This window comes from Nonomuraea sp. NPDC050643, assembly GCF_040654715.1.
GTDB lineage: Bacteria > Actinomycetota > Actinomycetes > Streptosporangiales > Streptosporangiaceae > Nonomuraea.
This window is the reverse complement of record NZ_JBFAIM010000002.1, coordinates 171751-282555: the sequence shown is the minus strand read 5'-3', so window position 1 is coordinate 282555 and position 110805 is coordinate 171751. Positions and strand designations below refer to the sequence as shown.

114 protein-coding genes, 1 tRNA gene and 1 riboswitch (2 of these 116 cut by a window edge) are annotated in these 110805 nt (G+C 70.4%); of the genes, 63 read left to right on the top strand and 52 right to left on the bottom strand.

The annotated features are described in order from the left end of the window. Both AB0I15_RS03570 and AB0I15_RS03565 read left to right on the top strand, forming a co-directional pair. On the top strand, positions 1-1134 hold the 3' portion of the coding sequence (locus tag AB0I15_RS03570; RefSeq protein WP_358089497.1) for an acetyl-CoA C-acetyltransferase. Its footprint begins 54 nt before the window's first position; the window shows 1134 of its 1188 coding nt (coding positions 55-1188); its start codon lies off the left edge, out of view; its stop codon occupies positions 1132-1134. A 334-nt stretch (positions 1135-1468) separates the two neighbouring features. Then, a complete protein-coding gene (locus tag AB0I15_RS03565) occupies positions 1469-1606 on the top strand; it encodes a hypothetical protein (RefSeq protein ID WP_358089494.1) in 138 nt (45 codons plus the stop codon). 171 nt (positions 1607-1777) lie between these two features. Here the strand turns inward: AB0I15_RS03565 and AB0I15_RS03560 are convergent, their stop codons facing one another. Continuing rightward, complete coding sequence (locus AB0I15_RS03560; protein WP_358089492.1) at positions 1778-2218, bottom strand: hypothetical protein; 441 nt, start codon at positions 2216-2218, stop codon at positions 1778-1780. Positions 2219-2361: 143 nt separating this feature from the next. On the opposite strand from AB0I15_RS03560, the gene AB0I15_RS03555 reads away from it, so the two are divergent. Genes AB0I15_RS03555 through AB0I15_RS03540 form a run of 4 tightly spaced genes read left to right on the top strand, consistent with a single transcriptional unit; the run spans position 2362 to position 4764 of the window. Continuing rightward, on the top strand, positions 2362-2847 hold the full coding sequence (locus AB0I15_RS03555) for a MarR family transcriptional regulator (protein WP_358089489.1): 486 nt from the start codon (positions 2362-2364) through the stop codon (positions 2845-2847). A 9-nt stretch (positions 2848-2856) separates the two neighbouring features. After that, positions 2857-4080 (top strand): epoxide hydrolase, encoded by a 1224-nt coding sequence (locus tag AB0I15_RS03550; RefSeq protein ID WP_358089486.1) that lies wholly within the window; start codon positions 2857-2859, stop codon positions 4078-4080. A 43-nt stretch (positions 4081-4123) separates the two neighbouring features. Beyond that, the gene (locus tag AB0I15_RS03545) at positions 4124-4552 is read left to right on the top strand and encodes a hypothetical protein (protein ID WP_358089483.1); all 429 of its coding nucleotides are present in this window, start codon (positions 4124-4126) and stop codon (positions 4550-4552) included. Next, the gene (locus AB0I15_RS03540; RefSeq protein WP_358089480.1) at positions 4546-4764 is read left to right on the top strand and encodes a helix-turn-helix transcriptional regulator; all 219 of its coding nucleotides are present in this window, start codon (positions 4546-4548) and stop codon (positions 4762-4764) included. The genes AB0I15_RS03545 and AB0I15_RS03540 overlap by 7 nt, the downstream gene beginning before the upstream one ends. A 195-nt stretch (positions 4765-4959) precedes the next feature. Here AB0I15_RS03540 and AB0I15_RS03535 read toward each other — a convergent pair whose 3' ends face one another. Then, entirely contained in the window at positions 4960-5112 is a 153-nt protein-coding gene (locus AB0I15_RS03535; protein ID WP_358089477.1) for a hypothetical protein, read from the bottom strand. Positions 5113-5365: 253 nt separating this feature from the next. On the opposite strand from AB0I15_RS03535, the gene AB0I15_RS03530 reads away from it, so the two are divergent. After that, positions 5366-6241 (top strand): hypothetical protein, encoded by an 876-nt coding sequence (locus tag AB0I15_RS03530; protein ID WP_358089474.1) that lies wholly within the window; start codon positions 5366-5368, stop codon positions 6239-6241. 53 nt (positions 6242-6294) lie between these two features. Next, on the top strand, positions 6295-6810 hold the full coding sequence (locus AB0I15_RS03525) for a hypothetical protein (RefSeq protein WP_358089471.1): 516 nt from the start codon (positions 6295-6297) through the stop codon (positions 6808-6810). A 90-nt stretch (positions 6811-6900) separates the two neighbouring features. On the opposite strand, the gene AB0I15_RS03520 is transcribed toward AB0I15_RS03525, so the two are convergent. Together AB0I15_RS03520 and AB0I15_RS03515 are read right to left on the bottom strand one after the other, a co-directional pair. Beyond that, positions 6901-7572 carry a DUF4230 domain-containing protein gene (locus AB0I15_RS03520; RefSeq protein ID WP_358089468.1) on the bottom strand — a complete coding sequence of 224 codons (672 nt, stop codon included), beginning with the start codon at positions 7570-7572 and terminating at the stop codon, positions 6901-6903. Positions 7573-7600: 28 nt separating this feature from the next. Then, positions 7601-9295 (bottom strand): hypothetical protein, encoded by a 1695-nt coding sequence (locus AB0I15_RS03515; RefSeq protein ID WP_358089465.1) that lies wholly within the window; start codon positions 9293-9295, stop codon positions 7601-7603. A gap of 229 nt (positions 9296-9524) precedes the next feature. Between AB0I15_RS03515 and AB0I15_RS03510 the strand changes: the two genes are divergently transcribed. From AB0I15_RS03510 to AB0I15_RS03490, 5 genes are all read left to right on the top strand, one after another. Further along, positions 9525-10076, top strand: a complete 552-nt coding sequence (locus tag AB0I15_RS03510) for a MarR family transcriptional regulator (protein WP_358089463.1) — start codon at positions 9525-9527, stop codon at positions 10074-10076. Further along, positions 10060-10998 (top strand): tetratricopeptide repeat protein, encoded by a 939-nt coding sequence (locus tag AB0I15_RS03505; protein ID WP_358089460.1) that lies wholly within the window; start codon positions 10060-10062, stop codon positions 10996-10998. Before AB0I15_RS03510 ends, AB0I15_RS03505 begins: the two co-directional genes overlap by 17 nt. 9 nt (positions 10999-11007) lie before the next feature. Then, complete coding sequence (locus tag AB0I15_RS03500) at positions 11008-11637, top strand: cytidylate kinase-like family protein (RefSeq protein WP_358089457.1); 630 nt, start codon at positions 11008-11010, stop codon at positions 11635-11637. A 56-nt stretch (positions 11638-11693) separates the two neighbouring features. Beyond that, positions 11694-13103 carry an NAD-dependent malic enzyme gene (locus AB0I15_RS03495; RefSeq protein WP_358089454.1) on the top strand — a complete coding sequence of 470 codons (1410 nt, stop codon included), beginning with the start codon at positions 11694-11696 and terminating at the stop codon, positions 13101-13103. Positions 13104-13671: 568 nt separating this feature from the next. Continuing rightward, complete coding sequence (locus tag AB0I15_RS03490; RefSeq protein WP_358089452.1) at positions 13672-14694, top strand: helix-turn-helix domain-containing protein; 1023 nt, start codon at positions 13672-13674, stop codon at positions 14692-14694. Positions 14695-14803: 109 nt separating this feature from the next. On the opposite strand, the gene AB0I15_RS03485 is transcribed toward AB0I15_RS03490, so the two are convergent. The 5 genes from AB0I15_RS03485 to AB0I15_RS03465 are packed head-to-tail and all read right to left on the bottom strand — an operon-like array spanning position 14804 to position 20562. Then, complete coding sequence (locus AB0I15_RS03485; RefSeq protein ID WP_358089450.1) at positions 14804-15304, bottom strand: hypothetical protein; 501 nt, start codon at positions 15302-15304, stop codon at positions 14804-14806. A gap of 24 nt (positions 15305-15328) precedes the next feature. Next, complete coding sequence (locus AB0I15_RS03480; protein ID WP_358089448.1) at positions 15329-16879, bottom strand: glycerol-3-phosphate dehydrogenase/oxidase; 1551 nt, start codon at positions 16877-16879, stop codon at positions 15329-15331. An 11-nt stretch (positions 16880-16890) separates the two neighbouring features. Further along, positions 16891-18366: a glycerol kinase GlpK gene (glpK, locus tag AB0I15_RS03475; protein ID WP_358089445.1), complete on the bottom strand. Its 1476-nt coding sequence runs from the start codon at positions 18364-18366 to the stop codon at positions 16891-16893. A gap of 52 nt (positions 18367-18418) precedes the next feature. Beyond that, positions 18419-19177 carry an IclR family transcriptional regulator gene (locus tag AB0I15_RS03470; RefSeq protein WP_358089443.1) on the bottom strand — a complete coding sequence of 253 codons (759 nt, stop codon included), beginning with the start codon at positions 19175-19177 and terminating at the stop codon, positions 18419-18421. Between the two features lie 11 nt (positions 19178-19188). Further along, positions 19189-20562, bottom strand: coding sequence for an MFS transporter (locus tag AB0I15_RS03465; RefSeq protein ID WP_358089441.1), 1374 nt, complete (start codon positions 20560-20562; stop codon positions 19189-19191). A gap of 66 nt (positions 20563-20628) precedes the next feature. Here AB0I15_RS03465 and AB0I15_RS03460 point away from each other — a divergent pair, with 66 nt between their 5' ends. After that, the gene (locus AB0I15_RS03460; protein ID WP_358089438.1) at positions 20629-21249 is read left to right on the top strand and encodes a TetR/AcrR family transcriptional regulator; all 621 of its coding nucleotides are present in this window, start codon (positions 20629-20631) and stop codon (positions 21247-21249) included. Here AB0I15_RS03460 and AB0I15_RS03455 read toward each other — a convergent pair. After that, positions 21238-21744, bottom strand: a complete 507-nt coding sequence (locus AB0I15_RS03455; RefSeq protein ID WP_358089436.1) for a hypothetical protein — start codon at positions 21742-21744, stop codon at positions 21238-21240. The genes AB0I15_RS03460 and AB0I15_RS03455 overlap by 12 nt on opposite strands. 111 nt (positions 21745-21855) lie before the next feature. Between AB0I15_RS03455 and AB0I15_RS03450 the strand changes: the two genes are divergently transcribed. Continuing rightward, positions 21856-22434: a YqgE/AlgH family protein gene (locus AB0I15_RS03450; RefSeq protein WP_358089433.1), complete on the top strand. Its 579-nt coding sequence runs from the start codon at positions 21856-21858 to the stop codon at positions 22432-22434. Here the strand turns inward: AB0I15_RS03450 and AB0I15_RS03445 are convergent. After that, a complete protein-coding gene (locus AB0I15_RS03445; RefSeq protein ID WP_358089430.1) occupies positions 22431-23054 on the bottom strand; it encodes a TetR family transcriptional regulator in 624 nt (207 codons plus the stop codon). The two genes, AB0I15_RS03450 and AB0I15_RS03445, sit on opposite strands and share 4 nt — an antisense overlap. A 149-nt stretch (positions 23055-23203) precedes the next feature. Between AB0I15_RS03445 and AB0I15_RS03440 the strand changes: the two genes are divergently transcribed. The 6 genes from AB0I15_RS03440 (at position 23204) to AB0I15_RS03415 (ending at position 30871) form a co-directional block, all read left to right on the top strand. Continuing rightward, complete coding sequence (locus AB0I15_RS03440; protein ID WP_358089428.1) at positions 23204-24799, top strand: MFS transporter; 1596 nt, start codon at positions 23204-23206, stop codon at positions 24797-24799. Positions 24800-24888: 89 nt separating this feature from the next. Continuing rightward, positions 24889-25149, top strand: a complete 261-nt coding sequence (locus AB0I15_RS03435; protein WP_358089426.1) for a DUF3039 domain-containing protein — start codon at positions 24889-24891, stop codon at positions 25147-25149. A gap of 77 nt (positions 25150-25226) precedes the next feature. After that, on the top strand, positions 25227-26159 hold the full coding sequence (locus AB0I15_RS03430) for a zinc metalloprotease (RefSeq protein ID WP_358089424.1): 933 nt from the start codon (positions 25227-25229) through the stop codon (positions 26157-26159). Positions 26160-26183: 24 nt separating this feature from the next. After that, positions 26184-27569: an MFS transporter gene (locus AB0I15_RS03425; RefSeq protein WP_358089421.1), complete on the top strand. Its 1386-nt coding sequence runs from the start codon at positions 26184-26186 to the stop codon at positions 27567-27569. 82 nt (positions 27570-27651) lie between these two features. Then, positions 27652-28995, top strand: coding sequence for a hypothetical protein (locus tag AB0I15_RS03420; RefSeq protein WP_358089418.1), 1344 nt, complete (start codon positions 27652-27654; stop codon positions 28993-28995). Positions 28996-29119: 124 nt separating this feature from the next. Beyond that, on the top strand, positions 29120-30871 hold the full coding sequence (locus AB0I15_RS03415) for a DEAD/DEAH box helicase (RefSeq protein ID WP_358089415.1): 1752 nt from the start codon (positions 29120-29122) through the stop codon (positions 30869-30871). A gap of 101 nt (positions 30872-30972) precedes the next feature. Here the strand turns inward: AB0I15_RS03415 and AB0I15_RS03410 are convergent, their stop codons facing one another. Genes AB0I15_RS03410 through AB0I15_RS03400 form a run of 3 tightly spaced genes read right to left on the bottom strand, consistent with a single transcriptional unit; the run spans position 30973 to position 33800 of the window. Then, the gene (locus AB0I15_RS03410; protein WP_358089412.1) at positions 30973-31506 is read right to left on the bottom strand and encodes a GNAT family N-acetyltransferase; all 534 of its coding nucleotides are present in this window, start codon (positions 31504-31506) and stop codon (positions 30973-30975) included. A gap of 34 nt (positions 31507-31540) precedes the next feature. Further along, complete coding sequence (locus tag AB0I15_RS03405; protein ID WP_358089410.1) at positions 31541-32713, bottom strand: hypothetical protein; 1173 nt, start codon at positions 32711-32713, stop codon at positions 31541-31543. Beyond that, positions 32703-33800 carry a helix-turn-helix transcriptional regulator gene (locus AB0I15_RS03400; protein WP_358089408.1) on the bottom strand — a complete coding sequence of 366 codons (1098 nt, stop codon included), beginning with the start codon at positions 33798-33800 and terminating at the stop codon, positions 32703-32705. The genes AB0I15_RS03405 and AB0I15_RS03400 overlap by 11 nt, the downstream gene beginning before the upstream one ends. A 448-nt stretch (positions 33801-34248) precedes the next feature. On the opposite strand from AB0I15_RS03400, the gene AB0I15_RS03395 reads away from it, so the two are divergent. Together AB0I15_RS03395 and AB0I15_RS03390 are read left to right on the top strand one after the other, a co-directional pair. Next, entirely contained in the window at positions 34249-34389 is a 141-nt protein-coding gene (locus tag AB0I15_RS03395) for a hypothetical protein (RefSeq protein WP_358089406.1), read from the top strand. Between the two features lie 170 nt (positions 34390-34559). Continuing rightward, a complete protein-coding gene (locus AB0I15_RS03390) occupies positions 34560-34946 on the top strand; it encodes an STAS domain-containing protein (protein ID WP_358089404.1) in 387 nt (128 codons plus the stop codon). Between the two features lie 95 nt (positions 34947-35041). Here AB0I15_RS03390 and AB0I15_RS03385 read toward each other — a convergent pair whose 3' ends face one another. The 3 genes from AB0I15_RS03385 to AB0I15_RS03375 all read right to left on the bottom strand — a co-directional run bounded on the left by AB0I15_RS03385 (position 35042) and on the right by AB0I15_RS03375 (position 37786). Then, the gene (locus tag AB0I15_RS03385) at positions 35042-35572 is read right to left on the bottom strand and encodes a hypothetical protein (RefSeq protein ID WP_358089402.1); all 531 of its coding nucleotides are present in this window, start codon (positions 35570-35572) and stop codon (positions 35042-35044) included. A 345-nt stretch (positions 35573-35917) separates the two neighbouring features. Then, the gene (locus AB0I15_RS03380; RefSeq protein WP_358089400.1) at positions 35918-36487 is read right to left on the bottom strand and encodes a nicotinamidase; all 570 of its coding nucleotides are present in this window, start codon (positions 36485-36487) and stop codon (positions 35918-35920) included. A 15-nt stretch (positions 36488-36502) separates the two neighbouring features. After that, complete coding sequence (locus AB0I15_RS03375; protein WP_358089396.1) at positions 36503-37786, bottom strand: nicotinate phosphoribosyltransferase; 1284 nt, start codon at positions 37784-37786, stop codon at positions 36503-36505. A gap of 46 nt (positions 37787-37832) precedes the next feature. On the opposite strand from AB0I15_RS03375, the gene clpS reads away from it, so the two are divergent. From clpS to AB0I15_RS03350, 5 genes are all read left to right on the top strand, one after another. After that, a complete protein-coding gene (gene clpS / locus AB0I15_RS03370; protein WP_103955930.1) occupies positions 37833-38126 on the top strand; it encodes an ATP-dependent Clp protease adapter ClpS in 294 nt (97 codons plus the stop codon). Positions 38127-38163: 37 nt separating this feature from the next. Continuing rightward, a complete protein-coding gene (locus AB0I15_RS03365; RefSeq protein WP_358089394.1) occupies positions 38164-38688 on the top strand; it encodes a DUF2017 domain-containing protein in 525 nt (174 codons plus the stop codon). 9 nt (positions 38689-38697) lie between these two features. Next, positions 38698-39099 (top strand): M67 family metallopeptidase, encoded by a 402-nt coding sequence (locus AB0I15_RS03360; protein WP_358089391.1) that lies wholly within the window; start codon positions 38698-38700, stop codon positions 39097-39099. 139 nt (positions 39100-39238) lie between these two features. Further along, the gene (locus tag AB0I15_RS03355) at positions 39239-39511 is read left to right on the top strand and encodes a MoaD/ThiS family protein (RefSeq protein WP_358089388.1); all 273 of its coding nucleotides are present in this window, start codon (positions 39239-39241) and stop codon (positions 39509-39511) included. Position 39512: 1 nt separating this feature from the next. Beyond that, entirely contained in the window at positions 39513-40460 is a 948-nt protein-coding gene (locus tag AB0I15_RS03350) for a cysteine synthase (protein ID WP_358089385.1), read from the top strand. An 88-nt stretch (positions 40461-40548) separates the two neighbouring features. Here the strand turns inward: AB0I15_RS03350 and AB0I15_RS03345 are convergent, their stop codons facing one another. Further along, a complete protein-coding gene (locus tag AB0I15_RS03345; RefSeq protein ID WP_358089842.1) occupies positions 40549-42408 on the bottom strand; it encodes a hypothetical protein in 1860 nt (619 codons plus the stop codon). An 85-nt stretch (positions 42409-42493) separates the two neighbouring features. Beyond that, positions 42494-42820 carry a hypothetical protein gene (locus tag AB0I15_RS03340; protein WP_358089382.1) on the bottom strand — a complete coding sequence of 109 codons (327 nt, stop codon included), beginning with the start codon at positions 42818-42820 and terminating at the stop codon, positions 42494-42496. Positions 42821-42925: 105 nt separating this feature from the next. Here AB0I15_RS03340 and AB0I15_RS03335 point away from each other — a divergent pair, with 105 nt between their 5' ends. The 3 genes from AB0I15_RS03335 (at position 42926) to AB0I15_RS03325 (ending at position 45394) form a co-directional block, all read left to right on the top strand. Continuing rightward, positions 42926-43717, top strand: a complete 792-nt coding sequence (locus tag AB0I15_RS03335) for a thioesterase family protein (RefSeq protein WP_358089379.1) — start codon at positions 42926-42928, stop codon at positions 43715-43717. A 103-nt stretch (positions 43718-43820) separates the two neighbouring features. Continuing rightward, on the top strand, positions 43821-44645 hold the full coding sequence (gene murI, locus AB0I15_RS03330; protein WP_358089376.1) for a glutamate racemase: 825 nt from the start codon (positions 43821-43823) through the stop codon (positions 44643-44645). Next, positions 44642-45394, top strand: a complete 753-nt coding sequence (locus tag AB0I15_RS03325) for an MBL fold metallo-hydrolase (protein WP_358089373.1) — start codon at positions 44642-44644, stop codon at positions 45392-45394. Before murI ends, AB0I15_RS03325 begins: the two co-directional genes overlap by 4 nt. Here AB0I15_RS03325 and AB0I15_RS03320 read toward each other — a convergent pair. Beyond that, the gene (locus tag AB0I15_RS03320) at positions 45379-46617 is read right to left on the bottom strand and encodes an MFS transporter (protein WP_358089370.1); all 1239 of its coding nucleotides are present in this window, start codon (positions 46615-46617) and stop codon (positions 45379-45381) included. The genes AB0I15_RS03325 and AB0I15_RS03320 overlap by 16 nt on opposite strands. A 68-nt stretch (positions 46618-46685) precedes the next feature. On the opposite strand from AB0I15_RS03320, the gene rph reads away from it, so the two are divergent. The 5 genes from rph (at position 46686) to AB0I15_RS03295 (ending at position 50889) form a co-directional block, all read left to right on the top strand. Next, positions 46686-47405, top strand: coding sequence for a ribonuclease PH (gene rph, locus AB0I15_RS03315; RefSeq protein WP_358089367.1), 720 nt, complete (start codon positions 46686-46688; stop codon positions 47403-47405). Next, positions 47402-47992 carry an RdgB/HAM1 family non-canonical purine NTP pyrophosphatase gene (gene rdgB, locus AB0I15_RS03310; protein WP_358089364.1) on the top strand — a complete coding sequence of 197 codons (591 nt, stop codon included), beginning with the start codon at positions 47402-47404 and terminating at the stop codon, positions 47990-47992. The genes rph and rdgB overlap by 4 nt, the downstream gene beginning before the upstream one ends. 46 nt (positions 47993-48038) lie before the next feature. Then, the gene (locus tag AB0I15_RS03305; protein WP_358089362.1) at positions 48039-49742 is read left to right on the top strand and encodes a molybdopterin-dependent oxidoreductase; all 1704 of its coding nucleotides are present in this window, start codon (positions 48039-48041) and stop codon (positions 49740-49742) included. Between the two features lie 116 nt (positions 49743-49858). After that, positions 49859-50623, top strand: a complete 765-nt coding sequence (locus AB0I15_RS03300; protein ID WP_358089360.1) for a toxin glutamine deamidase domain-containing protein — start codon at positions 49859-49861, stop codon at positions 50621-50623. Then, positions 50620-50889, top strand: a complete 270-nt coding sequence (locus tag AB0I15_RS03295) for a hypothetical protein (RefSeq protein WP_358089357.1) — start codon at positions 50620-50622, stop codon at positions 50887-50889. The genes AB0I15_RS03300 and AB0I15_RS03295 overlap by 4 nt, the downstream gene beginning before the upstream one ends. A 109-nt stretch (positions 50890-50998) precedes the next feature. Here the strand turns inward: AB0I15_RS03295 and AB0I15_RS03290 are convergent, their stop codons facing one another. The 4 genes from AB0I15_RS03290 to AB0I15_RS03275 form a co-directional block, all read right to left on the bottom strand. Next, positions 50999-53488: an FtsX-like permease family protein gene (locus AB0I15_RS03290; protein ID WP_358089354.1), complete on the bottom strand. Its 2490-nt coding sequence runs from the start codon at positions 53486-53488 to the stop codon at positions 50999-51001. Between the two features lies 1 nt (position 53489). Then, positions 53490-54242, bottom strand: coding sequence for an ABC transporter ATP-binding protein (locus AB0I15_RS03285; protein WP_358089351.1), 753 nt, complete (start codon positions 54240-54242; stop codon positions 53490-53492). Between the two features lie 114 nt (positions 54243-54356). Beyond that, positions 54357-55007, bottom strand: coding sequence for a response regulator transcription factor (locus AB0I15_RS03280; protein WP_358089348.1), 651 nt, complete (start codon positions 55005-55007; stop codon positions 54357-54359). Positions 55008-55020: 13 nt separating this feature from the next. After that, a complete protein-coding gene (locus tag AB0I15_RS03275) occupies positions 55021-56190 on the bottom strand; it encodes a histidine kinase (protein WP_358089345.1) in 1170 nt (389 codons plus the stop codon). A 164-nt stretch (positions 56191-56354) separates the two neighbouring features. On the opposite strand from AB0I15_RS03275, the gene AB0I15_RS03270 reads away from it, so the two are divergent. Next, the gene (locus AB0I15_RS03270; RefSeq protein ID WP_358089342.1) at positions 56355-56837 is read left to right on the top strand and encodes a hypothetical protein; all 483 of its coding nucleotides are present in this window, start codon (positions 56355-56357) and stop codon (positions 56835-56837) included. A 25-nt stretch (positions 56838-56862) separates the two neighbouring features. On the opposite strand, the gene AB0I15_RS03265 is transcribed toward AB0I15_RS03270, so the two are convergent. Continuing rightward, positions 56863-56945 (bottom strand) — tRNA-Leu (locus AB0I15_RS03265). A 110-nt stretch (positions 56946-57055) separates the two neighbouring features. Continuing rightward, the gene (bcp, locus tag AB0I15_RS03260; protein ID WP_358089339.1) at positions 57056-57529 is read right to left on the bottom strand and encodes a thioredoxin-dependent thiol peroxidase; all 474 of its coding nucleotides are present in this window, start codon (positions 57527-57529) and stop codon (positions 57056-57058) included. 152 nt (positions 57530-57681) lie between these two features. Between bcp and AB0I15_RS03255 the strand changes: the two genes are divergently transcribed. Continuing rightward, entirely contained in the window at positions 57682-58014 is a 333-nt protein-coding gene (locus AB0I15_RS03255) for a DUF3618 domain-containing protein (RefSeq protein WP_358089336.1), read from the top strand. Between the two features lie 56 nt (positions 58015-58070). Here AB0I15_RS03255 and AB0I15_RS03250 read toward each other — a convergent pair whose 3' ends face one another. Beyond that, positions 58071-59264, bottom strand: a complete 1194-nt coding sequence (locus AB0I15_RS03250; protein ID WP_358089334.1) for an amino acid deaminase/aldolase — start codon at positions 59262-59264, stop codon at positions 58071-58073. A gap of 137 nt (positions 59265-59401) precedes the next feature. Here AB0I15_RS03250 and AB0I15_RS03245 point away from each other — a divergent pair, with 137 nt between their 5' ends. After that, positions 59402-60001 (top strand): DUF6286 domain-containing protein, encoded by a 600-nt coding sequence (locus AB0I15_RS03245; protein WP_358089331.1) that lies wholly within the window; start codon positions 59402-59404, stop codon positions 59999-60001. Then, the gene (locus AB0I15_RS03240) at positions 59998-60510 is read left to right on the top strand and encodes a hypothetical protein (protein WP_358089328.1); all 513 of its coding nucleotides are present in this window, start codon (positions 59998-60000) and stop codon (positions 60508-60510) included. The genes AB0I15_RS03245 and AB0I15_RS03240 overlap by 4 nt, the downstream gene beginning before the upstream one ends. On the opposite strand, the gene AB0I15_RS03235 is transcribed toward AB0I15_RS03240, so the two are convergent. From AB0I15_RS03235 to gcvT, 3 genes are read right to left on the bottom strand one after another with little or no spacing between them, the layout of a single operon-like run. Next, a complete protein-coding gene (locus AB0I15_RS03235) occupies positions 60497-61873 on the bottom strand; it encodes an L-serine ammonia-lyase (protein WP_358089326.1) in 1377 nt (458 codons plus the stop codon). The two genes, AB0I15_RS03240 and AB0I15_RS03235, sit on opposite strands and share 14 nt — an antisense overlap. Positions 61874-61928: 55 nt before the next feature. After that, on the bottom strand, positions 61929-62321 hold the full coding sequence (gene gcvH / locus AB0I15_RS03230; protein ID WP_358089324.1) for a glycine cleavage system protein GcvH: 393 nt from the start codon (positions 62319-62321) through the stop codon (positions 61929-61931). Then, positions 62318-63403 (bottom strand): glycine cleavage system aminomethyltransferase GcvT, encoded by a 1086-nt coding sequence (gene gcvT, locus AB0I15_RS03225; RefSeq protein WP_358089321.1) that lies wholly within the window; start codon positions 63401-63403, stop codon positions 62318-62320. Before gcvT ends, gcvH begins: the two co-directional genes overlap by 4 nt. Before the next feature lie 130 nt (positions 63404-63533). After that, positions 63534-63631: riboswitch (glycine riboswitch) on the bottom strand. 94 nt (positions 63632-63725) lie between these two features. Here gcvT and AB0I15_RS03220 point away from each other — a divergent pair. After that, entirely contained in the window at positions 63726-64556 is an 831-nt protein-coding gene (locus AB0I15_RS03220) for a hypothetical protein (protein ID WP_358089318.1), read from the top strand. A 7-nt stretch (positions 64557-64563) separates the two neighbouring features. On the opposite strand, the gene AB0I15_RS03215 is transcribed toward AB0I15_RS03220, so the two are convergent. Genes AB0I15_RS03215 through AB0I15_RS03200 form a run of 4 tightly spaced genes read right to left on the bottom strand, consistent with a single transcriptional unit; the run spans position 64564 to position 68748 of the window. Beyond that, positions 64564-65253, bottom strand: coding sequence for a gamma-glutamyl-gamma-aminobutyrate hydrolase family protein (locus AB0I15_RS03215; protein WP_358089315.1), 690 nt, complete (start codon positions 65251-65253; stop codon positions 64564-64566). 9 nt (positions 65254-65262) lie between these two features. Further along, positions 65263-66027 carry a 3-oxoacyl-ACP reductase gene (locus AB0I15_RS03210; RefSeq protein ID WP_358089312.1) on the bottom strand — a complete coding sequence of 255 codons (765 nt, stop codon included), beginning with the start codon at positions 66025-66027 and terminating at the stop codon, positions 65263-65265. Between the two features lie 6 nt (positions 66028-66033). Beyond that, positions 66034-67374, bottom strand: a complete 1341-nt coding sequence (locus AB0I15_RS03205; protein WP_358089308.1) for an aldehyde dehydrogenase family protein — start codon at positions 67372-67374, stop codon at positions 66034-66036. Between the two features lie 3 nt (positions 67375-67377). Continuing rightward, positions 67378-68748, bottom strand: coding sequence for a glutamine synthetase family protein (locus AB0I15_RS03200; protein ID WP_358089306.1), 1371 nt, complete (start codon positions 68746-68748; stop codon positions 67378-67380). A 124-nt stretch (positions 68749-68872) separates the two neighbouring features. Between AB0I15_RS03200 and AB0I15_RS03195 the strand changes: the two genes are divergently transcribed. Then, positions 68873-69580 (top strand): FCD domain-containing protein, encoded by a 708-nt coding sequence (locus AB0I15_RS03195; RefSeq protein ID WP_358089303.1) that lies wholly within the window; start codon positions 68873-68875, stop codon positions 69578-69580. On the opposite strand, the gene AB0I15_RS03190 is transcribed toward AB0I15_RS03195, so the two are convergent. Continuing rightward, positions 69557-70456, bottom strand: a complete 900-nt coding sequence (locus AB0I15_RS03190; RefSeq protein WP_358089300.1) for a hypothetical protein — start codon at positions 70454-70456, stop codon at positions 69557-69559. The genes AB0I15_RS03195 and AB0I15_RS03190 overlap by 24 nt on opposite strands. Positions 70457-70472: 16 nt before the next feature. Beyond that, entirely contained in the window at positions 70473-72203 is a 1731-nt protein-coding gene (locus tag AB0I15_RS03185; protein ID WP_358089297.1) for a hypothetical protein, read from the bottom strand. Positions 72204-72370: 167 nt separating this feature from the next. Here AB0I15_RS03185 and AB0I15_RS03180 point away from each other — a divergent pair, with 167 nt between their 5' ends. After that, positions 72371-73126: a hypothetical protein gene (locus AB0I15_RS03180; protein WP_358089294.1), complete on the top strand. Its 756-nt coding sequence runs from the start codon at positions 72371-72373 to the stop codon at positions 73124-73126. Positions 73127-73132: 6 nt separating this feature from the next. Here the strand turns inward: AB0I15_RS03180 and AB0I15_RS03175 are convergent, their stop codons facing one another. The 5 genes from AB0I15_RS03175 to AB0I15_RS03155 all read right to left on the bottom strand — a co-directional run bounded on the left by AB0I15_RS03175 (position 73133) and on the right by AB0I15_RS03155 (position 78758). After that, complete coding sequence (locus AB0I15_RS03175) at positions 73133-73915, bottom strand: SGNH/GDSL hydrolase family protein (protein ID WP_358089291.1); 783 nt, start codon at positions 73913-73915, stop codon at positions 73133-73135. Beyond that, on the bottom strand, positions 73912-74496 hold the full coding sequence (locus AB0I15_RS03170) for a PadR family transcriptional regulator (RefSeq protein ID WP_358089288.1): 585 nt from the start codon (positions 74494-74496) through the stop codon (positions 73912-73914). The genes AB0I15_RS03175 and AB0I15_RS03170 overlap by 4 nt, the downstream gene beginning before the upstream one ends. A 45-nt stretch (positions 74497-74541) precedes the next feature. Beyond that, positions 74542-76032: a High-affinity nickel-transporter gene (locus AB0I15_RS03165; protein ID WP_358089285.1), complete on the bottom strand. Its 1491-nt coding sequence runs from the start codon at positions 76030-76032 to the stop codon at positions 74542-74544. After that, positions 76029-77228 carry a tetratricopeptide repeat protein gene (locus AB0I15_RS03160; RefSeq protein ID WP_358089281.1) on the bottom strand — a complete coding sequence of 400 codons (1200 nt, stop codon included), beginning with the start codon at positions 77226-77228 and terminating at the stop codon, positions 76029-76031. Before AB0I15_RS03160 ends, AB0I15_RS03165 begins: the two co-directional genes overlap by 4 nt. A 153-nt stretch (positions 77229-77381) precedes the next feature. Then, a complete protein-coding gene (locus tag AB0I15_RS03155) occupies positions 77382-78758 on the bottom strand; it encodes a DUF4331 domain-containing protein (RefSeq protein WP_358089278.1) in 1377 nt (458 codons plus the stop codon). Between the two features lie 230 nt (positions 78759-78988). Between AB0I15_RS03155 and AB0I15_RS03150 the strand changes: the two genes are divergently transcribed. Genes AB0I15_RS03150 through AB0I15_RS03140 form a run of 3 tightly spaced genes read left to right on the top strand, consistent with a single transcriptional unit; the run spans position 78989 to position 83285 of the window. After that, a complete protein-coding gene (locus AB0I15_RS03150; protein WP_358089276.1) occupies positions 78989-80695 on the top strand; it encodes an ABC transporter ATP-binding protein in 1707 nt (568 codons plus the stop codon). Positions 80696-80743: 48 nt separating this feature from the next. Then, on the top strand, positions 80744-82393 hold the full coding sequence (hutU, locus tag AB0I15_RS03145) for a urocanate hydratase (RefSeq protein ID WP_358089273.1): 1650 nt from the start codon (positions 80744-80746) through the stop codon (positions 82391-82393). A gap of 58 nt (positions 82394-82451) precedes the next feature. Then, the gene (locus AB0I15_RS03140) at positions 82452-83285 is read left to right on the top strand and encodes a MurR/RpiR family transcriptional regulator (RefSeq protein ID WP_358089270.1); all 834 of its coding nucleotides are present in this window, start codon (positions 82452-82454) and stop codon (positions 83283-83285) included. Here the strand turns inward: AB0I15_RS03140 and AB0I15_RS03135 are convergent. The 3 genes from AB0I15_RS03135 to AB0I15_RS03125 are packed head-to-tail and all read right to left on the bottom strand — an operon-like array spanning position 83265 to position 85512. Further along, positions 83265-84014, bottom strand: a complete 750-nt coding sequence (locus tag AB0I15_RS03135) for an ABC transporter permease (protein WP_358089267.1) — start codon at positions 84012-84014, stop codon at positions 83265-83267. The genes AB0I15_RS03140 and AB0I15_RS03135 overlap by 21 nt on opposite strands. Then, positions 84011-84964: an ATP-binding cassette domain-containing protein gene (locus AB0I15_RS03130; protein ID WP_358089264.1), complete on the bottom strand. Its 954-nt coding sequence runs from the start codon at positions 84962-84964 to the stop codon at positions 84011-84013. Before AB0I15_RS03130 ends, AB0I15_RS03135 begins: the two co-directional genes overlap by 4 nt. A 17-nt stretch (positions 84965-84981) precedes the next feature. Next, a complete protein-coding gene (locus tag AB0I15_RS03125; protein WP_358089261.1) occupies positions 84982-85512 on the bottom strand; it encodes a PadR family transcriptional regulator in 531 nt (176 codons plus the stop codon). A 56-nt stretch (positions 85513-85568) separates the two neighbouring features. On the opposite strand from AB0I15_RS03125, the gene AB0I15_RS03120 reads away from it, so the two are divergent. The 5 genes from AB0I15_RS03120 (at position 85569) to AB0I15_RS03100 (ending at position 90955) form a co-directional block, all read left to right on the top strand. Continuing rightward, positions 85569-86255 carry an SDR family oxidoreductase gene (locus AB0I15_RS03120; RefSeq protein WP_358089258.1) on the top strand — a complete coding sequence of 229 codons (687 nt, stop codon included), beginning with the start codon at positions 85569-85571 and terminating at the stop codon, positions 86253-86255. 27 nt (positions 86256-86282) lie between these two features. Next, positions 86283-87452 carry an allantoate amidohydrolase gene (locus AB0I15_RS03115; RefSeq protein ID WP_358089256.1) on the top strand — a complete coding sequence of 390 codons (1170 nt, stop codon included), beginning with the start codon at positions 86283-86285 and terminating at the stop codon, positions 87450-87452. Continuing rightward, positions 87443-88765 carry a formimidoylglutamate deiminase gene (locus AB0I15_RS03110; protein WP_358089253.1) on the top strand — a complete coding sequence of 441 codons (1323 nt, stop codon included), beginning with the start codon at positions 87443-87445 and terminating at the stop codon, positions 88763-88765. Before AB0I15_RS03115 ends, AB0I15_RS03110 begins: the two co-directional genes overlap by 10 nt. After that, a complete protein-coding gene (hutI, locus tag AB0I15_RS03105; RefSeq protein WP_358089250.1) occupies positions 88762-89907 on the top strand; it encodes an imidazolonepropionase in 1146 nt (381 codons plus the stop codon). Before AB0I15_RS03110 ends, hutI begins: the two co-directional genes overlap by 4 nt. Positions 89908-90013: 106 nt before the next feature. Then, on the top strand, positions 90014-90955 hold the full coding sequence (locus AB0I15_RS03100; protein WP_358089247.1) for a sigma-70 family RNA polymerase sigma factor: 942 nt from the start codon (positions 90014-90016) through the stop codon (positions 90953-90955). Positions 90956-91079: 124 nt separating this feature from the next. On the opposite strand, the gene AB0I15_RS03095 is transcribed toward AB0I15_RS03100, so the two are convergent. Then, entirely contained in the window at positions 91080-91649 is a 570-nt protein-coding gene (locus AB0I15_RS03095; RefSeq protein ID WP_358089244.1) for a TetR/AcrR family transcriptional regulator, read from the bottom strand. Positions 91650-91725: 76 nt separating this feature from the next. Here AB0I15_RS03095 and AB0I15_RS03090 point away from each other — a divergent pair, with 76 nt between their 5' ends. Both AB0I15_RS03090 and AB0I15_RS03085 read left to right on the top strand, forming a co-directional pair. Continuing rightward, entirely contained in the window at positions 91726-92526 is an 801-nt protein-coding gene (locus tag AB0I15_RS03090) for an alpha/beta hydrolase (protein ID WP_358089241.1), read from the top strand. A gap of 10 nt (positions 92527-92536) precedes the next feature. Next, the gene (locus tag AB0I15_RS03085) at positions 92537-93301 is read left to right on the top strand and encodes an MOSC domain-containing protein (RefSeq protein ID WP_358089239.1); all 765 of its coding nucleotides are present in this window, start codon (positions 92537-92539) and stop codon (positions 93299-93301) included. Here AB0I15_RS03085 and AB0I15_RS03080 read toward each other — a convergent pair. Continuing rightward, a complete protein-coding gene (locus AB0I15_RS03080) occupies positions 93285-94211 on the bottom strand; it encodes an iron-siderophore ABC transporter substrate-binding protein (RefSeq protein WP_358089236.1) in 927 nt (308 codons plus the stop codon). The genes AB0I15_RS03085 and AB0I15_RS03080 overlap by 17 nt on opposite strands. A gap of 206 nt (positions 94212-94417) precedes the next feature. Here AB0I15_RS03080 and AB0I15_RS03075 point away from each other — a divergent pair, with 206 nt between their 5' ends. The 7 genes from AB0I15_RS03075 to AB0I15_RS03045 all read left to right on the top strand — a co-directional run bounded on the left by AB0I15_RS03075 (position 94418) and on the right by AB0I15_RS03045 (position 102942). Then, complete coding sequence (locus AB0I15_RS03075; protein WP_358089233.1) at positions 94418-95773, top strand: ammonium transporter; 1356 nt, start codon at positions 94418-94420, stop codon at positions 95771-95773. Next, positions 95770-96108 (top strand): P-II family nitrogen regulator, encoded by a 339-nt coding sequence (locus tag AB0I15_RS03070; RefSeq protein WP_358089230.1) that lies wholly within the window; start codon positions 95770-95772, stop codon positions 96106-96108. Before AB0I15_RS03075 ends, AB0I15_RS03070 begins: the two co-directional genes overlap by 4 nt. 121 nt (positions 96109-96229) lie before the next feature. Next, positions 96230-98455: a [protein-PII] uridylyltransferase gene (locus tag AB0I15_RS03065; RefSeq protein WP_358089227.1), complete on the top strand. Its 2226-nt coding sequence runs from the start codon at positions 96230-96232 to the stop codon at positions 98453-98455. Positions 98456-98679: 224 nt separating this feature from the next. Then, a complete protein-coding gene (locus tag AB0I15_RS03060; RefSeq protein ID WP_358089224.1) occupies positions 98680-101550 on the top strand; it encodes a nitrate- and nitrite sensing domain-containing protein in 2871 nt (956 codons plus the stop codon). Positions 101551-101571: 21 nt separating this feature from the next. Continuing rightward, entirely contained in the window at positions 101572-101994 is a 423-nt protein-coding gene (locus AB0I15_RS03055; protein ID WP_192790678.1) for a roadblock/LC7 domain-containing protein, read from the top strand. 26 nt (positions 101995-102020) lie between these two features. Beyond that, entirely contained in the window at positions 102021-102383 is a 363-nt protein-coding gene (locus AB0I15_RS03050) for a DUF742 domain-containing protein (RefSeq protein WP_358089220.1), read from the top strand. Then, the gene (locus tag AB0I15_RS03045; protein WP_358089217.1) at positions 102364-102942 is read left to right on the top strand and encodes an ATP/GTP-binding protein; all 579 of its coding nucleotides are present in this window, start codon (positions 102364-102366) and stop codon (positions 102940-102942) included. Before AB0I15_RS03050 ends, AB0I15_RS03045 begins: the two co-directional genes overlap by 20 nt. Here the strand turns inward: AB0I15_RS03045 and AB0I15_RS03040 are convergent. Beyond that, on the bottom strand, positions 102939-103736 hold the full coding sequence (locus tag AB0I15_RS03040) for a nitroreductase/quinone reductase family protein (protein ID WP_358089214.1): 798 nt from the start codon (positions 103734-103736) through the stop codon (positions 102939-102941). The genes AB0I15_RS03045 and AB0I15_RS03040 overlap by 4 nt on opposite strands. Positions 103737-103811: 75 nt before the next feature. On the opposite strand from AB0I15_RS03040, the gene AB0I15_RS03035 reads away from it, so the two are divergent. Further along, positions 103812-104261: a MarR family winged helix-turn-helix transcriptional regulator gene (locus tag AB0I15_RS03035; RefSeq protein WP_358089211.1), complete on the top strand. Its 450-nt coding sequence runs from the start codon at positions 103812-103814 to the stop codon at positions 104259-104261. A 54-nt stretch (positions 104262-104315) separates the two neighbouring features. Here the strand turns inward: AB0I15_RS03035 and AB0I15_RS03030 are convergent, their stop codons facing one another. Next, entirely contained in the window at positions 104316-105089 is a 774-nt protein-coding gene (locus tag AB0I15_RS03030; RefSeq protein ID WP_358089208.1) for a TetR/AcrR family transcriptional regulator, read from the bottom strand. 80 nt (positions 105090-105169) lie between these two features. On the opposite strand from AB0I15_RS03030, the gene AB0I15_RS03025 reads away from it, so the two are divergent. Then, positions 105170-106108, top strand: a complete 939-nt coding sequence (locus AB0I15_RS03025; protein ID WP_358089205.1) for an ATP-binding cassette domain-containing protein — start codon at positions 105170-105172, stop codon at positions 106106-106108. Next, a complete protein-coding gene (locus AB0I15_RS03020; RefSeq protein ID WP_358089202.1) occupies positions 106105-106908 on the top strand; it encodes an ABC transporter permease in 804 nt (267 codons plus the stop codon). The genes AB0I15_RS03025 and AB0I15_RS03020 overlap by 4 nt, the downstream gene beginning before the upstream one ends. Here AB0I15_RS03020 and betA read toward each other — a convergent pair. The 4 genes in view from betA to AB0I15_RS03000 are tightly spaced (at most 58 nt apart) and all read right to left on the bottom strand, a layout consistent with a single transcriptional unit that may run on beyond the window. Next, positions 106890-108518: a choline dehydrogenase gene (gene betA / locus AB0I15_RS03015; RefSeq protein WP_358089199.1), complete on the bottom strand. Its 1629-nt coding sequence runs from the start codon at positions 108516-108518 to the stop codon at positions 106890-106892. The two genes, AB0I15_RS03020 and betA, sit on opposite strands and share 19 nt — an antisense overlap. Next, entirely contained in the window at positions 108515-109450 is a 936-nt protein-coding gene (locus AB0I15_RS03010; RefSeq protein ID WP_358089196.1) for an ABC transporter substrate-binding protein, read from the bottom strand. Before AB0I15_RS03010 ends, betA begins: the two co-directional genes overlap by 4 nt. Positions 109451-109508: 58 nt before the next feature. After that, entirely contained in the window at positions 109509-110483 is a 975-nt protein-coding gene (locus AB0I15_RS03005; protein ID WP_358089193.1) for an ABC transporter substrate-binding protein, read from the bottom strand. Beyond that, positions 110480-110805, bottom strand: the end of a protein-coding gene (locus AB0I15_RS03000) for an ABC transporter permease subunit (RefSeq protein ID WP_358089190.1). It continues 1588 nt past the right edge of the window; the window shows 326 of its 1914 coding nt (coding positions 1589-1914); its start codon lies off the right edge, out of view; it ends in the stop codon at positions 110480-110482. The genes AB0I15_RS03005 and AB0I15_RS03000 overlap by 4 nt, the downstream gene beginning before the upstream one ends.

Genomic DNA, 110805 nt, shown 5'->3' with positions numbered 1-110805 from the left:
GGCGCCCTGTCCGGGCTGCCCGCCGTCGAGCTCGGGGGCATCGCGATCAAGGCCGCCCTCGACCGCGCGGGTGTCGCCCCCGAGGCCGTCCAGTACGTGATCATGGGCCAGGTCCTCCAGGCGGGCGCCGGCCAGATCCCCTCCCGCCAGGCCGCCGTCAAGGCCGGCATCCCGATGACCGTCCCCTCGATCACCATCAACAAGGTGTGCCTGTCGGGCCTCGACGCCATCGCCCTGGCCGACCAGCTCATCAGGGCCGGCGAGTTCGACATCGTGGTGGCCGGCGGCATGGAGTCGATGACCAACGCCCCCCACCTGCTGCCCGGCCTGCGCAAGGGCGTCAAGTACGGCGGCGCCGACGTGGTCGACTCGATGGCCCACGACGGCCTGTTCTGCGCGTTCGACCAGTGCGCGATGGGGGAGTCCACCGAACGCTACAACGCCCGGCTGGGCATCGGCCGCGAGGAGCAAGACTCCGTGTCGGCCCGCTCCCACCAGCTCGCCGCCGCCGCCACCAAGAACGGCCTGTTCGACGACGAGATCGTCCCGGTGGAGATCCCGCAGCGGCGCGGCGAGCCGGTGATCGTCAAGGAGGACGAGGGCGTACGCGGTGACACGACGCCCGAGACCCTCGCCAAGCTCCGCCCGGCCTTCGCCGCCGACGGCACGATCACGGCCGGCTCGGCCTCCCAGATCTCCGACGGCGCCTGCGCCGTGGTGGTCATGTCGAAGGCGAAGGCCGAGGAACTGGGCCTCGCGTGGCTGGCGGAGATCGGCCGCCACGGCAACGTGGCCGGGCCCGACACGTCCCTGCAGTCGCAGCCCGCCAACGCCATCAAGCAGGCGCTGACCAAGCAGGGCGTCACGGCCGCCGACCTGGACCTGGTGGAGATCAACGAGGCCTTCGCCAGCGTGGTCCTGCAGTCGGCCAAGGAACTGGGCGTCCCCCTCGACAAGGTCAACGTCAACGGCGGCGGCATCGCCCTGGGGCACCCGATCGGCGCGTCGGGCGCGCGAATCGTCCTGACGCTGGCGTACGAGCTGAAGCGCAGGGGCGGCGGCCTGGGCGCGGCCGGCCTGTGCGGCGGAGGCGGCCAAGGCGACGCCCTCCTCATCACCGTCCCCAAGCCCTGAAACGCAAGACCTCGCAACGGGGGGCGCTGCGCGCCCCGAATCTCTGGGTGAGGGGGCTTCCAGCCCTCTCACGCTCCCCCGAGCGCCGGCCGGCGTCGGCGCTGTGAGTCGGGTGGCCCAGCGTGGAGAGCTGCGAGGCGTCCCATGGAGCGAGTCGAACACCGGACCGACCGGTCGCGTCCAAGGCGAACAACCCCCTACCAGCCTGCGGGACGGTCACCGTGGACGGCACGGGACACATCCTGATGCGGTGCCGGTGCGACACCGGCCAGTGGGCGCCGCTCACGGACAAGATGAGGCCGGCGCGCGGGAGACCGGCGTCACATGGAGCCCGGTGGGCATTCTGGGCATCGATTCCGACCCCGGGCGCATCGTGGCCTGCACGGGCGAGGAGATCCGGCAGGAGCCCGAGGTGATGCTGATGACCCGCACGGTCGGAGACCGGCGACGTCCGCTGGGTGGAGCCGGGTGACCTTCACGCGCCGGACATCCACCCCACGCGAGGCGGCAGGCCGGGGACCACCTGGAGCACGCCTGTCCTCCCGCCGATTGACGTGAGTGGGCGCACCGACCGCACGCATGGCGTCGACCGGCTCGTTACACCGTCATGCCGGCACGGGCGGTCCCGTGTTCGGATGTGACGCTACTTCTCGTTGATCGTCTGATCGCCGCCGGCCTGGTAGATGCGCGCCTGCCCCGACGCCTCAGCGCGCATCTGCACGTTCGTCGCCCCATCCCCGGTGGAGACCACCCCGGTGTTGTCCCCGCCGATGGCCACCGACCGGGTCCCCGGTGCCGACACGTTCGGCTGGGCCGAACCCGAACCCGAACCCGAACCCGGGCCGGGGCTGGGGCCGGGGTCCGTACCCGCAGCCTCGGGCGATCGGCCGCCGCGCAGGCCGTAGATCGCCACCGCCAGCCCCACCAGTGCGACGAACACCCCGATCACGCTGGCCACTTTGTCGGCGTCCTCCAGCCCCACCCGCGTGAAGTAGACGCCCAGCCCCACCATGGCCGCCACCGCGGCCACGGCCCCGCTCCACACCAGCACCCGCTTGCGCATACCGGCATCATCAACCTTCATCACCCGATCACACAACGTGATCCCCCAAGAGGCGGCCGTGGCCGAGCGGCGGACAGCGGCGAACATGCCGGCCGCTCGTCTCACGCGGGTCCCTCGGCGGAATGAATTAGGGATTTATATAAATTCCTAATACACTTTCCGGCGTGTCCACCGAGTTGAGCGTCGCCGAGCTGGTCTCCGTGCTGGAGGACTTCACGCGGATGCACATCCGCCTGCCCAAGGCGCAGCGATTGAGCTTCACGACGTTGTCCGTGCTCCACACCCTGGAGGGCGGCGGCCCCATGCGGCTCACCGAGCTGACCGCCAGCGAGCAGGTCACCCAGCCGGCCATCACGCAGATCGTCACGAGCCTGGAGCGCGACGGGCTGGTGGAGCGCCGGCCGGATCCGTCCGACGGCCGGGCCGTGCTCGTGCACGTCACGGAGGCCGGGGCCGCGATCGTGAACGGGCGGCGCGCCGAGCGGGTGGCGCACCTGGCCGCGCTCGCGGACGGGCTCACACCGGACGAGCGGGCGGCCGTCGCGGCGGCGGTGCCCGCCCTGGCGCGCCTGGTCGAGCTCAACCGGGAGCTCAACCGGCAGAAAGACCTCAACGGGCAGAAGGACGTCAACCGGCAGAGCCGGGAGTAGGAGATGGCGATGAGTCAGGGTTTCCCTTTGGAGCCGGAGCCGATCCACGTACCCGATGACGTGCTCGACGACCTGCGGCAGCGGCTGGAGCTGACGCGGTGGCCGCAGGACGTGGGCAACGAGGACTGGCGCTACGGCGTGAACGGCGCGTACCTGCGGGAGCTCGTCGACTACTGGCGCACCGGCTACGACTGGCGCAAGGCCGAGGCCGCGATCAACGCCTACGAGCACTACCGCGTCGAGGTCGAGGGCGTGCCGGTGCACTTCATGCGCAAGCCGGGCGTCGGTCCCCGCCCGACGCCGCTGATCCTGACCCATGGCTGGCCGTGGACGTTCTGGCACTGGTCCAAGGTCGTCGACCCCCTCGCCGACCCGGCCGCGTACGGCGGCGACCCGGCGGAGGCGTTCGACGTGATCGTCCCCTCCTTCCCCGGGTTCGGGTTCTCGGCGCCGCTGACCGGTCGCCCCGACATGAACTTCTGGAAGGTCGCCGACCTCTGGCACGTGCTCATGACCCGGACCCTCGGCCACGCCAAGTACGCCGCCGCCGGTTGCGACGTCGGAGCGATGGTCACGGGGCAACTCGGGCACAAGTACGCCGACGAGCTGCACGGCATCCACATCGGCTCCGGCCAGATGCTCACCCTCTTCAACGGCGACCGGGCCTGGGACCTCAGCGGCGGCCGGCCCATCCCCGACGGCCTGCCCGCCGACGTGCACGCCCGGGTCGTCGCCCTGGAGAGGCGCTTCGCCGTCCACCTCGCCGCGCACATGCTGGCCCCGAGCACGCTCGCGTACGGCCTGTCCGACTCGCCAGCCGGGATGCTCGCCTGGATCCTCGAGCGATGGGTCACCTGGAGCGACAACGGCGGCGACATCGAGACCGTCTTCACCAAGGACGACCTGCTCACGCACGCCATGATCTTCTGGGCGGGCAACACGATCGGCAGTTCCATCCGCACCTACGCCAACAACAACCGCTACCCCTGGACCCCCTCCCACGACCGCCGGCCGCCCATCGAGGCCCCCACCGGCATCACCTTCGTGGGCCACGAGAACCCGCCCGGCGTCAGCACCGCCCAGCGCGTGGACCACTTCGTCGCCAGTGACCGCGCCGCCTGGTACAACCATGTCAACCTCACCGCCCACGACCGAGGCGGCCACTTCATCCCGTGGGAGATCCCGGACGCGTGGGTGGACGATCTGCGGCGCACATTCCGAGGGCGTGTGTAAAAAATTGTAGACATCATGTCCAAAGTGCTTTACATTCGAGAGCATGGCACCCGAAGAGAAACGCGCCTGGGTCATGGTCGTGGTCTCGGTCATCGCGTACGCGGTCTACGCCGCGATCATCCTCGGCCGGGCCGGTGACGTCCCGCTCACCGAGGTGCCCTACGCGGCGACCCTGCTGTGGACCATCGGCGCATCGATCGTGGCCGGGATCGTGCTGAACATCGCGGTCACCGTCGTCCGGCCTGACCAGGCCGGCAAGAAGGACCAGCGAGACAGGCAGATCAACCGGTACGGCGAGTACACCGGCCAGTGGTTCCTCGTCGCGGGCGGCGTGGCCGCGCTGGCCATGGCGCTGGCCGAGCTGGACCATTTCTGGATCGCCAACGTGCTCTTCCTGGCGTTCGTCCTGTCGTCCGTACTGGGCTCCATACTGAAGATCATCGCCTACCGCAGGGGTCTGCCGACGTGGTGAAGTCGACCAAGGTCACGAACTCCATCCGCGCCCTGCGGTTCGCGCACGGCGAGATGACCCAGGCGGAGCTGGCCGACCGCGTCGGCGTGACGAGACAGACGGTCATCGCCATCGAACAGGGCCGTTACTCGCCCTCGCTGGAGATGGCGTTCCAGATCGCCAGGGTGTTCCGGGTGCCGCTCGACGCCGTCTTCCAGTACCCGGACGACTAAGGCGGCACCTCGTGAAGGACGCGTAGGGCGACTCTGGCGCGGACAGCGCGATGCCCCGGCCCAACCAGGAATGGACCGGGGCTTCGTCACGCCATGCTCGAGCCCGCCCAGGATGCGGACCCCGAGCGACCGCCCCCTAAGGGGGCATCTCAGCCCGGCCGCGAGGGAGGTTGCGGCCGGGCTGCTTGTGGACGGTCATGACGCGAGGAACCTGGCGAAGACCGAGCGGTTGCGGCGCTCGCCCCGCTTGCTCCGCTGCGCCTCACGTACGCGCCGCTGCTCGGCGGCGGCCTGCCGCAACTCTGAGGCGTGGTGCTGCATGACGCTGTATTCGAGTTCGGCGTTCATCCGAATGCTCCTTTGAGTGTGTCGTTGTTCCCTGCACTCTCAAGACTCGGCCTAAGGCCCCGTCCGGCACATCGGGCGTATGCCTTATCTCCGGGCGTAAGCACAGCTAGGGAGTCCCTAAGGAGGGCGCACGAGGTACCTAGGGCGCTGGTGAAGAACCCCGGCGGGGGATTGTCCAGAGTGACGAAAGGGGGCTGCCGGACAACCGCACGGCCGCCGAAGCTGAGGTCACCGACGTCAGCGAGGGGGAACAGTGCCGCGTCCGATCGCCACCCTGTGCACGGCCCTGGCCTGTGCGTCCCTGGTCGCCTGCGCCCCCGCCCCGGCGGCGGCGGAGCTGACCGGGGCCGAACGGTCGGAGCTTGAGCGCGCCGAAGGGCTGCTCGTCCAGCGGTGCATGGCGCGGCAGGGCTTCCGCTACTGGCCGGCGCCGCCGCTGACCGCCGACGAGCGCCGGGGCTCCGGTTACGTGCTGAGCGACCCTGGCTGGGCCCGCGAACACGGCTACGGCGGACGCCTGGCGCGCAGGGCCGCCGCCGCGAAGAAGGACGACCCCAACCTCCCCTACTTCGCCGGCCTCTCCGAGGAGCGGCGGGCCCGCTACAACGCGGCGTTCGAGGGCGAGCGGGACGTCCTGCGGCTGACGGCCGGGCTTCCGTCGGGCGGGACGATCAGCGGCACGTTCGGCGGCTGCACCGGTGAGGCCAAACGGTTGCTGTTCGGCGACCTCGGTACGTGGTTCCGCGCCGGCAAGATCGCCATGAACCTGATGCCCCTCTACGTGCCCGACCTCCTGGCCGATCGGCGCTTCGTCGCCGCGCAGCGGGACTGGTCGCGGTGCATGGCACGGCAGGGGCACTCCTACGCCGACCCGCCGGAGATCCGCCAGGCGCTCGCGCGGCTCACCGACGGCATGGACGCGACGCGGGCCCACGCCGTCGAAGTACGCCTGGCCGTCGCCGAGGCCACCTGCGCCCGGCAGACCTCGTTCGCGGACCTCGCCCGCTCCCTGGAACGCCGGTACCGCGAGCGGGCGGCCCGCCCGTACGCCCGCGAGCTGGCCGACCTCGGCCACCTCGAACGCGAGGCGCTCGAGCGCGCCAGGCGAACCCTCAGCTCCGGGGCCTGACCGGCCTCGGCGATCCACCCCGTTTTCCGCGAATTTCCACGAAGGAGTTCACCATGCGTACGATCACGGCCACCGGCCTGACCATCACCGCCCTCGCGGTCTCACTGTCCGCGGCCCCCGCCGCCGCGGCGGACCCCGTCGGCGTCCAGGCGACGCGCTGTCAGCAGGAGTGGGACGCGGTGCAGGCCCCGGGCCACCGGGACGGCAAGGTCCGCATCTGGCAGGACGCCTTCTGCACGAACGCCCTGGGCCACGACGAGAACGACGACCGCGACTGGGGCGACGGCACCGGCGACATCAAGAAGGCCACCAACAAGGTCTCGTCGGTGATGAACAACGGCACGCTGGGCGGATATGACGTGGTCGCCTTCTACGACTACACCGCCTACGACTGGCGCTACGGCTACACCTGCCTCAAGCCGGGCGAGTACTACGCCGACGACCTGTCCAACAACAAGTTCAGCGAGCGGACCGTGGGAGAGCACGCGGGCAAGGCGTTCAGCGCGAACGACGCCATCTCCTCGCACAAATGGGTGACCGAGGCCGACTGCACCACCTTCGTCGACTGAGGACATTCACTGAAAACATTCACTGAGGACGTCCACTGAGGACCCCCCGCCGGGACGGCACGCCGGCCGTCCCGGCGGATCCGCACGGGATCAGGGCTCGTCGGTGAACTTCACCGTGACCTTCTTGAAGCCGAGCGACTTGAGCATGCCCGACAGCATGGCCTTGGTGTTGGTGTCGGCCCGGGTGCGCAGGTCGCTCGCGACGGCGGCCTCGGTGATCTTCCTCTCGGCCAGGAGATAGAGCTCCCGCTGGTCGCCCGGCGAACCCGACAGGAAGTCGCTCACCCGGTCGAACAGGCCGCGCTGCTGCGCGTAGACGTAGGAGCGGCTGTTGTCCAGGTTCGGCTTCTCGAGCTGGGCGTGCGGCAGGCGGATGGTCGCCTCGGTACGGTCCTCCGAGACCGTCACCCCGTTCGTCGCCATGGCGGAGAAGTCGACGTAGGCGTCGACCCCGCCGGCCCCGACGAACAGCGTGCGGGTGCCCTTGATCGCGTCGGGCAGGAAGTTGGCGTCCTTCTCTAAGTCCACCACGACCTGGAAGTTCCCCGTCGCCGCCTCGAACCGGCTCAGGTCCTTGATGGACTGCAGCAGCACCGGCTGGCTGCGGTCGATGGTCTGCTCGCCCAGCGGGTTGAGCCAGGTCCAGGCCAGGCGGCCGCCCACCACGAGCAGGACCGCCAGGACCAGGAGGCCCGCCACATATCGCCACCTGCGGCGCCGCCCGGGGATGGCCTCGGGCAGCGTCGTTCGGGAAGTCGTCATGCGAGCATGACTACCCGGTGAGCGATCATCATTGCCAGCCGTTTGGTGACATCTTCGGTCCCCAGCCGCCGTCCTGCCCGGCCTGCCCGTCCTGGGCGGGCGCGTCGGAGGCGGGCTCACCCGACTCCGACCTCGTCGCCGTCTTGGTGACAGGTGCCTCTTGCGCCACCGCGGGCGGCGTCGCCTGCGGTGGCGCCTCGTCCGCCGCCGCCGCGGGAGAGGCGTCCGGCACGTCGGCCGACACCGTGCCGATCACGGGCCAGCTCGTGCCCGACGTGTCGGGCGTCCAGCCGGCCTCCGGCCCGTCGGGAGCCCACCCGGCGGCGGGCTCGTCAGGAGCCCAGCCCGCCGGGGGAGTGCCCGGCGCCGACCCCGACCCCGGCGTGGCGGGCGCCGAGTTGCCCACCGACGTGCCGGTGGGATCCGGGTACACCGGATAGGCGTGGCCCGACTCGGACGTCGCCCGCGAGGACGGCGCCACCTGCGCGTGCCCCGGCCCGCCGCCGAAGTGCGTGCTCGACAGCCGGCAGCCCTGGAAGTCGCTGTAGAACATGCGCAGCCACTCCCTCCGCTGGTGCTCGCTCAGCGCCGAGAACCACGACGTCGCGTACTGGTGCTCGGGCAGCGGCGCGCCCGGCAGCGGCTCGCCGCGCAGCCACGCCACCACGATCTGCCGGTAACCCTCCGCGACCGCGCTGGAGCAGCGCGGGGCCAGCGCCTCGATGTACTCGTACGCCGCCTCCTCCGCGTAGCCCGCCGACAGATCCGGTACGTGCACCGGCGCCAGCCCGTTCGCCGGCTGCAGCCTGTCGTCGAGCGGCCGCTGCTCCACCCGCGTGAACGCGGCCGGCGTGCCCGCCAGCCGGGAGGCGATCTGCGTGAACGCCGCCCCCAGCTCGGTCAGCCCCGCCCGCATGCCCGGATGCACGCACACCGTGATCGGCCACTCCTGGCAGCTGTAGGCGATGTCCTCGGCCGCGGCCGGCTTCGGCTGGGTCAGCACCCTGGACACGCCCATCCCGGCCGCCAGCACCGCCAGCAGCGCGCACGCCAGGACCAGGGCCTGCCTGGTCACCAGCGCCGCCCAGCCGAGCAGCAGCGCCGCCGTGATGCCGAGCAGCCAGATCGTCTGGTCGAAGAACGGCGCCCCGCTCAGCCCCTGGAACAGGTCGTACGGCTCCCCGGTGCCCGGCGCCAGCTTGTCGGCCCACCCGCGGTCGTCGGCCAGCCACGAGAACACCCCGTAGCAGGCCAGCCCCGCCAGCGGCGGCGTGAACGGCTTGGGCAGCACCCAGCCGGCCACCCACCCGATCACCGAGTAGAGCGCCAGCCCCGCCATCCCCATGCCCAGACCCGACAGACTCAGCCGGCCCGCCTGGTCGGTGAGCACGGTCTTGACCGCCAGCACCAGCACCGTGGCCCCGAACGAGCCCAGGACCACCACCACGATCGCCAGCGGCGCCTTGAGCGCCCGCCAGGTCGTGAGCGACCGGCCGCGCAGCGCCCGGCGTTTGCGCAGCGCCACCCAGGCGGCGAAGGCCGCGGCGACGGGCCCGGTCAGCCGGAGCGAGCCGATGACCGCGGCCACGATGTTCTCCCACGCGTCCACGCCGGGTATCAGGACGTTCCACGCCGCGACCAGGCCGACAGCCAGGAGCACGGCGACCGTGACGGCCGCGCTCTGCTTCAGCTCTTCTCGTGAAACGCCCGCGTGCTCACGCACCCTTGTCCCCGTTGACGTTCATCAAGCACCCCCCGTGCCCCTTGGCAAGGCGGAAACGATGGGTCCAGGCCGGTTCCCCGCGGCTGGTGGACTTGGTTTCCGCGTCACCATGCGTACGAGAACCATAACTGAGCGTGATGATTGATGTCCGGACTCTTGGTCAAGCGGAGACACCTGTCGCAGAGAGTAATCAGACGAACCGGGACGACCGGCGCGCTACCGTAGCGCTGTGTCACAGCCCAAGCCGCTCAACCTGCCGTTCGACCCCATCGACCGCGCCGCGGAGAGCTGGCGTGCTCACTTCGGGCCGTCCTCCGCCATGGCCGCCGTCACCTCGATCATGAGGGCACATCAGATCCTGCTGTCGCAACTTGACTCGCTCCTTAAGCCATATGACTTGACCTTTGCCAGGTACGAGGCTTTGGTCCTGTTGACCTTCAGCAAGACGGGCGCGCTGCCGCTGTCGAAGATCGGCGAACGGCTCATGGTTCATCCCACCAGCGTCACGAACACGGTGGACAGGCTGGAGAAGTCCGGGTTCGTCTGCCGCCTGCCCAACCCCCGAGACGGGCGCGGCGTGCTCGCCGAGATCACCGACGCCGGCCGGGACGTCGTCCGGCGCGCCACCGGCGACCTCATGACCGCAGAATTCGGCCTCACCATGTACGCCGAAGACGAACTCCAAGGCATGTTCGACCAGTTGCGCACCCTTCGCGTGGCCGCGGGTGACTTCTCGGTCTCGTCCATGCGGCAAGATGAAGGGCATGGCGGACTTCTCTAGGCCCGGGTCACTCTACGGAGCTGTCGACCTGGGCGCGCGCAAGCAGGCACTGGAGGCGCAAGCCCGGCGGGAGGCGACAGGTCCCCAGGCGGCCTCGTCGGCGTCGGTCGTCGACGTCAACGAGGAGACCTTCACGACCGACGTCATCGATCGGTCCATGACCGTGCCCGTCATCCTCGACCTCTGGTCGCCCCGGGCACCGGGCAGCGCACAGCTCAGCCCGGTGCTGGAGAAGGTCGTGGGCGAGCTGGGCGGCAGGGCCGTCCTGGCCAAGGTCAACGTCGACGCCAGCCCGCAGATCGCCCAGGCGCTGCGCGTGCAGGCCGTGCCGACCGTGCTGGCGATCTTCCAGGGCCAGGCCGTCACCGGCTTCCAGCAGGTGCTGCCCGAGCAGGAGGTGCACCGCTGGCTCGACGAGCTGATGGGCGCCGTCGAGCAGTTCTACCAGGCCAACCCCGGTGCCCGGCCCCCGGCGGAGCCCGGCGAGCCCGAGGCTCCCGCGGGCCCGCCCGCCGACCCCGACCTGGTGGCGGCCGAGGAGGCCATCAACGACGGCGATCTCGACGCGGCGGCGGCGGCCTACGAACGGCTGCTGGCCCGCTCGCCGGGCGACGAGGACGCCAAGATGGGGCTCGCGGGCGTCGGCCTGATCAAGCGCACGGCCGAGGTCGACCCCGCCGACGTGCAGCGCCGCCTCCAGGACCCGGCAGACCTCGACGCCCAGTTGCTCGCCGCCGACCTGGAGATGCTGTCGGGCTCGGTCGACCAGGCGTTCGACCGGGTCATCGGCGTGGTCAAGCGCACCTCGGGCGACGACAAGGAGAAGGCCAGGCGTCATCTGCTCGGCCTGTTCGAGGCGTTGCCCGCAGACGATCCATCTTTGGTCAAAGCACGTAGAGCTTTGGCGAGCGCGCTGTTCTAACCTGGGCATATGCGGGTCGTCACAATTTCGGCGACGTACGGCACGGCCGGCAGCCAAATCGGCCCGGCCGTGGCCGAGCGGCTTGGCGTGCCCTTCGTCGACCGAGCCATCCCCAGCGCCGTGGCCCAGGAGCTGGGCTGCACGCTGGAAGAGGCGCTGGCCCACGACGACCGGGCCGAACACGGCCTCGGCAGGCTCCTGTCAGGGGCGATGCGGCTGCCGACGGTCACGTTCGGGGGCGTGGACATGTATGTGCCGGGAGCCATGCCCCACGCGCCCGAGGAGTTCGTCCGGCGCACCGAACGCATGCTCAAGGAGATGGCCCGCAACCAGGGCGGCGTGTTCCTGGGCCGGGCGGGCGCCATGGTCCTGGCCGACCACCCGGGGGCGCTGCACGTCCGCCTCGACGCCCCGATCAAGCGCCGCGTCCGGCAGACGGCCACGCTGGGCGAGCTGAGCGAGCGCGAGGCCCGCCACATCATCGAGGACAACGACCGCGCCCGGACCGCCTACGTCCGCCACTTCTACCGGACCGACCCGACCGACCCCTGCCAATACCACCTGGTCATCGACAGCACCTCGATCCCGGTCCCCACATGCGTCGAGCTGATCGTCCAGGCGGCCGAGGCACGCGATTGACCAAATGCCCCCTAACATGGGAGGACTTCTTGGTCAGTCCCGAAGGAGCGATTGACGTGGCGACCGTCCCGAGTGTCTCGTACTCCATCACCGTGCGGCTTGAGGTGCCCGCTGGCGGCAAGGCCGTCAGCCAGCTCACCCACGCCGTAGAGTCGGCCGGGGGCGTCGTGACCGCCCTCGACGTGACCAACGCGGGCCATGAGAAGCTCCGCATCGACGTCACGTGTGCCGCCCGGGACACCGACCACGCCCAGGCCATCGTCGACCAGCTCGAGGTCGTCGAGGGTGTCGTCATCCACAAGGTGTCCGACCGCACGTTCCTCATGCACCTCGGCGGCAAGATCGAGATGAAGTCGAAGGTGCCGCTGCGCAACCGTGACGAGCTGTCGATGGCCTACACGCCGGGCGTGGCCCGTGTGTCGCTGGCGATCGCGCGCAACAAGGAAGACGCGCGGCGCCTGACCATCAAGCGCAACACCGTGGCCGTCGTCACCGACGGCTCGGCCGTGCTGGGCCTGGGCAACATCGGGCCGGAGGCGGCGCTGCCGGTCATGGAGGGCAAGGCGGCGCTGTTCAAACGGTTCGCGGGCATCGACGCCTGGCCGATCTGCCTGGACACGCAGGACGTGGACGAGATCGTGCGCACCGTGCAGGTGATCGCGCCGGGCTTCGGCGGGATCAACCTGGAGGACATCGGCGCGCCGCGCTGCTTCGAGGTGGAGCGGCGGCTGCGCGAGCTGCTCGACATCCCGGTCTTCCACGACGACCAGCACGGCACCGCGATCTGCGTGCTGGCGGCGCTGAAGAACGCGCTGCGGGTGGTGAACAAGGGCATCGAGAATGTCAAGATCACCATGGCGGGCGCGGGTGCGGCGGGCAACGCCGTGCTGCGGCTGCTGCTGGCGGCGGGCGCGCGCAACGTGATCGTGTGCGACTACCTGGGCGCCGTGCACAAGGGCCGCGACGACCTCGACGAGTCGCTGCAGTGGATCGCCGACCACACCAACATCGAGGGCTACTCCGGCGACCTGCGAGGCGCGGTCAAGGACGCCGACGTCTTCGTGGGGGTGTCCGCGCCGGGCATCCTGACCGCCGACGACATCGCGACGATGGCCGCGGACGCGGTGGTGTTCGCCCTGGCCAACCCGGAGCCCGAGGTGTCGCCCGACGAGGCCGCCCAGCACGCCGCCGTGGTGGCGACGGGCCGCTCCGACTACCCCAACCAGATCAACAACGTGCTGGCCTTCCCGGGCGTCTTCCGGGGGCTGCTCGACGCGCAGGCCGGCGGGGTGACGCAGGAGATGCTCCTGGCCGCCGCCGACGCGCTGGCCGCCGTGGTCACGCCGGAGGAGCTGGGCCCCAACTACATCGTGCCCAGCGTCTTCCACCCCGACGTGGCGACCGCCGTCGCCGCCGCCGTCCGCGAGGCCGCCGGCGGCCGCGCACGCGGCTTCACCGAGGCATAGTCCCGCTGGCGGCGTCCTTCGCGGCGTCTTTCGCAGAGCGTCTTTTCACAGAGCGTCTTTTACGGCGAAGCCGACGGCACACCACCCGCCGACCGGGGTTGAGGGCCTCCAGGGTGACGCCGTCTGACCCGCACGTGGCGGGCCGCCGTCACGGCGCTGGGTGGGCCGGCTAAGTGGTGATGTGTGGGCCGCTCGCCCCCGGGGTCTCGTGACCGGGGGCGAGCGGCCCACACGTCGTTCGGCGGCATCCTGTCGAGGGGGAGGTGAGCGGGCGGGTTACCACCCCACCGCTCTCACCTCCCGCAAGCTGACAGCTCGGCATGCTCGGCAAGGAGGCGGGAGACATCAGCCCTTCCACCGGACCCTACCTCAGGGCACACAGTTCGAAAGGGGCGGGTGGAAAATCATCATCCCGAATGGAAGTTCTTTCCGCCGGGCCGGGTGATTTCCTGCTCCGCGAATTCTGTCCGTGGGGTGCTTTGCCCGCTCTCGGCGCAGGTCAAGGCAATCTTTCTCCGTCACCGTGTGACAATTCACCGATTATTGGCGCGCATCGCCCTTTGCCTCTATGTTCATCCTGTCAAGCCCCAGAAAGCGTAAAAAGCTCGGCAAAGAGGCAAAAGGAAGAAGTCGGTCCCTAGGAGAAAGCGAGACCGCCGATGCGAAACTCATTCACGACCACCGTCCCGTACACGTTCCACGGTTCCTAGGCGATGCCATGGATCCGCTTCCTCCCCAGCGTCCGGGCCAGGTCAGCTTCTGGCGCCGGCTGTCCGAACTGGAGCGCCAGGCGCTCAAGCGCGTGGGAACCCAGCGTTCCGTCTTCGCCGGTGACACGGTGGCCGTGCACGATGAGCCGGGAATCACCGTCATCATGGCGGACTCCTGGGTCCGCCTGCAGGCGGGAAACGCGCGCACCAGTCGCAGCGTCATCGACATGGCCGCGCCGGGCGACCTCGTCAGCGCCCTGCACTCCACCCATCCGGCGAGTCCTGAATGGCTCGGGGAAATGGCCGACATTCATGGGGTCGCGCTGAGGAGAGGAACGCTCCTCGACGTCACCGGAGACATGATTCCGATCGTTCTCGGCGACCTGCCGCACATCAGCGCCCTCATCCGGCGAATACAGAACGACCAACTGCACTTCATCAGCCAGATGCAGGCGGTAAGGCGGCTCACGATGGACACGCGACTGGCGCGGCTGCTGCTCAACCTGCTCCACCGGTTCGGCGAGCAGTCGGTGGGCGGTCGCAACGTTCTCGCGCCCCGGCTGTCCCAAGCGGATCTGGCGGCGTGGATCGGGGTCAGCGAGACCTCCATCGGACGGATCCTGCGGCAGTGGTGCGGCGACGGTCTCGTGAGCACGGGCTACTCGTCGATCTCGATCGCGGACCCCAAGGCCCTGCGCGGCATCGCGAACTCCGCGGCCATGCCCTACGCCAGATTCCCCACCACGAGAAAACGGCGAGAACCGGTGGGCTCCGGCCGGGCACAGGCGGGCGCGCCGCCTCGCGTGGCCGCCGGGGTGGATCTCGTCACCGACCTCCCGCCAGGAATCCAGGTCCAGGACCGTAAAGGCCGGTCCAGGTAGTCAGGTAGCCGTTCCGCGGCGCGGGCGAGCCGAGCGCAGACCGCTCGCCCGCCTCGGCGACCGGCGCCTACGGCACTGCGGACGGCGTTTTCGGTACGGCGGATGACGTTTACGGGACTGCGGGCGTGGTGAGGGCCGGCATCACGCGGTAGCTCTCCTGGAAGACCAGGTTGTGGGCGTCGCCTGCGGCGATCACACGCAGCGTGTCGAGCTGGCCCGCCGCGTCCGCCTCGTCGAAGACGTTCAGCGGCCAGTCCCCGACGGTGTTGCCCCGCAGGTGCGGATGGTGGAAGTCACGGCCGTAATGGGCGACCACGGCGATCGGCTGGAGGCCGCATCTCCGCTGCTCCGGCCACGTCAGCGACCACATGGCGTTGAGCCCGCCCTCGTGCGACCGGGTGACCCCGCTGGCCACCACCTCGCCGGTGCCCAGCAGCAGGTCGGCGTTGGCCTCGTCGAGGACCGTGCGCGCCACCGGGTCGAGGAACTGGACCGCCCGGGCGAACACGCGCTCCTTGTCCTCCCTGGAGACGGCCCGGCCGTGGTCCCCGTCGCGCAGGTCGCGGAAGTGGCGAAGCAGGGCTTCGTTGATCGGAGTTGGAGTGTGCATGCCTACCACCTGCCCAGATGAGGGTCAGGTGAGCAGGCCGGCGATGCGGTTCCTGATTTCGGGCGTGTCGAGGCCGCGTACGGTGAGGGTGGTGCGGCGGCGTACGACGTCGTCCACGGTGGCCGCCCACTCGTGGTCGCGGGCGTAGACCGCCTGGGCCCAGATGTCCGGCCCGTCCGGATGGATGCGCTCCCCGAGCGCCGGGTCCTCGCGGATGAGGCGGGACAGGTCGAACGCGATCGACCCGTAGTGCGAGGCCAGGTGCCTGGCCACCAGGGGGTCCATGCGCGCGCCCGGGTCACGGTCGGTCCACAGCCGCATGGCGACGGCGTCGGGGCTGGCCAGGCCGGGCAGTGGCACGGCGGGCAGGATGTCGGCCAGGTCGTCGCCGAGGGGACGGCCCGGCAGGTGGGCGAGGATGTCGAGGACGTATTTGCCGATGTGGCGATAGGTCGTCCACTTTCCGCCGGCCACGGACAGCATGCCGCCCGAGCCCCGGCTGAGCACCGTCTCCCGCTTGGCCGCCGTCACCTGCCCGGGACCGCCGGGCAGCACCCGCAGCCCCGCGAAGGCGTAGGTGATGTCCTCGCGCCTGACCTGGGAGTCGCGCACGGCGTGCCCGGCCTCGTTGAGGATCTGCGCGATGTCGGCCTCGGTGGCGCGCACCGCGCCGGGGTCGCCCTCGTACGCCTCGTCGGTGGTGCCCAGCAGCAGGTGGTCCTCCCACGGGATGGCGAACGACACCCGGTATTTGTCGATCGGCGTGGTCAGCGCCGCCTTCCACGGCTCGTGCCGGCGCAGGACCAGGTGGGCGCCCTTGGACAGCCGGATGCTGGGCGCCGCGTCCGGGTCCTCCATGCGCCGCAGGTGGTCGACCCAGGGTCCGGTGGCGTTCAGGACGAGGCGGGCGGAGACGCCGAACTCCGTGCCGTCGAGGCGGTCGCGCAGTTCGGCGCCCGTCACGCTGCCGGCCGTCTTGCGCAGTCCGACGACCTCGGCGTGGTTGAGCACGGTGGCGCCCGCGTCCACGGCGGCCCGCACGGTCATGACCGCGACCCGGCTGTCGTTCATCTGGTGGTCGCCGTAGACGGCGGCGGCCCGCAACCCCTCGGTACGCAGGGCGGGCACCTTGGCCAGCGCCTGGTGCGGCGTGATCACCTTGCCCATGCCGTCGCCGAACACCGACAGCGCCGAATACAGGAACACCCCCGCGCCCAGCTTCGCGGCCCCGTGCGGCCCGCCCTTGTAGATGGGCACCAGGAACGTCAGCGGCTTGACCAGGTGCGGCGCGATGTCGCCGGCCAGGGCGCGCCGCTCACGGTGGTTCTCCGCGACCAGCCTGACGTTGCCGGTCTGCAGGTAACGCAGGCCGCCGTGGACGAGCTTGGAGGAGGCGCTGGAGGTGGCGCCGGCGAAGTCGCCCGCGTCCACCATCGCCACCCGCAGCCCCGCCTGTGCGGCCATCCAGGTCACGGACGTGCCGAGGATGCCGCCGCCGATCACGAGCAGGTCGTAGGTGGTGCCCGCCAGTTCGTGGCGGATCTCGGCCCGGTCGGTGCCGATCGCGGTCGTCATTGCCCTACTCCCTACTGCTCGACCCAGTCGAGGGTCCGGGCCACGGCTTTCTTCCAGTTGCGGTATTCGCGCTCGCGCGCCGGCTCGTCGATCGCGGGGCGCCATTCGGCGGCCTTGTGCCAGTTGGCGCGCAGGCTGTCCATGTCGGGCCAGTAGCCGGTGGCCAGGCCGGCGGCGTACGCGGCGCCGAGCGCGGTGGTCTCGGCCACCATCGGCCGGATCACCGGTACGGCCAGCACGTCGGCGAGCGTCTGCATGAGCAGGTTGTCGGCGGTCATGCCGCCGTCGGCGCGCAGCGTCGTCAGGTCGAGCCCCGAGTCGGCGTTCATCGCGTCGACCACCTCGCGGGTCTGCCAGGCCGTGGCCTCCAGCACCGCCCGCGCGATGTGCCCCTTGTTGACGAACCCGGTCAGTCCCGCGATCACCCCGCGCGCGTCGGAGCGCCAGTGCGGCGCGAACAGCCCAGAGAAGGCCGGTACGAAGTAACAGCCCCCGTTGTCGTCCACCGTCTTGGCCAGCGTCTCGATCTCGGCCGCGCTGGAGATGAGTCCCAGGTTGTCGCGCAGCCACTGCACCAGGGAGCCGGTGACCGCGATCGCGCCCTCCAGCGCGTAGGTGGCCGGGCCGTCGCCGATCTGGTAGCCGACGGTGGTCAGCAGGCCGTGCTTGGACACGACCGGCTCCTGACCGGTGTTCATCAGCAGGAAGCTGCCCGAGCCGTAGGTGCTCTTGGTCTCGCCGGGCGCGAAGCAGGTCTGGCCGAACAGCGCCGCCTGCTGGTCCCCGAGCGCCGAGGCCACCGGGACGCCGGCGGCGGTGTGGCCGTAGACCTCGGCGGAGGGCCGGATCTCCGGGAGCATCGCGCGTGGCACGCCCATCGCGGCGAGCAGGTCGTCGTCCCAGGCCAGCGTGTGGATGTTCATCAGCATCGTGCGGCTGGCGTTGGTGACGTCGGTGATGTGGCGGCCGGTGAGGTTCCACAGCAGCCAGGAGTCCATCGTGCCGAACAGCACCTCGCCGCGCTCGGCCCGCTCGCGCAGCCCCGGGATCTCGTCGAGCAGCCAGCGGATCTTGGGCCCGGAGAAGTAGGTCGCCAGCGGCAGCCCGGCCTTCTCCTTGAACAGCGATTCGTGCTCGGCCAGGGCCCGGGTGAGGGCGTCGGTCCTGGTGTCCTGCCAGACGATGGCCGGGCAGACGGGGCTCCCGGTCTCGCGGTCCCACAGCACGGTGGTCTCGCGCTGGTTCGTGATGCCGAGGGCGGCGATGTCGAGGTCGCCGGCGGCCTCGGCCAGCACGCCCTGCACGGCCTGCCAGATCTCGGCGGCGTCGTGCTCGACCCAGCCCGGCTTCGGGAAGATCTGGCGGTGCTCGCGCTGGGCGACCGAGATGATGTTGCCGGCCTGGTCGAAGACGATGCACCGGCTGGACGTGGTGCCCTGGTCGATGGCTGCGACGTAGTGCGGCACTGGTTCCTCGCTAGTGCTCATGGTTCGACAATGCCGAACGAATGCTATGTGGTCGCCGGACGGTGTTCAAGTGTCATCGGGCGAGGTCGCGGGTTATGGCACGGGCGGCGTCGCGTACGTAGGAGACGAACTCCATGTGCAGGGCCCCGTCGGCGGCGAGCCGTTCGACGGCGCCCCGGATGCCGATGGCCCCCACCACGAGGCCGCGCGGGTCCTTGATGGGCGCGGCGATGGCCACCTCGCCCTCCGTCAGCTCCTCCATCTCGGCCGCCCAGCCGCGCGCCCTGACCTGGTCGAGCTCCGACTCCAGCGCGGGCAGGGCGACGATCGTGCTCTTGGTGAAGGGCCGCAGCGGGGGCTCGGGCGACTCGCCGTACGGGTCGTGGGCGAGCAGCACCTTGCCCAGCGCGCTGGCGTGGGTCGGCAGATAGGTGCCCACCTGCAGCGTCTGCATGCTGTCGTCGGGCCTGAAGACATGGTGGATCACCAGCACGTGCCCCTCGTGCAGGGTCCCGATCCAGGCGCTCTCCCTGCTGCGCCCGGCCAGCGCGTCGGCCCAGTTGATCGAGCGGGTGCGCAGCTCGTTGACGTCGAGGTAGCTGCTGCCGAGGTGGAGCAGCGTGGCGCCGAGGCGGTATTTCCCCGTGCTCTCGTCCTGCTCGACGAACCCGACGCGGACCAGCGTGCGCAGGATGCCGTGCAGCGTCCCCTTCGGCAGGCCCAGCGCCCTGGCCAGCTCGGCCACCCCGAGCTGGCGGGGGCCGGAGGCGAGCAGCCGCAGGATCGCGGCGGCCCGCTCGACCGACTGAATCGTCTCTCCCACACCGGGCACACTAGCGCAGTTCAGTTCGATATAGCCGAACGAGGTCGCAGCATTCCGGCGAATGCGAGGACGGCGTTCACGATCACTGCCATGATGACCCCCTGCAGCACCGTCCCCATGGCGGCCGTGGCCACCGCGCTCATGATCGGGATGCCCATGGTGATGCCGACCTGCTGGGTCATGGTGGCAAGGCCGGTGGCCAGCCCCTGCTCCGAGTCCGGCAGCCCCGACGTGGCCGTGACCATGAAACCCACGATGGCGACCATGTTGCCCACCCCGCCGACGAACGTGGCCACCAGCAGCAGCCAGATCCACCCGGACCCCGCGCCCAGCAGGGCCAGCGAGGCGGTGGCGGCGGCCTGCACCGCGAACCCGGCCGACAGCGCCCTGCCGGTGCCGAGCGCGCCCAGCACCCGTGGCGCCAGTACCCCGCCCAGCACGGTGCCGAGCCCCAGCACGCCGAATGTCAGCCCGGTGGCCAGCGCCGAGTAGCCGAGCACCTCCTGCAGATAGAGCGTCAGGAGGAACACCAGCGAGGTCTCGGTGGCGAACGCGATCAGCCCCGCCAGGTTCCCCCACTTCACGCTCGGCCTGGCCATGATGGTGACCGGCACCAGCGGCGCGGCCGACCGCCGCTCCACGAACCAGAACGCCACCAGCAGCACCGCCCCCGCGCCCAGGGCGAAGGCCCCCTGGAGGGCGTGCTCGCCGACCCGCGTGAGCCCGAACACCAGCGCGAGCAGCCCGGCCGTCACCGTCACCGCGCCCGGGAGGTCCATCCTGCGCCGTTCGGCGGGACGGCTCTCCCGCAGCACCGCGGGCGCGGCGACCAGCACGGCCAGCGCGACGGGAACGTTGACGAGAAAGGCCCACCGCCAGCTCAGCAGCTCGGTGAGGAGTCCGCCTAGAATGGCGCCAGAGGTGAACCCGGCCGACATCAACGCCCCGTTCAGCCCCAGCGCACGTGCCCGGAGCGGCCCCTCCGCGAACGACGTCGTCAGCAGCGACAACCCGGCCGGCGTGACGATGGCGGTGGCGAGTCCCTGGCTCACCCTGGCTACGAGCAACACCCCAGGCGAGGTCGCCAGCCCTCCCACGAGCGAGGAGAGCCCGAGCAGTGCCATGCCGAGCAGGAACAGCCTGCGCCGCCCGAACAGGTCGGCGATCCGGCCGAACAACAACGTGAACCCGGCGGCCGCCAGCGCGAACGCCGTGGCCACCCACTGCAGGTCGGCCAGGGCGAACCCGAGGCCGGCGCCGATCACGGGCAGGGCCACGTTCAGGATCGAGAAGTCCACGGCCAGCATGAACTGCGAGCCGAGCAGCAGCACCAGCACCAGGCGCTGCCTGGTGGTCATGCGATCGGGCCCGGCCCGTTCGGTCAGTACGGTCATGTCAGCCCCCTAATGGGACGAGAGTTCCGTTAAGATGGCATGACGGTAGCACAACGAGGAGATTTAATGGAACAACCTTCCCGTTTGGCGGGAACCGTACGGCCGGGGGGCCGTACCGCTCGGGTGCGCGCGGCCGTTCTGGACGCCACGCAGGACGAGCTGGTCGAGCGCGGCTTCCACGGGCTGACCATGGATCAGGTGGCGGCCAAGGCGGGCGTCGGCAAGACCACGGTCTACCGGCGCTGGAAGAGCACGACCGGGCTGGTCGCCGACCTCATGAACGAACTGGCCAACCAGTCCTCGCCGCACGCCGACACCGGTGACGTCGAGGCCGACCTGCGGGCCAACGCCCTCGCCGTGCTCGAGGCGCTCAACGACGGCCGTCTCGGGGCCACGTTCCAGGCGGTGATCGCCGCCGCGACCTGCGACGAGCAGGCCTCCCAGGCGCTGCGCGCCTTCTATCTGCGCCGCATCGAGGAGTGGGCCACCGTCGTCGACCTGGCCGTCAAGCGGGGCGAGTTGCCTGCCGGGACCGACGGGCCGGAGGTCATCCGGGCGATCTCGGCCCCCCTCTACTACCGTCTGGTGGTCACGAGGGAGCCCGTGGACCATGCGGTCGCGGAGGCGTCGGTGGCGCGCACACTGGCCGCCGCCAGGGCGGGGGCGTTCGTCACCTCACATGGTTGACCGGGGCCAGATCGAGCCGTACCACCACAGGATCCCGCCCATCACCACGAGGCCGCCCGCCGTGGCCAGCTTGCCCATGAGGTCGGTGGGCGGACCCGTGAAGGGCAGGCGTCCGTGGTGGTGGCCCCAGGGGCAGTCGTTCTCCGCGCGGCTGGAGTCGATGAGGGTGTCGGGGTGGTCCTCGGTGACCGAGAACGCCTCGATGTCGGCGGTGCTGCCCTTCTGTACGGGGACGTGCCTGACGATGGTCTTGCGGGCCGGGATCGAGCCGCTCGCCATGCTCGTGCCATCGGCTTTGAGGTCGAACCGGACGAGCTGGCGGGTCTGGTTGTGCAGCGTGACGGCCACCCGGCCGGAGCGGCAGCCCACGTCGTCCACCGTCATCGTGAAGGGGTCGCCCGGATCCGGCCGCGGCCACGCCCACGCGGCGGCGGGAAGGAGCAGTGCGGCGCTCGCCGGAAGGACGGCCAGCACGAGACGGGTACCGATGCGCATGAGCTCCCCCCGAGTGTGATCTTTGCTACGTAAAGTGCCCAAGCTCACACGAAAAGTAACATCGGCCACGCGGGGGAGCGCGGACCCCCAAGATGCCTTCATGATGGAGGTATGGCGGAAGCGATCTACGTCGGTGGTTTGTTGGTGGCGACCCCGCTTCTCGACGACCCCAACTTCAGGCGTAGCGTCGTGCTGATCCTCGAACACGATCACGACGGTGGCACCCTGGGAGTGGTGCTCAACCGGCCGAGCGACATCTCGGTGACGCAGGTGCTGCCCGTGTGGGATCCGCTGGTGACGGGGCCTTCGGTGCTCTTCGAGGGTGGTCCCGTACAGACTGACAGCGCGCTCGCCCTGGCGGCGGTGCCGAGCGGGGAGGAGCCGCTGGGGTGGCGCCGGCTGCACGCCGGCACCGAGGCCGTCTCGCGGCTGGGCACGGTCGATCTGGACGCGCCGCCCGAGATCCTGCAAGGCGAGATCGCGCAGATGCGCATCTTCGCGGGCTACGCGGGCTGGACGTCCGGGCAGTTGGAGAGCGAGATAGCCGAGGGTGCCTGGTACGTCGTCGACTCCGAGGTCGGCGACACCTTCCACGCCGACCCCGGATCACTGTGGCGCCACGTGCTGCGCCGTCAGCCCGGCGAGCTGGCCTTCGTGGCGACCTGCCCCGACGACCCGACGCTGAACTAACGCTGCAGGTCCCAGCCCGGCAGCAGCGACCGCTCGGCCAGCTCGATGCTCTCGGTCATCCGCTCGGTGACCTCCGGCAGGGTGCCGTCGCGGCGCGGGCACTCGAAGCCGACGCGCATCGTGGACATGGCGAACGCCACGATCAGGTGTGAGAGCTGGTCCTCGTCGGGGTCGACCCCCCGGCGGGCGGCGATCAGCTCGGCCAGGCGGCGCTCGGTCTCCGCGCCCCTCGCCACCGACCGGCCGATCAGGTAGGGGTTGCCGTCCAGCAGTCGGCGCAGCTTGAGGAACCTCGCGGCGTCCACCGGCGTCGACCCCTGCACGTCGAGCAGCACCGCGCGCAGCGCGTGCATGAGCGACGTGAACGGGGGCTCGTCCCGCGGGCGACTCTCCAGCGTCTCCAGCATGATCTCCTCGCCGTGCTCGTGGAACCACAGCGCCAGATGATCCTTGTTGGTGAAGTAGCGGAAGAACGTGCGGGGCGAGATCTCGACGGCCCCCGCGATCTGCTCCACCGTGGTCGACTCGTATCCTTGTTCGAGGAACAGGTCGAGCGCGGCGTCGAGGATCGCCAGGCGCGTCTTCTCCTTCTTGCGTTCCCGTAGACCCACTGCGGTCACTCCCTCGAAACCTTTCTGACACAGTGTGCCATAAGTCATAGGGCGACGATTAAAAGTCAGTTGTCATAAGTCATCGACTGACATAGATTACCTGAGGCTTACGAGACCTATGTCCCGGTGTGGGGCAGATGTGTATTTAGGGGGACTTCATGGCTCACGCGAAGGCGGTCGACCTACCGCCGTCGCCCGGCCCTGTGAAGACGGGGACCGGGGGTAACCCGTGGCTCGTGCTGCTGGCGGTCAGCCTGGGCGTCATCATGGTGATGCTCGACGGCACGGTGGTGGGCATCGCCAATCCGGTCATTCAGGTCGACTTGAAGGCTTCACTCTCCGACCTGCAGTGGGTGACCAGTGGTTATCTGCTGGCGCTGGCGGTGTTCCTGATCACCGCGGGCAAGCTGGGCGACCTGTTCGGGCACAAGCGGGTCTTCCTGATCGGTGTGGCCGGCTTCGCGATCTCATCGGTGGGCATCGGTCTCAGCGCCGAGCTGGCGGACATCATTCCCGGCATCACCCCGGTCGGCGCGCTGATCGGTCTGCGTGTGCTGCAGGGCCTGTTCGGCGCGTTGCTGCAGCCCGCCGCCCTGGCACTCCTGCGCAGCGCCTTCCCGGGGGAGAAGCTGAACCAGGCGATGGGGGCCTGGGGCGCCATCATCGGCCTGTCCAGCGCCGCGGGCCCGATCGTGGGCGGCGTGCTGGTCGAGAAGGTGAGCTGGGAGTCGGTCTTCTTCATCAACGCGCCCGTGGGCGTCATCGCCCTGATCATGGGCTTCCTGCTGATCAAGGAGAACCGCGCCCAGACGCTGGCGCGCATCGACTGGCTGGGTGTGGTGCTGCTGTCCGGCGCGATGTTCTCGCTCGTCTGGACGATCATCAAGGCCCCCGAGTGGGGCTGGGGTGACAGTACGACGCTGACCTTCGTGGGCGCGTTCGTGGTGCTCATCGGGGCGTTCATCTTCTGGCAGAGCAAGGCCCGCCAGCCGCTGGTCCCGCTCTCTCTGTTCGCGAACCCCTCCATCTCCATCGGCACCTTCCTGATGATGATGGTCGCGTTCGCCATGTTCGGCGCCATGTTCTTCCTGGGCTTCTACTTCCAGGGCGTACACGGGCTCACCCCGCTGGAGGCCGGCCTGCGCATGCTGCCGATGAGCGCGGGCATGATCTTCGCCTCGCCGCTGGCGGGCATGGCGATCGGCAGGTTCGGGCCGAAGTACACGATGGCGGTCGGTCTGCTGATCACCGCGCTCTCCATGTTCCTGATGTCCCGGCTCAGCATCGACGCCTCGTTCATCGAGAGCGGCATCCCGTTCCTGCTGCTGGCCTTCGGCCTCTCGCCGGTCTTCGTGGGCGCCACGGAGATCATCGTGGGTAACGCGCCGGTGGAGCTGAGCGGTGTCGCGGGTGGCCTGCAGCAGTCGGCCATGCAGGTCGGCGGCGCGCTCGGCACCGCGATCCTGGGCGCCGTGATGGCCGCCGAGATCTCCGGCAAGCTGCCCGGCTACCTCGGCCCGGCGGCGCAGGCGATCCCGCCGGAGCAACTGACCGCTCTGGAGAAGGCCGCCGCCTTCGGCGCGGTGCCTCCCGGCCTGCCCGAGCAGGTGGGCGCCGCCGTGCACAACTCCTTCATGGACGGCATGCACCTCGCCTTCCTGGTCAGCACCGGCATCGCGGTGCTGACGGCCCTGCTGACGCTGTTCGTCAAGGCCGGGCGCAAGACCGAGGGCGCGCCGGTCCACGTGGGCTGACCCGCTCCGCCCGTACGGCCCCCGCCACGACCCGGCGGGGGCCGTACTGCTGTCGGGGGGTGGTCGTGGGCGGGCATAAACTCAATGGGGTGAGCACGAAGATCCTCCCAGAGCAGGAGACCACTCCGCGGACGTCGCACGGCGACGGCGATCACGAGCGGTTCGCCCACTACGCGGACAAGCACAAGATCACCGAGAGCATGGTGACGGGCACGCCCATCCGCGCCCTGTGCGGCAAAATCTGGGTGCCCAGCCGCGATCCCAAGAAATATCCGGTCTGCCCGGAGTGCAAGGAGATCTACGAGGGCCTGCCGTCCGGTGGCGGCGAGGGCGGCGACGACAAGCAGTGAGTGTTGCTGAGCGGTAATCTCCGCGACGAGAGTTACGGTCGGTAGCCAGACCACCTCAAATCGTCATAGGAGACCGCATGGCCCGGCGCGCGACCGCCGTCTCGTTGGCATGCCTGCTCGCGGCGGGGCTCGCTCCGCCGCTCCGGCCCGGCACCGCCATGGCGGCCGGTTGTGCCCGCCATGCGCCGGGGGCGCACGAGGGGTTCCGGGTGCCTCATGCGCGGCGGGCTCCTGACGCGCCGCGGACTCCCGGGCCGCGTTCGCCGAAGCCCGATGACGTCGCCAAGGTGAAGGACGAGCTCGGGCGGCGGCTCGCCGGCATCACACCGCCCACCGAGTTCACCGTGTCCACGCGCGTGCACGTCATCACGAAAGGCGCCCGCCAGGTCACCGACCGGGCGGTCGTGGCCCAGATCAACGCGCTCAACGCCGCGTACGGCGGCCAGTACGGCGGCGTCGACACCGGCGTGCGCTTCCGCCTCGACTCCATCTCGGTCAAGGAGAACGGCTCCTGGTTCACCGACCCCGTCGGCAACGAGAAGGTGATGAAAAGGACCCTGCACGAGGGCGGGGCCGGCACGCTCAACCTGTACATCGCCCAGCTCAGCGAGCTCATGCTGGGCTTCTCCAGCTACCCCTACTGGTACGCCGACGCGCCCGCCCTCGACGGCGTCGTCATCGACTGGCGCAGCCTGCCCGGGGGCGCCCTGACCAACTACAACCGCGGCTTCACCGGCGTCCACGAGATCGGTCACTGGCTCGGGCTGTTCCACACGTTCGAGAACGGCTGCGCGCAGCCCGGCGACGGCATCGACGACACCCCGGCCGAGGCCAGGCCGACCGAGGCGTGCCCCGAGGGCAAGGACACCTGCGCCGAGAACCCCGGCCTGGACCCGACGCGCAACTTCATGGACTACGCCCACGATCGGTGCATGGCGGAGTTCACGAAGGGTCAGGCGGAGCGCATGCACGAGATGTGGGCGGCGTACCGGGACACGTCTGACGCGTAGATATCCGGCAAATACGATGTGTGGGTGACAGCACCAAAGGCACTCGACACTCCCCACAAGCCCCCCGGCATCCTCAGCCCCGACTACCGCACCGCCACCTTAGGCATCCTGCTGGTGATCACGCTGATCGCCTTCGAGGGCATGTCGGTCGGCGTCGTCATGCCGGCCGTCGCCAAGGAGCTGGACGCCCTCGACCTGTACGGTCTCAGCTTCTCCGCCTTCCTCATCGCCAGCCTGTTCATGAACGTGGTGGCCGGGCTCTGGGCCGACCGGCGCGGCTACCCGGTGCCGTTCCTGGCCGGGGTGCTGCTGTTCGTGGCGGGGATGGCGCTGGCCGGGGCGGCGAACTCCGCCGGGCTGTTCCTGGTGGCGCGGGCCGTGCAGGGGCTCGGGGGCGGGGCCGCCATCGTGGCGCTGTACGTGATGATCGCCCGGGTCTACCCCACCGAGGTACGGCCGAAGGCGTTCGCCGCCGTCTCCGCGGCCTGGGTGGTGCCCGCCATGGTGGGCCCGGCGGTGGCCGGGTTCGTCGAGGACCAGTGGGGGTGGCGCTACGTCTTCTTCGGGATCATTCCGCTGGTGGTGCCGGCACTGGTGATGCTCGTACCGGCGCTGCGCATGGGAGCCGGCGCCGACGTACGGCCCGGCACCGGGCCGCGGTCCAGGCCCGTGGCGATGACGCTGGCCGCCACCGCCACGGCCGGCGGCGCCGGGCTGCTGCTGCACGGGGTGGACCGGCTGCACACGCATCCCGTCCCCGCAGGGGTGGAGACCGTGGTGGGGTTGGCGGCGCTGGTCTACGGGCTCTACTGGCTGCTGCCGGCCCGCGCGCTGCGGTTCGCCCGCGGGCTGCCCACGACCGTCATGATGCGCGGGTTCTTCTCGGCCGCGTTCTTCGGCGTCAACTCCTTCATCCCGCTGGCGCTGCACGAGGTGAAGTCCTTCGAGACGACCGCCGCCGGCATCGCGCTGACGACCGGGGCGCTGGGCTGGTCCGCCGGCTCGTACCTGCAGAGCAGGCGCTCGGCCGACGCCCACAAGCGGATCAGGCTGGGCGCCGGGGCGGTGACCGTCGCGATCCTCATCTGCCTGCTGTCCGTGCTGCCCGGGGTGACCGGGTGGATCGCCGTGCCCGCGTGGATCCTGGGGGGCTTCGGGATGGGGTTCGGCATGACCACGGTCAGCGTCACGGCGCTGCAGCAGTCGCCGGTGGAGGAGCAGGGGGCGAACTCGGCCGCCCTGTCGGTGACCGACCAGCTCGGGGCGGCGCTGGCGATCGGCATCGGGGGAGCGATCGTGAACGTCATCGGGCACGCCTCCGCGCAGATCGCCACCGGGTTCGTGGTCATCTCCGTTCTCATGGCGGCCGTCGCGCTCAGCGCCACGCTGCTCGCCGGACGCACCCGCTGAATTACGTCCCTCCTGCCCCAGCCGTCACAGATCGCCTGCTCCTCGTCGCGAGGAGTGATAGGACAGCGGGCAAGGAGGTGCCATGGAGGGTGATCACCGTGTCTGGCCCCCTCGGCCGGGGCCCAGGCACCGCCGTACTCCTCCGGACGACACGGGGCCGGACGGCACGGATCCGGACGGCACGGATCCGGACGCGCACCGTGACGAGGAGTCGCGCCGAGGCCGCCGCGAACGCGCCGACCCAGTACGTCCTCCGCACCCCCTGGACCTGGAACCGGACCTTCCAGACATCTCCGGCCGACCGCAGGACCGGGGCGCTTCCGGCCCACCGTGGAACGGGCACCTCTCGGGAGGGCCGCGAGACCGGGAGACCCCGGGCGCCTCAGGAGGCCGGCGGGACGGGGACGCGTCTCCCGGGCCGCGGAACCGGGACACCTCGGGAGGACCGCGGAGCCAGGGCGCGGCCGGCGGGTGGCGGGGCCGGGACCCGTACGCCTCGGGCGGGTCGCGGAACCGGGACACCTCCGACGGGTCTCAGGACCGGGACGCTTCGGGTGGGTCGCGGGACCGGGGCATCTCGGGTGGGTCGCGGAATCAGGACGCCTCGGGCAGGTCTTGGGACCGGGACGCCTCCGGTGGACGGACGGGGCCGGGCCCGGAGGACTCGGGCCGGTGGCGGGATCTGGATCCCGACGGCTTCGACTGGGGGCGGCGGGCGCATCCGCTCGACCTCGACCCGGACGAGCCTTCGTGGAACCCCCGGATCCGCGGGACCTCATCGGGAGCAGGGGCCGCACCGGCGGACGGCGACGCGTGGGACGCGCTCCCACCCTCCGCCCACCTCCACCGCTCCCCGGCGAACCCCGGACTGCCCCGGCGCGCCGGAGGGCGGGCGTGGCGGCGCTGGGCGGAGGCGCTGGTGGCGCTGGCGGCGGGAGCGGCACTGGTGTCTGGGGCCGCCATGGTCGCACTGCGGTTCACCGCGCCACCGGCGCCGGCGGGACGGCTGAGCGACTCGCTGGCCGGTGTGACGGCGACGCTGCCACAGGGGTGGATCGAGGGGGCGGTGGCGCCGGTCACGGGGTTCACCTCGGTCGTCAGGAACGAGGACGGAGGGCTGGTCATGGCCAGACCGGTGCCGGGGCCGGTGGCGGACGCCAAGAAGGCCACGGCGCAGGCGGCGGAGCTGTACTCTCGGCTGCTGCTCAAGGGCGACCGGGTGAGCGTCGTCGACGACCGGCCTTTCGCGGGCGGGTACACGCGTGCGCTACGGGCGGAGTATCAGGATGTGGTCAACCGACCGGCGTACCTCAGAGTGATGCTGCTCACTCGCCAGAGCACGGCCGTCCTGCTCGTCGGGCTGCTCCAACCCGAGGAAAACAGCAGTAGGCAGGCGCTCGACGCGGTGATGACGAGCATCCGATAAGCCGCATAGCACGTGAGGAAGACCTTGGCCAGAATCCTCGGCTCACGGCACGTCTTGTCGGTGGGCCCGATTACTCTTGGGTCACTGTGAGAAAGCGAAGCACACGAACCCCAGAGGTGATGCGGTGAGCACTTTCGCCGCGTCCCACCTTTCGCCTTCCTATCCTGACCGGGCCGCGTGGGGCACCGCCCCCAAGCTGCGCGCCTGGCAGCAGCAGGCGTTCGACCTCTACTTCCGGCGCGAGCCGCGTGACTTCCTCACCGTGGCGACGCCGGGCGCGGGGAAGACGACCTACGCCCTGCGCATCGCCAGCGAGCTGCTCGCCAACGGCGTGATCAGGGCGGTCACCGTCGTCACGCCCACCGAGCACCTCAAGCGCCAGTGGGCCGACGCAGCGGGCAAGGTCGGCATCGGCATCGACCCGGAGTTCAAGAACAGCCAGGGCACCACCTCGCGTGACTACACCGGGGTGGCGGTGACATACGCGCAGGTCGCCATGCACCCGGCCCTGCACAGGGCGCGCACCGAGGCCCGCAAGACGCTGGTCATCTTCGACGAGATCCACCACGCGGGCGACGCCAAGTCGTGGGGCGACGGTGTGCGCGAGGCGTTCGAGCCCGCCACGCGGCGGCTCCAGCTCACCGGCACCCCGTTCCGGTCCGACGACAACCCGATCCCGTTCGTCGCCTACGAGGAGGACACCGAGGGCCTCAAGCGCAGCGTCGCCGACTACTCCTACGGCTACGGGCCGGCCCTCGACGACGGCGTCGTGCGTCCGGTGATCTTCCTGGCCTACTCCGGTGAGATGAAGTGGCGCACGCGCGCCGGCGACGAGATCGCCGCGACGCTGGGCACCCCGCTCACCAAAGACCAGCTCTCGCAGGCGTGGCGGGCCGCGCTCGACCCGAAGGGCGACTGGATCCGGCAGGTCATGCAGGCCGCCGACCGCCGCCTGACCGAGGTGCGCAGGGGCGTGCCCGACGCCGGCGGCCTGGTCATCGCCACCGACCACGAGACCGCCCGCGCCTACGCCCGTCACCTGCGCAACATCACCGGCCAGGGCGCCACGGTGGTCCTGTCCGACGATCCGGGCGCGTCCAAGAAGATCAAGCAGTTCGCGGCCTCCGAGGATCGCTGGCTGGTCGCCGTCCGCATGGTCTCCGAAGGCGTCGACATCCCGCGCCTGTGCGTGGGCGTCTACGCCACCTCCACCTCGACCCCGCTCTTCTTCGCCCAGGCCGTGGGCCGTTTCGTGCGTGCCCGCAAGCGCGGCGAGATGGCCTCGGTCTTCCTCCCCTCGGTGCCCACGCTCATGGGCCTGGCCAACGAGATGGAGGTGGAGCGCGATCACGTGCTCAACAAGCGGCCTCCGGAGGACGGCCTCGACGACTCGCTCCTCGACGACGCCAACCGCCGCAAGGACAACCCCGACGTCCTGGGCGACGAGCTTCCGTTCGAGACGATGGAGACCTCGGCGACGTTCGACCGGGTGCTGTTCGACGGCGGCGAGTTCGGCACGGGCGCGGAGATCGGCTCCGCCGAGGAGGAAGACTTCATCGGCCTGCCCGGCCTGCTCGAGCCCGACCAGGTGGCCACGCTCCTGCGCAAGCGCCAGTCCGACCAGCAGGCCGCCAAGCGCAAGCAGACGATGGAGGAGCCCCCGCCGGCGCTGGCGCCGCACGAGCAGATCGCGGAGCTACGGCGTGAGCTGAACGGTCTGGTGGGCGCGTGGAACCACCGCACGGGCCAGCCGCACGGGGTCATCCACTCCGACCTGCGCCGCGCCTGCGGCGGCCCGCCGATCGCCCAGGCCACGGCCGAGCAGATCCAGGAACGCATCGACGCCATCCGCCGCTGGGCCACCCAGCGACGATAGGCCGCCCTCTTCCCCGCAGGTCCTCCCGTCATCATCGAGGGGGGACCTGCGCCGTCAGTCCTTCGAGGGGGACCCGCGCCGCAGGGGAACCCCGCCTTTCGTCAGTCCTTCGAGGGGGCCGGTCCGCGGTGGTCGCGGTGGAGGGGCTTGATCAGGATGCGGCACAGCTCCGGCCGGAGTTCGTGGCGCCCGTTCGCGTGGTAGACGACGTCCGTCGTCGCCACCGGCCCGTGCCGCCACTCCACATACCCACGGCGCCGGTACAACCGCTGCGCGTCCAGGTTGTCCAGGCCCACCCCGAGCGCGACCTTGGTGTGGTGGATGGCGGCGAGCCGCTGCTCGGCCGCCTGGAGGAGCAGGCTCCCGATGCCCTCGTTACGCCGCCAGGAGACGACCTCCAGATGGGTGAGCAGCGCGACGCCGGGCAGGAGGGCGCGTAACTCCGGCTCCTCGGCCGGCGCCAGCCACACGTAGACGTCGCCCACGGCCACCCCAGCCTCCCAGGCGACCAGGAGGAACCCGTGGCCGGTCTCCTGCCTGGTCAGACGGTCGGTGAAATAGGCCTTCTGCCCGAGCGAGCGGACCAGGGCAGGGAGGTCGGCATGGACGGCTTGGCGAATATCAGGTGCCCCCACGGACCGAAAGCTTCCCGTCCGGGGCTTATGTGAATCAACGTGGGGTGTTGCCCCGGGTCCGGTACCGCAGGGGCCGCACACCGTCCTTGGTCAGCCACTTCATCGCGTCGCCCGTGGCGGAGCCGAGCTTCGGGATCGTCTTGAGGTGGTCGGCCCACAGATGGCGGTCCTTCAGCAGGGCCTCCAGGTAGGCGACGCAGAAGTCCGGCGTGATGCGGTCGAGTCGGCCGCGCGCGGCGACCAGCGACTCCGTCATGGCCTGCGGGTTCGGCCGCGAGGCCGGGGGGAGTCGCCTGACGCGGCTCAGCACGTCGCCGACGAAGGCTTTGCGCTTGGTGAGGAAGCCGGTCCAGTAGGCCGGGTCGGTCGCGGCCTTCCAGCCCGTCCCCTCCTCCCCGTCGAGCAGCCAGTAGACGCCCTCCGCGAGCACGTCGCCGAGCTCCTGGTCGCGTGCCCGGGCAGGGCGGTCGAAAGGGTCGTAGGGACGCTGCTTCACCTTCCCGGTGACCGCGAGCCTGCTCAGTGAGGTCTCGCTCAGCAGGTAGAACCAGTCCTCGTTGTAGATGTTCGGGAAGAAGGAGTGGCGCCGGGTCGTTTCCACGGCGAGGGCGCCGCCGCCCACGAACGAGTCCTGCTTGCCGCCGGCGAACCGGTGCGCGTGGCAGACGACTGAATTGTCCGGGTAGCCGCCGATGTGCATGCCCACGGCGTCGTACGCGTCGAGCAGCGCGGCGGCCCTGGCGACGTCCGCGTGACCACCCACCTCGATGTCGTCGTCCAGGAAGATGACGCGTTCCCAGCCCATGAGACGGGCGAGGATCAGGCCCAGGTTGCGCTTGGCGCTGAGGTCGGTGGCACGGGCGAACGGGGTGCCCCTGACGAGGGCCGTCGTGTGGAAGTCCGGCAGGTTGAGCGGCCTGCCCTGGTCAAGGTCGACTGCGAGGAAATCGACGTCGTCCGGCATGCGATCGCCGGCGTCATCGGCGGCGCTGTACTTGCCGCTGTGCAGGGACACGAGCCGGCAGCCCAGCTCGGACGCCAGGCGGATCGCGTATTTCAGCCACGTCGGATGCCGGATCGTGGGCACCACGATGGCATCGACCCGGCCCGAGGCCGGAAAGGGGTACGCATCGGCGAACGTGTCGACCAGATGCCTGTGGGAGCCATGGTGATGCTCCACCGTGACGTTCGCTATTTCAGTCTCCATGAGTGGGCTCCGGCCATTCGTGGAGCCGGAACTTGTCCAGGGTCCAGTCCGGGGTGACGACGACCCGGCCCTCGACCCTGACCTGAGTGAGAATGCCGTAGGAAGGCGCGGCGCCGAAACGGGAGCGCAGATAGGCCGCGTTCCGGTCGCGGAATCGTGAATCGGTGAGCGCCCGCACCACGCCGTAGACGCCCCTGGCGTACATGCCATTGCAAATGGTCAGGGTGCGTTCGACGTTGTCGGGATTGACACCACGGTAGAAGAACGCGACGTCCCGGAGCAGGCGCCGGCCGGCGCTGTACTCGGGGTGGTGCCTGTGCGTCTCCTCGCCCTTGGCGACCTCGAAGTACGGTCCCTTCTCGCCCTCCCAGTCGGCGACCTGGCGCACCGGGAGCTCGATGCGTTCGAGCATGGAGGCGGTGACCTCGTTGTAGTCGACGCCGCCCAGGAGCACGAGGTGGGTCGTCAGGTCGTCGGAGCGCAGGTCCTCGGTGGCGCGCAGCGTCACGGGGCTGTGCGGGTTCGCGGCCCTGACGTGGCCCCACAGTTCGAACAGGGAGTCCAGGTCGGAGTATTTGTAGAGCTCGATGTAGTCGCCGCTCTCAGGAGACGCGTACGGGATCTTCGCGCGCTCCTCCGCGGGCACCTGGGAGCAGATGATCGTGATCGGCTCCCCGGCGGGGAAGTGCCAGGGGCCTTCCAGGAAGGCGTCCGGCGATCGCGTGGACTCGGTGTTCTCCGCCGCGATCTGGAACTTGAGCGCCGCCTGACGCAGCCGGGTCAGCTCGGTGTACAGCCTGTCGTGCTCCTCGCGCTCATCGGACGTCATGTCGGCCGGTGTGAGCACGCGGGCCGCCCCGTTGGCGACCGAGCGGCGGCTCGCGAAGAACGCGGCGTACTTGTCGAGCCGGTGTAAGGGCGGGATCTTCACGGCATGAGTCGACTCCCATGACGAGATCAGCGGAACGCTGACCCCGAACGCGTCGCGCAGCTGTGCCTGGGTGACCCGCAGGTCAGGCCAGTGGCTGTCGCGGAGCTCGCGCAGTCGGCGCGCCAGCGCGATCCGCGCGTCATCGTCGCGGCTCATGCCTAAGCCTCACTCGTGTGAACTTCAGCGTTTTCTAGTGAATATCCAGCCGGGCTCTGGAATGGACGGTAAACCCCCAGCTAAGACCCGACAAGAGCCACCAGTCTAGCCACTGGCCCGCGGCTTTCGCGTGCGAATAAGCAGTGTCATTGCTGGGTAGTAAAAAGAGTAGAAGTTCAGTAAATACAACTGAAGTTGACTGAATAAAGTGGAGGTGGTTCGCGACGAACCTGCGGTGAGCCACATACCCCCGATGAACGGCATCCCACGCGGAAGACCGCGGACACCTCTGACCCGGCAGGCGCAGAGGTGCCCGCACAGCAAGGTTTCTGTCAGCGCGCATCTCCGCACCAGGGGAAACCTCATGTCGACACTAGCCCTCCACCTCGCGGTGGCAATGCCCACGACCACCGACAGCAGACACGCGTCCCTGCTCCTTCTGGCAGCCTTGATCACCTTGACGGTGGCCGCCATCCGGAGCCTCGCCAAGCGCACGCACGTCGTGATGGTGATCGGCGGCACGAGCGTCCTGCTCGTGATCCTCGCCGTCCTGGCCCTCGCGTACGTGTTCACGCTCGGAGTGGTCTGAACCCGCCCTCGCGCGCGGCGCGTCCCCCCAGCGCTGCGCGCGTCCGGGCGGCGCCCACCTCGCATGACTCTGCGCGTTTGGCCACAGAGCAGTGACCTCCTGTTAGAAGCTCGGCCGAAGCGGCAACAACCAATCTGGCTCGTCTCGGGATACGCAGAAGGACTTCGCCCATGTCGTCTGAGGCCACCGGAAAGTCGACGCTCATCGTCACTTCCGGCCTCTCTCGAAACGCCATCATCGTCAGGCTCGAGGGCGAGCTCGACGTCAACGCGCTCCCGGTGCTCCGGGAGCATCTGCAGCGGATCTGGGACCTGCCCCCCAAGCCCTTCCTGATCCTGGATCTCGGCGACGTCCTGTTCTGCGACTCGATGGGCATGAACGAGCTGGTCGACATGATGCAGCGTTGCGAGTCCCGGGGCACCAGGCTGCTGCTCGGAGGGGTTCAGGGGGTCATGGCGCGGGTGCTGTCGATCACCGGCCTCCGGCACGCGTTCGAGGTCTTCGCCAAGCTGGACGACGCGGTGCGGCTGGCCGTCGAGCAGCACGAGCCGAGCTAGGGCGGCGGTTCGCGGGCCGGCGGAACGGCCTGCGGCGCCCGGCCGGATCCCCGCCGGACCTGGGCGGCCCCGGGCGAACGCCGCATCGGTTTCGTCTACGGGGCCGGTTCGGGGATGCGTCTTCCGGTGCGGCCGTCTGTCGGGATGAATCCGGCCTTTCCTGGTAGCGGCACCCTCAGTGAGGCCCTGCCGTCGCCCACGCGGACCGGCAGCGTGTGGACGTCCTGCTGCCGCCACCCGAACGCGGTCCGGTGCCGGCCCGCCCGCCGACCCTCGTACAGCCAGATCAGCAGCCTGTCGCCGTGGGCGCGCAGGACCACCTCGGCCGTGCCGCACTCGTGGGGATCGGCCTTCCAGCTCAGCACGAGCTCCTCGCCGATCCTCGCGGACTCCGGGGCCGGGGCCAGGTCGGCGCAGGGCGGGGCGGGCAGGGCGCGCGCCGCGGCGGTCGCCGGGCGGAGGGGGCCCGCGGGCTGGGGGAGGGTGTTCATGGCGATCGTTCCGGCCTCCAGCAGGGCTAAGGTGAGGATCGCGCCGGCCCGCTCGGTCGTGGTGCCCCTGAGGAGCAACCACAGGCTGAGAGGGGCGAGGAGCAGCCAGGCCATGCCCAGGGAGAGGGCCAGCATGAAGAACCTCCACAAGTTGGAGACATGTGACTCTCCGCATTAGGTCAGCTTCGGAGAGGGTTCGCCCTCTTCGATATCACATGACCTGAGCGTTGCACAGTGTGTACTCTTCGTGATCGACGCGTCAGGGAGGCGCGGGACGGCTTGGAGAGGGTGCCTGAAGTGAATCCGTATCTGCCCGAGGACATCAGGCGAGGGGTCGCGGAGGCGGCTCGGGCGTATGGGATGTCCGAAGAGGCCTATATGCGTGAGGCGATCAGGCGCGCGCTGAACGAGGGGAGCACCGCCGAACGGCCTCCGCTCTGGGGCGACGTCTCCGCCAGGTGGCCCGGCGACGCCGGTTGATCAGCCGACGGCAGGCGCCCCCCGCAGGGTGGCGCCTGCCCGCTTCAGCTCCGTCATCGCGGCCTCCGTGGTCGTCGGCGCCACGCCCGCCGTCAGGTCCAGCAGCACCCGCACCGCCAGGCCGTGCTTGACCGCGTCGAGGGCCGTGGCCCGGACGCAGTGGTCGGTGGCGATGCCCACCACGTCGACCTCGCCCACCCCGCGCTCCCTGAGCCAGTCCGCCAGCGAGACCCCGTCGCCCGAGGCGCCCTCGAAGCCGCTGTACGCCGCCTCATAGGCCCCCTTGCTGAACACCTCCTCCACCTCCGAGACGTCGAAGGCCGGATGGAAGTCGGCGCCGGGGGTGCCGGCCACGCAGTGGGCGGGCCAGGTGGAGACATAGTCGGGGGCGTCGGAGAAGTGGGTGCCGGGGGAGACGTGGTAGTCGCGGGTGGCCACCACGTGGTCGTAGCCATGGTCGGTCACATGGCGGGTGATCGCCGCCGCCACCTCCGAGCCCCCGGCCACGGCCAGGCTGCCACCCTCGCAGAAGTCGTTCTGCACATCGACGATGATCAACGCGGTGCCCATAGGCAGCACAATACGTCAGGCGAACTCGGTGGGGATCGCCGCGTACCCCCTGCCCAGGTGGAGGGCGTCCTGGGGGAGGGTGGCGATGGTCTCGGCGTGGCGGTCGCGGGCGGCGGACAGGGGTTCGCGGCCGACGATCTCACCGTCGCGCACCAGCTCGTGCAGCAGCGCGATGCCGCCCTCGGGGGCGAGGCCGCCGGTGGTGATCAGTTCGGTCTCGAAGTGCCCGGTCTCGTCCAGCAGCCGGTACGCCTCCTTACGGCCCCCGCGCGACGGCTTGCCCACCGAGCGCTTGGCCACGGGCTCCAGCTTGCCGGTCGCCGTCTCCCGCGCCACCAGCTTGTACACCAGGGCCGCCGTGGGCACGCCCGAGCCGGTCACCAGCGAGGTGCCCACGCCGTAGCCGTCGACGGGGGCGGCGGCGAGGGCGGCGATGGCGTACTCGTCGAGGTCGGAGGTGACCAGGATGCGGGTGTTGAAGGCGCCGAGGGAGTCGAGCTGCTCACGCACCTCCTGGGCCGCGGCCGCCAGGTCGCCCGAGTCGATGCGGACGGCGCCCAGCTCGGGACCGGCCAGCTCCAGAGCCGTGCGTACGGCGTCGCCCACGTCGTACGTGTCCACCAGCAGCGTCGTCTCCGGCCCGAGCGAGGCGATCTGGGCCTTGAACGCCGCCCGCTCCGAGTCGTGCAGCAGCGTGAACGCGTGCGCCGCCGTGCCGGCCGTGGGCACGCCGTACCGGCTCCCGGCCATGAGGTTGGAGGTCGAGGCGAACCCGGCGATGTACGCCGCCCGCGCGGCGGCCACCGCGGCGGCCTCGTGCGTGCGCCGGGAGCCCATCTCGATGAGCGGCCGCTTGCCCGCCGCGTTGGTCATCCGGGAGGCCGCGGAGGCGATCGCGCAGTCATGGTTCAAGATCGACAGCGTGAGCGTCTCCAGCAGCACCGCCTCCGCGAACGTGCCCTCCACGACCATGATCGGAGAGGCGGGGAAATAGACGTCGCCCTCGCGGTAGCCGTAGATGTTCCCGGAAAACCGGTAATCGGCCAGAAACGCCAGAGTGGCCTCGTCCACGACCTGGTGCTCGCGCAGAAAGGTGAGTTCTTCGTCACCGAAACGGAAGCGTTCGAGCTCGTCGAGGATACGCCCCGGACCTGCGACGACACCGTAGCGACGCCCGCCCGGCAGGTGCCTGGCGAACACCTCGAAGACCGCCCGCCGGTGCGCCGCGCCGCTCTGCAGGGCGGCCTGCAGCATTGTCAGCTCATAGTGATCTGTGAGCAACGCAGTGCTCATGGTCATTCTCACGACTCGAAGACTACGGCCCAGATAGGGCAGACTCGGGGATGTGGGTAGCACCGCTCCAATCGCCGTTGAGCGTCCGTCATCGGACGTCCGGCCCGATCTGCCGTGGGTGACCATCGTCTGGAACGACCCGGTCAACCTCATGTCCTACGTGACCTATGTCTTCCAAACGGTCTTCGGTTACACCAAAGAGAAGGCCGAGAAGCTGATGATGGACGTACATCACAAGGGCAAGGCGGTCGTGTCCAGTGGCACGCGCGAAGAGATGGAACGCGATGTGCAGATTCTCCACTCCTACGGCCTGTGGGCGACGGTACAACCGGATTCCGTCAAATGAGGTTCGAGCGACGATCGAGACGAGTGAGGCGGCGCCGGTGAGTTCGGGGTTCTCGCGGGGCAAGAACGGCGGCGTGGTCGCGGTGTTCGAGGCGCCGGAGGTCTCCCTGCTGCGCTCGCTCGTGTCCATGATGCTCGGCCTGGTGTCGCCGGGGCAGACCAGCGACGACCCGCTGGAGCGGGCGCTGGGCATCGGTGACAGCGCGGTGCCGTCGGATCCGGTGCTGGCCAGGCTCTTCCCGTCGGCGTACAAGGACGAGAAGGACGCGGCCGAGTTTCGCCGCTACACCGAGGCCACGCTGCGCGACGGCAAGCGGGCCGACGCGCAGACCGTCCACGACACCGCCAGGTCGGGTCGCGCGGAGCTGACCGCCGAGCAGGCCCAGGCGTGGCTGCGCGCGCTCAACGACCTGCGGCTCACGCTCGGCACCAAACTCGACGTGACCGAGGAGATCCACGACGAGATCGCGATGATGTCCGAGGACGACCCCCGATACCCGGCCTACGTCACCTACGACTGGCTGACCTACCTCCAAGACAGCCTCGTCCGAGCCCTCTGGTAATTTCCGGGCATGCTGTCGATCTCGCAGGAACTCGTTGACAAGATCGTCGCCCATGCGCGGGCCGATCACCCCGACGAGGCGTGCGGCGTTATCGCGGGGAAGGACGGGGTGCCGGAGCGGTTCGTCCCGATGGAGAACGCCGAGCGTTCCCCGACCTTCTACCGCTTCGACTCGATGGAGCAGTTCAGGGTCTGGCGTGAGATGGACGACCGGGACGAGGAGCCCGTCGTGATCTACCACTCCCACACGGCCACCGAGGCATACCCGTCGCGCACCGACGTGTCCTACGCGTCCGAGCCCAACGCCCACTACGTGCTGGTCTCCACCAGAGACGAAGCCGAGGTGGAGTTCCGCTCCTACCGCATCCTCGATGGGGAGATCACCGAGGAAGAGGTAAGGTTTCTCCCATGATGGTCAGGCCGGTGCAGAGCTTCCTCTTTGCGCACACTCCGGCTGTCGTCGTGTACGACTGTCGCTGACTCGGAATCCGCATCAAGCCATCGGTGTTGCTGCCGATGGGACGACGACCTGACTGAGGAGACTGAGCGCGATGGCCATCGAGGTTCGCATTCCGACCATCCTGCGTAACTACACCGACGGCGCCAAGGCCGTCAGCGCCCAGGGCGCCACTCTCGAAGAGCTGATCAGCGACCTCGAGTCCCACCACCCGGGCATCAAGGACCGCCTGGTCGACCAGGGCGCCCTGCGCCGCTTCGTCAACGTCTACCTGAACGACGAGGACGTGCGCTTCCTGGGCGGCCTGGGCACGCCGCTGTCCGACGGTGACACGGTGACCGTGCTCCCCGCCGTCGCCGGCGGGTGACATGCGTTTCGACTCGCTGATCGACTCGGTCGGCCGCACACCTCTGGTCGGGCTGCCGAGGTTGTCGCCCTCCGCCGACGTGCGGGTGTGGGCCAAGCTCGAGGACCGCAACCCGACCGGGTCGATCAAGGACCGGCCGGCGCTCTGGATGATCCAGGAGGCCGAGAAAGACGGGCTGCTCACGCCCGGTTGCACGATCCTGGAGCCCACCAGCGGCAACACCGGCATCTCGCTCGCGATGTCGGCCAAGCTCAAGGGCTACAAGCTGATCTGCGTGATGCCGGAGAACACCTCGGAGGAGCGCCGGCAACTGCTGCGCATGTGGGGAGCGAAGATCATCTCCTCGCCCGCCGCGGGCGGCTCCAACGAGGCCGTGCGCGTGGCCAAGGAGCTGGCCGCGCAGAACCCGTCGTGGGTGATGCTCTACCAGTACGGCAACCCGGCCAACTGGCGCTCCCACTACGAGAGCACCGGCCCCGAGATCCTCGAAGACCTGCCCACCGTCACCCACTTCGTCGCCGGGCTCGGCACGACGGGGACGCTCATGGGGGTCGGGCGGTTCCTGCGGGAGCGGGTGCCCGGCGTGCAGATCGTCGCGGCCGAGCCGCGCTACGGCGAGCTGGTCTACGGCCTGCGCAACGTGGACGAGGGCTTCATCCCCGAGCTCTACGACGAGTCGGTGCTGACCACCCGCTTCTCGGTCGGCTCGGCCGACGCCCTGCGGCGCACCCGCGAGCTGCTGGCCTCCGAGGGCATCTTCGCCGGCGTCTCGACCGGGGCCGCGCTGCACGCCGCGCTGGGCGTGGCCGCCAAGGCGGTCAAGGCGGGCGAGCGCGCCGACGTCGTGTTCGTGGTGGCCGACGGCGGCTGGAAATACCTGTCCACGGGCGCCTACGAAGGCACCCTGGAAGAGGCAGAAGAGCGCCTCGAAGGCCAGCTCTGGGCCTGAAAGACGCATGAGAAGGGCGGCCGGTCATCGGACCGGCCGCCTTTCTCATGTGCTTGCCGAGCTGGTCGGACAGCAGGTGCTCGTCGAGCTAGTTGAACAGCAGGCGCAGCGAGAACGACGCCTCGGTGTCGGTCTGCGTGCCGCTCAGGCCGACGGCCCGCAGCACCTGGGCGTTGGCCTTGTCCTCGCCCTGCATGGACTGCAGGTAGAACTTCTCGACCTTGTCCAGGTCCACGAAGAGCGCGTAGTTGGCCTCGCCGGCGTTGGGGATCGCGGTCTGGAACGTCTCCGAGTCGGCGAGCGTGCCCTCCTCGGACAGTTTCTTGGCGTACTCGTCCGTGGTCGCGACCGTGAACACCCCGTCGCCGGCGAGCTTGGCGATCTGCGGGGCGGGCTGGCCGCTCTGCGACATCGCCTGCGTGACCTTGTCGAGAACGGCCTGCGCCTTGGCCGGGTCGGTGGCGATGCGCACGCCGCCCTTGATCTGGTCGCTGTCCAGGCCCTCACTGTCGACCGCGACCGTGAGGTTCTGGCCGAACAGCGTGGCCAGGTCACCGGGCAGCGACAGGCCGAACTTCGTCTTGGCCTGCTCGAGGAGCTGCGTGATCTCCGCGCTGCCGGAGGCCGCGGCCTGCTTCTCGATCTCGGCCCACTGCTTGGTGACGACCTGGTCGAGGCCAGAGACCGACAGGGCGCCGGCCGTGCTGGCGGGCAGGGTGCCGAGGTTCGCCTTGGCCAGGTCACCCTCGGGGGCCATGCCCTTCGCGCCGCGCACGACGCCCGCGAGCTCGACGTAGGCGCTGTCGAAGCGCAGGGCGCCCGCGAACCTGGCGTCCTTGACCTGGTCGAGCGCCGCCTGCGGGGTGCCCGCGACCTCCTTCTTGGCCAGCTCGAGCATGCCGCCCATGTCGGCCCAGAAGGACAGCACGCCCTCCTCGCCGACCGCGCCCATGTCGTCGCTGAACTCGCTGTTGTCGGCCAGGCTGCCCTCGCCCTGCGCGTACTTGTCGGCGAGCTGCTGCGTGGCGGTCAGCAGCGCGTAGTCCTCGCGGAAGGCGATGCCGTACTTGTCGCCGTCCATGAGCTTGGCGATGCCGGCCTTGGCCTGCTCCTGGTCCTTGACCTGGACGGCCACCGCGAAGTCGGGCTCCTCCTTGCCGGAGGGGACGGCCGCGACGCCGATCCGGCTGCCCAGCCACGGGTCGACGTCCTTGGCGAAGTCGACCTTGTCGTCTCCGTCGTTGAGCGTCTCGAAGAGCGCCTTGCGCGGGTCCTCGCCGGAGAAGCTGTCCTTGGTGACCGTGAACTTCCTGGCGAGCTGGAACAGCGCCAGCTTCTGGTTCGCGGCCGGGTCGAGGTCGATCCGGGCGTAGGCGACCGAGTTGGCGGGCAGCACCTCGTTCGGCTGTGTGCCGCCGCCGCCGAAGGCTCCCACGGCCCACACCGCGCCGCCGCCGAGCACGACCACGGCGAGCGCCGCCGCGACGGCGATCACCCAGCTCTTGCGGCCCTTCTTGCCGGGCTCGGCCGGGCCGAAGCCCTCGGGGCCCTGCTGCTGCCAGCCGCCCTGGGCGTACTGGTCCTGTTGCTGCCAGCCCTGCTGTTGCTGCTGTTGCTGCCAGCCGCCCTGCTGCGCCTGCTGCCAGTTCTGCTGACCCTGCTGGCCGTACTGGCCGGGGTCGTAAGAGGGCTGTTGCTGCTGCTGCCCGTGCTGGGAGCCATAGGAGGGCTGCTGGCCGTAGGACGCCTGCTGTCCGTAGGCCCCCTGCCCCTGGTCATAGGGCTGCTGCTGCTGACCATAAGGCTGCTGCTGGTACGGCTGCTGTGGCGGGTACGGCTGTCCCGGATACTGCGCCGTCGGCGGGGTCTCCGGCTGCTGCCCCTGGTTCCAGTTGTATGCCGTCGTCCGGTCAGGATCCTGGCCATAGGGGGGATTATTCGCAGACATCACTCAACTCACAATGTGGACTTTTGACCACAGAGAAGGTAGCTGATGTTGCTAGACGGGCGCTTGCAATGTACTGAAGTCGGCTTCAGACCCGGTTGAGCTCCTTCCTGAGGACGTCGATGTGGACCTCACCCCCGCCGTAGTCGGCGACGTTCTCCCACGGCACGAACGTGCACCCCGCGTAGACCAGGCGGGCCAGCGTCCGCGAGAACCAGGTGGAGTTGCCCTGGCGGTCGCGCGTGAGGCCGAGCAGCAGCGGGGCGCGGCGGCTGGAGGCCACCAGCCCGTAGACGGTGTGACTCTGCTGGAGCTCGCCTTTGTGCCTGACGACCCGGATGTCCACCACGAAACCGACCCACACCCCGTTGGAGTCCCAAACGGACTGACCGATGAGTTCGGTGACACTTGCCATGATCGAACTCTTTCAGCCGAATCATGTTTTCGCAGGTAGGCACGCTGATGGGCGAATGCTCTAGAGTGCCTCTAGAATATCGTTCCAGAGGTGAGGCAGGCGCGGATGACGAAGTTCGACGAGGCCACGCAGGCGATCAGGGTCGACGAGGACACCTATGACGTGTGCCTCGATCCCGGCTACGCGATCGGCGGCCCGCTCAACGGCGGCTACCTGATGGCCGTGATCCTGCGCGCGGCGGTGGACGCCTCGCCGTTCGAGCACCCGGTGAGCACGACCGCGCAGTTCCTGAAGGCTCCGGTGGCGGGTCCGGCGCAGGTCAGGGTCGAGCCGCTCAAGGCGGGCAGGACGGCCGCGTTCGCCAGGGTGACGCTCGTACAGGAGGGCGTGGCGCAGATCGAGGGCCTGGTCACGACGGCCACGCTGCAGGGCGGCGAGCCGATTTATGCCGATAAAGCGGCCTATGACATGCCGGACCTTGCGGACTGCGTCAAGCTCCCCGACCCCAAGCCCGAGTCCGGCATGACCCTCAACGCCCAGATGGACCTGCTCTTCGACCCGCCCACGATCGGCTGGCTGAAGGGCGCGCCGACCGGCCGGCCCGAGTCGCGGGCGTACTTCAGGATGGCCGAGCCCCAGGACCCCGACCCGTACGTGCTGGCGCTGGCCGTGGACGCGCTGCCGCCCGTGGTGTTCTCGGCCGGGGCCCGCGGCTGGGCGCCCACCGTGGACCTCACCTGGCACCTGCGCGCCCTGCCCCGGCCCGGCTGGCTCACGCTGCTCGGCAGCGGCCGGCTGGTCGCCGACGGCTGGTTCGACGAGGAGGTCGAGGTGCGTGACTCCGCGGGCCGGCTCGTGGCCCAGGCCCGCCAGCTCGCCCGCGTCGGGAGGGGCTGACAGGGCTGGGTGTGACCAAGACAACACCGCACCAAGCTCATGTGTCGCACGTGTGAGCATTCTTACGCAGTGTTGATCGCGCAGGTCGCCTACCCTCTAGAGCGTGCCGGACGCGAGTATTGGGATCTTCGACAGCGGGGTCGGCGGTTTGACGGTCGCTCGAGCGATCATCGACCAGCTTCCCCATGAATCGATCACCTACGTGGCCGACACGGCCCATCAGCCGTACGGGCCGAAGCGCATCGCGGAGCTGCGCGCCTACGCCCTGGAGGTGATGGACCACCTCGTCGAGCAGGACGTCAAGATGCTCGTGATCGCCTGCAACAGCGCCAGCTCCGCCGTGCTGCGCGACGCCCGCGAGCGCTACGACGTCCCCGTCGTCGAGGTGATCCAGCCCGCCACCAGGCGCGCGGTGCGGGCCACCCGCAACGGCAGGGTCGGTGTGATCGCCACCAAGGCGACCATCGACTCCATGGCCTACCACGACGCCTTCACCGCGGCGCCCGACGTGCAGCTCACCGGCGTGGCCGCCCCACGCCTGGTGGAGTACGTCGAGCGAGGAGAGACGACGAGCGATGAGCTCATCGAGGTCGTACGCGACTACCTGGAGCCCATCAGGGCCGCCGGGTGCGACACCCTCATCCTCGGCTGCACCCACTACCCGCTGCTCACCGGCGCGCTCTCCTATGTGGCCGGTGACGGGGTCACGCTGGTCTCCAGCGCCGACGAGACGGCCAAGGACGTCTATCGGATCCTGCACGACCGCGATCTGGCGGCAGGGAGCGAGGCCACCCCCCGGCACCGTTTCCGCGCCACCGGCGACTCCCTGCTCTTCGCCCGGCTCGGGCGGCGTTTCCTGGGCCCGGAGATCGATGTGGTCGAAGTCGCACCAGTGGGGGGTACTACCTTTAACGGGAGGCCCACATGAAGGTGACCATCGTCGGATGCTCGGGAAGCTATCCCGGGCCCGACAGCCCAGCATCCTGTTACCTCCTCGAATCCGACGGGTTCAGGATGTTGCTCGACCTCGGCAGCGGGTCGCTGGGCGCACTGCAACGCCATATCGGCCTGTACGACGTGGACGCGATCTGCCTGTCCCACTTGCACGCCGACCACTGTCTCGACATTTGCGGATATCACGTGGCCCGCACCTACGGCCCGGAGGCCCCCTATCCCACCGTGCCGGTCTACGCTCCAGCCGACGCCCCCGCGCGGCTGGCGGCCGCGTACGGCATGCCGGAGGAGCCTGGCCTGGAGACCGCCTTCGAGTTCGTCCCCCTGACGGCCGGCTCCTACGAGATCGGCCCGTTCACCCTCACCGCCGGCCTGGTCAACCACCCCGTCGAGGCCTACGGCTTCCGGGTCACCAACGGTGCCAGAAGCGTGGCCTACTCCGGCGACACCGGGGAGTCCGGCGAGCTGGTGAGGCTGGCCGCGGGCGTCGATCTGCTGCTGTGCGAGGCGTCGTTCGTCGAGGGCCCCGACCTGCCGCCCGACCTGCACCTGACCGGCCGCCAGGCCGCCCAGCACGCCGCCAAGGCGGGCGTCGGCAGGCTCGTGCTCACCCACCTCGTCCCGTGGAACGACCAGGTCACCGTGCTCGACGAGGCGTCGGGCGGCGGCTACGACGGCCCGTTCGAGCTGGCGCGCAGTGGAGCGGTCTACGACCTGGCCTGAGCCCGCGTGAACTTCCGCATCCGCGGCAGCGGCGTGAACAGCAGCGGGACGAACGCCAGCAGCCTGGCCGTCATGAACACCCACAGCGCCTGACGTACGCCGATCTGCTGGGCGACGAGGCCGCCGAGCAGCGCGCCCAGCGGCATCATCCCCCACACCATGAACCGGACGGACGCGGTGGTCCGGCCGAGCAGGTGCTCCGGGACCACGGTCTGGCGGTAGGTGAGCTGGCCCACGTTCGCCAATGCAGCGCTCCAAGAGAGCGCGATGGAAGTGATGGCGAAGAACACCACCCGCCAGTCGGCCTGCGTCAGTGGCAGCAGCAGACCGAAAGGGGCGCCCAGAGTGACGGCCAGCCAGGTCATTCTGGCCGGGCCGTATTTCCGGGACAGCCAGCCGCCGGTCAGCCCGCCGAGCAGGCCGCCGATCCCGCCGGACATCAGCAGCAGCCCGATGGCGCCGGGCGGCAGCCTGACCTCCTCGGCCAGGAACAGCACCGACAGGCCGAGCACGGCGCTCACGGACAGGTTCACGGCCGCGGACGAGGCGGTGAACATGCGCAGCAGCCGGTCCTGCCACACGTACGCCAGTCCTTCGCGGATGCCGCGCAGCAGCGGGCCGCGCTCGGCGTCGCCGGGCGGCCGGTCGGGCACCTTGACCGAGCCGAGGAAGAGCACCGAGGCCAGCGCGCCGAACGCGGTGGCGACCAGCGTGCGCGGCGCCCCTAAGAGCTGCACCAGCAGGCCCCCGAGTCCGGGGCCCGCCAGGAACGCTCCTGAGCGCACCACCTCCAGCTTGGAGTTGCCGTCGCTGAGCTGTTTGGTGCTGACCAGATCAGGCAGGTACGTCTGGTCGGCCACGTCGTTGAACACCTGCGTCGCCCCCGCCAGCAACGCGATCACGAACAGCATCCCGATCGACAGCAGCCCCAGCTCGGCCGCCACCGGGATGCTCCCGAGCAGCGCGAACCTGGTCAGGTCGGACACCATCATCACGCGCCGCTTGCGCATCCTGTCGACCCACACCCCCGCGGGCAGGCCGATCAGCAGGAACGCCGCCGTCTGTAACGCCGATAGCAGCCCCACCTCCGCGGGCCCTGCGTGCAGCACCAGTACGGCTACGAGCGGGAGGGCCACGCGTGAGATATTCGCCCCGATCTCGTTCGCGACGTGCGAACTGAGGAACCGGAGGAAGTCAGGGTTTCGCAACACCCCCGTTGTCATTGCGTAAGGATCCATGTGTCGGACACATTTGGTCAAGAGTGTTGTGGCGCGGAGATAGGGTGATCTGCATGTCCAGACAGGATGGCCGCAACCCTGACCAGCTCCGTCCCATTAGCATCACCAGGCAATGGCTCACGCATGCCGAGGGATCGGTCCTGGTCGAATTCGGCGGCACCAGGGTGTTGTGCGCGGCCTCGGTCCAGGACAGCGTGCCCCGCTGGCGCAGAGGCAGCGGTCAGGGCTGGGTTACGGGCGAATACGCGATGTTGCCCCGGGCGACCAATACTCGCAACGATCGCGAATCGGTCCGCGGCAAAATCGGCGGCCGGACTCATGAGATATCGCGCTTGATCGGACGTTCGCTACGCGCGTGCGTCGATTACAAAGCGTTGGGCGAAAACTCCATTCTGCTTGACTGCGACGTGCTCGACGCCGACGGAGGCACCAGGACCGCCGCGATCACGGGCGCCTACGTGGCATTGGCCGACGCCATCGCCTGGATGCGCGAGCGCCGCATGTGCCCGGGCGACCCGCTCATCGGCTCCGTCTCCGCGGTCTCGGTCGGCGTGGTCGGCTCGGTGCCGATGCTCGACCTCTGCTACACCGAAGACGTCGCCGCCGAGACCGACATGAACGTCGTGATGACCGGCGAGGGCAGCTTCGTCGAGGTGCAGGGCACCGCCGAGGGCGCGCCGTTCGACCGGGCCGCGCTCGACCAGCTCCTCGACCTGGCCGTGGCCGGTTGTGAGGAGCTCGCGCTGATCCAGCAGGAGGCTCTGGGATCATGAGGATCGTGCTGGCCACCCGCAACGCGGGCAAGATCGCGGAGCTGCGCCGCATCCTGACCGGGTTCGAGATCGTCGGGCTCGAGGAGTTCCCGTCGATCGGCGAGGTCGCCGAGACCGGCGTCACCTTCGAGGAGAACGCCCTGCTCAAGGCACACGCCGTCGCCCAGGGCTCCGGGCTGCCGGCGGTGGCCGACGACTCGGGGCTGTGCGTCGACGTGCTCAACGGCATGCCGGGCGTCTTCTCGGCCCGCTGGGCGGGGCGGCACGGTGACGACCGCGCCAACCTGGACCTGCTGCTGGCCCAGATCTCCGACGTGCCCGCCGACAAGCTGACCGCGCACTTCGCCTGCGCCGCCGCGCTGGCGCTGCCGTCGGGCGAATACCGGGTGGTCGAGGGCACGCTGCCCGGCCGCCTGGTCACGACGCCGCGGGGGTCCAACGGCTTCGGCTACGACCCGATCCTGGTGCCCGACGGCGAGGAGCGCACGACCGCCGAGATGGCGCCCGGGGAGAAGGACGCGATCAGTCATCGGGGGCGGGCCTTCAGGGCGCTGGCGCCGATCGTGCGCGAACTGCTCAGCTCGTAACCACCGCGTAAGAACCCCGGGGTGCGGGCCGACGTACCGTCAGAGTGTGCGTAGGAATGAGATGGTGCCCGCCTGGGCGGGCGCTTTGGCGGGATTGACGGCCGGGGGCGTGGCCCTCGGGATCGCCCAGCTCGTGGCCGGGGTCGTCGGGCCGGAGACGTTCCCGGTCGTGGCCGTGGGCGACGGGACCGTCGATCTGACGCCCGCCCCGGTGAAGGACTTCGCGATCAGGACGTTCGGCGAGAACGACAAGGCGGTCCTCGTCGGGGGCGTGCTGGTGGTGCTCGCCGCGGTGGCGGCCCTCATCGGGGTGGCGGCCGGGCGTCGGCTGGTTTACGGCCACGCGGGGCTGGCGGCGTTCGGGGCGGTCGGGCTGGTGGCGGTGCTGACCCGGCCCGGAGCCGGGATCCTGGACGCGCTCCCGACCGTGGCCGGCGTGGCCGCCGGGGCATGGGCCCTGTCCTGGCTGGTACGCCGCGCGGGCGGGCCGGCCCTTTCCCCGGGCGGCACGGCAGGTGTCACGGACGGCCTCGCGGGCTCTACGGGCGCCGCAGCGGGCTCTGCGGCCACGGGTGCCACGGTCGGTGCCGGGGACGGCGCTGGGCCGGGTGCGGACGCTCAGGAGCGTTCCAGGGGCGAAGCGGAGCGGCCCGGTGTGATGCGGGCCGGGGCGGATCTGAGGGCCTTCGACCGGCGGCGGCTGCTGACCGGCGTGGCCGGGGGCGTGGTGGTCGCCGGGGCGGCCACGGTGCTCGGACGGCAGCTCGGCGGCCGGCAGGCGGTGGACGCGGCGCGCGTCGGGGTGACCCTGCCCAAGCCGGCGACCCCGGCCAGGCCCATCCCGGCGGGCGCGGACCTCCGTATCAACGGCCTGTCGCCGTTCATCACGCCGAACCGGGACTTCTACCGCGTGGACACCGCGCTCGTCGTCCCCCAGGTCGACCCCAACGACTGGAAGCTGCGCATCCACGGCCTGGTCGAGCGGCCCGTCGAGCTCACCTACGCCGACCTGCTGAAGCTGCCGCTCACCGAGGCCGACGTCACGCTGACCTGCGTCTCCAACGAGGTCGGCGGCCCCTACGTGGGCAACGCCCGCTGGCTCGGCGTGCGCATGGCCGAGATCCTGCGCCAGGCCGGGCTGCGGCCGGAGGCCGACATGCTGCTGTCCACCTCCGCCGACGGCTTCACCTGCGGCACCCCGGTCGACGTGGTGATGGACGGCAGGGAGGCGCTGTTCGCGATCGCGATGAACGGCGAGGTGCTGCCGGTGGACCACGGTTTCCCGGTGCGCCAGGTGGTGCCCGGCCTGTACGGATACGTCTCGGCCACCAAGTGGGTGGTGGACGTCAAGGTGACCAGGTTCGACAGCGACCAGGCGTACTGGACGCCGCGCGGCTGGTCGGCCAAGGGCCCCATCAAGACCCAGTCGCGCATCGACCTGCCCAAGGCGGGCGCCTCGCTGAAGGCCGGGCGCGCCACGATCGCGGGAGTGGCCTGGGCGCAGCACACCGGCGTGGACGCCGTGGAGGTGCGGGTGGATCGCGGGCAGTGGCGGGAGGCGAAGCTGGCCGAGGTGCCGGGCCCCGACACGTGGCGGCAGTGGTCGATCGACTGGGACCTCGCCGCGGGCGGGCACACGATCGAGGTGCGGGCGACCGACGCCGCCGGGCGTACCCAGACCGACCGGCTCGCGCCGCCCGACCCCGACGGCGCCACGGGCTGGCACTCGATCACGGTGCAGGTGGCCTGAGTTCGGCTGGTTTGCCCAGGTAGGGCGGGTGATCGTGGCGGAGAATCTCGCCGACTTCGCCTCCCCGCCGCGGCGCCGCCTCTACGATCGGTCGTCGAGTATGACAGGAGGCGGCCGTGTTTCGCGAGCACAAGCCGAGTGTCCGGTGGGTTCTTCCAGAAGGGCAGTACAACCCCGTGGTGGCGGAGGGGGTGCGGTGGCTCGACTACGAGCAGGCCGCCGACCCCGCCCGTGAGGCCACCTTAGAGCGGCAGGAGGACGCCGACTGGTTCGAGCGGCCGGAGCGTCCGCCCAGGCTCGCCGACAGCCGCCCGTACGGCGTGCGGGGCGGGCTCGCCCAGCCCGACCCGCAGGTGGAGCAGGACCTCGCCGACGCGCTGCGGTCGAGCACGCGATTTCCCGACCCGCGCGGCACCTGGGTGCGGCTGATCAACGGCGGCGGGCCCGCCGACGACCCGTTCAGGGCCACCAACGCCGCCGACTGCGCGCTGGCCGTGCTGTCCACCTGGCACGGCGAGCCGGCCGCGGCGGCGCCGAGGCTGCCCGAGTACGACCGGATCGGCCGCCCGGTGCTGACCGGCGAGCAGGGGAGCGTGGCCAGGATCGAGCGCTGGGTGGGCGGGCGCCTGCAGTACGCGGGGCAGGGGCGGCACGCGTACCCACTGATCGCGCGGCGGCTGATCGAGGCCGGGCACGGGGCGGGCGCGGTCATCGTGGTGCGCTGGCCGGGCGGCGGCTCCCACGCCTGGAACGCGGTCAACGCCGGTGGAGAGGTGATCTGGATCGACGCCCAGCGGGGGCACATGTCCGTCGAGCCGCCGTACCGGACGGTGACCGGGGTGTTCTGCGTGATACTCGACCGCCGGGGGCTGCCGCGATGAACCTGGATCAGGCCAGGGCGCTGGCCGAGGAGTACTTCAACGGGGTCCGGCCGGAGGAGGAGACGGTGCCGGTCGGCGTGTACGGGTTCGACGGCGGCTACGTCGCCTGGGTACGCGACCTCGAGCCCGACGACCCGGCCCAGTTGCCGGAGACGGCCGGTGGCGGATGCGTCGTGATCGACCGGGCGACGGGCGAGGTGGTGGCCAGGCCGCTGCTCGACCCGGAGACCGTGGCCGAACTCTGGCCGGGCCGTACGCCGCGCTGAGGATCGTTCCACCGAGAAGGCCGGGCGCCGCCCCCATAGGACGCCCGACCTGCCCACTCCTTCTATCCCGCTTTTTCGCCTTTATTCAACTAAGGGGGTTTAGTCCGGGTTACCCCGTGGCCAGAGAGCCGACGATCGAGGCGCGCGCCGCGCGGCGCGCCGGGAGTACGGCGGCCAGCACACCGGCCAGCCCCGACAGCACCACGAACAGCACGATCTGCGTCACGGGCACCGAGAGGATCGCCCCGTCCACCATCGCCATGATCGCGGCCCACCCGAAGACGACGCCCAGCACCACGCCCACCAGCGCCCCGATGAGCCCGAGCACCAGCGCCTCCAGGGACAACATCCGGCGTAGCTGCGGCCGGGTCAGGCCCAGGGCCCGCAGCAGGGCCGACTCCCTGGTCCGCTCGTGCACCGACAGGGAGAGCGTGTTCGCGATGCCCAGCAGCGAGATCAGGATCGCCAGCCCGAGCAGCCCGGTGATGACCATGAGCATCATGTCCAGGGTCTCGTCGAACTGCCCGCGTACCTCGGTCGAGCTGGTCACCTGCACGGTCGGGTACGCCGCCGCGGCCGCGTCCACGGCCTTGCGCGCCTGCAGGGGCGGCACGCCGTCCTTGATGGTGATCAGCACGCGCGAGTCCGGCACCGCGCCGAAGTACGCGTCGAACTGCCGCTCCGCGATCGTGACCGGCGGCAGCGACGACTGGGACCCGTCGAGCAGCGCGACCACCCTCAGCGACACGGTCCCCTTGTGCTTCGTCCTGAGCGGGACCGAGTCGCCGACCCGCAGCGCGAGGGTCTCGGCCACGGACTCCTCCACCGCGACCTGGCCGGCGCCGAAGCCCTTCATGGAGCCGGCGCCGACGTACGGCTCGATGGGGCCGCTGAAGGTGCCGACGCCGAAGCGCTTGCCCCCGACCACGGCCCTGGTCTCGCGGAGTTGCGCCACGGAGCTCAGCTCCGGACGCCCGCGCAACTCCGCGGCCACGGACCTGGGGATCACGGGCTCGCGCTCCTGGGCGGCCAGCATGTAGTCGATCGGGAACTGTTCGTCCAGCTTGGAGGTCATCGTCACCCTGACGGACACGGTCACCACGGAGATGAGCGTCATCAGCGTCACGCCGATCGTCAGCGCCACCGTGGTGGTCGCGGCGCGCTTCGGGTTGCGGCCCGAGTTGTCCACCGCCAGGCGGCCCGGCACCCCGAACAGCCGGCGCGGGATCCAGCCGACGAACGCGCTGAGCGGCCTGACCAGCACCGGGCCCCAGATCAGCACCGACAGGAACGTCAGCGCGCCCCCGGCCATCACGACGAGCAGGGAGACCTGCAGGCCCGGCTCGATCACCAACACGCCCACACAGGTCGCCGCGATCCCCGCCGCCAGGAAGAGCGTGGCGAAGCCGCCCCGGACGAGGCCCGTGCGGAACGTCTGCTCCTCGACCTGGCTGCGCAGGGCCGCGATCGGCGGCACCCGGGTGGCCGACCTGGCCGGCAGCAGGGCGGCGCCCAAGGTGACCACCAGGCCGACGGCCAGGCCGATCCCGATCGTGGCCGGCGTGAGCGCGACGGTCGCGTCCGTGGGCAGCGGGGCGTCGAACGCGCGGAGCACGATCATCGTGACCGAGGCCAGGCCGTACCCGATGAGCAGGCCCATCGCGGCGGCCAGCAGGCCGACGACGGCCGACTCCAGCAGGATCGAGCCGAACACCTGCCCGCGCGTGGCGCCGATGCAGCGCAGCAGCGCCATCTCCCGGGTGCGCTGGGCGACGAGGATGTTGAAGGTGTTGTAGATGACGAGCGCGGCCACCATCATCGCCACGACGCCGAACATCAGCAGGCCCAGGGTGATCACGCGGGTCTCCACCCCGGCCGCCCTGCCCAGGTCCGCCGCCAGCTCGCCGCCGGTCTTGACGGTGTACGCGCCGCCCACGGCCGTCGCGACGGCCTGCTTCAGCCCGGGGTCCGCGCCCTTGACGTCGATCTCGCGGTAGCCCTTCGCGCCGGTCATCAGTTGCGCCGTGGCCGGCGTGAAGCCGACCGCGCCGGTGAAGGCGAGCTCCTGGTCCAGGCCGGGGTCCAGGAGGCCGACGAGCCTGAACCGGTGCTCGGCCCGCTCGGCGTCGAGCACGGTGATCGTGTCGCCGAGCCGCATGCCCTCGGCCTTGGCGGTGTTCTTGTCGAGCACCGCCGCCCGGTCGTCGGTGCCGGGGCCGGTGCCGGAGACGATGTCGGCACGGTCGAGCGGGCCCTGGACGATCGACAGGGCGGTCGTGGGGGCGTACCCGACGGTCTTGCCGTCCTTGCCGAGCAGCGGCGCGGGGGCGCGGATCAGGCCCTGGGCCTCGGTCACGCCGGGGAGCGCGCGGACGCGCTCGAGGACCTGCTCGGGCAGGACGTCACCGGACCCCTTGGCCAGCACCGCGACGTCCACCTTGCCGGCGTCGGCCGTGACCCGCTGGGAGAAGCCCGCCTCAACGGTGTCGTTCAGCACGAACGTGCCCGCGATGAACCCCACGCCCAGCATGATCGCCACCGAGGTCAGCAGCAGTCTCAGCCGGTGCGCGCGCAGCCCGGCCAGCGCCGTCCTCAGCACCTCACGCCTCCAGCCGGACGAGCGTGTCCAGCACCGACTGCGGCGTCGGCGCGGTGATCTCGGTGACCAGCTCGCCGTCGCGCAGGAAGACCACGCGGTCGGCGTACGAGGCCGCCATCGGGTCGTGGGTGACCATGACGATGGTCTGGCCGAGCTCGTGCACCGACGTGCGCAGGAAGGACAGGATCTCGGCGCCGCTGCGCGAGTCCAGGTTCCCGGTCGGCTCGTCGGCGAAGATGACCTGCGGCTTGCTGATCAGCGCCCTGGCCACGGCCACGCGCTGCTGCTGGCCGCCGGACAGCTCGGTCGGCCGGTGCGAGAGGCGGTCCCCGAGCCCGACGGTCTCGATGACCCGGTCGAACAGCGCCTGGTCGGCCAGGCGGGCGGAGATCTCCAGCGGCAGGCGGATGTTCTGCTCGGCGGTGAGCGTGGGCAGCAGGTTGAACGCCTGGAAGACGAAGCCGATCCGCTCGCGGCGCAGCAGCGTGAGCCGCTTGTCGTCCAGGCCGGTCAGCTCCACGTCGCCGATGTGCACGGTGCCGGAGGTGGCGGTGTCGAGGCCGGCCAGGCAGTGCATGAGGGTGGACTTGCCGGAGCCCGAGGGGCCCATGATGGCGGTGAACGCGCCGGTGGCGAAGGACACGTTCACCCCGCGGAGGGCGTGGACCTGGGCGTCGCCCTGGCCGTACACCTTGGTCAGGTCGGTGGCCAGAACCGCGGGCGGGGCTTGACGCCGGGTCTCGGTGAGCGTCACGGAGGTCGTCCCTTCCAAATCACGAAATTTCAACGCGACCAACGCTAGAAGCGGAAATTTCGTGATTCATGGGTCCTGAGGAGGGACTTCTCCTGCGCCCGCAGATGACCCCGGTCAGACTTTCGGCTGAGGGGAGGGCACGATCAGGCCGGCCTCGTACGCGTACACGACCACCTGCGCCCGGTCCCGCAGCCCCAGCTTGGCCAGCACCCGGCCGAGGTGCGTCTTCACCGTCGCCTCCGCGACCTCCAGCCGGCCCGCGATCTCCATGTTGGACAGGCCGCGCCCCACCATGAGCAGCACCTCGCGCTCGCGCGGCGTCAGGTCGCCGGAGGGCGGCGGCGCCCCAGAGGGGAGCTGCGCCGCGAAGCGGTCCAGCATGCGCCGCAGCGTGGCGGGTGAGACCACGGCCTCGCCCGCGTGCACGATCCTGATGGCCTGGACCAGGTCGGCCGGCGGCACGTCCTTCAGCAGGAACCCGGCCGCGCCCGCCTTGATCGCCGAGAACGCGTACTCGTCGAGGTCGAACGTGGTCAGGATCAGCACCTTGGGGCCCTTGATGCGCCGGGTGGCCTCCACGCCGTCCATGGTGGGCATGCGCACGTCCATGAGGACGACGTCGACCTCCGTGCTCTTGAGGATCTCCAGCGCGGCCGCCCCGTCACCGGCCTCGGCCACCACCTCGATGTCCGGCTGGGCCCCGAGCACCATCTTGAACCCGGCCCGCAACAGCGCCTGATCATCGACCAGCATCACGCGAATCATCCCGCCGCCTCCTCTATGCCGCCTTGACCATGGGCAATCTGGCCAGCACCTCGAAGCCGCCGCCCTGCCGGGGGCCGGCCGACATGGCGCCGCCGTACATGCCGACCCGTTCGCGCATGCCGATCAGGCCGTGGCCGTCGGGGCTGCGCGGGGCCGCCGCGCCCCGGCCGTCGTCGGTCACCCGGACGACGAGATCGGGGCCGTAGTCGATCTCCACGTCCGCTCGGACGCCGGGGCCGCCGTGCTTGAGCGCGTTCGTCAGGGCCTCCTGGACGATGCGGTAGACGGCGAGCTGCTGGCCCTCGGGCAGTTCGGCGGGCTCGCCGCCGACCCGCAGCCTGGCGGGCACGGCCGAGCCGCGTACCAGATCCTCGAGCTGGCCGAGGCCGGGTTGCGGGGTGTAGTCGGTGCCGGCGGCCTCGTTGTCGCGCAGGACGCCGACCAGCCGGCGCATCTCGGCGAGGGCGGCGCGGCCGGTCTTGGAGATGTTCCTGACGGCCAGGCGGGCCTGGTCGAGGTCGCTGTCCAGGGCGTAGCCGGCGCCGTCGGCCTGCACCACCATGACGCTGACGTTGTGGGCCACGACGTCGTGCAGCTCCCTGGCGATCCTGGCGCGCTCGGCCGCCGCGGCCATCCTGGCCTGCTGGTCGCGCTCGCGTTCGGCGCGCTCGGCGCGTTCCTCCAGGCCCTCCAGGTAGCGCCTGCGCGTGTTGGCGTACAGGCCGGTCAGCCAGATGGTGACCACGAAGATGGAGCCGCTGAAGAACATGCCGAACGTGGCGGCGTACCAGTTGACCAGTGCCAGGAACATGCCCAGCTCCGCCACCAGGCCGGCGGCCACGGCCCAGGCGAACGAGCACCGGTAGGCCACCGCCCAGAGCGCGATCAGCACGGCGAGGTTGGCCGGCAGCGGGTCGACGTCCGCCAGCCACTGCCCGAAGCTGACCAGGGAGACGGCGGAGAAGACGGTCAGGGGCCGGTCCTGCCACACCAGCGGCGCCAGCAGCAGCGCGGACAGGCCGAGATAGCCGGCCACGCCGAGGTAGGCCCCGCCGCCGGTGGGCGGGGTGATCGTGGCGTAGGGAATCGCCAGGAGGGCGCACAACGTCGCCAGGGGGGCGACCCGGAGGACGCCCGCCAGCCTCTCGTGGCGTCTGGACCACGCCCGTACCTTGCCGAACACATCATCACGATATGTAGGACCAGGCCGCCATTTGTCCGTCTTGAGGCGGAAGTCCAACTACGACCCAGGTCTTACATGACGTGGGCCTTACGCGGGGCTTACGGTGGCTTGGGCACGATATCTATGGGAGCGCCCCCTAGCGGGGCGAGTAAAGGGAGATCGTGATGGCGGATCATGATCGCGACGCCGGGTCGCGCGGCGAAGAGGAAGCGCCGCGCGACCCGACCCGACAAGAGCCGACCCAGGAGCTGCACGAGCCCGGGTTGAAGTACGGGGAGCAGGCGGACCAGCCCTATGCGCGCATCCCGCCCACCACGCCTATCCCGGTCGCCCCGGAGGACGATCGGTCCTTCAGGGGATTCCTGCGCCGCAGGCGCACCCAGGTCACCGCGGCGGCCGTGTTCGGCCTGGTCATCGGCGGCCTGCTCGGCGGGACCGTGGTGGCGGCGTTCGACGGGCTCACGGAGCGGCACCCCCGGCCTGACGTGTGGATGGAGCTCGACGGCTGGAGCCCGCACCGCGACTTCAGAGGGCCGGAGTGCTTCCGGACGGAGGACGGCTCCTCCTGCTCCAGGAACCGCATGGTGCTTCCCCGTAACCCGGATGACGCCTGGATCGTGGAAGAGGACGAGCCGGTCTTCGAATGATCTGCCGGGCCTGCGGTGACCGGTGTGCGGGCGGGGGGACTCGAACCCCCACAGTGTTTCCACCAACAGGACCTAAACCTGCCGCGTATGCCATTTCGCCACGCCCGCGCCGTTCCCGCCGCAGCGGGCTCGTGACAGTTTAGCGCTCCCCATGAGGGCGAGGGTCGTCGTTGGGCCGACAAAGCGGGCCCTCTCCTCGAAAGAGGGCCCGCCCTCGGTCAGGCCAGGCCAAGCTTCTTCATGAGCGAGGCCACGTGGCCCGTCGCCTTCACGTTGTAGAGCGCCTGCTCGACCTTTCCGTCACCGTCGATGACGAACGTCGAGCGGAGCACGCCCACGACCTCCTTGCCGTACAGCTTCTTCGTGCCGTACGCGCCGTAGGCCTGGTGGACGGCCAGCTCAGGGTCCGACAGCAAGGGGAAGGTCAAGGTGTCGCGCTCGACGAACTTGGCCAGCTTCTCGGGCTTGTCCTTCGACACGCCGAGGACGACGAATCCCTCGTCGGCGAGGCGGCCGAGGTTGTCGCGGAAGTCGCACGCCTGCTTGGTGCAGCCGGGGGTCATCGCGGCAGGGTAGAAATAGAGGATCACCCGCTTGCCGCGGTAGGCGTCAAGGGAGATCGTGCCGCCGTCGGCGGTGGGTAGCGTGAACTCGGGCGCGGCGTCGCCGGGCGCGAGCTTGGTTTCGGTCAAAGGGCCCTCCTCAAGTTCCTCCCGTCAACCTACCGGCCTGGCCGCCGTGCCGTACGGCGTGCCGACCTGACAGACTGATCACGACCAGAACGGACGGAGCCCGCACGGCACGCGGAGCGGGCGCGGCCACGCGTACGGTCGAAAGGAGAGCCATGGCTGACACCGATCCCGACGAGCTGGAGCGGCGGATCGCGCGGACGCGCGCGGAGTTGGCGCACACGGTCGACGCCATTGCCGACCGGGTGAACCCCAAGCGGGTCGCCGAGCGCACGGTGGCCGACGTCAAGAGCCGGGCCGGCCACCTCGTGGCGTCCGTGGGCGATGCCCTGGGCGTCACGCCGAAGCCGGTCGACTACGCCGACGACCCCGATCGGGTGTGGGACGACGAGCGGCCCGACCTGGGGCCGGTGCTGATCGGGATCGGCGCGGTGCTGGTCGTGGGGGCGGCCATCGTCCTGTGGCGACGCCGACGCCGCCTTCGCTGATCGACCCGGCCGGCCCGAGCGGCCGGCCGGTCTCGGCCGGCCGGTCTCGGCCGGTCTCAAAGGAAGGTCCGGCCCTCGCCGCGGTAGGTGGGGATCGAGTCCACCGGGCCGTCGCCGTCGACGAGGTGGAGCGTGTCGAAGCGCTCGCACATCTCGCCCGCCTTGGCGTGCCTGAACCACACGCGGTCGCCGATCCGCAGGTCCTCGGCCGCCTGACCGCGCAGCGGGGTCTGCACCTCGCCCGCGCCCTCGTCGGGCACGTACCGCAGCCCGGCCGGCAGGTACGGCTGAGGCAGGCGACTCGGCCCCGCCGCGCCCGAGGCCGGATAGCCGCCGCCGAGCACGGTCACCGTGTCGAGGGCCGGGCGGCGTACGACGGGCAGGGCGAACAGGGCGGCCGGGTGGCCCGTGAAGCCGCGGTAGAAGTCGAACAGCCTGGGGTGGAACAGCCCTGAGCCCGCGGCCACCTCCGTGACGGCCTTCTCGCGCACGGTGCGCTCGACGGACCCGGTGCCGCCCCCGTTGACGAACTCGAGGTCGGTGACCTGGCGGACGGCGTTCACGACGCGCCCACGCCGGACGATGAGCTCCTTGGCCGATCGCGCCTGCATGACCCGGATGGCCCGCGCGTAGAGCGCGCCGGTCTGCGGGGCGTCGCCGACCCCCGCGATCTGCGCCTCGTACGCCAGCAGCCCCGACAGCCGGAACCCCGGCCGCTTGGCGATCGCGGCGGCCAGGTCGGCGGCCTCCTCCGGCTCGCGGATGGGGGAGCGGAGCACGCCGGCCCGGAACCTGCCGCCGAAGGCGACGTACGCGGTGTCGATCTCGATGCAGATCCTGATCTCGGCGCGCGGGCGGGCCCCGGCCACGGCCGCGTCGATGAAGTCCAGGTGGGCGGGCGAGTCGATGGTCAGCGTGATCTGCCCGGCCGCGTCCGGGTCGGCGGCGAGGGCGGCGAGCGCGTGCCGGTCGGCCGTGGGGTAGGCCACGAGGATGTCGGTGAAGCCGTGCCCGGCCAGCCACAGCGCCTCGGGGAGGGTGAAGGCCATGATGCCCTGGAAACCGTCCATGGCCAGGATGCGTTCGAGCAGGGGGCGGCTGCGTACCGACTTGCTGGCGACCCGGATCGGCTTGCCGGCGGCCCGGCGTACGAGGTCGGCCGCGTTGGCCCGCATGGCGGCCAGGTCGAGGATCGCGAACGGTGGTTCGAGGGCCGCGGTGACGCGGTCGTACCGCTGGCGGTCATCCATACCAGCAGGGTAACGACATATCCGGCGAATGAATATGAGTGTGTTTCACATTAATTTCCGCTCCCGTAATGTTCGGGCAAATCGGCGGCGAGGGCGCGGTTCAGGCGATGCGGGCCCCATGTACGTCTGTCGTTGTGATGACCACGCTTCAGCAGATATTGCCCGGGGCCGCCGTCACCCCGCGGCACACCGGGCTGCGCAGGGCGAGCAGGGTACTCAGGCCGGCGCGTACCGTTCCGGGCGCCCTCGTCGCGGTCACGCTGACCGCCGGTCTGGGGGTGACCTCGGCCGAGGTGGTGTCGGGCCTGCTCGGCTCGCCGCTCGGCTGGGTCCCCGTCAACGACCTGGTGGAGCTGGCGGGCAGGACGGCCTGGCCGCAGACCTCGACCGCCGCCCTGACCATGGCCGGCGCCGGGGCGCTCATGCTCCTGCTGGCGATCCTGCCGGGCCGCTCCAGGCTGCTGCCGGTCGAGACGTCCGACCCGCTGATCGTCGTCGGCATCACCCGCTCGGGCCTGCGCCGCACCTTGTGCGCAGCCGCCCAGCAGGTGACGGGGGTGGACAAGGCCCGCGTACGCCTGCGCAGGCGCACCATCGAGGTCACCGTGATGACGGGGGCGGAGAGCTCGGGTGCGATGCTGCGGCAGGTCGGCACCGCGGTGGGTGACCGCCTGTCGGGCGTGGGCACGCTCAGCACGGCCGAGGTCGTGGTCCGCCTGCGCAGGAGGGGCGCGTGATGCGCCAGTACGCCGGCAACCGCGTGGGCCTGGCCGTCGTCGGCGCGACCCTCCTCGGGCTCGGCGGCTACGCCTGGCTCCGCGGCCACGACCAGTTCTTCGACCTCCCGCCCAACGCGAAGGTCCTGCCCGCCCAGACCTACCGCACGCTGGCCGAGGAGCCCTGGCCGCTGTGGATGCTCGCCCTGGCCCTGCTGCTGCTGGCCCTGGTGGCGCTGCGCTGGCTCCTGCTCTGCTCGGGCTGGGGCCGCCGCGGCGCCCACAACGGCACGGGCACGGCCATGCTGTTCGTCGGCCTCAAGGGTGTGGAGGGGCTGAGCCGGGCGGGCGTGCGGGTGGCGGAGGACGGGCTGCGGATCGGGCTGACGTGCCCCGCGAAGGCGGACGTGGGCGCGGTGGTGACGAAGCTGGACGGGGACATCGTGGGGCGCATCCGGCGCGAGGTCCGCGACGACGAGTGCCCGGCCGTCGTACGCCTGCACGTACGACGGGCCGTCAGCACTCGATGACGTTGACCGCGAGCCCGCCGCGTGAGGTCTCCTTGTACTTGTCCAGCATGTCGCGGCCGGTGTCGCGCATCGTCTTGATGGCCTTGTCCAGGGCCACGTAGTGGCGGCCGTCGCCGCGCAGGGCGATCCTGGCGGCCGTGATGGCCTTGTTGGAGGCCACCGCGTTCCGTTCGATGCACGGGATCTGGACCAGGCCGCCGATCGGGTCGCAGGTCAGGCCCAGGTTGTGCTCGATGCCGATCTCCGCGGCGTTCTCCACCTGCTCGGGGGTGCCGCCGAGGACCTCCGTGAGCGCGGCCGAGGCCATGGAGCAGGCCGAGCCGACCTCGCCCTGGCAGCCCACCTCGGCGCCCGAGATGGAGGCGTTCTCCTTGAACAGGACGCCGATCGCGCCGGCCGTCAGGAGGAAGCGGACCACGCCCTCGTCGTCGGCGTGCGGGACGAAGCGGGTGTAGTAGGTCAGGACGGCCGGGATGATGCCGGCGGCGCCGTTGGTGGGGGCCGTGACGACGCGGCCGCCCGCGGCGTTCTCCTCGTTGACCGCCAGGGCGAACAGGGCCACCCAGTCCATGACCTGCAGCGGATCCTTCTCGGCCGACTCCGACTGGAGGCGGCGGTGGAGCTGGTTGGCGCGGCGCTTGACCTTGAGGCCGCCGGGCAGGACGCCCTCCTTGGCGATGCCGCGGCGGACGCAGTCGGACATGACCTGCCACAGGTGCAGCAGGCCCGCGCGGATCTCCTGCTCGGTGCGGCCGAAGGCCTGCTCGTTCTCGAGCATGAGCGCGGAGATCGACAGGCCCGTGTTCAGGCAGTGCTTGAGCAGCTCTTCGCCGGTGGTGAAGGGGTAGGGCAGGACGGTGTCGTCCGGTTTGATGCGGTCGGCGCCGGTGGCCTTCTCGTCCACGACGAAACCGCCGCCGACCGAGAAGTAGACCTTCTCCCTCAGCTTCTCGCCCGAGGCCTCGTACGCGGTGAAGCGCATGCCGTTCGGGTGCTCGGGCAGCGAGATCTTGCGTTCGAAGACGAGGTCGTCGCCCACGACGAAGGGGATCTCGTGGCTGCCGTACAGCTTGACCGTGCCCGACTCGCGCATCTCGGCCAGCCGGCCGTCGATGCCGTCCACGTCCACCAGCTCGGGCTTCTCGCCGGACAGGCCGAGCAGGACCGCCTTGTCGCTGCCGTGGCCCTTGCCGGTCAGGCCGAGTGAGCCGTAGAGGATGGCCTCGACGCGGGTCACACGCTCGAGCAGGCCGTCCTCGTGCAGGCCACGGGCGAACCGGTGCGCGGCCGCCATGGGGCCTCCCGTGTGGGAGCTGGACGGGCCGATGCCGATCTTGAAGAGGTCGAAGACGCTGATCGCCATTGATGTGCGCCCTTCATGAAGGCCGGGGCCCACGTCGGGGCCCCGGTGGAATGGGTCAGGAGTCGCTGCCCGAGGTGAGCGCCGTGTACTCCTCGGGCGACAGCAGGTCCTCGGGGTCGCCCTCGACGCGAACCTTGAACATCCAGCCGTCGCCGTACGGGTCGCTGTTGGCCAGGCCCGGGTCGTCCACGATGGCCTGGTTCACCTCGACGATCTCGCCGCCGACCGGGGTGTAGATCTCGTTCACCGACTTGGTGGACTCCACCTCGCCGATCGAGTCTCCCGCCTCGACGCTCGCACCGACCTCGGGAAGCTGCACGTAGACGACATCACCAAGCTGCTCGGCGGCGAAGGCCGTGATGCCGATGGTCACGGTGAGGCCGTCGTCGAGGCCGGCCACCCACTCGTGCTCCTTGGTGTAGCTCAGGTCGTCAGGGATGTTGCTCACTTGTTCCTCCTGTAAAAGGGCAGCTCTACCAGGTCCGTAGGTTCTTGGCTGCCCCGGATGTCCACAGCCAGGCCTGTTTCGGCGCCGGTGTCGACGTAGGCCATCGCGATGGGCTTTCCCAGGGTCTGGGAGGGCGCTCCGCTGGTGACCTCGCCGACGACGACGCCGTCTTTGGTGACCGGGTAACCGTGGCGCGGCACCCGGCGGCCCCGCGCGACCAGGCCGACGAGCCGGCGCCGGGGCGGGTCGTCCTTGACCGCCTCGAGCGCAGACCTGCCGACGAAGTCGCCGGGCTTGTCGAATTTCACCACCCTGCCCAGCCCCGCGTCGAACGGGGTGAGCTCCGCGCTCAGTTCGTTGCCGTACAGCGGCATGCCGGCCTCGAGCCTGAGCGTGTCGCGGCTGGACAGACCCGCGGGCCTGAGCCCGTGCGGCTCGCCCGCCGCCATGAGCGCGTGCCAGAGCGGCACCGCGTCCTGGTTGGCGACGAACAGCTCGAATCCGTCCTCGCCGGTGTAGCCGGTACGGGCGATCAGCGCCTGACGCCCGTCGACCAGGCCCGGCAGGCCCGCGTAGTACTTGAGGCCGGCGAGGTCGGCGTCGGTGAGCGTGGCCAGGATCTCCTGGGAGCGCGGGCCCTGGACGGCGATGAGGGCGTACTGGTCAGAGCGGTCCTCGACCACCGCGTCATACGACTTAACGCGATTTTTCAGCTCATCGCCGACCTTTTCATAGTTCGACGCGTTCGCGACGACCATGAACTCCTCGTCCGCCAGCCGGTAGACGATGAGGTCGTCCAGCACCCCGCCGCGCTCGTCCACGATCATCGTGTACCGGGCCCGCCCGGGTGCCAGCGCCGACAGGTGGCCGACCAGCGCGTAGTCGAGCGCCTGCCCGGCCTGGGGGCCGGTCAGGAAGATCTCGCCCATGTGCGAGAGGTCGAACAGCCCGGCCGTCTCGCGGACGGCCTTGTGCTCCGCGGACTCGCTCCCGTACCGGAGCGGCATGAGCCAGCCCGCGAAGTCGGTGAGCGTGGCGCCGAGGCTCTCGTGAACGTCTCGTAGCGGTGTCGGTCGGGACATTTGTCGCACCTCAGGACAGGATTGGATGCCAGCATCCTCCCCCTCTGTCATCGATGCCTGAGAGCTTCGCCCGAGTTTTGCCGGACTTTCACCTTCGGCGAGGCCCACAGGCCTGCTTTCCAGAGGTCACCTCGTCCGTGCGGTCCTTTGCCTTGAGAGGTTTGCGGGGAGGGCTTGCTCCTTCAGGGACCCTGACCGGCTGTCAGGGTGCTCTCCCGCACGGTTTCGCCGGTGATGTCCGTCAGCCTAGTGCTGTCATGGGGGTGTTGTCGCGTTCTGATCTCCGGTGAACCGCCCCGGGTGTCCGTGACGTCACAAAGGTATGCGCCGACTCACCGGTCTCATCGCGACCGCCGCCCTGGTCTCCTGCGGTACGCAGGAGCCCGCCGCTCCCACGCCGGCCCGCTACGAGGCCAGTCTGACCGTGCTCGAAGGCGGCGGGCACGGCCCGCAGTTGTGCTCGGCCGTCCAGGAGTCGCTCCCGCCGCAGTGCGGTGGCCCCGACGTCGCCGGGTGGGACTGGAGCAAGGTGGAGCACGAGTCGCTGAACGGGGTGAAATGGGGGTCGTACCGGGTCGTCGGCACGTGGGACGGCGCCCGGCTGACCCTCACCGAGCCGCCCGGCGCGCCCGTCAAGGCGGCCCCGCCCGCCGACGAGGACCCGTTCGCGAGCCCGTGCCCCGCCCCCGAGGGCGGCTGGCGGCCCGTCGATCCGGCCAGGACGACCGAGCGCACCATGCAGAAGGCGATGGACCGGGCCAGGACGGCGAAGGAGTTCGCGGGCGCCTGGATCGACCGGCTCGGACCGGAGCCGGACCCGGCCACGGAGGAGCCCGTCGACGCGCGCCGTTACGTCCTCAACCTGAAGTTCACCGGCGACCTGTCCGGCCGGGAGGCGTGGATCCGTGAGGTCTGGGGCGGCGCGCTGTGCCTGAGCGGGGCCGAGCGCACCGAGGCCGAGCTGCACGCCATCCAGCGGAAGGTCGAGGACGAGCTGGGCGACGGGATGTTCGCCACCACGCCGGACACGATGACGAACCAGGTGAGCGTGGGGGTGTGGGTGGCCACCGACGACCTGCGGCGCAGGCTGGAGGACGAGCACGGGGCGGGCGCCGTGGTGCTCGACGGCCTGCTCAAACCGGTCGGCGGGTGAGCGCCGGTCAGCAGGCCCCGACGAGCGCCTCGAAGAGGGCGTGGTCCTCGGCCGCCTCCGGATGCCACTGCACCGCCATCGCGAACCCCTTCGAGTCGAGCTCCACGGCCTCGATCGTGCCGTCCTCGGCCGTGGCCGTCGCCGTGAGGCCCGGCGCGAGGCGGTCGATGGCCTGGTGGTGGTAGTGCGGGACCGTCACCGGGTCCTCCCCGAGTGCCTTCGCCAGGCGGCTGCCGGGCGCCGGGAACACCGGCAGGGGCCCGAACCGGCCGGGCCCGGGGCAGTGGCCCGTGTGCCCGACCACGTCGGGAAGGTGCTGGTGGAGGCTGCCGCCCAGGGCCACGTTGAGCACCTGGAGACCACGGCACACGCCCAGGAACGGGACGCCGCGGTCGAGGGCCGTGGTGAGCAGCTCGAACTCGGCCTCGTCCCGGAACCGCCGGACGTAGCCGGTGTGCTGCCCCGGATCCTGGCCGTACCTGGACGGGTCGATGTCGCCGCCACCGGCCAGGATGAGCCCGTCGAGGCCGCGCAGGGCGGCGGCGGGCCGGCCGGCCGGCGGGAGCACGACGGGCTGGCCGCCGGCGCGTACGACCTGCTCCACGTACGTGTACGGCAGCAGCGCCGCGGTGGTGTCCGGCCACACCGTGAACGTGGCCGGCTCGACGTAGCAGGTGATGCCGATGAGCGGAACCATGAGCCTTCCCTACAGCGGCGTGACGTAGGCGCCGGAGATGCCGCCGTCCACCAGGAACTCGCTGCCCGTGATGAACGAGGCGTCGTCGCTGGCCAGGAACGCCACCGCCGCCGCGATCTCGGACGCCTCCGCGAAGCGCCCGACCGGCACGTGCACCAGCCGCCGCTGCGCCCGCTCCGGATCCTTGGCGAACAGCTCCCGCAGCAGCGGCGTGTTCACCGGCCCCGGGCACAGGGCGTTCACCCGGATGCCCTCCCTGGCGAACTGCACGCCCAGCTCCCGCGACATGGCCAGCACCCCGCCCTTCGACGCCGTGTAGGAGATCTGCGAGGTCGCCGACCCCATGACGGCCACGAACGACGCGGTGTTGATGATCGAGCCCTTGCCCTGGCGCCGCATGTACGGGATGGCGTGCTTGCAGCACAGGTAGACGCTGGTGAGGTTGACCTCCTGGACGCGCCGCCAGGCGTCGATGCCGGTCTCCAGGATCGAGTCGTCGTCGGGCGGGGAGATGCCGGCGTTGTTGAAGGCGATGTCCACGCTGCCGTAGGTCTCGTGGGCCGTCGCGAACATCCGGACGACGTCGTCCTCGCTGGTCACGTCGGCCCGTACGAACAGGCCGCCGACCTCACCGGCCGCCTTGACGCCGGCCTCTTCGTCGACGTCCGCGCAGACCACCCTGGCGCCCTCGTCGGCGAACCTGCGCGCCGTGGCCAGCCCGATCCCGCTGCCCGCGCCGGTGATGACCGCCACCCGATCCTGCAACCGCTGCATATGGTGTCACTCCGTTGAGATGAAGACGTTCTTGGTCTCGGTGAACGCCGCCAGGGCGTCCGGGCCGAGCTCCCTGCCGAGCCCTGACTGCTTGAAGCCGCCGAACGGGGTCCAGTAGCGGACGGAGGAGTGGGAGTTCACCGACAGGGCGCCCGACTCGACCGCCCTGGCCACGCGCAGCGCCCGCCCGACGTCGCGGGTCCAGATGGAGCCGCTGAGGCCGTAGGGGGTGTCGTTGGCGATGTGTACGGCCTGGGCCTCGTCCTCGAACCGCACCACCGACACGACCGGCCCGAAGATCTCCTCGGTGAACGCCCGGTCCGTGACGCCGGGGGTCAGCACGGTCGGCGGGAACCAGTAGCCCTTGCCCTGGGGGCAGGAGCCCTGGAGGTAGGGGCCGTCGACGAAGCCCCTCACCCGGTCGAGGTGCTCGGCGCTGATCAGCGGGCCCATCTCGGTGCCCTCGTCGAGCGGGTCGCCGACCTTGACGCCGCGTACGGCCTCGGCGAGGCGCTCCATGAACGCGTCGTACACCTCGGCCTGGACGAGGATCCGGGAGCGGGCGCAGCAGTCCTGGCCGGCGTTGTCGAAGACGGCATAGGGGGCGGTGGCGGCCGCCTTCTCGAGGTCGGCGTCGGCGAAGACGATGTTCGCGGACTTGCCGCCCAGCTCCAGCGTGACCCGCTTGACCTGTGCCGCCGCCTTGGCCGCGATCTCCTTGCCCACCTCGGTCGATCCGGTGAACACGATCTTGGCCACGTGGGGGTGCTCGACCAGCCGGGCCCCCGCGACCTCCCCTGCCCCAGGCAGGACCTGGAGCACCCCCTCGGGGAGGCCCGCCGCCAGGGCCAGCTCGGCCAGCCTCAGCGCGGTCAGCGGAGTCCACTCGGCCGGCTTGACGATCACGGTGTTACCCGCCGCCAGAGCCGGGGCCGCGCCCCACATCATGATCACCATCGGGAAGTTCCACGGCACGATGATCCCGACGACGCCCAGGGGCTCCTGGAACGTGAGATCCACGCCGCCCGGCACCGGGATCTGCTTGCCGTGGTTGCGCTCGGGGGCTCCGGCGTAGAAGTGCAGCACGTCGCGCACGTTGCCGGCCTCCCACCGCGCGTTGCCGATGGTGTGCCCGGCGTTGGCCAGCTCCAGCCCCGCCAGCTCGTCGCCGTGCTCGTCCACGAGGCCCGCGAACCTGCGCAGCAGCCGCGCCCGGTCGCTCGGCGCCACGTCGCGCCACTCCCGGTACGCCTTCCTGGCACGCTCCACGGCCCGATCGACCTCGGCCGCGTCGGCGAGCTCGACGTCGGCGATGACGTCTTCGGTCGCCGGGTTAACGATCTTCATGCATCACATCCGCTCGAAACCACGGAACAGCTCCCAATCCGTCACCGCCGCGTCGAACGCGGCCAGCTCCACCCGCGCGTTGTTCGCGTAGTGCTCGACCACGTCCTCGCCGAACGTCTCACGGGCGAGTTTCGACGCCTCGAACAGCGCCAGCGCGTCGCGCAGCGTGTGCGGCACGGTCTCGGCGCCGGAGTCGTAGGCGTTGCCGGCGAAGGCGTTCTCCAGCGGCAGCTCCGCGTCGATCCCGTGCAGCCCAGCCGCGATCAGCGCCGACACCGCCAGGTACGGGTTGACGTCGCCGCCCGGCACCCGGTTCTCGATCCGCAGGGACTGGCCGTGGCCGACGAGCCGGAGCGAGCAGGTGCGGTTGTCGACGCCCCACTTGACGGCCGTGGGTGCGAAGCTGCCGGGGACGTAGCGCTTGTAGGAGTTGATGTTGGGGGCGTACAGGAGGGTGAGCTCCCGCATGAGGGCGAGCTGGCCCGCGATGAAGCGGGCGCCGAGCGGTGAGAGGCCGTGCGGTCCCTCGCCCGCCATCACCGGGTCGCCCTCCTGGCTGCGCAGCGAGATGTGGATGTGGCAGGAGTTGCCCTCGCGCTGGTTCGGCTTGGCCATGAAGGTGATCGACCTGCCCTCCTGGGCGGCGATCTCCTTGGCGCCGGTCTTGTAGATGACGTGGTTGTCGCAGGTCTTGAGCGCCTCGTCGTAGCGGAAGGCGATCTCGTGCTGGCCGAGGTTGCACTCGCCCTTGGCGGACTCGACGTAGAGGCCCGCGCCCTCCATCTCCCGCCTGATCCGCCGCAGCAGCGGCTCGATGCGCGCGGTGCCCATCAGGGAGTAGTCCACGTTGTAGAGGTTGGCCGGCGTCAGGTCGCGGTAGGCGCGCTTCCAGGCGTCCTCGTAGCCGTCGTCGTAGACGACGAACTCCAGCTCGGTTCCCACGTACGCGGCCAGCCCCCGGTCGGCGAGGCGGGCGAGCTGGCGGCGCAGGATCTGGCGGGGCGAGGCGGTCACGTCGCCGCCGCCCTCCCAGGCCAGATCGGCCATCACCATCGCGGTCCCCTCATGCCACGGCACCCTGCGCAGGGTGTCGAGGTCGGGCCTCATCACGAAGTCGCCGTAACCCCGGTCCCAGGACGACATCGCGTATCCCGGGACGGTGTTCATGTCCACGTCGACCGCGAGCAGGTAGTTGCAGCCCTCGGAGCCATGCCGCAACACCTCTTCGAGAAAGTAGCGCGCGGACAGCCTCTTGCCCTGCAACCTGCCCTGCATGTCGGCGATCGCGAGGAGCACGGTGTCGATCCGCCCGGCCGCCACCTCGTCGCGCAGGTCGCCGACGGAAAGGAACCCGGTGCCCGCTCGCTCGCTCACGCTACGTCGCTCCGATCTGGCCTGACGCGCTTTCCCGTTAATTGGGCTAGTCTCAGACCATTGATGTGCATGGCGGGATCGGTTGTCAAGGCCTGAGGACACGTTGGACGAGTCGGCGCGATTGATGACGGTGTTGCGCCCGGTCAGGGCGGGTAACGCCTTCGAGGAAACCGTGGAGCGGCTGCTCCAGGCGATCAAGCTCGGCGTCGTCCCGCCGGGCGACAAGCTCCCTCCGGAGCGCGAGCTGGCCGTCCGGCTCGGCATCAGCCGGGTGACCCTGCGCGAGGCGATCCGCGCGCTGTCGGAGGCGGGCTACCTCGACGTCCGCCGGGGCCGCTACGGCGGCGCCTTCGTCACCTACGTGCCGCCCAAGCCCGACGCCGGCGACCTGCGCCAGGCCGTCAAGGAGATGGGCATGGCCGAGCTGTCGGACGCGCTGACGTTCCGGCTGGCGGTCGAGTGCGGCGCGGCGCAGGTGCTGGCCGGGACCGAGCTCACGGAGGAGCAGCGGGCGGTGCTCGCCCGCAGGCTCTCCGACCTCGACCGGGCCGGCCTGGAGGACTACCGGCGCCTCGACACGGCCTTCCACCTGTCCATCGCCGAGCTGACCGGCTCGACCCTGCTCGCGACGACGTGCGCGGACGCCCGCTCCCGGGTCAGCGACCTGCTGAACGCCATCCCGATGCTCCAGGTCAACCTCGACCACGCCGCGATCCAGCACCGGGCCATCGCGGAGGCCATACTCGCCGGTGACCCGGACGCCGCGAGGCGGGCGGTGGCGGAGCACCTGGAGGGCACGGCGGCGTTGTTAAGAGCCTTCCTGCTGTCCTGACGGGCCGATCCGGAGGAGGAACGGCAGCAGGCTCTCGAGGACGAGCGCGGCGTTCGTGGCCGCGATCAGGTGCCAGTCGTCGTTCTTGTGCTCGTCGGCGTAGTCGGAGATGCCGCGGACCGCCAGCCACCCGAGCGTGGCGCGGTGGCCGTCCATCTCCTCGTAGAACGCCTGGGCGACCCCTCCCGCCTCGGTCTCCAGGGCCAGTGTCTTGTCGTTGACGGTCGCCAGATAACGCAGGATCTCCGAGCCCGCGTCGGCGACGACGGCCTCGCCCGTCCCGATCGGCCCCGAGCGCACGGAGCGCCCGCCCTCCATGACGTACGGCTCCCCGTGCACGTTGAAGAAGGCGTTGACCGCGTGCAGGACGCGGGCCGGCACCTCGTGCGGCTGTCCCCGGTGCCGGGTGCCGCCGGGCGTCTCCTTGCGCAGGTCGTAGTAGATCGCCTGGTTCGCGACGACCACGTCACCCAGCTCGACCTTCGGCGCCACCCCGCCCGCGATGCCGGCCAGGACGACCAGGCTGGGCGCGTACGCCCTGGTCAGCTTCTCGAAGGTGACGACGGCCGAGCGCTGGCCCTGGCTGAGCGCCCGGGTGACGGCCACCGTCGCCACGCGGGAGCCCAGTTTCCTGGTCGTCTCGTAGAACCAGGCGCCGGACGGATCGACGTACGCGGGATCGGCGGCCGAGATGCCGAGCACGGACAGGACGGCCCGCATCTCGACGGGGAGGATCGTGATGACGCCGACGTCGGCCCGCCGCCGCCGCGCCTTCGGCCCGGATTCACGGGTCACCGTGTTGCGGGAGCCCATGACCGCGCCCTGAGCGTTCACGGTGCCGCCTCCGGTGTTGATGATTGCGCTGTTCTCGGACACCGGGGGCTCCTTCGCTCTAGTCGCCGTCCTCGGCGGATCCTCGGTTGACGGTGTTCTGGCTGCCCATGACGCTCTGCTGCGCGTTCACCGTGCCGTCGCCCGTGTTGATGACCCCCTGGTTGAGGATCGCCGTGGTGCGGGCGGTGAACTCGCCGGTGTCCACCTCCTTCTCCTTGAGGAAGGCGGTGACGCCGGCGATGAGCTGACGTTCGATGATCTTTATGTGCTTCCTGACGTCGGCGAGCTGGAAGTAGCTGCCGTCCGCCTCCGGGGAGGCGTTCAGGAACCGCAGGAACTCCTCGAGCTCGTCGTCCTCCTGGCGTTCCCTGAGGCTCGCCACCGCCCCCACGTCCCTTCCCCTGCGCGGGGCGTCGGCGCCGCCGTGCTGGTCCAGCAGCTCGCGCGCGATCCGCCGGGGGACCGAGCACAGCCGGCGCGGCCCCTGGAGGAGCTCGGGAAGGTCGAGGAGGCGTTCGACCGTGGCCGTGAGGAACCCGCGGACGCCGACGCCCGCCGTCTCCTCGATGAACTGGTATTCCCTGGGCGTGGGCGGCAGGGCGCAGGCGCAGAACTGGAGGTAGAGCATTCTGCCCTGGAGCGAGACGTGGACGTAGACCGTCGTCACGATCTCGCCCTGCCACGACTCCACCTGACAGGTGAGATAGTGCCGGCCGAGGGCGCTGGAGCGGCGCATGATCTCCTCGAACCGCTGCGGCGAAGGCGTGGTCTCGAGGTCGTCGCGATATTCCCAGGCGTTCACGCCCGCCACGAAGATGCGGTGGGTGACGTCGAGGCCGGCGATCTGCGTCTCCTCGTCCTCCTCGGCGGCGAGGCTCTCGATGAGGGTCTCCAGACGCCGCACCAGCTCCCGGGTGCTGAAGGGCCGCACCTCGAACTCCTCCTCTTCCTGCTCCGCGATCAGCTTCTTCGCCTTGACCAGCCGTTGCGCGAAGGACCATTCGCGCACGATCCTCCCGCTGCCGACGAAGGGGGTGAAGTTCGCGTGGACCGTGAAGGGGTGGCGTTGCTGCCGGTCGATCTCGGCGAGCCGGACGTTGCGCGGCTGATCGGGGCCGGCCCCCTCCGGCCGGCTCCGCACCTGGCGCAGCAGGACCTGACGGCACGCCGTGTGGAGCGCCGCGGCCGCCACGAAGACGAGCAGGATGCTCAGGCTGGCCCGCCAGTCGCCCATCAGCGGCCACACGCCCTGGGGGAATCCGATCACCATGGCGAGCCCCGCGCCGGCCGTGACCAGCACGGCGGGCGGCGCCACCCAGAAGATGACCCGGCGCCGGGCATGGAGCTGCTGCAACTGCGAGAAGGTCTGCCGCTCGCGCAGGTAGTGCACGTAACCCCAGACCATCGCGCCGAAGGAGACCGTCGCGTAGCAGAGCGTCAGCGCCCCGGCGATGAACAGGACCGCGACGGGCGCGTAGCACACGGCGGCGACGACCGTGGCGAGCAGCAGCGTGTCGTGCAGGACGGCGATCGAGAAGGCGTGCCGGGCGTGGATGAGGACGGGGATCAGATCGAAGCCGTAGGAGGGGGCGACCCGGCGTTGCCGATCGTCATAGATCTCCCTCATGGCCCTGTCGCGGAAGGCGTGGTCCACGTAGACGCCCGCGCAGAGCTTGCGCGTCGCCACGCGGTGCGGGCGCGGCGCGCCGGAATCGGAATCGGGCACGGTGCTGGACTCGATGCCGAGCACGTTCTCCGTCGTGTCGGCGCGTCGCGAAAGAATCTTCACCAGGCCTCCCAACAGCGCAGGTGAAGTCAGGTCGAAAGCAAGCGAGGGCCCCTGTGTCAGCCCTATCACGAGTGGTGGGCCTTGGCCATCCGCCCGTGGTCGATTGACCGCAGACCGTTGCACGCCGGGCATATTTGGCCCGAAGCCTCGTACCATCGACTTAGGTCATGGGGGATTGGTTTCGGCAAAGCATTGTCGCGACAGGACGGCTGCCGCTGTTCTGCTTCTTCGTCATGCTCATCGCGGCCTTCATGGCCACCCGCATCAACGTGCGCCTGATCAGGGCGAAGATCGGGTGGTTCCGGAATGTGAACGTGGGGGAGATGCACATCCACCACGTCGTGTTCGGCGTGATCCTGATGCTGGTGGGCGGGGTCGCCGGGCTCATCGTCTCGCCCGGCACGCAGATCAGCATGGCGGTCGCGGCGTCCGTGTTCGGCGTCGGGTCGGCCCTGGTGCTGGACGAGTTCGCGCTGATCCTGCACCTGCACGACGTGTACTGGGAGGAGGAGGGGCGCACCTCCGTGGACGCGGTCTTCATCGCGGTCGCCGTGACCGGGCTGCTCCTCATCGGGCTCCGGCCGCTCACCTGGGACTACGGCACGTTCGTCGACCCGGCGGCGCTGATCGTGGCCAACCTGGCGCTCGCCGTCGTCACGTTGCTCAAGGGCAAGATCTGGACGGGCATGGCCGGGCTGTTCGTGCCGCCCATGTTGCTGGTGGGGGCGTTCCGGCTGGCCAGGCCGGGGTCGCCGTGGGCGCACTGGTTCTTCGCCAAGCGGTCGCCGCGCAAGATGGCCAGGGCGATCCATCGCGAGGAGCGGTGGCGACGGCCGGTGATCAAGGTCAAGATCGCCTTCCAGGAGTTCCTCTCCGGGCGGCACGACCTCCCCTCCACGCGGCGCGGCCGTCGCCATTCCTGAGCCGGGCTAGGGGATCGACCGGTCCTCCCACGGCATGAGCTCGGGGCGTTTGGCGGTGCGGCCGTCTCCTGAGGAGCGGCCCCGCAGACGGCGGCCGATCCAGGGGCCCGCGAACGTGGCGATCCATCGCATCTCGGTCGACGCCAGGCGCCACGCCCGCGCCGGTGGCAGCGGCGGCAGCGGCGCCATCCACGTGTCGTCGCTGCCGGGCAGCCCGAGGGTGTGGGCCACGGCGGCGGCGAAACGGGCGTGGCCCACCGGGCTGGCGTGGAGCCGGTCGTGGCTCCACATCCGGGCGTCCGTGAAATACGCCATCGGGAACGTGTCGACCACGGTGACCCCATGGCGGGCCGCGGCGCTGAGGATGCGGGCGTTGAGATCGATCACCCTGGGGCGCAGCGGGCGGGCCAGCGGAGCGATCTTGCCGATGTCGGGGAAGGTCACGGTCACCACGTGCGCGCCGGAGGCCGTGAGCGCGGCGAACATGTCCTCCAGGACGCCCGCCACCGTGGCCGCGTCGAAGCCGGGCCGGATGAGGTCGTTCATGCCCGCCATGACCGTGGCCAGATCGGGGCGCAGCGCGAGCGCGATGGGCAACTGCTCGGCGTGGATCTGGCCGGCCAGCCGGCCGCGTACGGCGAGGTTGGCGTAGCGGAAGTCCGGGTTGCCGCGGGCCAGGTGCTCGGCCAGGCGGTCGGCCCAGCCGCGGTGCCCGGCGGTGTCGTCGCCGTCGCCGAGACCCTCGGTTTGGCTGTCCCCGAGGGCGACGTAACGCGTGTAGGTGGTCATGACGTCTTCCTTCCGGCTCGTCGGGGGTGGGCGGAGCGCTCGGTCAGCGTCTGGCCCGTCCGCAGACACCAGTCGCGCATCTCGCGCTCCAGACGGCAACCCGCCAGGCAGGACAGGTAGGGGCCGACGTGCTCGCTCTCGCGCAGGAACGTCTCCTCGTCCTGGTCGCCGCGCAGGCGCAGCAGGATCTGCTCGAAGATGTCGAGCTTGGCGGCGGCCTCGCGGGCCCGCTCGTGGAGTTGCTCGATCACGGGGGCGGGGTCGAGCAGGTCGACGGCGTGCACCTTGACGGCGAGGTCGTCACGGATGAGCAGGGGCTTGGCGGGGGCCGCCGCGAAGGCCGCCAGCTCGGCGAGGCCGGTCTCGGTGACCTTGAACACGCGTTTGTTGGGCCGGTTCCGCTGGACCACTTCCCGGCCCGTGACCAGGCCGTCCGTCTCGAGCTTGGTCAGCTCGGCGTAGAGCTGCTGGGGGGCGGCGTACCAGAAGTTGGAGACGCCGATGTCGAAGATCTTGGTGAGCTGGTAGCCGCTGTATTCGCCGTTGAGCAGGGCTGCCAGGACCGCGTGCCTGAGGGCCATCGGCTAGTCATGGACCTGAGTAGTCATGGATATGACTATAACCCCCTACAGGGCGGCGACCGAGCGCAGGGCCAGGCCGGCGCCCAGGAGGACGACCATGGCGGCGGTGCCCAGCGGGGCCAGGTTCGACAGGCGGGCGGCCAGGCGGCGACCGGCGGAGGCGCGTTGTTCCAGGCGGTCCACGAGTTTGACCAGGAGGAGGCCGGTGACGGTGAGGGTGGCGGCCATGCCGACGCCGTAGGCGGTCACGAGGGCCACGCCGAACCAGGTACGGCCGAGGGCGATCGCGCCGAGGAGGACGATCAGGGCCGACGGGCTGGGGACGAGACCGCCGGCCACGCCCAGGCCGATGAGGCCGGCCCGCTTGGTCTTGGCGCCGGGTGAGTGCTCGTCGGCGTCCTCGTGGCCGTGCCCATGTCCGTGCCCATGTCCGTGCCCGTGGCCATGCCCGTGCCCGTGCCCATGGCCGTGGCCGTGGCCATGGCCGGGGTTGCGGGCGTTCAGGAGGAGGCGGAGGCCGATGACGGCGATCAGGGCGCCGCTGGCCACGCCCAGCCAGGCCAGCACCGACTCGCCGGCCAGCGCCGTGAACGCGGTCAGCAGCAGGCCCACCACCAGGACCCCCACCGTGTGGGTGGCCGTCACCGTGGCGCCCACCACGAGCGCGTCGCGTGGGCGGCCACGCCGGCCCGCCAGGTACGCGGCCATGATGGTCTTGCCGTGACCGGGGATGAGCGCGTGCCCGGCCCCCAGCACCACGGCCAGCCCGACCGCCAGCAGCCCGAGCGGCACCGTCAGCGAGTCCGACCCGATCAGCCCGGTGAACGTCCGGTCCAGGGCGGCCAGCGCCTCGCCGATCGGGCCGCCGATGCCGAGGTCGGCGGACATGCCGCCGCCGGGGGCGGAGCCGGAGGGGGCGGGCCGCGAGAGCGCGGGGCCGGAGACGGTGAACGTGGCCGTGCGCTGGTCGAGGGGGTCGGTCAGCAGGTCGTCGGGGTAGGCCCGCAACTCGCGGCTCACACTCGTCGCCGGCACCGACGAGCCGGTCAGCCGGACCCCGTCCCCGACCGCGGTGATCTCGCGCCAGCCGATCCGGTCCTGCTCGAACCCGTCGGTGAACTCCACGGCCCCTGTGGCGCGGACTTCGGCGACGAGCCGGCACGTCAGGCGGCTGGTCTGCAGGCCCGCCTCCCCGGGCGCGTACGCGAACTCCGACCTCGTCACGCGCCACGGCACGACCGCGCCCGCGACCTTGAGCCGCTGGGCGGCGGCCAGGGCGGCGCAGCGGCGGGCCGCGTACGTGGCGTTCACCTCGGGCCTGGCCTGCACGGTCGGCAGTTCGGCCAGGTCCACGACGGCGAGGTTGCGTATGTCGGCGGCCGAGACCCGCAGGCCGTTGTAGTGGTTGACGGTGAACCTGCCCAGCGGGTGGGCCGTCGTCGCCGCGTGGGCGGCGACCGCCGGCACGATGCCCGCGCCCAGCGACAGCAGCAGCCCCGTCGCGACGGAGAGCAGGGCGAGCCGGACCAGTCTCATGAGAACCTCGCCAAAGCGGAGAGCGTCGGGTCGAAGCCGGGGTCCACCCGCGCGGAGCGGCCGAGGGCCCGCTCGATCGTGGCCCGGTGGTAGGAGAGCAGCGGGTTCTGCCAGCCGGTGGCGGTGGCCTCCTTGGCGTACCGCAGGGCCTTGTCCGGCTTGCCCGCCTTGAACAGCGCCCAGGCGAGGGCGTCGGCGGCGACGAGGTTGGGGTTGCGGGCGTACTCGGCCTCGGCGTGCCGCACGGCCAGCTTCGGGTCGCCGTGGTCGGCCTCGAACTCGGCCCACGTCAGGTCGTCGCGCACGCCGGCGGCCTCGAAGAGCTTGCGCTGCGCCCTGAGCAGCGTCCAGTCGGCGGGCTGACCGGCCTTGATCCGGGTCTCGCCCTGCTCGATGAGGTATTGGGGCAGCGGGAGCCGCTTGACCACGGTGTCGTAGAGCTCGAGCGCCTCGGTCAGCCGGCCGCCGAGCGCCGCGGTCCTGGCCTGGCCGGCCAGCGCGGGCGTGTAGACGGGGTAGGCCCGCAGGGCCTTGCCGTACCAGTCGGCCGCCGTCTTCAGGTCGCCGGCGTGCAGGGCCAGCTCGCCCAGGTAGTAGCGGGCGTAGGCGGTGTCGGCCGGGGTGAAGGCGTCGTTGTGGGCGTATTCGAGGTATTTGCGGGCCCCGTCCCGGTCGCCGCGCAGTTCGGCGGCGTAGGAGGCGCGGGCGAAGGCCGCCACCCCCGGGTGCAGGTCCATCATCTCGTCCACGGCCTGCCGCGCCCCGCGCAGGTCGCCGAGTTGCGTCTTGGCGTCGGCGAGCACGCCGTAGGCCGCGGCGCCGTACGGGTTGGCGTCGATCGCGCGCTCGGCCAGCCGGACCGCCTCGGTGAACTCGTGGCGGCCCGCGGCCAGCGCCGCCTGGCCGGTCAGGACCGCGTCGTCGTCGGCGTTCAGCCTGCCGGCCGTGGCGAGCGCGCCCTCCGCCTTGGTGTAGTACGACGGGTCGCCGGTGATCCTGGCCTGGTCCACGTACTGGGAGGCGAGCTCGGCCCAGCCGCGATGGTCGCCGGGCAGGCGCTTGAGGCGCTCCTGCAGTGTCTCGAGCGCCGGCCGCTCCGCCGCCGGCTGGGGGGCGGGCGCCGCCGTGAAGGAGAAGATGGTGAAGAGCATGGCCCCGGTCAGGGCAATTCCGGCGAATATCGCGAAGGCACGCATGTCCAAAGGCTCCAGAGCGAGATGCGGGGCCGGTCGGCCGTGACGGGGAACACGGCCGACCGGCCCTCTCTTTGGCGGCAGACGATGGGAGACGGGTGCCTGCCGCCGGGGTGGACCGGCCGGTTTGGAGAGGAAACCGGCCGGCCAGGAGGGTTAGCGCTGGTTCACTGCCACGTTGCTCGGCAGCGGGATGTACGGGAACGTCTGCAGGAAGGGCTTGTCGTTCTTGTCCACCTTGTCCGTCAGACCCGGCACGAGCTTGCCGCTCTGCGCGGCGCCGGCCACGGCCTGCAGTTCGATGTCCACGACGTCGTCGGCGAGCCGGCGGCCGTTCGGGAAGCCCTGCAGGTCACCGCCCAGGACGCCGAGCCTGTTGGGGCTCTTGGTGGGCGGGATGGACATGTTCAGCCGCAACTGCTCCGAGGGACGGAGCTTGCCGGCGTCCTTGTTGAGCACCTGCGAGTTCAGGTCGGCCTTGATGGGGCCGTTCTGCTTCGCGATGCCGGTCAGGAAGATCTCGACCAGGTCGGCGCGCGGGGTGGCGGGAGCCTTGATGCCGTACAGGGCCTGCAGCAGCCTGGCCACCTCGGGGTCGGTGACCCTGTCGACCAGGGCCTTGACGTCGGCGTCCTTCGACGGGTCGAGCGCGTTGAACGCGTCCTTGAGGCCGGCGGGCGCCACCAGTTCGTTCACCAGCGGGTTGCACAGGCGGGAGACCTGCACGAACGAGTCGCCGTTGGACTTGTCGGTGGTGGAGCAGACGCCGATCACCGGGTTGCGCTTGGCGTCGCCCTTGAGCGCCAGATCGGTGGCGGGAACCTGGATGGCCACGGTGTTGACGTTGTAGCCCTTGGTGGTGTCCTGCCCGACCTCGGACAGGTTGCCGCCGTAGAGCAGGTCGAACACGCGCAGGTCGAGGAAGAACGCCTCGTCCGACTGGCCGGCGAAGGTCTTGCCGCCGTTCGGCAGGCTCTTGATGGACTGGTTGCGCAGGGTGCCGTAGTTGGGCATGGAGGCGGCGCCGACGTTGCTCGGGGCCACGATGCCGTTGTCGACCAGCGTCTTGGAGCCGTCCGGGGTGATCCGCTTGAGCGTGTAGCGCTGGCGGAACAGCAGGTTCGGGTCGTCCAGTGAGGTGACGGGGCCGTTGTTGTAGAGGAACGTGGTGTTGCCGCGCTTGTCCTCGTTGCGGAACGTCCACTGGTAGGTGATGTCGGTGACGGCGTCACCGTCGTTGTCGATCTTTATGTTGTACCGGGACTTCTCGGCGAACGGGTAGAAGTTCGGGCCGCCGTTGGGCTCCTCGAACGGGATCCAGTTCGCGATCAAGGTCACGGTGTCGGCTTTGTCGGGGCTGACGAACGCGTACACGTCGGTGTTGTCGTGCAGGGGGTCACCCGAGATCATCGGGGCCTCGCGGTGCGAGGAAGCGGTGCCGGAGTCGGTGCGGAGCACGGCCAGGGACGACGCGGCGACCGCAGCGGCGAGGCCAAGCCCGACTAGAGCGCGCCGGTTGATCCGGAGCTCCATGTTCGGTCCTTTCGGGAAGGGCTGATCGTGACTATCGAGGTTCCGGCCGGGTTCCTCGACGCCCTATTCGTCCGTGGGCCGTTTCCGGATGTCGTCTCCTCCTTGAGAATGAGGGTCAACCAAAGTTGACATACTTAGGTCGTCAATTTAGGTTGACCCTGTCTGCGCGGTGCGGATCGTGCGGTCTCGTTCGTTGGAGCAAGTTAAGAAATGTCGTGAAAGGAGATGCGGTGGTCAAGGAGCTGCTTGCTTACGTCCGCCCGCACCGGAAGATCCTCTTCGTGGGTGGACTGCTGGGCCTGATCGGCTCGGCGGCGGGCCTCGCGATGCCGTTGCTGGCCAAATATGTGGTGGACGCGTTCGGCCAGGACGGGTCGATGGCCGGGCCCCTGTTATGGCTGACCGTGGCGGTGCTGGTCGGGGCCGTCGTCTCGGCCGGGGGCAACTACCTGATGGAACGCACGGGCGAGGGCATCGTGCTCAGCGCCCGGCGTAGGCTCGTCGACCGCATGCTCCGCCTGAAGGTGGCCGACGTGGACCGGCTCAAGCCCGGCGACCTGCTGTCGCGGGTGACCGGTGACACCACGTTGCTGCGGGCGGTGCTGACCAACGGGATCGTGGACTCTGTCAGCGCGGCGTTCATGCTGGTCGGCGCCGTCGTCCTGATGGCGACCATGGACGGGGTGCTGCTCCTCGTCACGCTGCTCGTCGTCGTGGTGATCGGCGGGCTGGTCGCGTTGATCATGCCGAAGATCCAGCGGGCCCAGTCGCAGGCCCAGGAGGCCGTGGGCGAGATGGGCGCCGTGCTGGACCGGGCGCTGCAGGCGTACCGGACCGTCAAGGCGAGCGGCGCCGAGGAGCGGGAGATCACCGTGGTCGGCGACGCCGCGGTGCAGGCGCGCGACCGCGGGCTGCAGGTCGCCGGATGGACGTCGCTCGCGGGAGTGGCGACGTGGATGGCGGTGCAGATCGCGTTCCTGGCCGTGTTGGGCGTGGGCGGCGCCCGGGTGGCGTCGGGCACACTCGAGGTGTCGTCGCTGATCGCGTTCCTGCTGTACCTGTTCTACCTTGTCTCGCCCATCGCCCAGCTCGTCCAGGGCGGGGTGCAGCTCCAGCAGGGGCTGGCCGCGATGAAGCGGATCAAGGAGATCGAGGAGCTGCCCGGCGAGCCGGTCGGCGCCGCGCTTCCCGGGGAGGCCGAGCCGGTCGGGGTGACGTTCGACGACGTGGTGTTCCGGTACGGCGACGACCGGCCGGTCGTGCACGACGGGGTGAGCTTCGAGGTGCCGCCCGGCGGGCTGACCGCGCTGGTGGGGCCGTCGGGGGCGGGCAAGACCACGGTGTTCGCGCTGCTCGAGCGCTTCTACGACCACCAGGGCGGGCTGATCACGATCGGCGGCCGGGACATCCGCGACTGGCCCCTGGCCGACCTGCGCTCCGCCCTCGGGTACGTCGAGCAGGACGCCCCCGTCCTGGCGGGCACGCTGCGGGAGAACCTGCTCTTCGCCGCCCAGGACGCCACGGAGGACGAACTGCGCCGGGCGATCACCCGTACCAGGCTGGACGACCTGGTGGCCAGGTTGCCCGAAGGGCTGGAGACGGCGGTCGGGCACCGCGGCGTGCTGCTGTCGGGCGGCGAGCGGCAGCGCGTCGCCATCGCCCGGGCCCTGCTGCGCAAGCCCAGGCTGCTGCTGCTCGACGAGGCCACCTCGCAGCTCGACGCGGTCAACGAGCTGCGGCTGCGCGAGGTCATCGCCGAGGTCGCCACCGAGACGACCGTGCTGGTCATCGCGCACCGCCTGTCCACGGTCACCAACGCCGACCGGATCGTGGTCATGGAAGGGGGCGGGGTGCGGGCGGTGGGCACGCACGACGAGCTGGTCGGCGCGGACGAGCTGTACAGGGAGTTGGCCGCGACCCAGTTCCTGGTGAGCTGATCAAGGGTTAGTCTCTTCGTGAATGGGTTCATTCACGAAGGGAGCGCCATGAGCAGGACTGTCCGCGCGCCGCGAGGCACGACGATCACCGCCAAGGGGTGGCCGCAGGAGGCCGCGCTCCGCATGCTCCAGAACAATCTGGATCCGGAGGTCGCCGAGCACCCCGAGCAGCTCGTCGTCTACGGCGGCTCGGGCCGGGCGGCGCGTGACTGGCCCTCGTACGACGCGCTGGTCAGGACGCTCACCACGCTCGAGGGCGACGAGACCCTCCTGGTCCAGTCGGGGCGCCCCGTGGGCGTGTTCCGCACCCACGAGTGGGCGCCCCGGGTGCTCATCGCCAACTCCAACCTGGTGCCCGACTGGGCCAACTGGGAGGAGTTCCGGCGGCTGGAGGCGGCCGGGCTCACGATGTACGGGCAGATGACCGCGGGCTCGTGGATCTACATCGGCACGCAGGGCATCCTCCAGGGCACCTACGAGACGTTCGCCGCCGTGGCCGCCAAACGCTTCGGCGGGTCGCTGGCCGGCACGATCACGCTGACGGCCGGGCTCGGCGGCATGGGCGGGGCCCAGCCCCTGGCCGTCACGATGAACGGCGGCGTGGCCATCTGCGTCGACTGCGACCCGCGCTCGGTGACCCGCCGCATCGAGCACCGCTATCTCGACGTGGCGGCCGACTCGCTCGACGAGGCGCTGCGGCTGGCCTACGAGGCGCGCGACGCCCGCACGCCGCTGTCCGTCGGCGTGGTCGGCAACGCCGCCGAGGCCCTGCCCGACCTGCTGGCCCGCGGCGCCGAGATCGACATCGTCACCGACCAGACCTCGGCCCACGACCCGCTGATGTACCTGCCACTCGGCGTGGCCTTCGAGGAGATGGCGACCGAGCGCGACAAGGACCCGGCCGGGTTCACCGAGCGGGCGCGGGCCTCGATGGCCCGGCACGTCGAGGCCATGGTGGGCTTCAAGGACGCCGGGGCGGAGGTGTTCGACTACGGTAACTCCATCAGGGGCGAGGCCAAGCTGGCCGGCTACGGGCGGGCCTTCGACTTCCCCGGGTTCGTGCCGGCCTACATCAGGCCGCTGTTCTGCGAGGGGAAGGGGCCGTTCCGCTGGGCCGCGCTGAGCGGCGACCCGGCCGACATCGCCGCCACCGACCGGGCCATCCTGGAGCTGTTCCCCGACAACGAGCCCCTGGCCAGGTGGATCAGGAAGGCCGGGGAGAAGGTGCACTTCCAGGGGCTGCCGGCCCGGATCTGCTGGCTGGGCTACGGCGAGCGGAACGTCGCGGGCGAGCGCTTCAACGACATGGTCGCCTCCGGAGAGCTCCAGGCGCCCGTCGTGATCGGGCGCGACCACCTCGACAGCGGCTCGGTCGCCTCCCCCTACCGCGAGACCGAGGCCATGGCCGACGGCTCCGACGCGATCGCGGACTGGCCGCTGCTCAACGCCATGCTCAACACGGCCTCGGGCGCCGCCTGGGTGTCCATCCACCACGGGGGCGGGGTCGGCATCGGGCGCTCCATCCACGCGGGCCAGGTGACGGTGGCCGACGGCACCGCGCTGGCCGGGGAGAAGCTCAACCGGGTGCTCACCAACGACCCCGGCACCGGGGTCATGCGGCACGTGGACGCGGGCTACGACGAGGCCGCCGAAGTGGCCGACGCGCGGGGGGTCCGCATCCCGATGCGGGAGTCCTGACCTCTTTCGTGACCGGAGGGAGGGATGAGAATGCCGGGTCGGGGGCGTTGGAGGTGGCGTGGCGGACGGATATCACACGGGGCTCGACGTGCTGCTGGACGGGCGGAGACTGTCGCCGGTGCAGCGGCGGATCGCGCACTATCTCGGCGAGCACCTGGATGAGGCGATCTTCCTGTCCAGCGTGGAGCTGGCGGAGCGGGCCGGGGTGAGCCAGCCCTCCGTGACCAGGTTCGCCATGGTGCTGGGGTTCGCCGGCTATCCCGAGCTGCGGCAGGCGCTGCGGCCGCTCGTGCTGGGCGGCAGCGCGGAGGCGCCGCAGGAGAGCCTGCTGCGCGGGGCCATCGACGGCGAGATCCGCAACCTGGCCCTGGTCAGGGAGCGGCTGACGGCGTTCCCGCTCAAGGAGCTGGGCGAGCAGCTCGCCGCGACCGAGCCGCTGTGCGTGCTGGGGCTGCGTGTGTCCTGCGGGCTGGCGACCACCTTCGCCTACTACGCCCGGCGCATCCACCCCGACGTGCGCCTGCTCACGCACGGCGGGTCCGAGCTGGCCGACGGGCTGCACGCGGCGCGCCGGGCCGGGGCCGAGTGGGTGGTGGCCGTGGTGCTGCCGCGCTATCCGGCCGAGGTCGTGCAGGCCCTGGAATACGCCGAGAAGCTGGGCCTGCGGGTGGCGGCCATCACCGACAAGGCCGGCTTCCCGGCCGAGGTGGTGCTCGACGCGCCCGTGGGCGACCGGCTGGTGTTCGACTCGCACGCGGCGCCGCTCGCGCTGGCCATGGCCCTGGTGGAGGCCATGGCCGACGCGGCGCCCCTGCGTACGCAGGCCCGGCTGGAGGAGTACGAGCGGATGACCGACGAGACCGGCACGTTCCTACCCGGCGATCTTCCTTAGCGACCGCATCGACCAGATGGTGGTGAGCACCGCCAGCGTGATGAACACCGCGAACGCGATCGGGATCGACGAGTCCGTGAGCTGCCCGTAGAACAGCGCACGCCCGGCCTCCACCGCGTGGTAGAGCGGGTTGGCCGGGGCCAGGAACTTCATCCAGTCGGGCGCGAACGAGATCGGCACGAACAGCCCGGCCAGCAGCATGATCGGCAGCATGAACAGGTTGAGGGTCTGCGACATGCCGTTCTCGTCGCGCACGGTCAGCGCCAGCCCCTGGGAGAGCCCGGAGGCGAACAGCCCGGTGGCGGCCATGAGCAGCAGCACCAGCACGAGCTCCAGGGCCCCGATCCTGACACCCATCGCGATGGCCACGACCAGTACGAGGACCGCCTGGCAGACCAGCAGGACCATGTCCTTGGCCACCCGGCCGAGCACGATGGCCGGCCGCCAGGCGGGGCTGACGGCGTACCGTTCGAGGGAGCCGTTGCGCAGCTCGGCGATCAGCCCGAAGCCGGAGAACATCGACCCGAACACCGCGATCATCATCATCGACGCCGGCGTGAACATGCGCAGGGCGTCGACCGTGGTGCCGCCCGGCGTCATGGTCTTCAGCAGGGGCGCGAACATCAGCAAATAGAGAATGGGCTGCAAGATTCCGAACAGCGGCCAGATCGGGTTGCTGAACGCCTTCTTCAGTTCGTAGCCGGTGAACAGGACGGCATGGCGGATCATGCGGCGGCTCCCGCGTCGCGAAGGGTACGGCCGGTCTTGGCCAGGAAGACGTCGTCGAGCGTGGAGCGGTCGAGCGCGATCGAGCTCAGGCGCAGGCCCTGCTCCTCCAGCGCCCGCAGCAGCGCGGGCAGGGTGTGCTCGCCGTCGTCGGCGTAGACGCGCAGCAGGTCGTCGTCGACGCGGGTCTCGCGGGCCAGCGGCTTGAGCGTCTCCGCCGCCCGTTCGGGATCGTCCACGCGCAGCGTGATCACGTCGCCGGAGACCTCCCGCTTGAGGTCGCCGGGGGTGCCCTCGGCCACGACCTGGCCGTGGTCCACGATCATCAGCCGGTCGCACAGGGCGTCGGCCTCGTCGAGGTAGTGGGTGCTGAGCAGCACGCTCGTGCCCGCGTCGCGGAGCTGCCTGATGCGGTCCCACAGGTTGGCCCGGTTCTGTGGGTCGAGGCCCGTGGTGGGCTCGTCGAGGAAGAGCAGCGGCGGGTTGTGCACCAGCCCGATCGCGATGGCCACGCGCCGCTTCTGCCCGCCCGACAGCGTACGGCCGGGGCGGTCGGCCAGCTCGACGAGGTCGAACCGGTCGAGCACGTCGGCGGTCGCCTGCTTCGGGTCGGGAACGGCGTGGATCTTGGCGGCCATCATGATCTGGGTCCGTGCGCTCGTGGTGTCCTCCACCCCGCCGGCCTGGCTCACGTAGCCGAGGTTGCGGCGGACACCGGCGGCCTCCTTGAGCAGGTCGTGGCCCGCGATGGTGGCCGTGCCCGCGTCGGGGACGATCAGGGTGGACAGCATCCTGATCGTGGTGGTCTTGCCCGCGCCGTTCGGCCCGAGCACACCGAAGATCTCGCCCTTCTCGACCTCGAGGTCCACGCCGCGTACGGCCTCGACGGTCTGGGCGCCTTTCCTGCTCCTGGTGGTGAACGTCTTCCGCAGGCCGCTCGCCTGAATGATCATTGGGGGGTTCAGCTCCTTCATGGCAACTGGTCGGCCTCGACCCGGGCTATCGCCTGCTCCACCCATTCGAGCTGGGCCTGGAACATGGCCCGCTGGAGGCCGAGGTTCTCACCGACGTGCTGGGGGGCTCCGTGGGCGTGCTTCACGCCCGTCATGTGTCCCATGGTCTCGACGCGCATCCTGAGCTGGGCCATCCTGCCATGCAGAGCGTCCAATATCTCCTGCTTTTCCAGCCGGTCCATGAACGTCATCGCCACCTGGAACGGGTCGACGATGGGCCTCAGCTCGTGCCAGGCGCCCAGCAGCAGCCGGTGGAACTCGGTCCGGCCGAGATCAGTGAGCGCGTAGACGACCTTGCCGCCCTTGCCCGCCTCCACGACCTCCAGCAGGCCCTCGTCGGCCATCTTGCCCAGGCCGTGGTAGATCGAGCCGAAGGCGACGTTCGTCCAGCTCTCGACGCCCATCACCTCGAGACGGCGGCGGACTCCGTAGCCGTTCATGGGGCCGTCCAGCAGGGCGCCAAGGATCAGGATCCGTGTCGAAGACATGTGTTCAAGTTTGTATGCAAATTTGAATAAGTGTCAAGGTCAATAAGCTGCCCCTCATGACTGAACGACCAAGGGCGCTGGTCACAGGCGCTTCCCGGGGCGTCGGCGCGGCCGTCGCGCGGGCCCTGGCCCCGACGTACGACGTCCTCCTCGGCGGCCGGGACGAGCGGGCCCTGGCCGCGCTGGCCGACGAACTGCCCGGCGCGCGGCCGTGGCCGGTGGAGCTGACGCGGGTCACGGCGGCCGACGTCGCGGGCATCGACCGGCTCGACGTGCTCGTCCACAGCGCCGGGATCGGCGTGCTCGGCAGGATCGCCGACCAGCCCGCCGACGTGTGGCGCACGACCATGGAGGTGAACGTCATCGCGGTCGCCGAGCTCACCAGGCTGCTCCTGCCCGCGCTCAGGGAGGCCGGCGGGCACGTCGTGTGCGTCAACTCGGGGTCGGGGCAGCGGGCCAACCCCGACTGGGCGTCGTACGCGGCCAGCAAATTCGCGCTGAAGGCGTTCGCCGACGCGCTGCGGCTGGAGGAGCCCGCGATCAGGGTCACGACCGTCTACCCGGGCCGGACGGCCACCGACATGCAGCGGGGGGTGCGGGCGTACGAGGGCGGGGAGTTCGAGCCCGAGAAATACCTGAAGCCGGAGACCGTGGCGCGGGCGCTGATGGCCGCTCTGACCGCCGGGCCCGACGCCCACCTCACCGAGCTGACGGTCCGGCCGCGGGGCGGTCCCGTCAACTGAATGGTTCCATTCACTACAGTGGGGTCCATGCTTGAGCCACTCGCGCACATCGGACGAGATCAGAAGACCGGCGGCTACCTGCGGGACGCGTGGTCGGACGCGGACCTGGAACTGCGCGAGTGGTTCGCGGGCGAAGCCCGGCGCAGGGGCCTCGACCTGCACGAAGACCGCAACGGCAACCTCTGGGCGTGGTGGGGCGACCCGTCGGCGGGCCGCCCCGGCGTGGTGACCGGGAGCCACCTGGACTCGGTGCGGCAGGGCGGCGCCTACGACGGGCCGCTCGGCGTCGTGTCGGCTTTCGCCGCGCTCGACCTGCTGAAAGACCGGGGCGTGACGCCGTCCGTCCCGCTGGGCGTCGCCTGCTTCACCGACGAGGAGGGCGCCAGGTTCGGCGTCCCCTGCATGGGATCACGGCTGCTCACGGGCGCGCTCTCGCCGGAGAAGGCGCTCGGGCTGACCGACGACGACGGCGACACGCTGGCCGACGTCATGAAGCGGACCGGGCGCGACCCGTCCGCGCTCGGGCGCGACGACGAGACGCTGGCCGCCGTCGGCACGTTCGTCGAGCTCCACGTCGAGCAGGGCCGCGGGCTCGTGACCGAGGGGCGTCCCGTGGGCGTGGCGAGCGCGATCTGGCCGCACGGGCGCTGGCGGTTCGACTTCCACGGCCGGGCCGACCACGCGGGCACCACCAGGCTGGCCGACCGCGACGACCCGATGCTGCCGTTCGCCCGCATGACCCTGGCCGCCAGGCAGGCGGCCGAGCGGCTCGGCGTGGTCGCCACGGTCGGCAAGATCCGCGTCTCGCCCGGCAACGCCAACGCCATCCCCGGCCTGGTCTCGGCCTGGCTCGACGCCCGCGGCGCGGACGAGCGGGCCGTGCGCGACCTGGTCGCCGGGCTCGCGGGTACGGCGAGCGAGGTGAGCGAGGAGTCCTGGACACCGGTCGTCGGCTTCGACGCGGCGCTGCGGGACCGGCTGGCCCGGGTGGCCGGCGGCGACACGCCCGCGCCGATCCTGCCCACCGGGGCCGGGCACGACGCCGGAATCCTGGCCACGGCGGGCGTCCTGAGCGCGATGTTGTTCGTCAGGAACCCCACCGGCGTGTCCCACGCCCCTGACGAGCATGCCGAGCGGGCAGACTGCGAGGCGGGAGTCGTGGCACTCGCGGACGTGCTGGAGGATCTGTGTCGCTGACCTACTGGTGCGAGCAGGCCTGGCTGCCCGACGGGGTCGCCCGTGACGTGCTCGTCGAGATCGACGGCCCCCGGATCACCCGCGTCGAGCAGGGCCCGCCCGGCTCGGCCGAGCGGCTGACGGGGCTCACGATCCCCGGCCTGGCCAACGCCCACTCCCACGCCTTCCACCGCGCCCTGCGCGGCGCCACCCAGGAGGGCAAGGGCGACTTCTGGACCTGGCGCACCCGGATGTACGAGGTCGCCGACCGCCTCGACCCCGACTCCTACCTGCGCCTGGCCAGGGCCGTCTACGCCGAGATGGCGCTGGCCGGGGTGACCTGTGTGGGCGAGTTCCACTACCTGCACCACGACCGCGACGGCCGCCCCTACACCGACCCCAACGCCATGGGCCACGCCCTCGTCCAGGCCGCCAGGGACGCGGGCCTGCGCATCGCGCTGCTCGACACCTGCTACCTGACGGGCGGCATCGGCGCGCCGCTGTCCGGGGCGCAGGTGCGCTTCGGCGACGGGTCCGCCGAGCGCTGGGCCGCCAGGGCCGAGGACCTCGCGGCGGCCTACGAGGGGCAGCCCGACGTCGAGATCGGCGCCGCCGTCCACTCGGTGCGGGCGGTGCCGCCCGAGCAGATGCCGGTCGTGGCCGAGTTCTCCCACCGCCACGCGGCCCCCCTGCACGTCCACGTCTCCGAGCAGCGGGCGGAGAACGCGGCCTGCGTCGAGATGTACGCCGCCACGCCCGTCCAGGTGCTGCACGAACGCGGCGCCCTGGGGCCGCGCTCGACCGCCGTCCACGCCACCCACCTGACCGAGGTGGACGTCGAGCTGCTGGGGCACTCGCGGTCGTACATGTGCATGTGCCCCACCACCGAACGCGACCTCGCCGACGGCATCGGCCCGGCCAGGACGGTGTCCGAGAAGGGCGCGCAGATCACGCTCGGCTCCGACAGCCACGCGGTGATCGACCTGTTCGAGGAGGCCAGGGCGGTGGAGCTGAACGAGCGCCTGGCCAGCGAGAGACGCGGCCACTGGCGCGCCGCCGACCTGCTCACCGCCGCCACGGGCGCGGGCCACACCTCGCTCGGCTTCCCCGACGCGGGCCTGCTCGTGCCCGGCGCCTGGGCGGACCTCGTCTCGGTCCGGCTCGACTCGGTCCGTACGGCGGGCGCCGACGGCCTCGAGGCCGTCGTCTACGCGGCCACCGCCGCCGACGTGCACTCGGTGATCTCCGGCGGTCGCCGCGTGGTCACGGGCGGCCGCCACCTGCTCGGCGAGATCGGCCCGCTGCTGGCCGAGGCGATAGGAGACCTGCGATGACCACGACCTTGATCGACCAGATCGGCCTGCTCTACACCGGTGACCCCGGGCGCGAGGAGATCGCGGACGCGGCGCTCGTCGTCGAGGACGGCCTGGTCGCCTGGGCGGGCCCGGCCGCCGAGGCACCCGACGCCGACGAGCGGGTGGACGTGGAGGGCCGCGCCGTCATCCCCGGCTTCGTGGACAGCCACGCCCACCTGATCTTCGCGGGCGACCGCACGGCCGAGTTCCAGGCGCGCATGTCCGGCGAGCCCTACACCGGCGGCGGCATCAGGACCACGGTCGCCGCCACCCGCCGGGCCGGCGACGCCGAGCTGGCCACGCACGCGCTCACCCTGGTGAACGAGATGCTCGCGCAGGGCACGACCACCGTGGAGATCAAGAGCGGCTACGGCCTGTCCGTCGAGGACGAGCGCCGCTCGCTGGAGATCGCCACCTCGCTGACCGACGAGAGCACGTTCCTGGGCGCGCACGTCGTGCCCGCCGGCGTGGACGCCGACTCCTACGTGCGGCTGGTCGCCGGGGAGATGCTCCAGACGTGCGCCCCCTACGCCAAGTGGGTGGACGTGTTCTGCGAGCGGGGCGCGTTCGACGGAGACCAGACCAGGGAGATCCTGACGGCCGGGCTGAAGGCGGGGCTCGGGGTGCGCGTGCACGCCAACCAGCTCACCGAGGGGCCGGGGGTGCGGATCGCGTGCGAGCTGGGCGCGGCCTCGGCCGACCACTGCACCCATCTGACGGCGGCCGACGTGGAGGCGCTGGCCTCGTCGGAGACGGTGGCGACGCTGCTGCCGGGGGCCGAGTTCTCGACGCGGTCGCCATACCCGGACGCGCGGCGGCTGATCGACGCGGGCGCGACGGTGGCGCTGGCGACCGACTGCAACCCGGGGTCGTCGTTCACGTCGTCGATGGCGTTCTGCGTGGCGCTGGCCGTACGCGAGATGCGGATGACGCCGCTGGAGGCGATCAGGGCGGCGACGTACGGAGGGGCACGCGCGCTGCGCCGTACGGACGTAGGCTGGCTGCGGCGCGGAGCCCGCGCGGACCTCGTCGTCCTCGACGCCCCCTCCTATGTGCATCTGGCCTATCGCCCCGGCGTTCCCCTCGTTCACCAGGTGTTTCAGGGCGGTCTCCTCCTTTAGGAGGACATCCAGAACCCTCCCTCGGTCGTAGTGCTTTAGGGAATCTTTGCTACTGGCCGGACGTTGGCCGGGTATAGAACGCAGCTGCGGAACGAGGTGCCTGGGGATGGCAAGGCCTACGGGGAGTCGCACGCAGGAGCAGCATGTCGCTGATCGCGATCTGCTGGGGACCTACCTGGCCGAAATCGGCAAGGTCCCGCTGCTCACGGCGGAGGAAGAGGTGGAGCTCGCCAAGCGGATCGAGGCGGGCCTCTTCGCCGAGCAGCTGCTCGACGGCGGGGGCACGGAGCCGCGCATCGGGGACGCGGCCGACGAGGAGCTGGAGCGGCTGGCCATTTCGGGCCAGCGCGCCAAAGACGAGTTCATCCAGGCCAACCTGCGCCTGGTCGTGGCGGTGGCCAGGAAATACTCCGGCCGGGGGATGCCGCTGATCGACCTGGTCCAGGAGGGGAACCTGGGCCTGGTGCGGGCGGTGGAGAAGTTCGACTACCGGCGGGGATACAAGTTCTCCACCTACGCCACATGGTGGATCCGGCAGTCGGTGGGCCGGGCCATCCACGAGCAGGCCCGCCCGGTGCGCCTCCCGACGCACGCCGGGGAGCAGATGACCCGGCTGATGCGGGTGCGGCGCGACATGCTGGCGGAGTTCGACGCCGAGCCGACCGACGACGACCTCGCCGGCATCCTCGACCTGCCGATCGAGCGGGTGCGCGAGCTGCGGCGGTGGGCCTCCGACCCCGTCTCCCTCCAGCTCGGCGTGGGCGACGAGGACGAGACCGAGCTCGGCGACATGATCGCCGACGAGACCTGGGCCGACCCCGAGCAGCAGGCCATCGACATCCTGGAGCGCGAGCGCCTCGACCAGTGGCTGACCGGGCTCGAGGGCGACACCAGCGAGATGCTGCGCTGGCGCTACGGGCTGGTCGACGGCCGCGAGCACACGCTGACCGAGGTCGGCGAGCGCTACGGCATCGGCCGCGACCGGGCCCGCCGCATCGAGCGCGACGCCCTGGCCCGCCTCCGCAAGATGGCCACCGCGGCGGCCTGAGCCCCCCACACACGCACACCCGCGCGGCCTCAACACCCGCGCGGGTCTGGCATGCGCAGGTGAAGCCCATGCAGGCTCGCGCAGGAGTGGCTCGCGCAGGTGTGGCCCGCGCGCGTCCGGGTGGTCAGTCCTCGCGTAGGAGGCGGCGGAGGAACTCCTCGACGGCCGCCTCCGCGTGGGAGTGGTCGCCGCCCCTGGCGACCAGCAGGGCGCTCTCGTTGACGGCGGCCAGCAGCATGTGCGCGTGCAGGTCGAGATGCTCGGCAGGCACCGCGCCCGTCGCCCCCAGCGCCGCCTTCAGCATGCCGAACGAGTAGCGCTCCTCCAGCGCGCGCCACCGTTCCCACCCCAGCACCGAGGGCGCGTCGATGAGCACGATGCGCTTGACCACCGGGTCGCCCGCGAGCCTGATCCAGGCCAGCACACCCGTCCGCAGCGCCGCCGCCGGGTCCTTGATGCCCCTGATCGCCTGCACGATCTTGACGCCGACGGCCGACTCCGTGGCCTCCAGCACCGCCTCGAACAGCGCCTCCTTGCCCGCGTAGTGGTGGTAGAGCGCCCCCCTGCTCAGCCCCGACTCCTGCAGCACCGTCTCGATCGAGGTGTCGTCGTAGCCGCGCTCGGCGAACAGCCGCGTCGCGATCGCCAGGACCTTGTCGCGAGTGGCCGCGCCGCGCTCCGCCTTGAGGTTCATGAATCCACCATAGACAAACCGACTATCAGTCGGTAATTTCATAGACCGACAGTCGGTTTGTAATCCGGGAGAGATCATGGACCTTACCTATGTGGACGTCGGGCAGGGCCCGGTCGCCCTGTTCGTGCACGGCGTCGGCACCAGCTCCCACCTGTGGCGCAACGTCATCGCCGGGCTCCGCGACGAGCGCCGCTGCGTGGCCGTCGACCTGCCGCTGCACGGCGGCAGCCCCGCCCGCGACGACCTGTCCATCCCCGCGCTCGCCGAGGCCGTCGAGGAGCTCTGCGAGCACCTCGGCCTCAGCGAGGTGGACCTCGTCGCCAACGACACCGGCGGCGCGGTGGCTCAGGTCTTCGCCGTACGCCACCGCGAGCGCCTGCGCACGCTCACCCTCACCAACTGCGACGTGCACACCAACACGCCGCCCGAGGCGTTCAAGCCCGTCGTCGACCTCGCGGCCAGGGGCGAGCTGGCTCCGCTCACCGCCTCCCTGCTCGACCAGCCCGAGCTGGTGGCGCGGACCGCCTTCGGCGACGGTTACGAGCGCATCGACGACCCGGCGGCGCTGGTGGAGGCGTACCTGCGGCCGATCTTCGCCAAGCCGGACGGGGGCCGCGCGTTCGAGCGGCTGCTGACCTCCATCGACGCCAAGGACCTGATCGCCATCGAGCCGCAGCTCACCGTGCTGACCGTGCCGACGCTCGTGGTCTGGGGCACGGGCGATGTGTTCTTCGACGTGAGCTGGGCCCGCTGGTTGCGCGACACGATCCCCGGCGTCAGGGAGATCGTCGAGATCGAGGGCGGGCGACTGTTCTTCCCCGACGAGCGGGCCGCCGAGCTGGTGCCGCACCTTCGCCGGTTCTGGGCCCAGCCGTAGGATCGCCCCCATGCACCTCGAGACCCTGCGCCGCTACCCCGTCAAGTCGATGCTGGGGGAGGAGGTCGCCGAGAGCGAGGTGACCGAGCGGGGGCTCGCCGGAGATCGGGCGCGGGCGGTCCTCGACGTCGCGACCGGGAAGATCGCCAGCGCGAAGAACCCCCGGCTCTGGCGCGGCCTGCTGACGGTCGAGGGCGCGGCGCCGCCCGGCGACGCGGAGCTGTCGGAACTGCTCGGGCGCGAGGTCCGGCTGATCGACGTGCCGCCGGAGGGCGCCGAGTTCGAGCGGTCGGTGCCGGAGCGGGTGCTGGCCGAGGGGATCGAGGCCGAGGTGCCCTACACCGTGGGGACGCTGGGAGGTGCCGCGCCCGCGGGCACGTTCTTCGACTTCGCGCCGATCCACCTGATCACCACCTCGGCCGTTGGGCGCATCGGCGCGCTCAGCCCGCGCGGGCACGTCGAAGCCCTCCGCTACCGGCCGAACCTGGTGATCGCGACGGAGGCCGAGGGCTTCGTGGAGAACGACTGGGCGGGCCGGGAGCTGCGCATCGGTGACGAGGTGGTGCTGCACGTCATCGTGGCCAGCCCGCGCTGCGCCATTCCGACGCTGGCGCACGGCTCCCTGGAGCGCGACACCGAGGCGTTGCGCACGGTGGCCAGGCACAACCGGGTGCCGGTGTTCGACCTGGGGCCGCAGGCGTGCGCGGGGGCGTACGCGCGGGTGCTGCGGCCCGGCCGGATCAGGAAGGGCGACCGCGTCACACCAGCGGCGTGAGGTACTTGTCCAGGTCGTCGAGGATCTTGCCGGCGGCCGTCACGCCGATGCCGAGCATCCAGATCTCGTCGTCCACGTTGTGGGCGTTGCCCGACTTGACCGCCTTGAGGTTCTTCCACAGCGGCCCGCCGGTCACCGTGGCCTGCGACTTGGCGGCGGCCTCACCGTACGCGGTGTAGAAGACGGCATCGGCGTCGGCCTGGGCGATGTTCTCCTGGCTCAGCTTGCCGAAGCGCTTGTCCTCCTGAGCGGCGAGCTGCTGCACCTCGGGCCTGGGGACGCCCGCGTCGCCCACCACGATGCCGCTGAACGACTCGGGCCCGTACATGCGGATTTCGGTCGGCATGAAGCGCACGATGCTCACCTGCAGTTTCGAGAACTTGGCGCCCACCTCCTTGGCCCGCGTCTCGTAGCTCGAGAGGAGCTGCTGGGCCTGGTCCTTCTTGCCCAGCGCCTCGGCGTCGAGCAGGAAGTTCTCCTTCCAGGTGATGCCGACCCGCTCGGTGAACACGGTCGGGGCGATCTTGCTGAGCTTGTCGTAGAAGGTGGCCTGCCGGAACTTGGTGCCCAGGATCAGGTCCGGCTTGAGCGCCATGATGGCCTCGATGTTGAGCTGCTGCAGGGTCCCGACGGCCTTGGTGTTCGACAGGGCCGAGCCGAGGTATTTCGGCCAGGCCTGGTTCTGCTGGGCTTGGGCCGCGCCGACGGGGGTGAGGCCGAGCGAGACCATCGTGTCGAGCTTGTCCGTGTCGAGCACGATGACCCGCTTCGGGGTCATCGGCACCTTGGTCTCACCCATCGCGTGCTTGACGGTCCGGGTGGGGCCCGTCTCCTGGGAGGTGGTCGAGGTGCCACAGGCGGCTAGGGAGAGGAGAGGGAGCATGGCGGCTATGGCCAGGCTGAGTCGCATGGGCATTCCTTGGTCGCTTAGGTAAGGCAAGCCTAATTATTCCATGCCGGATCTAGCGCTTCCTAAATCGGCCGCGTGAGAAGCCCGAAACCACCACGAAACACCAGCGCGGCGAGATTCACGAATGTGAAACACGCCTGGTCGAGCCATGAAACCCCAGGAGAACACGCTGTGGCCACACGTCACATGTAAGGAGGGTCGCTTCGATGATCGACAGCGGCACTACTGCCTGGATGCTGGTATGCACCGCCCTGGTGCTGCTGATGACTCCGGGCCTCGCGTTCTTCTACGGGGGCATGACCAGGGCCAAGAGTGTCCTCAACATGATGATGATGTCGTTCGTCAGCATCATCGTCGTGACGGTCGCTTGGGTGCTGTACGGCTACTCCCTCGCCTTCGACACCGCCGGGGACGGTTCCGGCTTCATCAACAAGATCGTCGGAGGACTTGACTACGTCGGCCTGAGCGGGGTCTTCAACGCCGTTTACGAAGGTCTCATCGTTGAGGGCGGCAACGTGACGGCCGAGGCCGCCGCGGCGGACAACTTCCCGCTGATGGTGTTCTCCGCCTTCCAGCTCACCTTCGCCGTCATCACCGTCGCGCTGATCAGCGGCGCGATCGCCGACCGGGCCAAGTTCGGCGCCTGGGTGCTGTTCTCGCTGGTGTGGGCCACGGTGGTCTACTTCCCCGTCGCTCACTGGGTCTGGGGCGGCGGCTGGCTCACCCAGCTCGGCATCGAGGACTTCGCCGGCGGTACGGTCGTCCACATCAACGCGGGTGCCGCCGCGCTCGCGCTCGCGCTCGTCCTGGGCAAGCGCCAGGGCTGGCGCAAGGAGCCCATGCGGCCGCACAACCTGACCCTGGTGCTGCTCGGCACCGGCCTGCTGTGGTTCGGCTGGTTCGGCTTCAACGCCGGCTCCGAGCTCGCCCCCGACCAGACCGCCGGTTTGGCGTTCATGAACACCCAGGTCGCGACCGCCGTGGCCGCGGGCGCCTGGATGATCGTGGAGAAGCTGCGCGACGGTCACGCGACCACGCTCGGCGTCGCATCCGGCGCGGTGGCCGGTCTGGTGGCCATCACGCCCGCCTGTGGTTTCGTCGACCCGTGGGCCGCCGTGGTCATCGGCCTGCTCGCCGGTGTGGGCTGCGCCTACGCCGTGGGCCTGAAGTACAAGATGGGCTACGACGACTCTCTCGACGTGGTCGGCGTGCACCTGGTCGGCGGTGTGATCGGCGCCATCGCGCTGGGCTTCGTGGCGGCCTACCCGTTCCTGCCCGGCCAGAACAAGGGCATCCTGATCGAGGGCGGGCAGGTCAGCCAGCTCGGCCTCCAGGTGCTCGGCCCGATCGCGGTCGGCGGCTACTCCTTCGTGGTCTCCTGGATCATCGGTAAGATCATCGACAAGACGATGGGCTTCCGGATTCCCGAGGAGGCCGAGGTGGCCGGTGTCGACGTCTCGACCCACGCCGAGACCGGTTACGACCTCGGCACGGTTTACGCCTCCGGCGTGAGCTCCCTCAACGGTCCCGCCGCTCCCGCTCCCAAGAAGGTGGACGCATGAGGCTCATCACCGCGATCATCAAGCCCTTCAAGCTGGATGACGTGAAGGCCGCACTGGAACAGTTCGGCGTCAAGGGAATGACCGTCAGCGAGGCCAGCGGCTACGGCCGCCAGCGCGGCCACACCGAGGTGTACCGCGGCGCCGAATACCAGGTGGACCTGGTGCCCAAGGTGCGCCTCGAGGTGCTCATCGAAGAGGACGACGCCGAGGACGTGATCGACGTCATCGTCAAGGCGGCGCACACCGGCAAGATCGGCGACGGCAAGGTCTGGTCCGTGCCGGTGGACACCGTCATCCGTGTACGCACGGGAGAACGGGGTCCGGAAGCCCTGTGATGTCCGCGACGCGAAACCCTGACAACGGCGTCCGGGTGGAGCACTGCAGGGTATCCACGATGGATCCGCGGCGAAGCCCGGACAACGGCGTCCGGGCGGAGCTCGGCAAGGGGGCAGCACGGTGAGGGGAGAGGCCCGCTCGTACGCCGCGGCCCGCAAGGAGCGGGCGGCGGACACCGATCGCTGGCTCAAGGATCTCTTCCGCACGGCGAGCGATGGCGACCACGTCTCACTGGTCGCCGTCGGGAGCCTGGGAAGGGGCGAGCTGGCCCCGGGCAGCGACCTCGACCTGGTGCTGCTCCACAACGGCCGGGCCGACGTGGCCAGGATCGCCGACCGGATCTGGTATCCGATCTGGGACTCGGCGGTCAATCTCGACCACTCCGTGCGGACGGTGGATGAGGCGGTCTCCGTCGCCAGGCAGGATCTGAAGGCCGTGCTCGGTCTCATCCAGGCCAGGCACGTGGCCGGCGACCCCGAGCTGACCAAGAAGGCCAGAGAGGCGGTGCTGGCCGAATGGCGCGCCGACTCCAGGCGCAGGCTCGGCGAGCTGCGTGACGCCGCCGACAAGCGCGCCCAGACCAGCGGCGAGCTGGCCTTCCTCCTCGAGCCCGACCTCAAGGACGGGCGCGGCGGGCTGCGCGACGTCCAGGCCATGCAGGCGGTGGCCGCCGCGTGGGTCGCCTCGGCGCCGGGTCCCCGGGCGCGGGAGGCCTACGAGTTCATCCTCGACGTGCGGCACGCGCTGCACATCGTCACCGCCCGCGGCACCGACCGGCTGGTGCTGCAAGAGCAGGACGCGGTGGCCGGGCTGCTCGGCCTGCTCGACGCCGAGGCGCTGATGCGCAGGCTCGCCGAGGCCGGGCGCACCGTCTCCCATGCTTTCGACGCCACCTGGCGCACCGTTGACAGGCTCGTGTCAGGCCCCGCTCCCCGAGGCCGCCGCCCGCTGGCGGACGGCGTGGTCGAGCACGGCGGCGAAGTGGTGCTGGCCAGGGGGATCGACCCCCGCAAGGACCCTGTGCTGGTGCTGCGGGCCGCCGCGGCGGCGGCCGACTCCGGGCTGCCGCTGGCCCCCGCCACCGTCTCGGTCCTCGCAGCTCAGTCGCCCCCGATGCCGGTGCCCTGGCCCGAGGAGGCCCGTGACGCGCTGGTGTCGATCCTCGGCGCCGGCCGCGCCGCCGTGCCCGTGTGGGAGGAGCTCGACCAGGCGGGCATCCTTGTCAAGCTGCTCCCTGACTGGGAACGCGTACGCCACCGTCCCCAGCGCAACCCGATCCACCGCTTCACGGTCGACCGCCACCTGATCGAGGCCGCCGCGAACGCCGCCAGCCACACCCGCGAGGTCTCCCGTCCCGACCTCCTGCTGATCGGCGCGCTCCTGCACGACGTGGGCAAGGGCTGGCCGGGCGACCACTCCGCGACCGGCGAGGTCGTGGTCCGTGACATCGCGACGCGCATCGGCCTGCCCCCGCACGACGTCGAGACGCTGGCCACCGTTGTCCGTCACCACTTGCTGCTTCCCGAGACCGCCACCCGCAGAGACCTCGACGACCCGGTCACGATCGAGAAGGTCGCCGGGACCGTCGGCTCCCGGGAGGTGCTCGACCTGCTGGCCGCGCTGGCGGTCGCCGACGGCAACGCGACCGGCCCGGCCGCCTGGAACGCCTGGAAGGCGGGGCTGGTCGCCGACCTCGTACGCCGCGTCAGATCCGTGCTGGCCGGCTCGCCCCCGCCCAAGCCGCCCACCCTGTCACCCGAGCAGGCCTCGCTCGCCCGGCACGGCGGCGGCGCCATCCGCGTCAACGGGGGAGCGGTCACGGTCGTCGCCCCCGACCGGGTGGGGCTGCTGTGGAGCGCCGCCGGGGTGCTGTCGGCGCACCGGCTCGTCGTGCGCTCCGCGTCGTCCGCGTCCGCCGGGTCCACGGCGGTGATCGAGTTCTCCGTCATCCCCGAGTACGGCTCCCCTCCCGACCCGGCGACCCTGGAGTCCGATCTCCGTCTCGTCCTTGCTGGACGTCTTGACATCGAGCAGCGGCTGGCACGCCGTACACGCGCGATGAGGCCGCCCCGCGTGCCGGTGGCTCCACCCCGTGTGACCTTGGTGGACGACGCCTCGGCCACCGCCACGGTGATAGAAGTCAGGGCTCATGACAGGCCGGGACTTCTGTGGCGTATTGGGCGGGCGTTCGGGGAGTGCGGTCTTGACGTGAGAGCCGCTCGCGTAGAGACTCTCGGCGCGGAGGCGGTGGACGTCTTCTATGTTGTGGACCGCGCTGGTCGCCCCCTCAGCGACGACGCGCAGAGGGCTCAAGTCCGCGATCAAGTCCTGGCCGCACTGCGATAACCAACAGCAAACAACCACTTCGGTCACATTTGTAACGATTGTGCCCGATATGCCTGGTAGGTCAGATTCGGCGGATACCTTGTGGACGGCTTGATGACCCGTTGCTGACGGGATGATTGAGGGGTAGCGGAGCGGTGACTACGGGGAACTCGGGCAGCGGCCTCCCCGCGCAGCGGGACCGCGGCAAGCGGTCACTGCGGCGGCTTGGCCTGCGGAATTGGCGCGTGAGGTGGCGGCTCACCGCGCTCATCCTGGTGCCCACCATCGCCGGCGTGGTGCTCGGGGGAGCGCGCGTGGTCGGCTCGGTCCAGAGCATCGGCGACTACGACCGCACGGCCACCGCCGCCGAGCAGTCCGGCCGCATCCGCGACCTCGTACAGGCCGTCGGGCTGGAGCGTGACACGGGCGGCTGGATCGGCGCCAACCGTGCGATGCGCAAGAAGCTCGCCCCTCAGCTCACCGAGTACAAGGCCTCCGTCGACGCTCTGGTCAAGACCGTGCGCTCCGACCTCGACACGATGGACGACTCCTACGGCCCCCGCGTGGTGAAGGCCGCCGCCCAGGCCAGGTACGACCTCGGCCGCCTGCCCAAGATCAGGACCGAGGGCCAGACCAACACCATCCGGTACGATTTCCTCACCGACACCCTGCTCAAGCTGCACGACGAGCTGAGCCTGATGTCCCAGGACCCGCAGATCATCGGCCAGTTCCGCGCCCTGAGCGCCCTCGCCGCGGCCAAGGAGGAGATCTCCCGCCAGCGCGTCCTGCTCCTGAGGGCCTCCTACGACGACAAGAACGTGGGCGCCAAGGACGTCGAGGCGTTCATCGCCTCCAACGCCCGCCAGCAGAGCGACATCTCGGAGGTCGGCGCCGAGGCGGGCGTCGAGGTCGGCCTGGAGTTGTCCAAGGCGCTGTCGGCCACGCCCGACTACATCAACATCCAGCTCACCAAGTCCCGCGCGGTCACGCTGGTCAGCAGCAGGGCGCCGGGCGTCAGGATCACCGACAACCTGATCTCCGCCAGGGCCGAGCGCGAGGACTGGTTCAACCAGAACACCGCCGCCGTCGGCGTGCTGCGCGGGATCGAGAAGAAGCTGGCCGACCAGGTCAACCTGCGCAGCCAGGAGCTGCGCCAGGCGGAGATCCGCAACGCGATCGTCGCGGGCTCCCTGATCCTGGCCCTGCTGCTGCTCGTCCTGCTCCTGACGGTCGCCATCGCCCGCTCCATGGTCAGCCCGCTGCGCCGGCTGCGCACCGAGGCCCTGGAGGTCGCCGGCTTCCGGCTGCCCGACGTGGTGCGCCAGTTGCGCGTCACCGGCGACGCCTCCGTGAGCGAGGTGCACCCGATCGAGGTCGAGGGCAACGACGAGATCGGTGAGGTGGCCAGGGCCTTCGACCAGGTCCACCGGCAGGCCGTACGCCTGGCGGGCGAGGAGGCCGAGCTGCGCAGCAACATCAGCTCGATGTTCGTCAACCTCTCGCGTCGCACCCAGACGCTGGTCGAGCGGCAGATCTCGCTGATCGACGGCCTGGAGAAGGGCGAGCAGGACGGCACCAGGCTGGCCGACCTGTTCAAGCTCGACCACCTGGCCACCCGTATGCGCCGCAACTCCGAGAACCTCCTGGTCCTCGCCGGCCACGAGGCCACCCGCCGGCGCAGCCAGCCGGCCAAGCTCGTCGACGTCGTACGCGCCGCGCTGTCGGAGGTCGAGGGCTACGAGCGCGTCCAGGTGAAGGTCCACCGGGCCACCTCGGTCCTGGGCAGCGCCGCCAACGACCTCGTCCACCTGGTCGCCGAGCTGGTCGAGAACGCCATCCAGTTCTCCCCGAACAGCTCCCAGGTGATGGTCACCAGCAGCCTCATCGAGGGCGGCGGCGCGCTGCTGTCGGTGAGCGACACGGGCATCAGCATGACCGAGGAGGAGCTGGCCGAGGCCAACCGCCGCCTGGCCGAGCCCCCCGTCGTGGACGTGTCGGTCTCCCGGCGCATGGGTCTGTTCGTGGTCGGCCGCCTGGCGCTGCGCCACGGCATCCGGGTGCAGTTGCGCAAGGGCGAGGGCAACGGTCTGATCGCCATGGTGCTGCTGCCGCCCGCGCTGATCACCGACGGCACCCAGCAACAGCAGCAGTTGCCCCCGCGGCCCGCGTTCGGCGGCGGCGTCGTGCCCAGCCAGCCCGCGGTGCCCGTGCAGAACGGGACGTTCAGGTCGTTCGGCAGTTTCGACTCCTTCGACCCGGGAGCGGCCCGGCCGGCCGGCCCCGAGAACGGCCGCCCGCGGCACAGCGGCCCGGCCAGGTACGGAACCGGCCCGTACGAGTCCGGCCCGGCGCGGCCCGGCGCCTTCGACGGCGGCCCCGCGCGGCCGGGCACCTTCGACAGTGGCCGGCCGGCCACCTTCGACAGCGGCCCGGCACGACCGGGTGCCTTCGACGGTGGCCCGGCGGTCCCCGGCGGGTTCCCCTCCGATCCCGGCAGGGCTGGGATCAACGGGTTCACCGCCGACACCGACGGCGGGTCCTACCGCAGGCAGCCGGCCTCGTTCGACTCCGGAACCTATCCTTCGTACCCCAGCCCGGGTTCAGTGCCATCGGGAAATGGCGCGTTCCAGAATCCGCCGTCGTACCCGACGAACGACGTGCGCAGGCCGGACGCGGCGCCCTCGGTGGACATGTCGCCGATGGAGCAGGAGCAGGAGGAGTTCCTGCCGATCTTCGCTTCGGTGGAGTCGGCGTGGTTCCGCAAGCCGGAGGAACCCGGGCGGCACGCGGCGGGCGGAGGAGAGGCCACGCCCGCGCAAGCCGTACCCTCTGGGGAGGAAGCGTGGCGAACGGCCGCCGATGCCGGATGGCAGGCGGCGGCCGCAGCCAGCGATCCCAGCCTCGGCGGCATCACCGCCGCCGGGCTCCCCAAGCGCACCCCCAAGGCGAATCTGGTGCCCGGCACGGCGAGTCAGCCCGCGCAGGCCCAGCCGCAGCGGCAGGCGCCGGCGCCTCCGGTCTCAGCGGACCGGATGCGCAGCCGGATGGCCAGCTACCAGCAGGGTGTGCGCAGGGGCCGCCAGGAAGTTCGTGGACAGGAGGAACAGAGTGAGTGAGCGTCCCGCCGGGGAGGATGCGTGACAACCCTTAGCCATGAGGCGCACAGGTTCGACTGGCTGATCACCGACTTCGTCCGCAACACGCCGGGAGTCGCGCATGCCGTCGTGGTCTCGGCGGACGGGCTCTGCCTGGCCGCTTCGGAGGGCTTCCCTCCCGACCGGGCCGACCAGCTCGCGGCGGTCTCCGCCGGTCTGCTGAGCCTGACCGTCGGTGCGTCCAGGGTGTTCGAAGGCGGCTCGGTGACGCAGACCGTCGTCGAGATGCAGCGCGGTCTGCTCATCGTCATGGCGATCAGCGACGGCTCCGTTCTCACGGTGCTCGCGGGTCCGGATTGTGACATGGGACTCGTGGCGTACCAAATGACGTTGCTGGTAGACAGAGCTGGGCAAGCGCTCACGCCGGCCTTGCGCGCGGAACTTCAGGCCGCCAGGACCCGGTGATGTGATGGAACTGATGGGAGAGGGCCGTGTACGGCACTGACGGGACCGGGGACGACGAGCCCCTGTTCCGTCCTTACGCGATGACGGGCGGCCGATCCGAGCCGCGTTATCCGCTCGCGATGGAGACGTTGATCTCTACCATGTCGATCCCGGACGACGAGATGGCCATGCTCACCCCCGAGCAGGAGTCCATCATGCAGCTCTGCAGGTCGTTCCGGTCGGTCGCCGAGATCTCGGCCCTGCTCCGCGTCCCGCTGGGCGTGGCGAGGGTGCTCGTGGCGGACATGTCCGATGAAGGGCTTGTCCGCCTGCACCAGCCACGCCTCAGCCAGGGACAACCAGACCTCAACATGCTCGAAAGGGTGCTCAGTGGACTACGCAGGCTCTAGCCCCGGCCTCACGTCGACGAAGATCGTCGTCGCCGGTGGTTTCGGCGTCGGGAAGACGACGTTCGTGGGGGCGGTGTCCGAGATCCTCCCGCTCACCACAGAAGCGGTGATGACCGACGCGTCCGCGGGCATCGACGACCTTGGCATGACCCCGAACAAGCAGACCACCACCGTGGCGATGGACTTCGGCCGGCTCTCGCTCGACCGTGACCTGATCCTCTACCTGTTCGGCACCCCCGGGCAGCACCGGTTCTGGTTCATGTGGGACGACCTCGTCCGCGGTGCGATCGGCGCCGTGGTGCTGCTCGACACCCGCCGCCTGGCCGACAGCTTCCCGGCCATCGACTACTTCGAAGAGGCCAAGCTGCCGTTCGTGGTCGGCGTCAACGGCTGGGAGGGCCAGTTCCCGCACTCCGACGACGAGGTCAGGGAGGCGCTGGCGCTGTCGCCGCAGGTGCCGATCGTGCGTACCGACGCCCGGCACCGCGAGTCGGTCAAGGCGACGCTGATCTCGCTGGTCGAGCACGTCGTCCGGCTGCGCGCCGCGTCGGTCTACTAGCTCGCCCAGGGCACTTCGCCGAGGGCGTCGAGCGTCGGCACGAGCAGCTTCTCCTCGTAGGCGAAGTGGGCCTCCAGCTCGTCGGCGATGCGGTCCAGCGTCGCGGGGTCCGTCGTCTCGCGCAGCTCCTCGATCAGCCGGGCGATCACGGCGTGCTCGCCGCGCAGCCGGTCGAGGGGCTCCTTCAGCTCCGGGAAGAGCTTGTCGAGATGCGGGAACGCCACTCGGTCCTCGCCCGTGTGGTGGAACGTCAGCGCGTCGCAGAACGCCAGGCAGTGCGCCCGCAGGTCGGTGGCGTCGGGCGCCTGGCCCGCGCGCAGCCGGGCCAGCTCGCCCCTGAAGTGGTCGTGGATCCGGACCAGCTCGGCCCCGAACGCCCGTAGCCGCTCGCGCTCGGGGTAGAGCGCGATGACGGGGATGACCCGGTCTGTCGCCTCCTGGTACGCGGCGAAGGCCGGGTCGATCGCGGCCTGGCGGGCGTACAGGCGGTCGCGTTCCTGCCCTTCCAGCGGCACCGCCTGTGCCGTGAACGTCTCCGCGCCCAGCTCCACCGTGACCCTCGGGCCGGCCAGCACGTTGTGGTACCAGGCCGGGTGGGCGGCGCCGCCCGCGTTGGAGGCGAACACCAGGATGCGCTCGCCGTCGCGTAGGTAGACCGCCGGGTTCGTACGCCGCCGGCCCGTCTTCGCGCCCACCGTGGTCAGCAGCACGAGAGGCGCGCCCTCGAACATGCCGCCCACCTTGCCGGCGTTGGCGCGGAACTCCGCGATCACCTGCTGGTTGAAGTCCGTCATCTCACTATCCTTTGGGAAGGCGCACATCGTATTTGCTTTGCAAGCAAAGCTAATTTAGACAGCAAGGTGTTGGGCATGTCAACTGACGGCTTGAGCGTGGACGACGGGATCAGGACGCTGCTGCTGCTGATGCCGCGCATGGTGGGGCGGGTCAAGCGGCTCAAGGTGCCGGAGGAACTGCAGGCGCTGTCGTTGGCGCCGCGTCATCTGTCGCTGCTGGCGTACCTGCTGTTCGACGGGTCGATGACGGTGAACGAGCTGGCGGCGCGGCTGGAGGTGGCGCCAGCGACGGTGAGCCTCATGGTGGGCGAGCTGAGCAGGAAGGGCGTGCTGGAGCGGCGGGAGGACGACGCCGACCGGCGCCGGACGATCGTGAGCATCGCCGACCGGCACCAGGAGTCGATCAACGAGTGGCTCGGCTACGGCGCCAAGGCGTGGCGGCAGGCCCTGGAGCCGCTCACGCCCGAGCAGCGGCGGATGTTCGTGGACACCCTCCTGGCCTACGAACACGCCCTGTCGGGCTGAGGCGGGGGCCGGTCGGGTCGAGGTCCTGCTGAACCCGCCGGGCTCGAAGGGTTGTCAGGCCGTGGTCTCGTTCCGGCTGCGCACCAGGGCCTCGACGCCGTCGAGCACCCGCTGCAGCCCGAACTCGAAGGCGTGCTCGGGGCTGTAGGCCGCGTTGAGCGCCTCGCCCGCGGCCTGCCCGACCCTGGCGGCGGTGGGGTAGCGGCTGACGTCGGCGATCCTGCTGAGGAACGGCGCGTGCGCGGTCCACCACTGCTCGTCGGTGAGCCCCGTCTGGCTCTCCGCCTGCGCGGCCTCGACCGCGCCCCTGGCCGCGCCGTGCACGAAGCCGGTGACCAGGGTGATGACCGAGTCCATCTCCAGGTCCGACAGGCCGATGCCGTCGACCGCGCTCAGCTCGTAGTCGTATTTGGCCGTCAGGTTCGGCCCCAGCACCGGGCGGCTCGCCGCCACCTGCAGCAGCCACGGGTGGCGCAGGTAGAGGGCCCAGTTCTCCTTGGCGATCTGCTCCAGCCGGCCCCGCCAGCCGCCCGGCACGTCCTGCGGCCTGGCGGTCTCCCCGTAGACGGTGTCGAGCATGACGTCGAAAAGCTCTGGTTTGCCCGGCACGTACGTGTAGAGCGACATCGTCCCCACGCCCAGCCGCTCGGCCACCCGGCGCATGGACAGCGCCTGCGCCCCTTCGGCGTCGGCCACCTCGATGGCGGCGCGCACGATGCGGTCCACGTTCAGCTCGGGCTTGCCCTTGCGGCTGGCCCGCTCGCTGGTCCGCCAGAGCAGGGCGAGGCTGCGCGCGGGGTCGCCCTTGCCGGAGTACTCAACTGTCACCTTCGTACGGTACACCGTACGGTTGCCAATGCGAATCGTATGTTGTACGGTACAGCGTACGATTCGAGAGGGAGGGCGCCATGACAGCGGTACTCGCGCGCGACCTGCGTAAGACCTACGGCGACAAGGCGGCGCTGGACGGCATCGACCTGGACGTGGGCCGGGGCACGGTCTGCGGCCTGCTCGGTCCCAACGGCGCGGGCAAGACCACGGCCGTCCGCATCCTGACCACCCTCCTGCGCCCCTCCGGCGGGCGCGCGGAGGTGGCCGGTTTCGACGTGACCTCCCAGCCGCGCCAGGTGCGCCGCAGCATCGGCCTGGTCGGCCAGCAGACGGCGGTGGACGAGGTGCTGACCGGGCGCCAGAACCTGGAGCTGTTCGGCCGCCTCTACCACCTCGGCGCGGCGGCGGCCCGGGCCAGGGCGGAGGAGTTGCTGGAGCGGTTCGGGCTCGAGCACCAGGGGCCGGCCAAGGAGTATTCGGGCGGCATGCGCCGCCGGCTCGACCTGGCGGCCGGGATGATCCTGGCCCCGCCCGTGCTGTTCCTCGACGAGCCGACGACCGGGCTCGATCCGCGCAGCCGGGCGGAGATCTGGCGGGCGGTGCGCGACCTGGTGGCCGGCGGCACGACGGTGTTGCTGACGACGCAGTACCTGGAGGAGGCCGACCAACTCGCGGACCGGATCTCGGTCATCGACGCCGGCCGAGTGGTGGCCGAGGGCACGCCGGACGCGCTCAAGGCCAAACTCGGCGGCGACCGGCTCGACGTGGTCGTCCACGACCCGGCACGGCTCGCGGAGGCGGCCGGGATCGTCGGCGGGGCGGCGTCGGGGCCGGCGGAGGTCGACCGGGACACCCGGCACGTGAGCGCACCCGTGAGCGAGCGCGTGCAGGCGCTGACGGAGGTGCTCGCGGCCCTCGCGGCGGCCGGGATCGAGGCCGAGGACGTCGCGCTGCGCCGCCCGACGCTCGACGAAGTCTTCCTCAACCTCACCAACGCTGGAGGCGGCGCCCGATGACGACCCTCGAAGGAAGCCGGCTGACGTGGGCGCTGGCGGACGGCTGGACGGTCGCCCGCCGGGACCTGATCCACTGGGCGAACCAGCCGATGACCGTGGTGTTCGGGGTGGTCTTCCCCGTGATGATCACCCTGGCCTTCGGCTACCTGTTCGGCGGCGCGGTGGAGGTGCCCGCCGGAGCGGACTACTTCACCTTCCTCATGCCCGGCATGTACGGCATGACCATGCTCTTCGGCCTCAGCGCCACCATGATCGCCGTCGCCACGGACGCCTCGAAAGGCGTCACGGACCGGTTCCGCTCGATGCCCATGGCGCCGTCGGCGGTCCTGATCGGCCGCGCCATCGCCGACCTGCTCAACTCGGTCCTGGTCCTGGCCGGACTGCTGGCCTGCGGCCTGGCGGTCGGCTGGCGCCCGGCCACCCTCCAGGGCGCGCTGGGGGCGGTCGCCCTGCTGCTGCTCCTGCGCTTCTCACTGCTCTGGGCGGGCATGTACCTGGGCCTGCTCACCAAGGACCCCGGAGCGGTGGTGGCGGTGCAGACCCTGGAGTTCCCGATCGGCTTCCTGTCGAACGCCTTCGTCGCCCCCGGCACGATGCCGGGCTGGCTGGGCGCGATCTCGGAGTGGAACCCGCTGTCGTCGACGGTGGCGGCGGCCAGGGAGCTGTTCGGGAACCAGGGGTGGGGCGGGGACTCGTGGGTGGCCCAGCACGCGGTGCTGATGGCCGTGGTGTGGCCGCTGGTGATCACGGTGGTGTTCTTCGTCCTGTCGGTCCGCCTCTATCAGCGCTTGGACCGGTAGAACTCCACGTCCTCGGCGGGCAGCGGGGTGTTGCCGAGGATCAGGTCGGCGGACTTCTCGGCGAGCATCATGACCGGGGCGTAGATGTTGCCGTTCGTGACGTACGGCATCGCCGAGGCGTCCACCACCCGCAGTCCCTCAACGCCGTGCACGCGCATCGTATCCGGGTCCACCACCGCCATCGCGTCGGTGCCCATCTTGCACGTGCACGACGGGTGCAGGGCGGTCTCACCGTCCTTGGCCACCCAGGCGAGGATCTCCTCGTCCGTCCGCACGTCGGGGCCGGGCGACAGCTCGCCGCCGTCCAGGTCCGCCCAGGCGGGCTGGGACAGGATGGCCCTGGCGTGCCTGATCGCCTCCACCCACTCCCTGCGGTCCTGCTCCGTGGACAGGTAGTTGAAGCGCAGGGCCGGCTTGGCGTGCGCGTCGGTGGAGACGACGCGGACCGAGCCGCGGGCGTCGGAGTACATCGGGCCGATGTGCACCTGGTAACCGTGGCCGCCCGCCGGCGCCGAGCCGTCGTAGCGCACGGCGATCGGCAGGAAGTGGAACATCAGGTTCGGGTACGCCACGTCGTCGTTCGAGCGGATGAACCCGCCCGCCTCGAAGTGGTTCGTGGCCCCGGGCCCGCGACGGCGGAAGAGCCAGTCGGCGCCGATGAAGGGCCTGCGCCACATCGCCAGGGAGGGCTGCTGCGAGACCGGCCGCCTGCAGGCGTGCTGGACGTAGACCTCCAGATGGTCCTGGAGGTTCTCGCCCACGCCCGGCAGATCCTGGACGAGCTCGATGCCCAGGGGTTCCAGCAGCGCGCGCGGGCCCACGCCCGAGAGCTGGAGCAACTGGGGGCTGTTGATGGCGCCGCCGCACAGGATGACCTCCGACGCCTCGACGCGCTCGCCGTCGCACAGGACACCGACCGCCCTGGTCCCCTCGAAGAGGACGCGTTCGACGAACGCGCGGGTCCTGACCGTGAGGTTGCGGCGGTGGCGCACCGGGTGCAGGTACGCGCGGGCGGCGCTGAGGCGGCGGCCCCGGTGGATGTTGCGGTCGAAGGTGGCGAACCCCTCCTGGCGGTAGCCGTTCACGTCGTCGGTCAGGGGATGGCCGGCCTGCTGGACGGCCTCGAAGAACGCCTCGAAGAGGGGGCCGCGGGCGGGGCCGCGTTCCAGCCGCAGCGGGCCCTCGCCGCCACGGAATGGTGTGCCCGGGTCGGCCAGGCAGGTCTCCATTTTCCTGAAGTAGGGCAGGCAGTGCGCGTAGTCCCACTGCTTCATGCCGGGGTCGGCCGCCCAGCGCTCGTAGTCGAGCGGGTTGCCGCGCTGGAAGATCATGCCGTTGATGCTGCTCGAGCCGCCCAGCACCTTGCCCCTGGCGTGGTAGATCCGGCGCCCGCCCATGTGCGGCTCCGGCTCGGACTCGTACTTCCAGTCGTAGAAGCGGCTGCCGATCGGGAACATCAGCGCGGCCGGCATGTGGATGAACACGTCCCACAGGTAGTCCGGCCGCCCGGCCTCCAGCACCAGCACCGACGTCGAAGGGTCGGCGCTCAGCCGGTTGGCCAGGGCACAGCCGGCGGAGCCGCCGCCCACGATGACGAAGTCGAACCTCAACGGGGGATCCAGTCCTTCCACACGATCTTGTTCTCTTCCACCCACCGCTTGGCGGCCTGCTCGGCGGTCATCCTCTCGTTGATCATGTCGCTGGCCACGGCGTTCTGGTCGTCGTTGGTCCAGTTGAAGTTGCGCACCAGCTCGTACGCCGGCCCGCCCGTCTCGGCGAACCGCCTGCTCACGATCTTGTCCAGCAGGTACGGCGGGTAGTCGCAGGCCACCTTGGCCGGGTCGTCGTCGCAGCCCACGGCGTAGGGGGGCAGCGCCACCTTGACGAGTTTGACCTTGGTGAACAGCCATTGAGGCTCGTAGAAATACATGAGCAACGGCGTCCGATTTCTCGTCGCGTTCTGGGCGGCCTTGATGAGCGCGGCCTCGCTGCCCGAGTAGATGACCTTGTAATTGAGTCCGAGGTTCTTGACGAGTGCCTCATCATTCGTCACGAACGTCGGATCGCCGTCCAGAACCTGCCCGGCATTTCCGGTTTTCTCGGTTCGGAAAAGGCTGGCGTACTTATTGAGGTTTCGGTAGTCCGTAATGTCGGGGTATTTCTTGGCCATCCACTCGGGGACGTACCAGCCGATGACGCCCTTGTTCCCCGTGAGGCCGGCGGAGAGGGCCACCTTCTTCTCCTCGATGAACTCCTTCTTCAAGTCGTTGTGACCCCAGCTTTCGACGATCACATCGACCTTGCCGGATTCGAACTCCTTCCAGGACTGGTCCTCTTTGATGGCCCGCTTGTTCACCTTGTAGCCCAGCTCGAACTGCAGCAGGTGCGCCAGCACGGCGGCCTGCGCCTCGTAGCCGACCCAGGCGTGGATGTCGATGTTGACGGTGCCCTTGGCCTTGGCCGTGGTGGCGGGCTCCCCGCTGGAGCAGGAGGCCAGGAGGAGGGCCGCGACCAGCGGCCCGACGAGCGTCTTGGTTCGCATGAGAGGTCTCTCCGGCCGTGACCCCCGCCGATGGCGAGGGCCGCGGCTCAGGACGGGGTCACTTGGGGATCCAGGCCTGCCACTTGGCGGTGTTGGCCTCGACCCACTTCTTGGCCGCCTCCTCGCCGGACATGCCGTTGTTGGTCATGTCATCGGAGACGGCGTTCTGGTCCTCGTTGGTCCAGTTGAAGTTCTTGACCAGCTCGTAGGCCTTGCCGCCGGTGTCGGCGAACTTCTTGCTCACGATCTTGTCGAGGTCCATCTCGGGGTAGTCGCAGGCCACCTTCTTGCGGTCGGCGTCGCAGCCCTCGGTGTAGGCGGGCAGGTTGACCCGGACCAGCTCGGTCTTGCTGAACAGCCAGTGCGGGTCCCAGAAGTAGAACAGCAACGGCTTCTTCTGGGCCTGCGCCTGCTGGGCGCTCTTGATCAGGGCCGCCTCGCTGCCGCCGACGACGACCTTGTAGTTCAGCTTGAGGTTCTTGATCAGGGCGTCCTCGTTGCTGACGTAGGACGGGTCGCCGAACAGGAGCTGGCCCTTGCCGCCGGACTCGGAGGTCTTGAACAGGTCGGCGTACTTGTTGAGGTTCTTGTAGTCGGTGATGTCGGGGTGCTCGTCGGCCATCCACTTGGGGATGTACCAGCCGATGACGCCCTTGTTGCCGGTGGAGCCCGCCTCGACCGCGGTCTTCTTCTCCTCGATGAACTGCTTCTTCAGGTCGGGGTGACCCCAGTTCTCGATGATGACGTCCACGTCGCCGGTCTCGAAGCCCTCCCAGGCGAGCTGCTCCTTGATCTCGGGCAGCTCGACGGTGTACTTGAGCTCGTTCTTCAGCAGGTACGCGACGACGTTCGCGCTGGCCTCGTAGCCGACCCAGGGGTTGATCGCGATCTTCACGGTCCCGCCGGCCTCGGCCGTGGCGCTGGCCCCGGCCGCTGGAGCGGAGGCACTGGGGGAGGTCTCGACCGTGGCTCCGCCGCAGCCGACGGCGGAGAGTCCAAGGACGAGGAGGCCTGCGAGCAGGCGAATCTTCATGTGAGCTTCCTCTTTCGGGGGGACGGGCGCCTGTCGGCGCCCTGCGTGATGCGGTCGAGCATGACTCCGAGGAGCACGGTCGCGACGCCGGCCACGAAGCCCATGCCGAAGTCGGTCCGCTGGGAGAATCCGGCGACCACGTCATAGCCGAGGGCCCCCGCCCCGACCAGACCACCGACGACCACCATGGCCAGCGTCATCACGATGCCCTGGTTGGCCGCCAGCAGGATCGCCCGCCTGGCCATGGGCAACTGGACCTTCCACAGGAGCTGGCCCGGGGTGGAGCCGGCCGAGACCGCCGCCTCGACGACCGTCGCGGGCA

Bases quoted from the DNA above. Each gene is read 5' to 3' on its own strand.
- AB0I15_RS03560 (WP_358089492.1), bottom strand. From the start codon at position 2,218: ATGAAGGTTGATGATGCCGGTATGCGCAAGCGGGTGCTGGTGTGGAGC.
- AB0I15_RS03550 (WP_358089486.1), top strand. From the start codon at position 2,857: ATGAGTCAGGGTTTCCCTTTGGAGCCGGAGCCGATCCACGTACCCGAT.
- AB0I15_RS03545 (WP_358089483.1), top strand. From the start codon at position 4,124: ATGGCACCCGAAGAGAAACGCGCCTGGGTCATGGTCGTGGTCTCGGTC.
- AB0I15_RS03535 (WP_358089477.1), bottom strand. From the start codon at position 5,112: ATGAACGCCGAACTCGAATACAGCGTCATGCAGCACCACGCCTCAGAG.
- AB0I15_RS03525 (WP_358089471.1), top strand. From the start codon at position 6,295: ATGCGTACGATCACGGCCACCGGCCTGACCATCACCGCCCTCGCGGTC.
- AB0I15_RS03520 (WP_358089468.1), bottom strand. From the start codon at position 7,572: ATGACGACTTCCCGAACGACGCTGCCCGAGGCCATCCCCGGGCGGCGC.
- AB0I15_RS03505 (WP_358089460.1), top strand. From the start codon at position 10,060: ATGGCGGACTTCTCTAGGCCCGGGTCACTCTACGGAGCTGTCGACCTG.
- AB0I15_RS03500 (WP_358089457.1), top strand. From the start codon at position 11,008: ATGCGGGTCGTCACAATTTCGGCGACGTACGGCACGGCCGGCAGCCAA.
- AB0I15_RS03490 (WP_358089452.1), top strand. From the start codon at position 13,672: ATGTTCATCCTGTCAAGCCCCAGAAAGCGTAAAAAGCTCGGCAAAGAG.
- AB0I15_RS03485 (WP_358089450.1), bottom strand. From the start codon at position 15,304: ATGCACACTCCAACTCCGATCAACGAAGCCCTGCTTCGCCACTTCCGC.
- AB0I15_RS03480 (WP_358089448.1), bottom strand. From the start codon at position 16,879: ATGACGACCGCGATCGGCACCGACCGGGCCGAGATCCGCCACGAACTG.
- glpK (WP_358089445.1), bottom strand. From the start codon at position 18,366: ATGAGCACTAGCGAGGAACCAGTGCCGCACTACGTCGCAGCCATCGAC.
- AB0I15_RS03465 (WP_358089441.1), bottom strand. From the start codon at position 20,562: ATGACCGTACTGACCGAACGGGCCGGGCCCGATCGCATGACCACCAGG.
- AB0I15_RS03460 (WP_358089438.1), top strand. From the start codon at position 20,629: ATGGAACAACCTTCCCGTTTGGCGGGAACCGTACGGCCGGGGGGCCGT.
- AB0I15_RS03455 (WP_358089436.1), bottom strand. From the start codon at position 21,744: ATGCGCATCGGTACCCGTCTCGTGCTGGCCGTCCTTCCGGCGAGCGCC.
- AB0I15_RS03450 (WP_358089433.1), top strand. From the start codon at position 21,856: ATGGCGGAAGCGATCTACGTCGGTGGTTTGTTGGTGGCGACCCCGCTT.
- AB0I15_RS03440 (WP_358089428.1), top strand. From the start codon at position 23,204: ATGGCTCACGCGAAGGCGGTCGACCTACCGCCGTCGCCCGGCCCTGTG.
- AB0I15_RS03430 (WP_358089424.1), top strand. From the start codon at position 25,227: ATGGCCCGGCGCGCGACCGCCGTCTCGTTGGCATGCCTGCTCGCGGCG.
- AB0I15_RS03420 (WP_358089418.1), top strand. From the start codon at position 27,652: ATGGAGGGTGATCACCGTGTCTGGCCCCCTCGGCCGGGGCCCAGGCAC.
- AB0I15_RS03405 (WP_358089410.1), bottom strand. From the start codon at position 32,713: ATGGAGACTGAAATAGCGAACGTCACGGTGGAGCATCACCATGGCTCC.
- AB0I15_RS03400 (WP_358089408.1), bottom strand. From the start codon at position 33,800: ATGAGCCGCGACGATGACGCGCGGATCGCGCTGGCGCGCCGACTGCGC.
- AB0I15_RS03390 (WP_358089404.1), top strand. From the start codon at position 34,560: ATGTCGTCTGAGGCCACCGGAAAGTCGACGCTCATCGTCACTTCCGGC.
- AB0I15_RS03385 (WP_358089402.1), bottom strand. From the start codon at position 35,572: ATGCTGGCCCTCTCCCTGGGCATGGCCTGGCTGCTCCTCGCCCCTCTC.
- AB0I15_RS03380 (WP_358089400.1), bottom strand. From the start codon at position 36,487: ATGGGCACCGCGTTGATCATCGTCGATGTGCAGAACGACTTCTGCGAG.
- AB0I15_RS03375 (WP_358089396.1), bottom strand. From the start codon at position 37,786: ATGACCATGAGCACTGCGTTGCTCACAGATCACTATGAGCTGACAATG.
- AB0I15_RS03360 (WP_358089391.1), top strand. From the start codon at position 38,698: ATGCTGTCGATCTCGCAGGAACTCGTTGACAAGATCGTCGCCCATGCG.
- AB0I15_RS03355 (WP_358089388.1), top strand. From the start codon at position 39,239: ATGGCCATCGAGGTTCGCATTCCGACCATCCTGCGTAACTACACCGAC.
- AB0I15_RS03350 (WP_358089385.1), top strand. From the start codon at position 39,513: ATGCGTTTCGACTCGCTGATCGACTCGGTCGGCCGCACACCTCTGGTC.
- AB0I15_RS03345 (WP_358089842.1), bottom strand. From the start codon at position 42,408: ATGTCTGCGAATAATCCCCCCTATGGCCAGGATCCTGACCGGACGACG.
- AB0I15_RS03340 (WP_358089382.1), bottom strand. From the start codon at position 42,820: ATGGCAAGTGTCACCGAACTCATCGGTCAGTCCGTTTGGGACTCCAAC.
- AB0I15_RS03335 (WP_358089379.1), top strand. From the start codon at position 42,926: ATGACGAAGTTCGACGAGGCCACGCAGGCGATCAGGGTCGACGAGGAC.
- AB0I15_RS03325 (WP_358089373.1), top strand. From the start codon at position 44,642: ATGAAGGTGACCATCGTCGGATGCTCGGGAAGCTATCCCGGGCCCGAC.
- AB0I15_RS03320 (WP_358089370.1), bottom strand. From the start codon at position 46,617: ATGACAACGGGGGTGTTGCGAAACCCTGACTTCCTCCGGTTCCTCAGT.
- rph (WP_358089367.1), top strand. From the start codon at position 46,686: ATGTCCAGACAGGATGGCCGCAACCCTGACCAGCTCCGTCCCATTAGC.
- rdgB (WP_358089364.1), top strand. From the start codon at position 47,402: ATGAGGATCGTGCTGGCCACCCGCAACGCGGGCAAGATCGCGGAGCTG.
- AB0I15_RS03295 (WP_358089357.1), top strand. From the start codon at position 50,620: ATGAACCTGGATCAGGCCAGGGCGCTGGCCGAGGAGTACTTCAACGGG.
- AB0I15_RS03280 (WP_358089348.1), bottom strand. From the start codon at position 55,007: ATGATTCGCGTGATGCTGGTCGATGATCAGGCGCTGTTGCGGGCCGGG.
- AB0I15_RS03270 (WP_358089342.1), top strand. From the start codon at position 56,355: ATGGCGGATCATGATCGCGACGCCGGGTCGCGCGGCGAAGAGGAAGCG.
- AB0I15_RS03255 (WP_358089336.1), top strand. From the start codon at position 57,682: ATGGCTGACACCGATCCCGACGAGCTGGAGCGGCGGATCGCGCGGACG.
- AB0I15_RS03250 (WP_358089334.1), bottom strand. From the start codon at position 59,264: ATGGATGACCGCCAGCGGTACGACCGCGTCACCGCGGCCCTCGAACCA.
- AB0I15_RS03245 (WP_358089331.1), top strand. From the start codon at position 59,402: ATGACCACGCTTCAGCAGATATTGCCCGGGGCCGCCGTCACCCCGCGG.
- AB0I15_RS03235 (WP_358089326.1), bottom strand. From the start codon at position 61,873: ATGGCGATCAGCGTCTTCGACCTCTTCAAGATCGGCATCGGCCCGTCC.
- gcvT (WP_358089321.1), bottom strand. From the start codon at position 63,403: ATGTCCCGACCGACACCGCTACGAGACGTTCACGAGAGCCTCGGCGCC.
- AB0I15_RS03220 (WP_358089318.1), top strand. From the start codon at position 63,726: ATGCGCCGACTCACCGGTCTCATCGCGACCGCCGCCCTGGTCTCCTGC.
- AB0I15_RS03215 (WP_358089315.1), bottom strand. From the start codon at position 65,253: ATGGTTCCGCTCATCGGCATCACCTGCTACGTCGAGCCGGCCACGTTC.
- AB0I15_RS03210 (WP_358089312.1), bottom strand. From the start codon at position 66,027: ATGCAGCGGTTGCAGGATCGGGTGGCGGTCATCACCGGCGCGGGCAGC.
- AB0I15_RS03205 (WP_358089308.1), bottom strand. From the start codon at position 67,374: ATGAAGATCGTTAACCCGGCGACCGAAGACGTCATCGCCGACGTCGAG.
- AB0I15_RS03195 (WP_358089303.1), top strand. From the start codon at position 68,873: ATGACGGTGTTGCGCCCGGTCAGGGCGGGTAACGCCTTCGAGGAAACC.
- AB0I15_RS03180 (WP_358089294.1), top strand. From the start codon at position 72,371: ATGGGGGATTGGTTTCGGCAAAGCATTGTCGCGACAGGACGGCTGCCG.
- AB0I15_RS03175 (WP_358089291.1), bottom strand. From the start codon at position 73,915: ATGACCACCTACACGCGTTACGTCGCCCTCGGGGACAGCCAAACCGAG.
- AB0I15_RS03170 (WP_358089288.1), bottom strand. From the start codon at position 74,496: ATGGCCCTCAGGCACGCGGTCCTGGCAGCCCTGCTCAACGGCGAATAC.
- AB0I15_RS03165 (WP_358089285.1), bottom strand. From the start codon at position 76,032: ATGAGACTGGTCCGGCTCGCCCTGCTCTCCGTCGCGACGGGGCTGCTG.
- AB0I15_RS03160 (WP_358089281.1), bottom strand. From the start codon at position 77,228: ATGCGTGCCTTCGCGATATTCGCCGGAATTGCCCTGACCGGGGCCATG.
- AB0I15_RS03155 (WP_358089278.1), bottom strand. From the start codon at position 78,758: ATGGAGCTCCGGATCAACCGGCGCGCTCTAGTCGGGCTTGGCCTCGCC.
- hutU (WP_358089273.1), top strand. From the start codon at position 80,744: ATGAGCAGGACTGTCCGCGCGCCGCGAGGCACGACGATCACCGCCAAG.
- AB0I15_RS03135 (WP_358089267.1), bottom strand. From the start codon at position 84,014: ATGATCCGCCATGCCGTCCTGTTCACCGGCTACGAACTGAAGAAGGCG.
- AB0I15_RS03130 (WP_358089264.1), bottom strand. From the start codon at position 84,964: ATGATCATTCAGGCGAGCGGCCTGCGGAAGACGTTCACCACCAGGAGC.
- AB0I15_RS03125 (WP_358089261.1), bottom strand. From the start codon at position 85,512: ATGTCTTCGACACGGATCCTGATCCTTGGCGCCCTGCTGGACGGCCCC.
- AB0I15_RS03120 (WP_358089258.1), top strand. From the start codon at position 85,569: ATGACTGAACGACCAAGGGCGCTGGTCACAGGCGCTTCCCGGGGCGTC.
- AB0I15_RS03115 (WP_358089256.1), top strand. From the start codon at position 86,283: ATGCTTGAGCCACTCGCGCACATCGGACGAGATCAGAAGACCGGCGGC.
- hutI (WP_358089250.1), top strand. From the start codon at position 88,762: ATGACCACGACCTTGATCGACCAGATCGGCCTGCTCTACACCGGTGAC.
- AB0I15_RS03100 (WP_358089247.1), top strand. From the start codon at position 90,014: ATGGCAAGGCCTACGGGGAGTCGCACGCAGGAGCAGCATGTCGCTGAT.
- AB0I15_RS03095 (WP_358089244.1), bottom strand. From the start codon at position 91,649: ATGAACCTCAAGGCGGAGCGCGGCGCGGCCACTCGCGACAAGGTCCTG.
- AB0I15_RS03090 (WP_358089241.1), top strand. From the start codon at position 91,726: ATGGACCTTACCTATGTGGACGTCGGGCAGGGCCCGGTCGCCCTGTTC.
- AB0I15_RS03085 (WP_358089239.1), top strand. From the start codon at position 92,537: ATGCACCTCGAGACCCTGCGCCGCTACCCCGTCAAGTCGATGCTGGGG.
- AB0I15_RS03080 (WP_358089236.1), bottom strand. From the start codon at position 94,211: ATGCGACTCAGCCTGGCCATAGCCGCCATGCTCCCTCTCCTCTCCCTA.
- AB0I15_RS03075 (WP_358089233.1), top strand. From the start codon at position 94,418: ATGATCGACAGCGGCACTACTGCCTGGATGCTGGTATGCACCGCCCTG.
- AB0I15_RS03070 (WP_358089230.1), top strand. From the start codon at position 95,770: ATGAGGCTCATCACCGCGATCATCAAGCCCTTCAAGCTGGATGACGTG.
- AB0I15_RS03040 (WP_358089214.1), bottom strand. From the start codon at position 103,736: ATGACGGACTTCAACCAGCAGGTGATCGCGGAGTTCCGCGCCAACGCC.
- AB0I15_RS03035 (WP_358089211.1), top strand. From the start codon at position 103,812: ATGTCAACTGACGGCTTGAGCGTGGACGACGGGATCAGGACGCTGCTG.
- AB0I15_RS03025 (WP_358089205.1), top strand. From the start codon at position 105,170: ATGACAGCGGTACTCGCGCGCGACCTGCGTAAGACCTACGGCGACAAG.
- AB0I15_RS03020 (WP_358089202.1), top strand. From the start codon at position 106,105: ATGACGACCCTCGAAGGAAGCCGGCTGACGTGGGCGCTGGCGGACGGC.
- AB0I15_RS03010 (WP_358089196.1), bottom strand. From the start codon at position 109,450: ATGCGAACCAAGACGCTCGTCGGGCCGCTGGTCGCGGCCCTCCTCCTG.
- AB0I15_RS03005 (WP_358089193.1), bottom strand. From the start codon at position 110,483: ATGAAGATTCGCCTGCTCGCAGGCCTCCTCGTCCTTGGACTCTCCGCC.